Genomic DNA, 115,343 nt, shown 5'->3' with positions numbered 1-115,343 from the left:
CTCAGCTCCCGCGATAGGTGGAATAGGCGAACGGGGACAACAACAATGGAACGTGGTAGTGCGCATCCGGGTCGGTCACAGCGAACGAGATGGACACTTCCGGATAGAACGTCGCCGTGCCGTGGACGTCGAAGTAGCTGCCGGTGTCGAAGGACAGGCGGTACGTACCGGTAGCGACCGGACCGGGTACCAGTTCCGGCACCCGTCCGTCGGCGTCGGTGGCCGCCGTCGCGATCTGTCCGTCCACCGGATGGAACAGCGCGACCCGTATCCCCACCGCGGGAGCCCCGGCGACCGCGTCGAGAACGTGCGTGCTGATCCCGCTCACTGCTGCGGCCCCAACACCCGGTTCAGTCGAATTCTGTTGATCTTGGCCAGTTCCACGCGCAGCACCCGTCGCTCGGTCTCGGGGTCGTTCCCCAATCTCTCTTCGAGGATAGCGAGCAACTCCGTCGCCGACCGTCCGGTGGCGCACACCAGGTATACGTGCCCGAACTGTGCTTCGTACTTGCGATTGGCCTCGGCGAGCTCGGCCAGCACATCCGATCCTGCACTCTGGACAGCCGCCTGCTCGCGCTGGGATGCGCTGTTGTCCGCCCGCCCGCCGATCCGGGGGTGGCCGTCGAGCGCCTGGTCGATCTCCGCTTCCGGGAGTTCGGCGAGCACTCGATCTGCCCGGTCCAGCAGTTGATCTCGGGACGAGAACGGCCGAGACCCGGCGACCCGTCGAGCCCAGATCGACGACGAGCAACACTCGAACAGAGCATGCATCGCCTGCCGGTCCGACAGTTCGTTGAACCCGTCCAGGCCTATCCATTCGTGTAACAACGCATCTCGCTATCTGTGCTCGGTCAGCCGACCGAAGCGGGCGGCGGCGATGGGGTTGGCGTCGGCGACGAGGTCGTCGAAGCGATAGTTCGCGATCTTGGCGATCTCGATCATCGCAAACGATCGCTCGGCCGCGGCTGCATTCTCCATGCGCGACCACCCATTGGCGAGAACTCTGTCGTAGCGTTCGGTCTCCCTGGCACAGATCACGAGCGGAAATCCGAAGTGCTGCCGGTACTCCGCCGCGAGTTGGACGATGCTGTCGTGCTCGTCTTCCTCCAGATTGGACAGGCCGACGTGATCTGCAGCGTGCAGTGTTCCCGTCGCATCCTCACTGCCGAGGTCGGGGTAACTGTTGATCAGCTCCACCTGCTCCTCCGTCGTCCCGGCCAGCAGAGATTCCTGGAACGCCTCCCGCAGGCTGTGCGCGTCGGCGAACGGTGCCTGCTGGTACGCACGCTCGACCACCCATGGTGTGCCCTGAACCAGACCGCCGAACGTCGAGGCGAATTCGTCGGGAGTCATTGCGTTGACCTTGTCCAGGGTGATTCCCTTACCCGGTCCACCTGCCACGGCCTGGCCGCGACCACCGAGATGGAAGAACAACACGTTCAACACGATCGCCGTGACGGCTCCGAGGACGATACCGCTGCCGAAGAGCATCTCGAGCCATGCAGGCACGCCCTGGGACACCGTCGGTTGGATCGTCACCAGCATCGCGAGGCCCAGGCTGGTTGCCACGATGATCAAATTGCGGTGGTCGGTGAAATCGACCTTGGACAGCGTCTGGATTCCCACCACGGCAACCGTCGCGAACAGAGCCAGCGCCGCACCGCCGAGCACGGGCGGCGGAATCGACGCAACGACCGCGGCGGTTTTCGGCAGTAGCCCCAGCAGGATCATGATTGCGCCCGCCGCTGCCACGACCCACCGGCTCCGAACTCCGGTGAGACGCACCAGCCCGACGTTCTCCGAGAATGCGGTGTAGGGGAACGAGTTGAACGTCCCGCCGATCACCGTCGCCACGCCGTCCGCGCGCAGGGTTGCCGCTATGTCGTCCTTCTTGATCCGCTTCCCGACGATTTCGCCGGTGGCATAGACACTTCCGGTGGTTTCGACGGCAATGATCAGCATGACGACGATCATCGAGATGATCGCGATGACGCTGAACTTCGGCGCGCCGAACAGGAACGGCTGCGTGAAGCCCACCCACGATGCTTCACCGGTGCCGTCGAAGCTCATGTCTCCCAGAACGAATGCGACGGCGCTCCCGATCACCAAACCGAGCAACACCGCGATGGTCGCCATGAATCCTTTGAAGAAGCGCTGGATCAGCACGATGATCAGCAGGGTGCCGATGGCGTACGCCATCCACCGTCCGTTCGTCGGATCCTGCTCGTGCGTAGCGGGATTGGTCACCGCATCGTTGACGGCGACGGGGAGCAGTGCGACGCCGATGATCGTGATCACCGTCCCGGTCACGACGGGCGGAAAGAACCTCAGAAGCTTGCTGAAATACGGTGCCATGAAGAACGTGACGAGGCCCGCGACGATGACGGCTCCGTAGACGTACAGCAACCCCTCGGTGCCGCCGCCGTTCGCCATCGCGATCGCGATCACCGGTGACACTCCGGCGAACGTCACGCCCTGCAAAAGCGGGAGGCGAACGCCGATCTTCCAGAACCCCACGGACTGAATGATCGACGCGATCCCGCACGTGAACAGGTCGGCATTGATCAGGTGGATCAACTGTTCGTTGGTCAGTCCGATCGCGCTGCCGATGATGATCGGCACCAGTACGGCGCCCGCGTAGAACGCGACGACATGTTGAAAGCCGTACGCAGCGAGTTTGGGGACGGGCAACACTTCGTCGACAGGATGAACACGGCGACGCTTGATCGGGAGAACGGACATGTGGACACCTCGCGGTAGCGAACAGGAATCGAAGTCCTGCCACGCTGCAGGAGAAGTGGTAACAGAATCCGCCATCGCGGGAGATGCCGCGAGTCGAGCGGGCACAATAATGATCGGCTGTCCGGCCGTCATCGTTGTGCGAATGTCCAAACGGAGGGTGTGCAGTGGTTCCAGATGCAGTGGGAGTGCTGCTGGCCGCAGGTGCCGGACGCCGATACGGCTCACCCAAGGTCCTCGCCCACGACGGTGACTGGCTGGCAGCGGCCGTCCAGGCATTGGTGGACGGAGGCTGCGCCGACGTCGTGGTCGTCCTCGGTGCCGCCGACACCGACGTTCCCGCCCCCGCTCGCGCCGTGTATGCAGCCGACTGGCAGGAAGGGATGAGCGCATCGCTGAAGGCCGGGCTCGCCGCGGCAGGTGACGCAGCCTTCGCCGTCGTCCACGTGGTGGACACTCCCGACGTCGGCGAGGAGGTGGTGCGCGCAGTCCTGGCAGCGGCAGACGCCACCGGGCTCGCACGAGCAGTGTTCGACGGTTCCCCCGGTCACCCGGTGGTGTTCGGACGCGAGCACTGGGCCGCAGTCGCCGCCGGCGCAACGGGAGACAAGGGCGCCCGAGAATTTCTCCGCAACCGCGACGACGTCATCGCCGTCGAATGTTCGCGCTGGGCAACCGGTGTGGATCACGATCATCGATGAGGTCCTACCGGGTTGTCGACGAGAACTCGAGGTCCGCGTGTCGACGTCGGGACCACCGAAGGAAACCGCTTCTCAGGGGTTTCGCTTCTGATACACGTCCGGAATCCCGTCATGATCGTCGTCCCGCGTCTCGTCCTCGTGAATCTTTCGGTACACCGTGTTGCGCGCTCGAAGGAGGGCCGAGGCCAGCAGGGCCGCCATGATCGATCCCGTGAGCACACCGATCTTGACGTGGTCGTCGCGATCGGTGCCTGGTCCGAAGGCGAGGTCGCCGATCAGCAGCGACACGGTGAATCCAATGCCGGCAAGCATGGAGATTCCCACTACGTCCACCCATCTGACGGTGCTGTCCAGCGATGCTCGAGTGAATTTCGAGAGCAGGAAGGTGACACCGAAAATCCCGACGGTCTTGCCGATCACCAGGCCCGCAATGATTCCGAGTGCCACGGGGTCGGTGATCGCGCTGGTCAGTCCGCTGAAGCCACCGACAGTCACGCCTGCCGCGCAGAATGCGAACACAGGAACAGCGACGCCGGCGGAGATGGGGCGAATGCGATGTTCGAAGTGTTCGGCGAGTCCGGGGCCGGCATCGGGTCCGCCCGCCGCTCGGCTTCGAATCACGGGGACTGCAAACCCCAGTAGTACTCCTGCGACGGTGGCGTGGATACCCGATTCGTGTACCAACACCCACGTGGCGATCGCGAGCGGGATGAGGATCCACCACGACCGTAACCGTTTCTGGACGGCGATCGTGAACAGACCGAGAGGGATCACAGCGAGGGCGAGTGCCACGAAGTTCACCTCGTCTGTGTAGAAGATCGCGATGACGGTGATCGCGAGTAAGTCGTCCACAACGGCGAGAGTGAGAAGGAACGTTCTCAGTGCAGTGGGTAGATGGGTGCCGATCACGGCGAGAATTGCCACAGCGAATGCGATGTCGGTCGCTGTGGGAATGGCCCATCCCTGCAGCGCGCCGTCACCGGTATTGCGGTTGACGAGCACGAAAATGAGTGCGGGAACTATCATTCCGCCGACCGCGGCCGCGATGGGAAGCGCTGCGCGCTTCGGATCTCGGAGGTCGCCTGCGACGAACTCGCGTTTGAGTTCGAGGCCGACAACGAAAAAAAAGATTGCAAGCAGGCCGTCGGCTGCCCACGTCGAGACGGTGAGATTCAGGTGGATCGAGGACGGGCCGATCGTGAAGTTCATCAAGGTTCGGTAGCTGTCGGACAGCGGCGAGTTCGCCCAGGCGAGTGCCGCGACGGCAGCGATGAGTAGTAGAACTCCGCCCACCGTTTCTTTGCGGAGTACTGCGGCGATACGGCTGGCCTCGGACCACGAACCGCGGGAGAACAGTGTTCGCTGCGTCGGTGATGTCGGCATGATGGCCTTTCTCGACGTCATCGCCCATGTCAGTGGGGCAACGACTTTCGGGCATGGTCAGTTCATGCCGACCAGACTTCCCGGCGCACCGAGGGACAACTCTAGCGGGGTTGGTGGCAAACGGATAATCGAGCAGCTGTCGATCTGTTCAGCATCCCAGCACCGAAGCCAGTTCTGCGATCGACGAAACGCTGTAGGTCCAGTCCGACTCGGCGATGAGGTCGGTGGTCTGGGACGGACCGTGTTCGGTGGGGCGGGCGATGAAGGCAGTCTGGAATCCGCATGCACGCGCCGCGTCGAGGTCACTGTTGTGTGCGGCAACCATCATGCAGTGCTCCGGTGGGACACCGAGGATGTCGGCGGTGCGTAGGTATGCCTCGGGGCTCGGCTTGTAGGCGCGCACCGGCTCGGCGCCGAGTATCGCGTCCCACGGCAATCCTGCGTTCTTCGCCATGTCCAACAGCAGCGAGATGTTGCCGTTGGACAGGGGAGCGATCACGAACTGCGATTTCAACCGCGAGAGCCCGGAGACCGAGTCCGGCCACGGCGTCAGTCGATGCCAGACAGTGTTCAACCTAGCGACGGCCTCGGCGGGCAAGTGCACACCGAACTCGTCGAGTACGGTCCGCAGGCTTTCGAGGTGAAGCACGTCGAGACGGACGAACTCCCGCGCGCCGGATCGGACGTCCTCCATCGATGGTTGATAGAGACTGCGCCAACGGTCGGCGAACGCGTACGAATCGACGTCGCCAGGCAGTGCGTCGGCGCAGTGCGCGGCAACGCTGGTTCTCCAATCGACGACCGTGCCGAAGACGTCGAAGAGAAGTATCTTCGCCGTCACCGATCGCGCCGCCTGGAGCGATCGCCACCGAACAGCAGGGCACCGGCGAGAGGAATGAGAAGGAAGAACAACCAGCTGTTGGACACCGGTACGACGAAGAACAGGATCAGCGCAACGATCGGTGCCGCCGCCATGGTGGCTTTTCGCCAATCCCAGCCGTCCACCACGGCCGGGGCTGCCGGCTCGATCGCAGGCTCTGCGGACTTGGAGATGTCGAGCGGCCGGGACGCCGTAGGAGCCAACGAGGGCGTGGGAAGGTCGGTGAAGACCGAATCCAGCTCGCCGCGGGTTGTCGCTGCAGTCACCACCGCGCTGCGCTCGTCGAATTCCGGAAGCGTCAGGCGTCCGTCGCTCAGGTGCTGACTCAGGTTGGAGAGCGCCTGCTCGCGTTCGGCGGTACCAATGCGAACGTCCGGGTTGTCGGCCATGACAGACAGACTAACCCGGACGTCGCTTTCTTTCGTACTACTTCAGTTCTGCGAGGACGGTGCCCTGGGTGATGGCCGATCCTGGTTGGACGGCGAGGCCGGTCACTGTGCCTGCTTTGTGGGCGTTGACGGGGTTTTCCATTTTCATGGCTTCGAGGACGGCGATGAGGTCGCCTTCGGCGACTTCTTGTCCTTCTTCGACGGCGACCTTGACGACGGTGCCTTGCATGGGTGCGGTGACAGCGTCACCGGAGGCAGCTCCGGCGCCTGCGCCGCCGCGTGTGCGGGGCTTGGGCTTGCGGCGAATTGCACCGTCGGTCGCACCTGCGCCGCCGCCGAGGGAGAACTGGCCGGGCAGGGACACCTCGACGCGTCGGCCACCGACCTCGACGACGACGGCCTGACGCGGCAGCGCCTCGTCCTCGCCCTGCGGCTCGCCTGCGGTGAACGGGGGTACCTGGTTGTCCCACTCGGTTTCGATCCAGCGGGTGTGGACGTCGAAAGATTCTCCGTTGCCGATGAACGCGGGATCGGAGACGACGGCCGCGTGGAACGGGATGACCGTGGCGAGGCCTTCGACCTTGAATTCGGCCAACGCGCGACGCGAACGCGCGAGGGCTTCCTCGCGGGTGGCGCCGGTGACGATCAGCTTGGCGAGCATGGAGTCGAACTGGCCACCGATGACCGAGCCGGATTCGACACCGGAGTCCACGCGCACACCGGGACCGGACGGCGCGACGAACGTGGTGACCGGGCCGGGAGCGGGCAGGAAGCCGCGGCCTGCGTCCTCACCGTTGATGCGGAACTCGAACGAGTGTCCACGCGGGGCGGGGTCTTCGGTGATGGAGAGCTCTTCGCCGTTGGCGATGCGGAACTGCTGCAGCACCAGGTCGATGCCGGAGGTCTCTTCGGTGACCGGGTGTTCGACCTGCAGGCGGGTGTTGACCTCGAGGAAGGAGACCAGGCCGTCCTGGCCGACGAGGTATTCCACGGTCCCGGCGCCGTAGTAGCCGGCCTCTTTGCAGATGGCCTTGGCGGAGGAATGGATCTCCGCGCGCTGGGCGTCGGTGAGGAACGGTGCCGGTGCTTCCTCGACGAGCTTCTGGAAGCGGCGCTGCAGGGAGCAGTCGCGGGTGCCTGCGACGACGACGTTGCCGTGCTGGTCGGCGATGACCTGTGCTTCGACGTGGCGGGGCTTGTCGAGGTAGCGCTCGACGAAGCATTCACCGCGACCGAACGCTGCGACGGCTTCGCGGGTGGCGGAGTCGAACAGCTCGGGGATCTCTTCGCGGGTGCGGGCGACCTTCATGCCGCGTCCGCCGCCGCCGAAGGCGGCTTTGATGGCGATGGGGAGGCCGTGTTCGTCGGCGAAGGCAAGGATTTCCTCGGCGTCCTTGACCGGTTCTGCGGTGCCGGGAACCGAGGGTGCTTTGGCGCGGGCGGCGATGTGGCGGGCGGTGACTTTGTCGCCGAGGTCGCGGATGGATTGGGGGGAGGGTCCGATCCAGATCAGGCCTGCGTCGATGACGGCCTGGGCGAAGTCGGCGTTTTCGGAGAGGAAGCCGTAGCCGGGGTGGATGGCGTCGGCACCGGACTTGGCTGCGGCGCCCAAGAGTTTGTCGATGACCAAATACGATTCCGCCGAGGTCTGGCCGCCGAGGGCGAAGGCTTCGTCGGCGAGGCGGACGTGGGGTGCGTCGGCGTCGGGTTCTGCGTAGACCGCGACACTTCTCAGGCCTGCATCTGCTGCTGCTCTGATCACCCGAACTGCAATCTCGCCGCGATTAGCGACGAGGACCTTGGTGATATGCGCACTGGCATGGCTGGGCACTGAGCCTCCTGTGGTGTCGAGTGTTCCGTGCTGGCCGTTTCGTGCCGCACTGGTACGAGCGTCTCTTCGGAGTTTAAGCACAGCCCCGAAGACAACCGAAACTGGATGGTGATTATGGGGAACCTCCCCAAAAATCGAGTCACTACCTACTGATTGGTAGCAATCGGGCCGGTACTGGACGCGTCGAGGTTGCGCTCACGCCCTGCTCGACCGGAGAGGGCGTAACTCCCGGTATCGACCACCTCGTCGACGATCCGGCGAAGTGCGCCGACGTACTGGTGCACGTTCGACGTCGCTTCCTCGGTGTTGGGGTAGCGCGCGGAGATGTTGATCCCGCGAGGCGTCCGGTTGATCCAGATGTAGACGTCGTGGTCGTACTGCCTGCTGCGCAGCGCGCGGGCATTCCAGTCGTGCCAGTTCTCGGCCATGGGGGCGAAGCGCACGTCCATGAAAGAGACGACGAAACGCGGTTTCGCCGACGCGTCGAGCGCCCGGAAGACGCGATCCAGAGGTACCCGGGCCACAGGCTTCGTCGCCGTGACCTGCTCGGTCGCCTGAGCCACGATGGAGCCGAACGATTCCGCGTCGGCGATGTCGAAGGACAGCGGGCACAGCCCGACGAACCAGCCGAGCGAGGACACCCAATGTGGCTGGTCTCGGGTGTGGACCGGTGTGATGGTGCGAAACCGAGTGTCGCCGGAAAGTTCTGCGCCCGCGACAGCCAACGCCGCGAGCAGGCCGGAGAACAGCCTGTTGCCTGTCTTCCGGCACGCCACCGAGAAAGCGTCGGCTCGCTCCGCATCGAGAATCCACGCCGACAGGCCGCTCTGCGGTGCGTGCATGCCGCCCGGACGACCGATGTCCAGCGGGAACTCAGGCAACTCACCGTTGCCCTCGTCCAAGAAATGCTTCCACGCCAGGACGGCGTCGTGCGTGTTCTCCAGTTCCTCGTGCACCCGCCGCTCGGACACGCCGAAGTCGAGGTAGGAACCTGCCTCGAACAACCCCGCGGGCACCTGATCCTTGGCCTCCGCATACAGGGCGGAGATCTCGTGTGCGACGAGAACGGTGGACAGTCCGTCGATGATCGAGTGGTCCGCGGCGAAGAAGACAGTGACGCGATCCGAGGCTTCCTCGGCCAGCGGCTCGAGCGTCACGAAAGCGTAGGCGGGCCACGCCAGCGGTGACGTGAATTCGTCGAACAGGTACTGAAGGTGCTCGTAGACCTCACTGGACTGAACGCAGCGTTCCTGCTCCACCTGCCAGACGTCGATGGCGCCCTCGGCTGCGGTCACACGAGACAGTGCACCGGAATCCTCGTCGATCGACGCGTGCGAGCGCATCGATTCGTGACGGTCGATCCACGCGAGGACGGCCCGCCGGAACGCGGGCTTGTCCAGCGGGCCGTCGATCTCGAATGCTGCGCCCAGCCAGCTCTCCCGCCCTCGCCTGGGGCTGGCGAGGCTGGAGCGTAGATGCGCCTCGTGGACGTACGACGTGGGTCGGTTGTCGGGCTGCCACCCGGCCAGAACCGGAGTGGTGGCGTGCGGCCCGACGCTGGGAATCCACTCGGTGATGGTTCCAGCGGGAATGGCGTAGTCAGCCAGCTCGGTGAATTCCATGCGGCACTGACCATCTTTCCCGGTGACTTGAACAGACAAGCCGAGTGTACCGAGCCCGAAGTGTATCGATCAAGACGGCCGGTCACCTCAGATGTCGTTTGATGCGAGCCAACATCGCGGACATCCCGCGCAGCCGGAGCGGGCTCACCGCGTCGCCCAACCCGAGCGCCAGATAGAAGTCGTCCGGCACGTCCAGAATGTCCTGCGCACTGTGACCGTCGAGGCCCTGGTGAAGGATCGACGCGAAGCCGCGCGTCGTCGGTGCCTCCGGCGGCGCGCTGAAGTACAGCTGAACATGGTCTCGGTCGTCGGCGTCCACGGAGAGAAACAGTGGGGACTGGCACTCCGGAACGGGCTCCATCGCTGCTTGCTCGAGGTGAGCAGGCAGCTCGGGAAGCTCACGGCTGAACTCGAGCAGTAACTGAAGCTTGTCCTGGCCCCCGACCGCCGCGAAATCCTCGACGATCTCGGCCAGGGTGTCAGGCATGCCCTGAGAATCGGCCACGGCGCTACTTCTTCGCCGGTGCGTCGCCGGGCTCCTCGCCACGGGCGATCGGAACACGAACCGCGTTGCCCCACTCGGTCCACGAGCCGTCGTAGTTGCGGACCGATTCGTGCCCGAGCAGATGCGTCAGAACGAACCAGGTGTGGCTCGACCGCTCACCGATACGGCAGTACGCGATGACCTCGTCGTTCGCGACGACATCTCCGTAGATCTCGTCCAGTTCCGCGCGTGAGCGGAAACGGCCGTCCGCTGCCGCCGCCTTGGCCCACGGAATGCTCGTGGCGGTCGGGATGTGCCCGCCGCGCAATGCGCCCTCCTCCGGGTAGTCCGGCATGTGAGTGCGTTCGCCGGTGTACTCGGCAGGTGAACGAACGTCCACCAGCGGAACGGAACCGAGGGCCGACAGAACATCCGACGCATACGCCCGGATGGGGGCGTCGTTGCGTTCGACGACCGGGTAATCCGTGGCCGGGTACTCGGGAACGTCGAGCGTCGTCTCACGGATCTCCGCCAGCCACGCGTCGCGTCCACCGTCGAGCAGACGCACATCTTCGTGTCCGAAGAGCGTGAACACCCAGAGCGCGTACGCAGCCCACCAGTTGCTCTTGTCTCCGTAGATCACGATGGTGTCGTCGCGGGAGATGCCCTTCCGGCGCATCAACGCCGCGAACTGCTCGCCGTCGATGTAGTCGCGCGTCACGGGATCGTTCAGGTCCAGGTGCCAGTCGATCTTGACGGCGCCGGGAATGTGCCCCACGTCGTACAGCAACACATCCTCGTCGGACTCGACGACCTTGAGGCCGGGAGTTCCGAGATGTGCGGACAGCCATTGCGTGGACACCAGGCGATCCGGGTGCGCATAGTCGGCGAAGGCGGGGGTGGGATCTGCTGCTATGGGCACTTCTTCTTCGCTCCTACTGAGAATTCGAGAGGGAGATGAGCAGTTCGCCGGGTGACGAGCTGACTGCATCGATCCTATGCGCTCGGGCCGAGAAGCAAGAGGTCACTGGTGTTCACCGGGTCCGATGCCGCGGCACGGACGACCGACTGCAGTGCTCGGACGAAACGCTCGATCACCATGTGCGCCTGCGTCGTGTCCGGAAAACGTGAACGCAGCGCAAGCCCGTCCTGGGTCCGCGACACCCAGAACTGAGCGTCGTCGGCAGTGGTGACGTTGCTGATGTGGTGCGCGTTGCGGCCGGTGGCGTCGGCTCCGGGCAGGCGCCGGTAGTCGACGTAGGAGATCATGAAGACGTCGCCGCGCCCGCGCGTGAGGGTGTCGCCCACGGCTTCGAGGACGCGGGGTATCGGCACGGTCCCGAGCGCGAGTGCGTCCCGAAAGGACGACTGTGCCGAGGCGAGTGTGCCCGCGAACGTCTCGAACACCTCGACGCTCATCGGAGCGTTGGTGGTGAACCATCCGATCGCCTGCTCGTACCGGGCTTCGCGACGGGTGTGCAGTGGAAAGAGCAGCGGGAGAGTGCTCGGGCCACCGATGTCCGCCGACGCCTGCGCCATCGCTGCGGCGACCGCGGCGAAACTACCGCCGCCCAGATCTCGGTAGGCCTGTTCGAACGCGGCGGCCTCGGCGGCGTCGGCAAGGCGGTGCACGGTCGTGGCCTGAGGTGCGCGAGTACCGGACGGCACGCCGAGGTCGAAAGGAAATTCGGGTGTCCGGTTCCCGCAGCTCGCGAAGAAATTCGCCCACGCCTGCAGGCGAGGGTCCGTGAGATCGACCACGGGAGCGGCGATCTCGGTAGCGCAGAAGTCGACGAAACTCCCGACCTCGGGAAGGGCCGCCGCGTCCTGCACGCGGTGTGCCGCGTAGAGATGCGAGATCTCCTCGGCCGCGACCGTCATCGAGACCGCATCGACGTGAGCATGATCGAAACCGCACACCACGGTCGAACGGCTCGTACGGCTCACCGCCGCGAGCGAATACGACGGAATGCGGGCGGGGTGGCAGAGGACGTCGAACCGCGCGCGAATGTGCGCGGTGAGCGCTGCGGATCCGTCGACGATCACCGACGTCGGTGTCATGACGTCGACCTCGTCCGGCTCGTACACGCGCCGAGCGACGACGCCGTCTCGCGCGGCGAACGAGGTCCGCAGAGCCGGGTGGCGGCGCACGAACGTACCGAAAGCAGAAGTGAGAGCATCGATGTCGATCGGTCCGTCGACGTCGAAGGCGACCGCGATCCATACCGATGCCGTGTCAGTGCCACTGCCGACCGCAGGCTCGAGTGCGGACGACAGATGGAAGCTCTGATTGAACGACGGCGGAACGGACGACGCAGTACCTGCGCGCATCACGACCGGCCACTCCAGGTACTGCCCCGGTGCGGTGTGGAAGTCGGCTATCGAGGTCACTCGCACCGGTCAACCACCGACGACTTCGGCCACCCGTATCGCGTAGTCGCCGTCACGGGCAACCGATTCCAGGATGCTCTGCAGGTGCGAGTGATAGCGCTCGACCGACTCGGCGGCAACCGGATTGTCGGGTACCTGCGCGCACAAGTAGAGGTGGTCTGCGTCGCGGTTGATCCACATCGACGCGTTGGACGTCCTGCCTTCGCCGGTGAAATGCTCACCCCGAGTATCAGCAGGACGGCCGACACCGGGGAACCATCGAAAATCGATGTAGGACAGCATGTTCGGACTCACGGCCAATTCGCTGCCCAATGTTCCGTCGGCAGCAAGCGCGCCGAGGACGGCATGAACGGGTACCGCTGCGATCTTCTTCGAAGCCTCGAATCCGGCGTGAGCCCTGACGGCGACCTCGGAGAAGGCGTCGGCGTCCCCGACGGTGAACGCGACCGGCGCGAAGTTCACGAACCAGCCCTGCGATTGCGCGTAGTCACCGACGTGTCGGGTGCTGAGCACCGTGATACCGAAGTAGTCGGTGCGGCCGGCCAGTTCGAAATCGGCAATGCCGACGGCTGCGAACACGCCGCTGCTGATGCGGGCACCCGCAGCCTTGCACGCCCGGTCGAGCGCAGCGGTGGCGTCGGCGTCGAGCAGATGGCGTTCGACGATCCGCACCGGTCCGCGTTCGCCTTCCTCGAGGCCGAGGGTAAGAGGGAACCGCGGCATTTTCCCGTCGTTGTTTCGAAAGATGCTTCTCCACGCCGCGATCTCGGGGGCGTCGGGGCCGTACGTCGCCGCGAGCGCACGCTCTGCAGTCGCGTACTCGAGGTGGCTGCCCGCTGCCGCAGGTACGGGAGCGTCCTCGCCGATCTCCAGGGCGTACAGATCGGCGAGTTCGCTGATGACGAGCGCCTGTGAACCACCGTCGGTGAACGCGTGATCCGCACCGTAGTAGAGCGTGAAACCGTCGGAGCGATCGACGGCACCGACGACGAATCCCGGCCACTCGAACGCCGTGGCTTCGGCGGAGAAACGGGCACGGACGTAACTCTGGAACTGCTCGTCGGTGTCGAAGCTGCCTGCATCGCTCGGTTCGAACTCGGCGACCGCGTTCGAGGCGAGGTGTCGCACGACGTGCGTACCGTTCACCTCGAACCAGCACCGCAATCCCTCGTGCCGGAGCACGTACGCAGCGATCGCCCGGGAGAGGGCATCCCGATCGAGTGCCCCGTCGATCTCGGTCGCGACACCGGTGTAGGCGTGGTGAACGTCACCGCGAGCGGACGCTGCTGCAGCCGCGACCAGATGGTCTTCCTGCAGAAACGACGGCGGGGCCGAGTGCACCGGGGCTGCCAGCGCAGCGTCCGACGCCGCCCGACTGGGGTGCCACTCCACGAGCGTGCCCGGTCGAGGTGTCCAGTTGCTCAGCGCGGTGATGATCATCGATGCTCCTCCCGGATCTATTCTCGCCCAGCTCCGACGGCAGCGACTGCAGAATCGAGGGTTTCCGTCGGTTCCTCGATCACAGCGGTCACCACGGAGACGAACTCGGTGATGAACCTGTGCACGTTGGTCGTCGACACGTCCGAGCTGGGGAATCGAGCCGAGATGTTCAGGCCTTGCAGGGTGCGGTTGATCCAGAAGTAGACCTCGTCCTCCGCGTGGCACTCGCTGCGCAGTGCGCGGCCCTTCCGTTCCTGCCATTCCTCACCGTCCGGAAGGAACCTCAGGTCGATGTACGAGACGACGAAGCGAGGAATCTCGGTGGAGGACATCAGGGATGCGATCTTCGAGTACGGCATTGCGGCGAGCCCCTTGTACTCGGTTGCCCCGATGTTGGCCCGATCGATTGCCTCGGCGAAGGTCGTTGCATCGTCCAGCCGGATTTCCATCGGCAGAATCCCGACGTACCAGCCGACGCTCGCAGCCCACTTCTCCGCGTAGCGAGTGTGCATGGGCATGATCGTCCGAAACGTGCCGTTGCCCGTCAATCGCGAGTTGACGAGAGCGAGTGCCGCCAGGATTCCCGCCTGCATGTTCTGGCCGGCGGCTCGGCACTTGGCGTTGAACGCCTCGACCTGCTCGGTGGTCAACAACCAGGAGGACACGCTGCTCTGACGAGTGGCGAGATCGGTCGGCGCCGACGAGTTCTCCGCGCGCAACGGGAGCGGAAACGCCGGGAACCGGCCGTCCTCGGCAGCCAGGAAGCGGTCCCAGGCCAGTACCGCGTCGTGGTCGGCGGTCAGCGATTCACCCAACGCACGTTCGGCTGCGGAGAAGTCCACGTAACTGCCCACCTCGGGGAGTCCGTGCTCGGCACCGTCCAGAACATGTGCGTACAGGCGGTCGAACTCGTTGATCGCGTAGATCTGGCTGTACGCGTCCATCACCGAGTGGTCGGCAGCGAACGCGACGAGGAACTTGTCCTGCTGCGGGACGGATGCGGCCACGTGCGGCTCGGGGACGACGGTCGCCAGAACGAAGTGCGGCCACGTCGTCGGTGAGACGACGTCGGCGAACCAGGATTCGAGATGTTCGAAGACCTGCGACTCGCTCCACGACGACGACTCGGCCCGGTCGTCGACCGTGACGGCGTCGGCGTCGACCGTGTAGCGCCTCCAGGCACCGGTTCGGTCGTCGCGCTCGACGCGTGTGCGGAACGCCTCGTGCCGTGCGATGTAGGCACCGATGGTCCGGCGCATGACCTCGACGTCGTAACGACGATGGATCTCGAAGACGGTACCGATCCACGAACCGTCGTTGCCTCGGCTGCAGTGGTCCTCGTGAGTGAAGGAGATCCCCCGCGGATCCTCGCGCCACGCCTCGGAGGCGACGGCGGGGACCCACTCGGTCAGCTTGCCTGCGGGCAGCGGGTAGTCCGCCAATTCGGTGTATTCCATCGAAAGCATCCAATTCCGAGCTCGGCCAGCAGCTACTGGCAACATGGGTGACGATTCGTGAAGCCGGACTCGACAGTCACAGCGCACGCGCATGACGTGACACCGTGCTTGCCGTTTGTAACGCGCATTCCGTGGTTCTCGCGGATTGTGCATTCGGTATTGGTTTCGCTGACGACACTAAGGCGAATCGTCCGGTAATTCGCTACGCAAAAAAGTGTTGTTCATCACCTGGTCTCGAGTTGACGACGGTGTCTGTTTCTGTCGTCCGAGAGCGTCTCGCCTGGGTGCATTCTGATGGTCGTTCGTAACCCGTTGTTCGGCAATGCAGTTCGACCGACCGCGTCGGCGTGGGCGTCGACTGCCGTCGCGTGATGCGGAGACGTCGGCCTCGCGATTTCAAGACTTTCGGGTCGGTATTGTTATGGCGTGCACCACATATTCGAAACGAACCAATCCGTACGAAGTTCTGTTTCGAATTCGTGAATTCCAATTCTCGACGCTGTTTTCGGTGCTATTCGATCGTCGTCGAACCTGCTCGGCCAATGGCTTTGTAGTAGATTTTCGCAGATGACCCGAATTGGATTTGCGGATCACCTATTCCTCCGAATGCACCATGGAATCGGTAATCCTGTGTTCAATCAGTTCGTGTGGCGGTTCGACGGCCCCGTAGCAGTCGCCGAGCTCGCAAAACTGCACGCGAACCTGTCCGCGGGGCTGCTCTCACGGCGGGTACTACCGCCGATCGTTCCGACGGCCAGGCACCGATGGGTCACCTCGAACGCGTCGCTACCGCTGGACTACTCCACCAACTCGGTCCCGACGGATGCGGTTCGCTGCTGGGCGGAACAGCGAATCTCCGCCGACATCGACCCGGAAGCGGGAACCGGATGGCTGCTGTCCGCAGCTCCGGTCGCAGACGGCGGCACGGTCGTGTCACTGGTCTGCTCGCACATGGTTGCCGACGGCGCGGCGATGGTCGCCGCCGTCGAGCGCGCATTTACCGGTGTGTCGGTGGGAGACTCCGCTCGTCTGGGCGAGAAGCCGTCGCTGGTCGATTCGGTCGCGTCCGACATCGCGGACACCGTGGGCCAGCTCCGGCCGATCGCGACGTGGCTCGCGGGGAAATCCGCGCAGGCTGTTACCTCCGTCGTCCGACCGGCGGCAGACGTGGCACCGTCATCGTCGGAAGCCTCGATCGCGCCCGACGGACCGAGTCGAACCGACGTTCCCGAGACGTCGGAGCCGTGGAGTCCGCCCTATGTCGTGGTCAGCTGCTCGGCATCCGAGTGGGCGTCGGCGGCCGCAGAGTGGGGTGGTACGTCCAACACTCTGTTCATCGCCGTCATGACGTCGGTGTCCGCTGCGCTGGGCCGCGCACGCCCGGGAGAAGAACTGCGGTGGTCGCTTCCCTACAACGATCGGGGCTCGACGGACATCGAGTCGAACTCCACGAAGATCATCGCTGTGCGAGTGCCCGTACCGGATCCTGCCGACCGTGATCTCACTCGTATACGAAAAGCGAGCAAAACCGCATTCCAGGAATTCTCGGCGCGACAGGCTTCGGGCGCGTCCACCCAGGCGGTCCCGTTGAACCTCGTCCAGATGTTGCCCGATGCGGTGGCGAGACGGCTGCCCGTCCCCGCGGACGGCGCCGAGGGGCTGTGTTCCAACCTCGGTCGGCTATCCGAGGACTTCGTCTCCATCGGCGGAGTTCGCGCCACGAGAGTGGCTGCCAGAGCCACGTTCTCGGGAGCGGACGCGGATTTCGCGCGACAGCTCGGCGGTGGCTCCACGGCATGGGCGACCGAGACCGACGCTGCGGTCACGATCAGTATGCACGGGATGGATCCGGACCGGATGGCAAGCGACGAGGACGTTCGAGCAGTCGTGTCGGAGGTTCTCGACCGGTGGGGGATCGGTCACGAATTCTGGTGAACCGCGCCTTCGATCAAGCGCACGGCGGCGCGACGGGTGTCGGCCGGAGATGTCATGGCAGCAGCCAACTGTCGTGCACGTGACGCGGTGTCGGGGCGCATCAACGTCTCGATGCCTGCGGCGAGAATGTCCCGGTCGAGTTCGACGAACTTCGCCGAGCATCCAGCGCCGGTTCTCTCGAGAGCGGCACCCCAGAACGGTTGATCCGCGCTGAACCAGCACACCATGGTGGGTAATCCCGCCCGGACGCTTGCCGCAGTCGTGCCCGCGCCGCCGTGGTGAACTGCCGCGCGACACAACGGGAACAAGGCGCCGTGGTCGACGGAGCCGACGACGGCAACGCTGCTGTCGGCATCGATACGTTCGTCGAGTGTGCTCCAACCCGAGCTCACGACCGCGCGATATCCGCCGCGCGCGCAGACGTCCTCGATCATGCTCACCAACCCCGTCGGATCCTTGACCGGCATGCTGCCGAATCCGAAGTACACCGGCGCAGTCCCGGATTCGATCCAGGATCGGAGCGGTGACCCCAGGATCGAACCGGAATCGAGAACTCCGGTGCTGCCCGAGGATTCGCCTCCGTCCGGCTCGAGGAACCCGACGAACGGTCTCCTGTCCGCCCATTCCTGCCGAAGACCGGGGAAGAACGCGGAGTCGTAGGCCTGGATCTCGATCCCGCCGTACGACGCGATACGTTCAGGGAGGGGGCGCGACGCGTTCTCCAGTCCGAGGGCGCGGCGCTGAGCATTCTCCCGCTTCTTCATCGAGCTCCACCGCATGGACTCGAGGATCCGCCACGTCGCCCGGTTGACGACACCCGGCATCGTACGCGACGGCACGACCGACATCGACCGATTCGAGCGGATGGGGCAGTAATGCAAGGCTGCGAACGGAATCGATTGTGATTCAGCGTAATTGAAGACCAGCTCCTGGCCGAGGGTGCCGGCGATCGCCATGTCCGCGTGCGCACCCATCGACAGCACGCTCTCGGCCATGTCGTCCCAGCCGAAGTTGGCCAGTTCCGCCAACGCGGCCCACCGCGTTCGAAGATTCTTCGACTTGATTCGGGTACGCACCAGATCCGATTCCAGAAGCGCTCGGGTATCCGGACCGAACGGCACCACGGACACGGACGTACGGCCTGCCGTTGCTGCCTCGGCGAACGCGACGAGGTTTGGAGGTGCGCCGAACGTGACTTCGTGCCCACGAGCGGACAACTCGGACGCCAGGACCAGGCCCGGTTGGACATCCCCACGGCTGCCTGTGAACGGCATCACGAACTTCATTTCCGCCCTCCTCGGCCGCGTCGTCGCACGCAGAACTGAAACCTACCGCACGGGTGGGGAACGTCGCGTAACACGCACGGGCGCAATGGTGTTTCGAACCACGCGGGTGTTTCGAACCACGCGTTCTCCGATACCCTTTCCCGGTGACCAGATTGACGTACGACGACGACCTGTTCCTCCGGATGGAGTGCGTCCTCGACGTTCCTGTCGTCAATCAGATCGTCTGGCGCTTCACGGGTCCGATCGACTCCGAGGTGCTGGACTCGACGTGGCGGAACCTCGCAGGCGGGCCGATCGATCGAGCCGTGCACCGAGTGTCGGTTCCGGGTGCACGGGACAGATGGGTGCGAGCCGCGTCGACCCTGCCCCTACTCCGTGGTGCGCGAGCCATTGCCGTGCACGCGCTGGCCGAGTGGATGGAAGAGCGCGCGGCGGTCCCTCTCGACCCCACGAACGGACCGGTGTGGCAACTCGCGTACACGGACCTCGAGACCGGAGGGTCCGCGCTGTCTCTCGTCGCCTCCCATGTAGTCGGTGACGGTGGAGCGCTGACGTCTGCAGCCATAGCAGCGCTGCGAGGACCCTCGGATCCCGACGACTTCGCCTCGGCATTCGACACCGCACCCACCTCCGACCTTCGCGATGCTGCCGGGCAACTCCGCGCCGCGGCGTCCGGCACCGCCAGAGCGCTCGGCCGAACGGTGCGCGGCGTGCTTCCGGGTGCAGGCACCCCGTCCGCTTCTAAGGCGGTCACGCACGCTGCGGCGCACAAGTCACCCGTGGCGGCACAGACAGCGGGGGAGTTCTCGCCCAGCACTGTCGTCGTGGATTGCCCGACGGACGAATGGGTGGCCGCAGCGTCGAGGGCCGGGGGTAGTGCCAACAGCCTCTTGGTGGCCGTCGCGCTGGGCATTCTGGCGGCCGGTGGCCGCGTGGACGAGTCGGATGCAGTCAAGGTGTCCCTTCCGGTGAGCACGCGCATTCCGGGCGACACCCGTGCCAACGCGACGTCGGGTGTATCGATCGTTGTGGACGGAGGCAGGGGCTACCTCGACGATCTCCGGCCCATTCGTCAGGACAGCAAGGCGGCGTTCCGAGCGCTCGCCGACACCACCCGGTCCACCACGTTCGAGCTGACGAAACCGCTGATGCAGATGTTGCCCGACGCCGTCGTCGCGCGCGCCGCCAAGTCGGCAACCGCACCGCTGTGCCTCTGCTCCAACCTGGGTGCACGCGGAAGCGCTCTGCGTTCGGTGGGTGGATCTGTGGCCGAGTCGGTCGCGATGCGCTCGATCACGCAGAACACCACGGCGGAGTTGCTGCGGCGTACCAAGGGCGGCGTGAGTGTCTGGTGGAACACGTGTGGCGAGACGGCGACGCTCTGTGTGACCGGCCTGGACCCGGACCTCTACCCCAGCCGGGAACATCTGAAAAACTTGATCGCCGACGAGTACACCAGGTGGCAGCTGACGCCCACTTTCTGGTGAGGCTATGCTTATCCACCGATTCCGCACCTTTTCGGTGCAGCGCTACGGACGAAGGGGAAGTGAACATGGCAGTAGTCGTGTTGTTCGGTTCGGAGACCGGTACCGCCGAGGAAGTGGCAGACAAGATTGCCGACATCCTGGTGGACCACGACGCCGAGGTACGCGACATGCTCGAGTACGAGGTCTCGGAGATCGACACCGACGCCTTCCACGTCATCATCTGCTCCACCTACGGTGACGGAGAGCTGCCCACGGGAGCCGAGCCCTTCTACGACGCACTCGTCGAGGACGCACCGGATCTGTCCGGGCTCAAGTTCGCGCTGTTCGGCCTCGGCGACCGCATCTACGAGGACACGTTCAACCGTGGCGGCGAGATCATCGCGGAGAAGCTCGTCGAACTCGGTGCGGTGCAGGTCCACGAGCATGCTCGCCACGACAGCTCGTCCAACATCAAGCCGAAAGCTCTGGCCGAGGAGTGGGCTCGCGAGCTCACCGGACTACTGCCGGGCTGACCACACATCGGACATCGTCACGCCGACCTCGTTCAGCAACCGCCGAACGAGGGGCAAGCCGATGCCGATGACGCTGGACGGGTCACCCTCGATGCGGTCGACGAACCACCCACCGAGACCGTCCAGCGTGAAGGATCCCGCGACCTCCAGCGGTTCCCCGGACGCGAGATACGCCTCCAGGTCGGCCTCCGAGGGCGTCGCGAAGTGAACAGTCGTCGAATGGCACGCACCGACCACTGCCGTCGCCTTACCGTGATGGACGCGAACGACCGAGTGGCCGGTGAGGAGCTCACCCGACGTCCCGGCCATGGCCTGCCACCGTCGACGTGCGACATCCACGGTGTGGGGTTTGCCCTGCAGCTCCCCGCCGATCGACAGCATCGAATCGCAGCCGACAACCACGGCGTCGATCGAGGGGGCATCGGTTCCCTCACCGCTCAGGCTGTTCACGACGGCCTCGGCCTTGGCTCGTGCCAGCGCCACGACGACATCCTCGGGCGACGCCGATTCACCGAGTGATGCCGTCAACGCATCCTCGTCGACGCCGGACACCCGAACGATGGGGTCGACGCCCGCCGCGCGGAGAACCCCCAGCCGAGCTGGGGACGCCGAAGCGAGAACGAAGGTCGTCATGGTGTGTCCACGTCCCGAGGCACGTGCCTCAGTAGCGGCGCGACGCAGCGAACGAGTACGGCGAGAACGGCGCGTGCGTGCGGTGCATGGTGACGGGAGATCCCCACAACTCTGCAGGACGCGTGTCCGCGGGTGCCGACCCCGAGCTCTGCGCGGCTGTCAGAACCGCAACCAGTGCGGCGATCTCCTCGTCGGAGGGATCACCCTTGACGATACGGATCGCCGACGCCGCTGCGGCGGTGTCGGCGCCCAGTTCTGCGGACTCGATCAGCTCGTCGGCGACGGTCAGATCTGTTTCACGTGCGGGTGCACTCATCTGTGCAAGCTCACTTCCGGTGGTCTTCGTAAGACGTGTCAGAGCGGGATGTTTCCGTGCTTCTTGGGAGGCAGGGTGACTTGTTTGCGTTCGAGCAGGCGCAGGGCGGAGACGATCTGTCCGCGGGTGTGGCTGGGGGGGATGACGGCGTCGAGGTATCCACGCTCGGCGGCGACGTAGGGGTTGACGAGGGTGTCTTCGTATTCCTGCTGCAGCTTCAAGCGCAGTGCGTCGACGTCTTCACCGTTCTTGGCGGCTTCGAGGAGTTGTTTGCGGTAGACGAATCCGACGGCGCCGGAGGCGCCCATGACGGCGATCTGCGCGGTCGGCCACGCGAGGTTGACGTCGGCGCCCATGTGCTTGGAGCCCATGACGTCGTAGGCGCCGCCGTAGGCTTTGCGGGTGATGACGGTGATCTTCCCGACCGTCGCTTCACCGTAGGCGTAGAGCAGTTTCGCGCCGCGGCGGATGATTCCGTTGAACTCCTGTCCGGTACCGGGCAGGAATCCGGGGACGTCGACGAGGGTGATGATGGGGACGTTGAACGCATCGCAGGTGCGGACGAATCGTGCGGCTTTTTCGGAGGCGTCGATGTCGAGGGTGCCGGCGAACTGGGTTGGTTGGTTGGCGACGATGCCCACCGAGCGGCCGTCGATGCGTCCGTAGCCGATGATGATGTTGCGGGCGCGGCCTTCCTGGACTTCGAGGAATTCGTCGTCGTCGAGGATGCGGCGGATGACCTCGTGCATGTCGTAGGGGGTGTTCGGTGAATCCGGGATCAACGTGTCGAGTTCGAGGTCCTCGTCGGTGAGGTTGTCTTCGATGGCGCCGTCGATCGGATCGCTGGGGATCGCGCGTGGTGCTTCGGCGCGGTTGTTGGACGGCAGGTAGCCGAGGAGGTCCCGGACGTAGTCGAGGGCGTCTTGTTCGCCGGAGGCGACGTAGTGGGCGACGCCGGATTTTTCCATGTGGGTGTGGGCGCCGCCGAGTTCTTCCATGGTGACGTTTTCGCCGGTGACGGTTTTGATGACGTCGGGTCCGGTGACGAACATCTGGGAGGTGCCGTCGACCATGACGACGAAGTCGGTCAGGGCGGGGGAGTAGACGTGTCCGCCTGCGGCGGGTCCCATGATCAGGGAGATCTGGGGGATGACGCCGGAGGCTTGGACGTTGCGGTGGAAGATTTCGCCGTAGAGGCCGAGGGAGACGACGCCTTCTTGGATGCGGGCGCCTGCGCCTTCGTTGATGCCGATGAGGGGGCGTCCGGTTTTGAGGGCGAGGTCCATGACTTTGACGATTTTCTCGCCGTAGATTTCACCGAGGGAGCCGCCGAAGACGGTGGCGTCCTGGGAGAAGATGCAGACTTCGCGTCCGTCGATGGTGCCGTAGCCGGTGACGACGCCGTCGCCGTAGGGGCGGTTGTCGGCGAGGCCGAAGTTCTGGGAGCGGTGGCGGGCGAGGGCGTCCATCTCCACGAAAGAGCCCTCGTCGAGCAGTGCGGTGATGCGTTCGCGGGCGGTGAGCTTGCCTTTGGCGTGCACCTTCTCGATTGCGGCGGCGCCTGACGGTGCCATCGCTGCCTCACGGCGGCTACGGAGGTCGGCGAGCTTGCCTGCCGTTGTATGAATATCGGGCTTGGCGTCCGTACCCTGCGCAGTCGAATCCTGAACACTGGTCATGAGGAAACACTTTAACCACGGGTGTGACCGGAGCCCTACCGAGGGCCACGTACCGGTTGGTAGCCCGAGCCGACGTCACCGGCCGTCGGACCGACGAGCCCATATGCTCTTGAGTCATGTGGACCAACCTCGATCGCCCCCCGCTCGACACCGCCGCTCTCCGACGGGCACTCGTCGACGGGCCACAAGCCTCCTGGTCCAGGCTCGATGTGGTCGAGCAGACCGGTTCGACAAACGCCGACCTCATTGCCAATGTGCACGGCCTCGCCGACCGGACTGCCCTCGTCGCCGAACAACAGGACAGCGGACGCGGACGACACTCGCGGCCGTTCGTGGGTCCACCGAGATCACAACTTCTGTTCTCGGTTCTCGTCAAGTTTCCAGGCATCGATCCGGCAGTTCTCGGATGGCTTCCGCTGCTCGCCGGTGTGGCCGTGGTCGATTCGCTCCGCACGGTCGCGGCCGTGGACGCGGCACTGAAGTGGCCGAACGACGTACTCATCGAGGGCCGCAAGGTCGCGGGCATCCTCGCCGAGGTGGCCGAGCACGGCCCCAACCCCTCCGTCGTCGTCGGAATCGGCCTCAATGTCACCATGACGGAAAGCGAACTGCCGGTCCCGACGGCAACGTCGCTTGCGCTCGAGAACGCCGCCGTCGTCGACCGCAGCACACTGCTGCGGTCGATACTCCGAGCGATAGGCGCGGAGATCGACTCCTGGCGTAACTCCAACTGGAACACCGAACACCTGGCCCACCGCTACCGCGAGCGGTGCGACACCATCGGCCGCCGGGTGCGCGTCGAGCTGCCGGGAGACCGCACGATGATCGGCGAGGCGACCGACGTCGACGATCAGGGCCGGATCGTCGTCCGCACCGACGACGCCGACACCGGAACCGTCGCGGTCGCTGCCGGCGACGTCACCCACCTACGAGCTGTCGACACCGACTGACCTCTCGAACGGCTTCCGATCGGCCACCGTTCGGCAGCGCGGTCGTGGCAGGATCACGGCGGAACCGGAGAAGGAGAGCGATCCGCATGGGCTATCCGCAGGATGCGTTGGCAGACGAAGAAGAGCTGCTACTGCATCACCACCCTCACTGGAAGATGCTCGTCCTTCCGGCGGCGACTTTCATCGTCGTCACCGCCCTGGCCGGATTCGGGATCGGAGTCGCCTCCGCTCGATTGGACGGCACTGCGTCGACGACCGCGGTCATCGTCGTCGCCGTGGTGTGGGCAGCCCTGGTCGCGTGGCGCTGCATCGCACCGTTGATCAGCTGGAAATGCACGCACTTCATCGTCACCGACCGCCGCGTGCTCATCCGACAGGGTGTCATCACGCACTCGGGGATCGACATCCCGATGAGCCGCATCAGCAACGTCCAGTTCCGGCACGGACTGGTCGACCGGATGCTCGGCACGGGCACGCTCATCATCGCGTCGGCGTCCGACGATCCGCTCGAGTTCGACGACATCCCACGGGTGCAGCGGGTGCACTCGCTGCTCTACCAACAGGTGTTCGACTCCCTGGAATTTCGGCGGTCCGGGGAATTTCGGCGGTCCGGGGAGTATCGGCCGGGGGAATACCGCAGTTCCGGCGACATCGACGGAGACGAGCTCGGCCACGAGGTGGACGGGCCGTCACCGGACGGTGCCAGGCCTGGTTGGCGGGCCGGTCGGCGTCGATGACGGTGCCCGCGCGACGGTAGCGGTTCCGTGGAGCGCGGGTGTGCGCGGGTAAATACATCATTCTCACAGTTTCCGGCCGTACGCTCACCGAGTGACCGATGTGCTCCTTGCCGAAGACGACGAAGCTATTGCCGCGCCACTGTCCCGCGCCCTCGGCCGCGAGGGGTACACGGTGACGGTCGAACAGACAGGCCCCGCTGCACTGCAGCGTGCTCTCGACGGCAACTACGACCTCCTGATTCTGGACCTCGGCCTTCCCGGGATGGACGGTCTCGAGGTCTGCCGGCAGGTACGGGCCAACAGCTCGGATCTGGCGGTGCTGATGCTCACCGCACGCACCGACGAGGTGGATTTCGTCGTCGGGCTCGACGCGGGCGCCGACGACTACGTCGGCAAGCCGTTCCGGTTGGCGGAGCTCATGGCGCGGGTACGTGCGCTGCTGCGCCGACGAGGAACCGGCGAGGACGGACCGATCGAGGTAGGCGACATCAGGCTCGAGCCTGCTGCTCGGCGCGTGCTCGTCGGTGGCAACGAGATCTCGCTCGCCAACAAGGAATACGAGCTGCTGAAGGTGCTCCTCGAGCATGCAGGCCAGGTCGTTCCCCGCGAAACCATTCTGCGCGAGGTGTGGGGTGACGCCGAACTGCGCGGTTCGAAGACACTCGACATGCACATGTCGTGGCTGCGCCGCAAGATCGGTGACGAGGGTTCGGTCGCCGAGCGTCGCATCGCGACGGTGCGCGGAGTCGGGTTCCGGATCAACAGCGACTAGTCGTAACGAAGCCGAGCAGCCGACACCATGCGTCGTCGCATACTCCAATCCATTCTGGCCGTGGTCATTCTCACGGCGCTCCTGCTCGGCCTTCCGCTGATGTACACCGCGTGGCTGTGGGTCGAGGACTTCACTCGCGACGACCTTCAGCGTCGACTCGATCGAATGGCGTCGGAGATCCTCTCCCAGGAGGGTGAAGCGGGAATGGTGATCGGCGACCTCGACATCGGGTCGCTGCGGCTGGCCATTCCGCAGTCCGGGCGCCTCGTCGTGGTGTTCCCGACCCCGCAGGATGCCGCGTCGCGGGTCGACATCGGCGAACCCTTCGTCTCACGTCCGCTGGTCGAGTCCTTGTCGATGGGGACGTCGGGCTCACTACGGCTCGAGGTGCCGTCCGACGACATGCGAACACTGCAGCGGCAGGCGGTAGGAGCCGTCGGGCTGGTGGTGCTGGCCTCGATCCTCGCGGGCACGGCCATCGCGGTCCTCACCGCGAAACGGCTCGCCGACCCACTGCAGGACGTGGCGCGGCGAGCCGCGCGACTCGCGGAGGGTGATTTCAGACCGGATCCCACCCGTCACGGAATCGCCGAACTCGACCGGGTGTCCGAGGTGCTCGACTCCGCGACGGTGGAGATCTCCGGACGCCTGCAGCGTGAACACTCCCTCGTGGCCGACGTGTCGCATCAGCTGCGAAGCAGGCTCACCGCCGTCCGCCTGCGCCTCGACGAATTGTCGGTCCACCCGGACCCGGACGTCGTGCAAGAGGCGGACGAGGCGATGGCTCAGGTGGACCGACTGACACTGGCGATCGACGAATTGGTCCGGTCGTCGCGTAGTGACGGTTCGGCCGGAGCCGAAGAAGTTCCCGTGATCGCCGAGCTGACGGGTCTCGTCGCCGAATGGCAGCGCAATTTCGACGACGCCGGACGCGAGCTGGTTCTGCGAGGCGACGCGGGGGTGACGGCGTCGGTGACCGGATCGCGGCTGCGAGAAGCGGTGTCCGTGCTGGTCGACAACGCCCTGTCGCACGGCGGCGGTACGTGCACGGTGGCTGTTCGCCTCGTGCCCGCGGTGGACACCGCCGAGCGGCGACGGGAAGCTCTCGCCTGTGTGGAGGTGTCCGACGAGGGGGACGGCGTCAGCAACGACATGGCGCCGCACATCTTCGACCGAGGATTCTCCGGTGCGGGATCCACCGGCGTCGGGCTCGCGCTCGCTCGGGCATTGGTGGAGGCCGACGGTGGTCGACTGGAACTGCAGCGTCGACGCCCCGCGATGTTCTCGGTGTTCCTGCCGGCCTCGCGGGATCAAAGCATGGGAGCGCCCCGCACTCGAGAGCCCCGGTAGCCGGCGGGACGTCAGCTGTGGCCGAGTTGTTCCTCGGCGGCTTCTTCCTCGGTGGGGTCGTAATCGGTGGATCCAGCGGCTGCTCCGCGCGCGTTCTCTTCCGGGAAGGCGAACTTGCGCAGCGCCCAGAATCGGAACGCCATCTGCATCAGGTTGCCGATGATGTAGTTCAGCACGAAGTCGACGATCACCAGCATGGTGAGGCTCGTGTGGCCTTCACGGATGTCGAACAGGTTGTTCGCGATGAACAGAGGCGCCGCGGCAAGAATCACGCCGATGCCACTGATCGTGAAGAACAGGAGCGCCTCATGGTGCCGTTCGCGCCCGCCTCGGTTCTTGAACGCCCACTCACGGTTGAGGATGTAGCTCAAGATCGTCGCCATCACACCGGAGATGACCTTGGCGACCACCGGCTTGGGTTCGAGCACCGTGAGGCTGAGCGAGTAGAAGATGGCGAGGTCGAACACCATCGTCGTGCCGCCGACGATTGCAAATTTGATCAGTTCGCTGTGACGAATCGCCAGCTCCCGAATTGGACCGGGGAGGCGGTGAATCACACTGTCGATCGAGGGCACAACGGAGAAGTCTACGAAACGACACCTCGATTTCACGAACCGGCGCGCAGATCATCAGACTTCTCTCAGGCCAACGACGGTCGAATCCTCCTCACATGACACGATAGGAAGCCGTGACCGGTCCACATTTCCCCTCCGACGCGGCGAACCCGCGTCCCAGTACTCCGCGTCCGTCCACCAACGGAATGCCTGTCGTGGCGATGATCGGTGGCGGCCAGCTCGCGAGGATGACCCACCAGGCAGCCGTTGCTCTCGGACAGACGCTTCGAGTGCTGTCCGCCGGTGCCGACGAGCCCGCTGCACAGGTCAGTGCGGACGTGGTGCTCGGACACCACGACGACCTCGACGCGCTGAGGGCCGCTGCAACGGGTTCGAACGCGGTGACGTTCGATCACGAGCACGTGCCCACCGAGCACTTGGAGACTCTCGTCGCCGAGGGGGTGAACGTGCAGCCACCGCCGTCGGCGTTGATCTACGCGCAGGACAAGCTGAAGATGCGCCGCAAGCTCGCTGATCTCGGTATCCCGAGCCCCGAGTTCGCGGAAGTGACCTGGGCCGGCGACGTTACCAAGTTCGGCGAAGAACACGGCTGGCCGGTCGTGGTCAAGGCAATTCGGGGTGGATACGACGGTCGAGGCGTGTGGATGCCCGCCGACGCCGAGGAAGCCGAGGAGATCGTCGGTCGACAGCTCGATCTCGGTGTGCCCCTGATGGTCGAGACCAAGGTCGATCTGCGCCGCGAGCTGTCCGCGATGGTCGGGCGCTCGCCGTTCGGCCAGGGTGCGTCGTGGCCCGTCGTCGAGACGGTTCAGCGACACGGACAGTGCGCCGTGGTGATCGCGCCCGCGCCAGGTCTCGACGAGGACACGGCCATCGACGCCGAGCGCATGGCTCTCGGCCTGGCCGCAGAGTTGGGCGTCGTCGGATCCATGGCGGTGGAACTCTTCGAGACGACGGACGGACGGATCCTCGTCAACGAGCTCGCGATGCGTCCGCACAACTCCGGGCACTGGACCATGGACGGCTGCCGGACCTCGCAGTTCGAGCAGCATCTGCGAGCCGTTCTCGACTATCCGCTCGGCGACACGTCCCCCGTGGCGCCGGTGACGGTGATGGCGAACATCCTCGGCGCACCCGAGGCGCCCACGATGAGCATGGACGAGCGGCTGCACCACCTCTTCGCTCGGATGCCCGACGCCAAGGTGCACCTGTACGGCAAAGGCGAACGCAAGGATCGCAAGATCGGCCACGTCAACGTGCTCGGCGCGGCGGGCGGACGCGCCGACGACGCAGCCTACGTGGCCGCGATCAGAGAAAAAGCAGAGCGTGCCGCACATTGGATGTCGCACGCGGAATGGACCGACGGATGGGATCCGCACGCATGAGCGACAACTCGACGGGCCCTCAGGTCGGCCTGATCATGGGAAGCGACTCGGACTGGCCGACGATGGAAGCCGCGGCGGAAGCCCTCGCAGAATTCGGTGTCCGCTTCGAGGTCGGCGTCATCTCCGCGCATCGCACTCCGCAACGCATGATCGACTACGCGAACACTGCCGCCGAACGCGGACTGAAGGTCATCATCGCGGGAGCCGGGGGAGCTGCTCACCTTCCCGGCATGGTGGCGTCGGCGACGCCGTTGCCGGTCGTGGGCGTTCCGGTGCCGCTGAAGTATCTCGACGGAATGGACTCGTTGCTGTCCATCGTGCAGATGCCTGCAGGTGTTCCGGTGGCGACGGTGTCCATCGGCGGCGCGCGTAACGCAGGCCTGCTCGCCGTACGCATCCTCGGCGCATCCGACGCTGCTCTCCGTGAGCGGATGGCCTCGTTCCAGGCCGGGCTCGAGCGGATGGTCGAGGACAAGGACGCGGCACTGCGCGCCAAGCTGCTGGGATAGTGCGGCTCTCGCTCCGGGCGCGCGTACGCCGAGCCTCACGCGGTCGGCGCCAGGTCGTCGTCGTGACCTGGCTGGCGCTTGCGTACGCGGGCCTGTGGCGAGCGAGAGTCGAGTTCGACGAACCGAGTGCACTGTTCGTCGCGTCCGGGATGCGGTACGGCTTCGGGCGCGGCGGGACGACGATCGGCGGTGTCTACCTGACGAACTCCAACGTGTCTCGTCGGGTATTGCGTCACGAGGCCGTCCACGCCGATCAGTGGGCGCGATACGGCATCGCCTTCGCGGCGCGTTATCTCGTCGAAGAGATCCGTCGACCGGGCGCGAAGAACAGATACGAGATCGAGGCAGGCCTGGCCGACGGCGGCTATCGCACCTGACGACCGGAGTCAAAAGGAAAGCCAGCTAGAGGGTCTTGGTGACCTTCTCCGTCGCGACGCGGCGTTCGGTCTTCGAGTCGTCGGGCGAGCTCACCTGAACCAGGGATGCGCCGGCGGCGAGCACCGAGAGCAGCCCGTCGATCAATTCGTCGGCCGTGGTCCACGGCAACGAGGACAGCACGCGGTCTCCCACCGCGATCGAATGCGCCTCGGCGCGGGCACGTGCGGCGCCGAGCACCTCGTCGACCGAACGACCGTCCAGAGCGCCCGATTGTCCCGACGGCCGAAACTGATCCCCGTGCACACGGACCGACGTCGCGTAATCGGTCACACCCACCGGTAGATCCGGGACCGGTCTACCGAAGGCGTCGAGCGACAGTGCCACGACCTCGGGCACGTCGCCTGCATCGTCGATGCGTCCGCCGTGTACCAGTGCGACCTCCACGTCGGGGTCCGCGCTCAGGGTGACGTCCGCGCCTGCCCACCACGCCCCGAGGAGCACTGCCGCCGTCTGCCAATGAGCGGGAAGCAGTACCGACACTCGTGTCCCCGGTTCCACACCCAGCTCGTCGCGGAGAAAGTTCGCAGTCTTCGCAGCCCAGTTGGCCAGCGTCACACCGGAGACCTCGACCCGCTCGCCGGTGGCGTCGTCGTAATACGTCACGCGCGGGCCGGCTGGGTCGGTTGTCAGGATGGGGTCCAGAAGTTCCTGCGTCAGAGTCGAAGCCACGCAGGGAACACTACCGCCTCAGTTGACGCACGCGGGGCCGGTGGAACCGGCGTCGATGGGGGGAGCGGGCGACTCGCCTGCCGAGCTGCCCGCAGTTTCGGAGGCAGCGGATGCGCTCGTCGCGGCCGGGGCGCCTGCCGTACCCGGTCCGGAGTAGTCGGACGCGAGGACCACGCGCACGGTGCCACTCGCCAACGAATCGTCGCCTGCCACGCTGACACCGCCGAGCGCGGCAGCGACGGCTCTCGCTTCGTCGCTCTCGGGATCGGCGGCCTGAACCGTGGTGGTGGACACCGTCGTTCCCTCGTAGTTGCCGACGGTGCCGCCGACGTACCCGAGCTCGCTCAACGTGGAGGCAACCCCGCCGGCCAGTCCGTCGATGCCGCTGTCGTTCGCGACATCGACCGTCACCGAGGACGGATCGACCTGCGGCGCATCGGTTGTCGGGGCATCGCTCTCGTCCTCCGACGAGCCGTCCAGAAGGCCCTCGACGTACCTCTTCACTGCGGCGGGATCCACCTCGACGATGGACTCGCCGTAATCGGTCACCCCGTTGATGTCGACCGCGGGAATCGTCTCGAACTTCACCTGGCCGCCTGCGAGATCCTGCAGGCGAGTTGCGAATTGCAGTATGTCCCAATCGGAGTCGAGCACCACCGACCGTTGTACCGCCGCGCTCAACTGGTTCAGTTTGCCGGGATTGCTCAGTGTCTGTGCACTCAGCACACTGCGCACGAGCGACGCCATGAACACTTGCTGCCGCACGATGCGATCCAGATCACCGCGCGGCAGATCGTGGCGCTGCCGCACGAAGCTGAGTGCGTCGGCACCGGACAAGGTCTGCTCGCCGGCAGGGAAATTCGCACCGGACAGGGGCTCGTCGACCGGAGCGTTGAGGCACACACCGACCCCGCCGACCGCGTCGGTGAGGAGAACGAAACCGAGCAGACCGACCTCGGCGTAGTGGTCGACGGTGATGCCTGTCAGATCGGCCACCGACGTGATGAGCGCCTCGCGGCCCGCCTCGGTGGACTGGGACTCGGCGTCGGCGTCGGACACGCCGCTCTCGACGAGTTCGAGGCGCTTGTTCTCCTTGGTGGCGCCGTACGCGGCGTTGATCTTCGACATCCCGATGCCGGGCACCTGAACATAGGAGTCGCGGGGAATCGAGATCGCCGTCGCCGACGACCCGTCGTTGGGAACGCGGATCAACACGATGGTGTCGGTGTTCGACGCCACCTCCTCGCCCGCGCGCAGTGAATCGAGTTCCGCCTGCGACAGTGCGTTTCCGTGCGCATCGGTGCGACTGTCGGTGCCCACCATCAGGATGTCCACGGCGCCGTCGGCTCCGCCGCCGAGGCCGAGCGCGCCTGCCGTCGCGATGTTGGAACGAAGGCCGTCGATGCTTCGCCACGCGAAACCGGTGACCACCAACACCATCACGGCCAGTGCCGCGACGAAGATCTGTGGTGCTCGCATCGTCTTCGCGGATCGCGCGGCAGGGGTCGACGGGTCCCGATGTGCCGGGCCGGGTCGACGGCGGTCCGTACGCTCCGTCGCGGGCCGGCCGGTCCGGCGCGGTTCGTCCTCACGGCGACGACGAGGAATCTCGCTCCTGCTCCGGTCGGCTCGTGACCTGCGGGACCCGGCCCGAGAATCACTCCGGGGCTCCCGGCGGGCACGGGACTCGTCGGAGCGACGGCGATACTCGTCGCGGCCGGGGCGTGGGAAGTCCCCTGGCTCGTCCGACTGACCTGGCACCTGAGCGGTTCCTTCCGTTGTACGACCTTGTTCGACGATCCTGGTTCGGATCCAGGCTACTTGTGAAATCTCACTGCCTCGCTCAAGCACGGACGGCGTGCCACACTTTCCGACTGTGACGAACATTCTTGTGACCGGCGCCGGGGGGCAACTCGGACGACAGATTCTGAAACGAGCCGAGCTGGCAGGGGTACAGGTGACGGGCGTCACCAGCGCCGAACTCGACATCACCGACAGGGACGCGGTCGGGGCTGCCGTGACCGCGGGGTCGATCGTGATCAATTGCGCCGCGTACACCGCCGTCGACGCAGCCGAGACGGACGAGGACCGCGCACTCTCGGTCAACGCCGTCGGACCTGCGAACCTGGCTCAGGCGTGTGCCGAGGCCGGGGCGCGGCTGGTGCACGTGTCGACCGACTACGTCTTCGACGGCACCTCCGACGTCCCGTACCGGCCTGGTGACCCCACTGCACCGCGCAGTGCGTACGGGCGCACGAAACTCGCGGGCGAGCACGCCGTTCTCGACGCGCTTCCGACGGCGACCGTCGTCAGGACCGCGTGGGTGTACACGGGCGTCGGTTCGAACTTCGTGTCCACGATGCGCAGGCTCGAACGCGAACGAGACACCGTGCGTGTCGTCGACGACCAGGTGGGGTCGCCCACCTACTCGTGGGATCTGGCGGGTGGACTGCTGGAACTCGCCGCCGCGGACTCGCCGATGCCCCCGATCCTCAACCTGACGAACGCAGGCACCGCCAGCTGGTTCGAGCTCGCCCGCGCGGTGTTCGCCGGAGTCGGAGCCGATCCGGAGCGGGTGGAGCCGTGCTCGAGTGCGGAGTTCGTCCGGCCCGCACCTCGGCCCTCGTACTCGGTCCTCTCACCCGATGCGTGGAGCGAGTCCGGTCTGACGCCGCTGCGGGACTGGCGTGACGCACTCGCCGATGCCTTGGACGTCGCGGTGCACGTGGACCGATAGGGTTGCCCGCGTGAGTTCCAAGCTGGCCGTCGTGACGGTGACCTATTCGCCCGGTGAACACCTTGACCAGTTCCTGACGTCCTTGGCGACGGCGACGTCCGAGGACCCGCAGGTCATCATGGCGGACAACGGCTCGACCGACGGTGCGCCGGAGGCCGCCGAGGCGAAGTACCCGAACGTGCGACTGTTCCGGACCGGCGCCAACCTCGGCTACGGAGGCGCGGTCAACCGAGCCGTCGCCGAGATCGACGACGGCGTCGAGTTCGTCGTCGTGGTCAACCCAGACGTCCGGTGGCATCCGGGATCGCTCGACGGACTTCTGGGCGCAGCCGAGCGATGGCCGCGCGCAGGCGCGCTCGGACCTCTGATTCGTGAGCCGGACGGTAGCCGCTATCCCTCGGCGCGGTCGGTTCCGGATCTCACGTCCGGCGCGGGTCACGCGCTTCTCGGGAAGGTGTGGCCGAACAACCCGTGGACTCTGCGATACCGGCAGGACAACGAAGCAGCCACCGAGCGGGCCGTCGGGTGGCTGTCGGGGTCGTGCCTGTTGCTGCGCCGTGCCGCTTTCGACTCCGTGAACGGGTTCGACTCGCGATACTTCATGTACATGGAGGACGTGGATCTGGGGGACCGGCTCGGAACCGGCGGATGGCTCAATGTGTACGTGCCGAGTGTGGAAGTGACCCATTCCAAAGGGCATGCGGCAGGTAGGCATCCGGAACTCATGCTTCCGGCCCACCACGCGAGCGCGTATCGCTTTCAAGCGGATCGCCACCCTCATCTGTGGCAAGCTCCCATACGATGGGCGTTACGCGCAGGTTTGGCGGCGCGCTCGAAGGTTGTTGTGGCTTCGGCACTTCGATCGCGACAGACAGACGACACTCGACCGGACCACGACAGAGAGGCCGACAATGCCAGCTGACACGGGCAAGACCACCGATGCCGTAATCCTGGTGGGAGGCAAAGGGACTCGGCTCAGGCCGCTGACGCTGTCGGCCCCGAAACCGATGCTCCCGACCGCGGGATTGCCGTTCCTCCATCACTTGCTCGCACGCATCAAGGCCGCCGGGATCACCCATGTGGTGCTCGGCACGTCGTTCAAAGCCGAAGTCTTCGAAGAGCATTTCGGCGACGGCTCCGAGCTGGGCATCGAACTCGAGTACGTCACCGAGACCGAGCCGCTGGGCACCGGTGGCGGAATCCGCAACGTACTGTCGAAACTGCGTGCCGACAACGTGGTGGTGTTCAACGGCGACGTGCTCGGTGGAACCGACCTGACCGCGGTGCTCGACACCCACGCCCGTACCGAGGCGGATGTGACGCTGCACCTGGTTCGCGTCGGTGATCCGCGTGCGTTCGGTTGCGTTCCCACCGACGAGGACGGACGGGTCACGGCATTCCTCGAGAAGGCTCAGGATCCACCGACCGACCAGATCAACGCCGGCTGCTACGTCTTCAAGCGCGACATCATCGAAACCATCCCCGCCGACAGGCCCGTGTCCGTCGAGCGCGAGGTGTTCCCCGCACTGCTCGCCGAGAACAAGCGCGTCTACGGCCACGTCGACAGCGCGTACTGGCGAGACATGGGAACACCCGAGGATTTCGTGAAGGGCTCGTCGGACCTGGTGCGCGGTATCGCCCCGTCACCTGCCCTGAGCGGCCCCCGCGGTGAGTTCCTCGTGCACCCGAGTGCCGGTGTGGCTCCGGGGGCGCTGCTGATCGGTGGCACGGTCGTCGGCCGCGGCGCCGAGGTGGGTGCAGGTGCCCGTCTCGACGGAGCGGTCGTGTTCGACGGAGCCGTCATCGAAGCAGGCGCGGTGGTGGAGCGGTCGATCATCGGCTTCGGCGCTCGCATCGGACCTCGCGCGTTGGTCCGCGACGGCGTGATCGGAGACGGGGCGGACATCGGCGCACGGTGCGAACTTCTGCGAGGGGCTCGCGTGTGGCCGGGCGTCAAACTCCCCGACGGCGGAGTGCGTTTCTCCACCGACGTCTGACCGGGTACGTCTGACCGGGGACGTCCCCGGTCAGCGCGCAGCCGCGAGGTCGACGAGGTGGGTGATGGTGTCCACCTCGGCGGACTCCGGCAACTCGTCGATCGGCCACCACCTCAGGTCCGTCGACTCCTCGCTGCGCACTGCTGTTGCACCCGCGGGAGCGCGCACGAGGAATCTGAGGTCCAGATGGCGCGTCGGCTTGCCGAGTGAACAGGTGATCGGATGCGTGTCCGCGGACAGCAGCACAGGATCGATCGTCAGATCGTCGATGCCGGACTCCTCGCGCGCTTCCCGGAGCGCGGCATCGACGACGGTGCTGTCGGACGGTTCGCAGTGACCACCGAGCTGGATCCATCGTCCGACGCGTGGATGAAGCGTCAGCAGTACCTGCTGTCCCGAGGAATCGAGTACCAGCGACGACGCCGTGATGTGGCCGGCTTCGTTGGAGCGAAGGCAGCCGTCGGGGCACGCCGCGAGAAACGCGAGCATGGTGTGCCGCAGCGCATCGTCGCGGGTGTCGCCGACAGGCCAGTCCTCCAGCACACGTCGAGCGGAGTCGTGCAGTGAGCGAGCGCTCACCTCACATCTCCAGCAGCTCGGAGCCCGGTGCAGTGCGCACGCGAGGTTCCGACGGTTCGGCCGGGTGCCCGATTGCGATGGCGCCCATGGCTTTCCAGTCGGCGCGCAAGCCCAGTTCGGTCCGGACGAGGTCGGAGACGAAGATGGTCGACCCTACCCAGCAGCTGCCGAGACCCCGCGCTGCCAACGAGACCAGCAGGCCTTGCACGGCGGCGCCGACCGCGACGGTGAACATCGTCTCCTCGGCTGCGGTCCGGCGGGCGTCGGCATAGGTGTGCGCCCCGTCGGGAACGCAGAACGGAATCACTATCTCCGGTGCGTCGACCAGGATGTTGCCGCGAGCGACTCGTGCATCGATCGCACTCGGGGTGAGGCCGTCCGACTCGAGATCCGTCCGCCATGCCTTCTGCATTTCGCTCAGCAGTCGGGTGCGCAACGCAGGAGTTCTGACCCACACGAATCTGACGGGGTGGGTGTGGTGCGGTGCCGGTGCGGTCAGAGCGTCGGCCACGGCTTCGCGAACCATGTCCGGGTCCACCGAGTCCGGAGCGAACGATCGAACCGAACGACGCGACGGGACGGCCTCGCGCCTGCCGCGTGCGATCGACTCCTCCGTCCCGAGCCAGAACAGATCGTCCTCGCCCGGGCGCACGAGATCGCGTGCACGCGAACCGTTGTCGACCGGAGTCAGTCCGCGGACGACCGCCACCGGAACCGAACCGAGCTTGCCCTTGACGAGATCGCCGGCCGCAGCGATTTCGTCCGCGACGGCGACCTCGGTGACCACGAGTTCGTTTCCCTGACTGTCCTCGGCACCGGCGTACGCGTGTACCACGGCGAGGCCTGCACTTCCGATGGCCGCGTCCGTCTGCCCGACCCGCCACGCACGCCCCATCGTGTCGGTCACCACGACACCGACCGTGACACCGAGAGACTCCGCCAGGGCAGCCCGAAGACCGGCCGCGCTCGCGTCGGGATCCTCGGGGAGAAGCGCGAGTTCCGTCCGGTCCACGTTGGACCCGTCGATCCCCGACGCGGCCTGGACGATGCCGAGACGGTTCTCGGTGATGAGTGTGCGGCCCTTGCGCGCGACGACCCGAACGGCTTCCTGATCGACGAGCACACGCCGCGCGGCATCGCGTTCCTCCGGATCCAGCGGAGCGGCGACCAGTCGACCCTCCACCTTCGAGAACGCCTTGCTCGTCACCACGAGAACGTCGTCGTCGCGGATCCACGGCGCGGCCGTCGCGATGGCCGCAGCCAGGTCGTCGCCGGGGCGGAACTCGGGAAGTCCGGTGACCGGCAGGATCTCGATGCCGCCGCCCGGAGCGTGATCGCCGGGCACACGGGAGGCCGCCTGTTCGGTCACAGCGTCAGCCCTGCCGAACGTAGAGCAACGGCAGCCATCTCGGCCGTGGTGGCCGGATCGGTCATCAGCAGAGGCACGCTGAGAACGTCGACGCCGGGAATCACTGCCGTGTCGGTGGAATGGATCATCCAAGAATCGAGGATGCCCGTGTCGGTACGAGCGCCGTAGTACTTGCCGACCGCCTCGGCAGTGGTCTCGACGCCGATGACCGACAGGCACTCGTCGGCCATCCCGCGCAGGGGTTTGCCGTCGACGACAGGGGACAGGCCGACGACCTTGGCCTTCGTGGTGCGCAAGGCGCTGCGGATCCCGGGAACGGCAAGGATCGCCCCGACGCTCACGACCGGATTCGACGGAGCCAGGATGACGGCGTCGGCGTCGGCAATGGCGTCGAGCACGCCGGGGGCAGGACTGGCCTGCTCCGCACCGATGTGGGCGAAACTGTGCGTCGGGATCCGAGCCCGGTAGCGAACCCACCACTCCTGGAAGTGAATTGCGCGCTGACTCTCACCCGACTCGTCGTCGGGGTCGGTGACGACGACGTGCGTCTCGCTCCGGTCGTCGGAGACGGGAAGGAGCCGCACTCCGGGTTGCCACCGGTTGCACAGCGCTTCGGTGACGGCGGAGAGCGGGTACCCGGTCCTCAGCATTCGGCTTCGGATCAGGTGTGTGGCGATGTCGCGGTCGCCGAGACCGAACCAGTCCGGGTCCGCTCCGTACGCGGCGAGCTCGTCGCGCGCGTGCCACGTTTCCGCGATCCGGCCCCATCCGCGGTCGGTGTCGATGCCCCCGCCGAGTGTGTACATGCAGGTGTCCAGATCGGGGCAGATCCTGAGCCCGTGCATCCACACGTCGTCTCCGACGTTGACGATCGCGGTGATGTCACCGCCACCGCCGAGCAGTTCTCTGAGGCCCTGGAGAAATCGCGCTCCACCGACCCCACCCACCAAGACAGTCACTTTCACAGATGAGGAGCCTATGCCTTGCCGGACGCCTGCGTGTGGGCGCCTCGTGTGCGGACGTGCTCGAGGCATGGTTAGCTGCCTGTTCACGGGGACGACACGCGCGAAACGGCCGTGTATTCGGGGTGTCGGCCGATTTCGGGTCGTAGATGGTATTGGAAATGTGCCCATCAGCTTGACCGCACCACTGTGCGGCGTGTCTAATCACATGTATGTCATTCCAGGGTTGCCGAGCGAGTTTGCTTGGTGCCGACCTTGATTCGAACACGCGTTCCCATGTGGCGCCATTTCGTGGATACGTGTAGTAAAGGTCGAGAGTTCAGAGTGATTACGAATACCGGCGTGGGGCAAGGTGTTCGGACCGACCGGATGTATCTGCGCTAGAAGAAATGGTGAGGAGGCGGAAGCGATGTATGACCAGCACGTGACACGTGAACAACAGGGCGAGGCTCTTGCTCACCTCAGCGCAGTCGACGGCGCGCCGCAGACCGATTCCCAAGCGGGCGCAGCACGAAGTGACTGCGACAACACAATTCAGAACAGTGCTCGAGGAGTCGAGGTCGTTCCGGTGGACGCGGGTGCCGCGTACGTCGATGCGACGCCGACCGACGACACCGCGTTCGTCGACGCCGATTCCAGCGAGACCGATTCCGGCGAGACCGATTCCGACGAGACCGATTCCGATCTCGATGTCGTTCGGGAGCCGGTGAAGCCAGTACTCAGCTTGATCGCGGGCTTCGACCAGATGTTCGAGGAAATCGAGGATCAGTGGCAGGAGCGCGCACTGTGCGCTCAGACCGATCCCGAGGCTTTCTTCCCGGAGAAGGGCGGCTCCACGCGTGAGGCGAAGCGTATCTGCCTCGGCTGCGAGGTGAAGGACGAGTGCCTCGAGTACGCGCTAGCCAACGACGAGCGCTTCGGAATCTGGGGCGGACTGTCCGAGCGTGAGCGCCGACGCCTCAAGCGCGGCATCGTCTGACCCTGCCGCGATCCACAGCGGCTGTCTGCACCGACGTCCGGGTCGCTCCGGGTCTGCGCCGGTGATCCGTCAGTCCTCGTCGGGCAGCGGGTCCACCACATCCGGGTCGACGCCCAGGTAGGTGGCGACCTGCTCCACCAAAATGTCGAACAGCAGATCTTCCAGGTCCTCGGGATGTTTCGCACGTCTCTCCAGCGGACGGCGGAACAGCACTATCCGAGCGCGTGTGGTTTCTCCGCGCTTGTCGATTCCCGCCGGTACCAGCCGAGAGAGCGGCACCGGCCCTTCTGCTACCACCTCGGGTGGCCAGTTCACCGATTCCGGGTCCTTCGCGCGAATCTTCGGGACCTCGTCCACTGCTATGTCGAGACGTTCGAGCTTGTCGTGCCACCGGTGGTCGATGCGCGCGAATGCTTCGAGGACTGCGCGGTCGAACTTGTCGGCTCGTGATCGATGACCGGGAAGCGACGCGGGGAGAATCGGACCGCGAATACCGCGGCCTCGTCGTGATGCGGATCGGGAGGTCGTTCTGCGTCCGGAGCCGGTTCGAGCCATGCCGAGAGGCTATCGGTGCCGTTGCGCGGTGTGTCGAGCGGCTCGGCGTCGGAGTGGGGGACTACTCTCTTGCGTGTGAGATCTATGCGTGGATGCTGCCGCCCTGGGTGCAACCGATCGGCCGTTGCGACGCTCACGTATGTCTACTCCGATTCCACCGCCGTCGTCGGACCACTGGCCACCGTCGACGAGCCTCATTCCTGGGATCTGTGCGAGGTGCATGCCTCGACCACCACGGCACCCAAGGGATGGGAGATGGTTCGGTACGAAGGCGGGTTCACCACGTCGACTCCCGACGAGGACGATCTGACGGCGCTGGCGGAGGCCGTCCGCGAAGCAGGCCGCGGAGATCGCGTCCGCGACGACGTCCCCGGACCCCGTTCCGGTGTCCGGTCCGCTACGGAGTCCACGCAGGACCGCCGCGCAGCCTCGCCCGTCAGAACCGGGCGACGCGGCCATTTGAGGGTGCTTCCCGATCCGACGGCTTGATCGGTAGCCCGAAACTGCAATTGCGGTCCGCTGCTTTGTCGTTCGGATGATCGACCCAGGCATCATTTCTGTCACATCTGGTGTGAGTCATCGCGACGTCCACCTCCATCTGTGACACATTCGTAGGTGAGTGCGGCCTCGATTCGCGCTCGCAGTTGAACCATTCGAAACCCCGAGGAGTCGTTCGTGGCACGCACTGCCGAAGCCGTCAATGCAGTCATCAAGGCCTACGACGTGCGGGGGGTGGTCGGCGAGCAGATCGATGCCGAGTTCGTGCGCGACGTCGGTGCTTCCTTCGCTCGTCTGGTGCGCGAACCCGGCGTCACGCGCATCGTCATCGGCCACGACATGCGGGCATCGTCACCGGAATTGTCGCGTGCGTTCGCCGACGGCGTCACCTCGCAGGGCCTCGACGTGGTGTTGATCGGTCTCGCGTCGACGGATCAGCTGTACTTCGCTTCGGGATCGTTCGACTGCCCGGGCGCGATGTTCACGGCGAGTCACAATCCGGCGAAGTACAACGGCATCAAACTCTGCCGTGCCGGTGCCAAGCCGGTCGGTCAGGACACGGGTCTCGCGACCATCAAGTCCGAGCTCGTCGAAGGCGTCCCGGCATACGACGGGACGCCGGGCTCGGTCACCGAACAAGATGTTCTCGTCGACTACGCGAACTTCGTCCGAGGCCTTGTCGACCTTTCTCAGGTGTCCGGAGTCAAGATCGCTGTCGACGCGGGCAACGGAATGGGCGGCCACACGGTTCCAGCCGTGTTCGACGGATTGCCCGTCACCGTCGAACCTCTGTACTTCGAGCTGGACGGCACGTTCCCCAACCACGAGGCCAACCCTCTCGATCCGGCGAACCTGGTGGATCTGCAGAAGTTCGTGCGGGAGACCGGCGCGGACATCGGGCTCGCCTTCGACGGAGACGCCGACCGATGCTTCGTCGTCGACGAGAACGGCGACCCGGTGTCGCCGTCCGCCGTCACCGGCCTCGTCGCCGAGCGTGAACTGCGCGGCGAACCCGGAGCGACGATCATCCACAACCTGATCACGTCGAGAGCGGTGCCGGAGCTGGTGACCGCGCTCGGCGGTACCCCTGTGCGTACTCGCGTCGGTCACTCGTTCATCAAGCAGCAGATGGCGGAGACCGGAGCGATCTTCGGCGGAGAACATTCCGCGCACTACTACTTCAAGAACTTCTGGGGCGCCGACTCCGGCATGTTGGCTGCGTTGCACGTCCTCGCGGCACTCGGTTCACAGGACCGTCCGCTCAGCGAACTCATGCGCGGGTACGAGACGTACTCGGCGTCCGGGGAGATCAACTCCACCGTCGACGACGCCGCAGCACGGACGTCGGCCGTGCTCGACGCGTTCGCCGAGCGCACCGCGGGCGTCGATCGGCTCGACGGAGTGACGGTGGATCTGAACGGAGGTGCCTGGTTCAACCTGCGTGCGTCCAACACCGAGCCGCTTCTCCGGCTCAACGTCGAGGCTCGTACCTCCGACGAAGTGGATGCCTTGACGACCGAGATCCTCGGCATCGTCCGAGGCTGATCGGCGGAGTATCACCTCGAGCCCGAACTGTATTAATGGACGCGGCGGTGGGTATGCGGGCACCATCGGTGGGAGAAACGGCGAGTCGGATCAGGAAGGACGGTGGCACGCGATGACCACTCTTACGCCTGCACTGGATCTGGACGACTCGGACGCCCTCGCCAAGGCCGACGTCGAAGGCTGGTTGCGCAGCGCGGCGCTGGCCGGCGCACAGACCCGCGCGACGATGTCCTCCTACGAGGACGTCGTCGGTGACCGATTGTCGGATCTCCGTCCCCGCAGTGTGGTGTTCGTGGCCGGCGGCGGCCGAGCCCGCCGAGCCACCGCGATGGTCGTCGCTGCCGTGGGCGCCCGTATCGGCGTCCCGTTGGTCGTGTCGGACGGCACACCGCCGTGGGTCGGACCCCTCGACGTCGTGGTGATCTGTGGAGACGACGCTGGAGATCCCCGGTTGTCCGAGGCCACGTCTGCCGCCGTGCGCCGCGGCGCGGAAACCGTACTCGTCACTCCCGACGAGGGGCCGCTCCGTTCGGCGGCGGCCGGACGTGGGCTGTTCCTGGCGCCGCGCGTGTCGGTGCGTGAACCCAACGCACTGATGCGCTACGTCGCTGCTGCGGTGTGCGTTCTGGGCGCGTTGTCGTCCGGCGCCTACCGAGCGTTGCTTCCCGATCTCGCTCGCCTCGCCGATGCGTTGGACGAGGAAGCGTCGCGAAATCACCCTCGGCACGAGGTCTTTCACAATCCCGCCAAGTCCATCGCGTCGCGCATCTCAGGGCGCCGGGCGGTGTTCACCGGAACGAGCGCACTCGCGGTGGAGACGGCACGGCACGGCAGCGAAGTGCTGTTCCGCGTAGCGGGGGTGGCGGCGGCCTCCGGCGATCTACCGGACGTGGTGGCAGCCGGAGTGCAGGCCACCGGTGCCTCGTCCGAGATGCCGGCCGATTACGACCCGTTCTTCCACGACGACCAACTCGACGGTCCGAAGCCGCAACCCGGCGTCCGGGTGTTCGCGGTGGCCGCGCCGACGGGTGCCCTGGACACGGACCGTCGCACCGCGGCGCTGGACGACGTGGACATTCTCGTCGCGGGGGGCGACGACGCCGTCACGGCGTCCGTTCCTGCAGCGGGCCCTGTCTCCGATCGGGTCGGTCCGCAGACTCCACTGCCGTCCGGGACGGTCGGGGAACTCGAATCGATGACATTGGTGGCCACGCGGCTGGAGATGGCTGCCGCGTATCTACATCTGATGGGCGGTAACTAGTGCAACCACTGCACGGTGCAGTTCGGTCGTACGCGTGGGGATCGAGAACCTCGCTTGCGCAGTTGCAGGGACGGCGAGTGCCGTCCGAGCATCCCGAGGCGGAGATCTGGCTGGGTGCACACCCCGCCGACCCTGCTCGAATCGGGCCGGGTGATTCCGCTCGGTCGCTGCTGGCCGTCATCGACGACGATCCGGACCGTGAGCTCGGAGCTGCCACCTCGCAGGAGTACGGAGGCCGGTTGCCGTTCCTGCTGAAGTTGCTCGCCGCCGACGAACCCCTGTCCCTGCAGGCGCACCCGAGTTCCGTTCAGGCGAAAGAAGGTTTCGCGCGCGAGGAGGCACGTCGAGTACCGATCGATTCTCCCGTCCGTAACTACCGAGACGCGTCGCACAAGCCGGAACTGATCGTCGCACTCACCGAATTCCATGCGCTGGCAGGCTTTCGGTGCCCCAGGCATACCGTCGAATTCATCGACGCGCTCGGCGTCGACGCTCTCTCCGGCTACCGGTCTCTACTCGCCGACCAGCCGGATCAAGCGGGTCTGCGCACCGTGTTCACGTCGTGGATCACGTTGCCGGGTCCTGCCCTCGACGCGCTCCTCCCTCTCGTGGCCGAGGGATGCATCCGGTACCTGTCGACCTCCGCGCACGACGACGACGGCAAATTCGTCGACGAAGCACGAACCTTGTTGGAACTGGGGGAGTCCTACCCCGGCGATGCAGGCGTTCTCGCCGCGCTTCTGCTGAACCGTGTGACGCTGTCACCCGGGCAAGGTCTCTACCTGGATGCCGGCAATCTGCACGCGTACCTGTCCGGCACCGGCGTGGAGATCATGGCCAACTCCGACAACGTTCTCCGTGGCGGACTGACGCCGAAGCACGTCGACGTCCCGGAGCTGCTGAGAGTCCTCGATTTCGAACCCGCTGAGGTGAACATTCTCGATCCCGAGGTGTCCGGTGAGTCGTCGACGATCGTCTACGACACGCCTGCACCGGAGTTCGCGTTGTCCCGCACGGCGTTGGCCGACGGAGCGTCCGAGATCCTCGACAGCGTGGGCCCGCAGATCGTGTTGTGCACGGAGGGTCGGGTGGCCGTGCAGGACGGTGAGGTCGAGCAGATCGTCGAACGCGGGTCGGCAGTGTGGGTCTCGGCAGCGGAAGCCGCCCCGACCGTGACCGCTCGGTGGGGTGACGCCGAGGTGTTCCGCGCGACGGTGGGCAACTTCCGCGTCTGAGGCACGCGTTCGCTCGAGTTGCATCGGGCCGACGTGTCTACGCCTTAGGGTGTTACCGAAGGTGTTCGAGTGACACACACCCGACGGTATCGACAGGTGGAAGCAGAGAAGATGGAACAAGAGCGTTCGACCGGACCCGCTCGCAGAACTGGAATCTTCCGAACGAAATCGGTCGAGGATTCCATCCGCGACACGGACGAACCGGACACCAAGCTGCGCAAGGATCTGAACTCGTGGGACCTGACCGTCTTCGGCGTCGCCGTCGTCATCGGTGCCGGAATCTTCACGTTGACTGCGCGTACCGCGGGCAATGTCGCGGGCCCGTCCGTGTCGCTGGCCTTCGTGCTCGCTGCGGTCGCCTGTGGTCTCGCGGCGCTGTGCTACGCCGAGTTCGCCTCGACCGTTCCGGTGGCAGGTAGCGCATACACGTTCTCCTACGCCACGTTCGGTGAGTTCATCGCCTGGATCATCGGCTGGGACCTGATTCTGGAGTTCGCGCTCGCCTCGTCCGTCGTCGCCAAAGGCTGGTCGTTGTATCTGGGGGAGGTGCTCGGATCCTCGTCGCCGATCGTGACCATCGGCTCGTTGGACGTGGACTGGGGCGCGTTCCTGATCGTCGTCGTCATCACCGTCCTGCTGGCGAGCGGTACCAAACTCTCCTCCCGGGTGTCGTTGGTGATCACCGCGATCAAGGTCGCTGTGGTGTTGCTCGTCGTGGTCGTCGGAGCCTTCTACATCAAGGCCGAGAACTACTCGCCCTACATCCCACCCGCCGAGGAAGGATCGACCGGCGAGGGAATCCATCAGTCCCTGTTCTCCTTCGTCACCGGAGCAGGTGGCAGCACCTTCGGCTGGTACGGACTTCTGGCCGCCGCAAGTCTCGTGTTCTTCGCGTTCATCGGATTCGACGTCGTCGCGACGACCGCCGAGGAAACCAAGGAACCGCAGAAGGCGTTGCCGCGCGGCATCCTCGGATCTCTGGCCATCGTGACCGTCCTGTACGTCGCCGTGACACTCGTTCTGACCGGAATGGTCAAGTACACCGAGTTGGCAGGCGACAGTTCCACATTGGCGACGGCCTTCGATCTGAACGGTCTGACATGGGCCAAGAACATCATCTCGTTCGGTGCTCTCGCCGGTCTGACAACCGTCGTGATGGTGCTGATGCTCGGTCAGACCCGCGTACTGTTCGCGATGTCGCGCGACGGGTTGGTGCCGACCTCGCTGGCGCACACCGGCAAGCGCGGCACTCCGGTTCGCATCACGATCCTCGTCGGTGTGGTGGTCGCGGTACTCGCCGCGTTCTTCCCGATCGGCGTACTCGAAGAGATGGTCAACATCGGCACCCTCTTCGCGTTCGTGCTGGTGTCCATCGGCGTCGTGGTGTTGCGGCGCACCAGACCGGATCTGCCGCGTGGGTTCAAGGTCCCGCTCATGCCGGTCGTTCCCACCCTCGCGGTGGTGGCCTGCCTGTGGTTGATGGTCAACCTGTCGGTCGAGACCTGGCTCCGATTCATCGGTTGGATGGTCATCGGTGTGGTGATCTACTTCGTCTACAGCAAGCGCAACGTGGAGAAGACTCTGCGCGCCCGTGAACAGGCTCGTTCGTCCAAGTAAGAATTCGATCGACGAACCCCTGTTTCGGAACTTCCGCCTGCTATAGGCTTGCCGAACAAACCCGAGGTTTTCTTTTCAGGGGGGATCGAATGAAACGCGCCGGTCACTCGTCCACGGCCGTGGACGAGTCAGCCGGGGGTGGCGTGTCGGGGGACGCGACCGTCGAGCCAGCACGAAGCACCAATGTCGTTCACAAGCGGCGGGCCGGGAAGCGAGCGTTGTGGCTTCTCGGCCTGCTGGCACCCGCGTCGGCCCTACTGCCGTCGCAACTGGTTCTCTGGACCGGAATGCCCATCTTCTGGTGGAGCGGTGTGATGGTGTTCTTCGTCGTGATCCCCGTCATCGACATGCTGGCGGGCGAGGACGGAGACAACCCGTCCGACAGCGACGCCGAGCACATGCAGGAGGACCGGTTCTACCGGTGGTGCACCTATCTTTTCCTCCCCGTCCAATTCGTGACGTTGCTGGTCGCGTGCTGGATGTGGGCGTTCGGTTCACTCGCCGTCATCGACAAGATCGGGCTCGCTGTGACGGTCGGGCTGGTCGCGGGCACGGGAATCAACGCGGCTCACGAGCTCGGTCACCGGATCGAGGAGCACGAGCGGTGGCTTGCGAAGGTCGCGCTGATGCAGACCCTCTACGGTCACTTCTTCGTCGAGCACAACCGCGGTCACCACGTCCGCGTCGCCACCCCCGAGGACCCGGCAAGTGCTCGGTTCGGCGAGAACCTGTACACGTTCCTGCCTCGAAGCGTCGTCGGGGGACTCCTATCCGCGTGGCGGCTCGAGAATCAGCGCCTGCATCGGCGCGGGATCCACCGATGGAGCCCGCAGAACGCCCTGCTGCACACGTGGGCGATGAGCGTCGCACTGTTCGGCACGCTGGTGCTCGTGTTCGGGCTGTCGATCCTGCCGTACCTTCTGCTCCAGGCCGTCGTCGGTGTCCTGCTGCTCGAGACGGTGAACTACGTGGAGCACTACGGTCTGCTTCGAGAGAAGAACGAGCGGGGGCGCTACGAGCGGTGCTCGCCGCGGCACAGCTGGAACAGCGACCGCCTGTGCACCAACATCTTTCTGTACCACCTCCAGCGGCACAGCGACCACCACGCCAATCCGGGCAAGCGCTACCAGACCTTGCGCAGCTGCGACGAGGCCCCGCAGCTACCGGCCGGCTACGCGTCCATGGTGCTCGTCGCCGCCGTCCCTCCGCTGTGGCGTCGAGTGATGGATCGCCGGGTGCTCGCTCACTACGACGGTGACATCACCCGCGCCAACATCCTGCCCCGACGTCGAGACAAGGTTCTCGCCCGACATGGGCTACTCGCGGCGCCCGAGTCGCAGAACCGGACAACTCGTACGGCCGCCTGATTCCGAACGAGGGCGGCGCCACCTGGCCCGAACCCACCGCGAGTCGACCCGATAGCCTGGTGCGGAAACGCAACGCACAACAGGAGAGGCAAGATGACGACCTCAGCACATGCCGGCGGCAGTTCGGCCGCCGGATCGGCACTCACCGCGGACCACCGGGGTGGAATCGACTTCAAGGTCGCAGATCTTTCGCTCGCAGAGTTCGGCCGCAAGGAAATCCGGCTCGCCGAGCACGAGATGCCGGGTCTGATCGCACTCCGACGTGAATACGCGGAGGTGCTCCCGCTCAAGGGCGCCCGCGTCTCCGGGTCACTGCACATGACCGTACAGACGGCCGTTCTCATCGAGACGCTCGTTGAGCTCGGCGCCGAGGTGCGGTGGGCGTCGTGCAACATCTTCTCCACCCAGGACCACGCAGCAGCAGCTGTCGTCGTCGGCCCCCACGGAACCGAGGAGGAGCCCAAGGGCGTCCCGGTGTTCGCGTGGAAGGGCGAGACCCTCGAAGAGTACTGGTGGGCTGCCGAGCAGATGCTCACGTGGCCGGGCGAACCCGCGAACATGATTCTCGACGACGGTGGCGACGCGACTATGCTCGTGCTGCGTGGCGCCCAGTTCGAGAAGGCAGGCGTCGTACCGCCGACCGACGACGATCACGACTCCGACGAGTACAAGGTGTTCCTAGGATTGCTGCGTCGCTCGCTCGAAGAGTCGAAGACCAAGTGGACGGCCATCGCGGAGTCGGTCAAGGGTGTCACCGAGGAGACCACCACCGGCGTCCTGCGTCTCTACCAGTTCGCAGCGGCAGGCGAGCTCACGTTCCCGGCGATCAACGTCAACGACTCGGTCACCAAGAGCAAGTTCGACAACAAGTACGGCACCCGCCACTCGTTGATCGACGGCATCAATCGCGGCACCGACGTTCTCATCGGCGGGAAGGCCGTCCTCGTCTGCGGTTACGGCGACGTCGGCAAGGGCTGCGCCGAGGCACTCAAGGGTCAGGGCGCACGCGTCACGGTCACCGAGGCCGACCCGATCAACGCGCTCCAGGCCCTGATGGACGGATTCGACGTCCGCACCGTCGAGGAGTACATCGACAAGGCCGACATCGTCATCACCTCCACCGGCAACCTCGGCATCATCACCTTCGAGCACATGAAGCGGATGAAGCACCAGGCGATCCTCGGCAACATCGGCCACTTCGACAACGAGATCGACATGGCCGGGCTCGAGAAGGCCGCGGACGTGACGCGTATCAACATCAAGCCGCAGGTCGACGAGTTCCAGTTCAAGGACGGCCACTCGATCATCGTGCTGTCCGAGGGCCGGTTGCTCAACCTCGGCAACGCAACGGGTCACCCGTCGTTCGTGATGAGCAACAGCTTCTCCAACCAGGTCATCGCCCAGATCGAACTGTGGACGAAGCCGAGCGAATACGACAACGAGGTGTACCGCCTGCCGAAGCACCTCGACGAGAAGGTCGCTCGCATTCACGTCGAGGCACTCGGTGGCACCATCACCAAACTGACCAAGGAGCAGGCCGAGTACATCGGCGTCGACGTCGAGGGCCCGTACAAGCCCGAGCACTACCGCTACTAGGTCCCGTCGTGGGCCGTTTGATCGTCATCGAGGGAGTCGACGGCGCGGGCAAGAACACGCTCGCCCGTCGGCTCGTCTCGGCGTGGGAACGCGAACATCTCGAGGTGGTTCGCATCGGCTTTCCGAGGTACGACGCCTCGGTGCACGCCGATCTCGCCGCGGAAGCGTTACGAGGTGAACACGGCGACACCGCGCAGAGCGTCCACGCAATGGCGTTGCTGTTCGCGCTCGACCGCAGGTCGGCCGCGGAGGAGCTACGAAACGCGCTCTCTCACAACGACATAGTGCTGTTGGATCGTTATGTCGCGTCCAACGCGGCGTACACCGCCGCGAGGCTCGACCAGTCCGCGGACGGCGAGGCGGTCGAATGGATCCGCGCCCTCGAATTCGATCGATTCGAGGTACCGATCCCGGACACTCAGATCTTCCTCGACGTGTCGGTGGAACTGGCCGCCTCGCGCGCGGAGTCACGCGAGACCGCGGACGCCTCGCGGACGCGGGATGCCTACGAGCGCGACGGATCGCTGCAATCGCGAACCGCTGCGGTGTACGACGAACTGGCGGCGTCGAACTGGATGTCGCCGTGGCAGGTCGTCGGCGCCGACGTCGACCCCGATCGACTCGCCGCCGACGTGTTCAATCAGCCAACTGACGCCGGGAAAGTGACAACATAGGTCCATGAAGCCTCGGATTCTTGTAGTCGACGACGATTCGGCACTCGCCGAAATGCTGACCATCGTCCTTCGCGGCGAGGGTTTCGAACCGTTCGTGGTCGGCGACGGCACACAGGCGTTGTCCGCGGTACGAGAGAATCGTCCGGATCTCGTGCTGCTCGACCTGATGCTGCCCGGGATGAACGGCATCGACGTGTGCCGTGTTCTACGGGCCGACTCCGGGGTTCCCATCGTGATGCTCACCGCGAAGACGGACACCGTCGACGTCGTGCTGGGTCTCGAGTCCGGCGCCGACGACTACATCATGAAGCCGTTCAAGCCCAAGGAACTGGTCGCTCGTGTGCGAGCACGTCTGCGGCGCACCGAGGACGAGCCGGCGGAGTTGCTCTCCATCGCGGACATCGTCATCGACGTTCCCGCGCACAAGGTCAGCCGAGGGGACGAACTGGTGTCGTTGACGCCGCTCGAATTCGACCTGCTGGTGGCCCTCGCGCGCAAACCGCGTCAGGTGTTCACCCGAGAGGTGCTGCTCGAGCAGGTGTGGGGTTACCGCCACGCCGCGGACACCCGCCTCGTGAACGTCCACGTGCAGCGGTTGCGCGCCAAGGTCGAGAAGGATCCGGAGAATCCTGAGGTGGTGTTGACGGTGAGGGGAGTCGGCTACAAAGCCGGACCGCCGTGATCTGGTCCAACCGTTCGCGGCGTCGAATCAACGGAACGTTCACGCCGCTTCTGCGCTGGTTCAGAGCGCTCACCACATCGATCGGCCATGCGTGGCGCCGGTCGCTGCAACTGCGTGTGGTCGTCTCCACACTCACGTTGTCTCTCGTCGTCATCACCATTCTCGGCGCGGTGCTGACGAGCCAGATCACCGATCGACTCCTCGAAGCGAAGATCACTGCTGCCACGGAGGAACTCGAACGTTCCCGGATGACCGTGGAGGGCGCGCTGGCGGGCGCCGAGGAAACGACGGGTCTCTCCTCGCGTCTGGAACGCGCTCGTGCGCAGCTGACGAGCGGCGGAGTCGACTCCGGGCAGAGCACCGGATCCGCCGGTACGTTCGATCCCGTGCTCATCGTCGATGGAGACGGCATCAGGACGGACTCGTCCATCGGCCCGTCGTCTCAGATCCCGGAGAGCCTTCGGAATTTCGTCCAGGAAGGCCTGATCAGTTGGCAGTACGCCACGGTCAGCGACGCCGAGCAGGGTGACTACACCGGTCCGGCCATCATCTTCGGTACGCCGACCGCGTCGGACATCGCCGACCTGGAGCTGTACCTCGTGTTCCCGCTCGGGAGCGAGGAGCGCACCCTCTCGCTCGTGCGGGGGACGCTGCTGATCGGCGCCGTGGTCCTGCTGGTGTTGCTCGCTGCCATCTCCATGCTGGTGGCCAGGCAGGTCGTGCTGCCGATTCGCTCGGCATCGCGTATTGCCGTTCGATTCGCCGACGGCAGGCTCAAGGAACGGATGCCGGTACGCGGAGAGGACGACATGGCGAGGTTGGCCATGTCGTTCAACGAGATGGCGGAGAGTCTGTCCAAACAGATCACCCAGCTGGAGGAGTTCGGAAGCCTGCAACGAAGGTTCACCTCCGACGTCAGCCACGAGCTACGAACCCCGCTGACGACCGTCCGCATGGCCGCCGATCTGATCCACGACGGCTCGGCCGACCTGGATCCAGCGCTGAAACGATCGTCGGAACTACTGGTCAACGAGCTCGATCGGTTCGAGACCCTCCTCGGCGACCTCCTCGAGATCAGTCGCCACGACGCAGGCGTCGCCGAGCTGGCGTCCGAACAACTCGACCTCCGCATGTGCGCACGGGCCGCGGTGTCCACCGTTCGGCATCTCGCGCGGGAGAGCGCGACCGAAGTGATCGTCGACATGCCCGATCACGCGGTCGTCGCCGAGGTCGATCCCCGTCGCGTCGAGCGCATCCTTCGCAACCTGCTGGCCAACGCTCTCGATCACGGCGAAGGCCGCCCGGTTCTGATCCGGCTCAGGGCCAACACCGACGCCGCGGCGTTCGTCGTCAGGGACCAGGGCATCGGCCTGCGTCCGGGCGAAGAGAAGCTGGTGTTCAACCGCTTCTGGCGCTCGGATCCGTCGAGAGTCCGCAGATCCGGTGGCACCGGCCTCGGCCTGGCGATCAGTGTCGAGGACGCCCGGCTGCACGACGGCAAACTGGAAGCCTGGGGAGCCGTCGGCGAGGGGGCATGCTTCCGCCTGACTCTGCCGCTGGTGCGAGGACACAAGGTGATCGGCAGTCCACTTCCGCTCAAGCCGAGCACGCGCAGATACACCCAGGGACAACCGCTTCCGTCCGCGACGGATCGCGCGGACGAACCGAGAGGACCCGGTGCGTCGATCGATTCCGCCGGTTCGATCGGCGCGGACACGGGCGGAGGTCGGTCCACATGACGACGCAGCGCCGACGCACTCGGTTCTCACGCGTCAGCCTCGTGGTCGCTGCGCTGACGAGTCTCGTTCTGATACTGGGCGGATGCGCGAGCCTCCCTGAATCCTCCAGTCCACAGGCAATCGGGTCGCTCACCGCAGGTGCGGCGTCGACAACTCCGCCCCCGCCTGCTTCGGGCCGCGAGCCGGACCTGCTGCTGCGAGATTTCGTGACCGCAAGTGCGGCATCGGCGAACCGACATCAGGCCGCTCGGCAGTTCCTGACCGCCTCGGCGTCGAGTAGCTGGGACGACAGCGCGAAGACCGTCGTCGCCGACAAGATCGATCTCCTCACCGGCATGCGCACCGACACCGAGGCGCAGTTCACGCTCCGATCCAACACCGTCGGTCTCGTGGCACCCGGCGGTGACTACCAAGCAGGAGCAGGCACGGTCGACTCGAACATCAGGATGATCAAGGTCGACGGGGAGTGGCGCATCGACGAACTACCCCCCGGCGTCGTCATCGATCGTTCGCAATTCTTCGGCGCATATCAGCGCAAGTCGCTGTTCTTCGTCGACCCGCTCGGCGCGGCCCTCGTACCCGACGTGCGGTGGGTGAGCGGCGCAGCCGATCAGATGGCCGATCAACTGGTCCAGTTGCTGATCGACGGACCGAAGCCGAGCCTGGCTCCCGCCGTGTCCAACGAACTGGGCAACGGCGTCGGAATTCGCGGGCCCATCACCAAGGCCGACGGGCGAACCTCGCAGGAGGCCATCGGGTCCGGCGGCGGCGTACGGATCGACTTCGGGGGCCTGCAGGCCGTCGACGCCAAGAACCGCGAACTGCTCGCGGCCCAGGTGGTGTGGACGTTGGCGTCGGCAGACATCGCGGGACCGTACGTGCTTCTCGCGGACGGTCAACCCCTCGACAACTCCAAACCCGACGGATGGACGACGGCGGACGTCGGCACCCTCGACCCACTGGCCTCGCCGGAGAACGACGTCGGGTTGCACGCGCTGGTGTCCGGCCGCTTGGTGTCCGTCGACGACAGCGGCACGACGCCGGTGCCGGGCTACTTCGGCACCGTGGAGAATCTGCGGAGCGCAGCGCTGTCGACGGACGGAACTCTCGTCGCAGGTGTCGCCGACACCGGCCGTCCCGCACCCGAACCGTCGTCGGCGTTGATGATCGGCGGCTACGACAGCGGAGCGTTCCCGGTGGCCGAGGGACAGTCGATCACCCGGCCCACGTGGGGAGTGGACAACAACGCGGCGTGGGCGGTCATCGACGGCACCAATGTCATTCGCGCAGCGCGAGATCCGGCCAACGGTCAGGTGTCGGTGCTTCCGGTCGACGCGGGTGCCGTGACGGCTCTCGGATCGCGAATCACCGATCTTCGGCTCTCCCGAGACGGCGTCCGGGCGGCCATGATCGTCGACGGCTTGGTGTACGTCGCGACAGTCGTGCGCCAACCCAACGGAACGTACTCGCTCGTGTCGCCGAAAGCGGTTGCCAACGGACTCGGTAGCGATGCGCTCGCGTTGGATTGGAGTACCGGCGACGCGGTGGTCGTCGTGCGTATCGCGACGGACGTTCCGGTGGTTCAGGTGACCACGGACGGCTCGCGGCTCGATGCGCTGCCGAGTCGAAACCTGACCGCACCTGTGTTGTCGGTCGATGCGTCGACGACGGCCGAGTACGTCGCGGATTCGCGCGCGGTGTTCCAGCTGAACAACAACGATCCGGCGGGGGATCGGTACTGGCGTGAAGTCGCCGGCCTGGCCGGGGTGAAGGCGACTCCGGTACTGCCCGGCTGAGCGCATCGTGTCTGTCGGACCGATCGGTCATACTCCCACGCATGAGCGGTGTGTTGGCGGCGATGTTGGACCTGGCCCTTCCACGTGAATGCGGTGGCTGCGGCCGACCTGGCGCTCAATGGTGCGCGCGGTGCGAGGACGAGTTGGCGAGCCCGCCGATCGCGCTGACTCCACGCGTGGACCCGTTCGTGCCGTGCTGGGCGCTCGGCACGTACGTCGGCGCCCGCCGGGCGGCGGTGCTCGCCCTCAAGGAGCGCAATCGACACGACCTGGCGGCGCCGATAGGCCGAGCCGTCGCGGCAGCGCTACACCACCTGAGGGTGTACGGGCATCTGGATCCACCGGAACTGGCTCGCCTCGTGCTGATACCCGCCCCGACGCGGGCGCGTGCCGCGCGCAGTCGTGGCGGTGATCCGGTGCGCCGGTTCGCCGCCGATGCCGCAGCTGCGCTGTGGCCGGAACCGGTGTCGATGGTGCCTGCACTCGCGATGGCGCACGGCGTACGGGATTCCGTCGGTCTCGGTGCCGCACAGCGCGCGGCCAACATCTCCGGCAGGATTCGAGTGCGTCGCGGTGCGCCTGCTCTCGAACTCGGCTGCGGCGCAGGCTCGGCCACCTCGGTGCTGCTGATCGACGACGTGATGACCACGGGTGCAACCGCCGCCGAATCGGTAAGAGTGCTAAAGGAATTCGGAGTCCCGGTCGACGGAGTCCTGGTGGTGACGGCAGTCTGAGACTCCCATGGACTGCTCCATCCGTGATGGGACCGCGACGTGACTGAACAAGTACTGAGAATGTCGGCGAATTCCGCGTGAACGGTGGCACACCGGCGGATGACCGACTAACGTCGCAGTCACGTACTTGCAGAGCAAGAACCGGTGGTTCCGCTGTGTGAGGCGATGCGACTTCTCGTTACGTGGAGGTGATGCGGCTGAATCTGATGCCGGTTGGTTCCCCACTCGGCATGAGCACTTGCCGCGTCGCACCGGCGGCGTGGCCGATATCGGGAGGTACGCGTGACGACCCCTTCACAAGCTTCGGTTTTCTTCGACGAGAAGCCTTCGGACGAGTCCACCAAGACCCATGCCGACGTTGTGGTCAAAGGCCGCAACGTCGAGATCCCAGACCATTTCCGGATCTACGTATCCGAAAAACTCGCCAGGCTCGAACGTTTCGACCCCTCCATCTACCTGTTCGACGTCGAACTCCAACACGAGCGAAATCGCCGACAGGCCAAGGCATGTCAGCGCGTGGAAATCACCGCGAAGGGCAAGGGCCCCGTGGTTCGTGCCGAGGCATGTGCCGACAGTTTCTATGCAGCCCTGGAATCGGTGACCTCGAAACTGGAAAGCAGGCTGCGTCGCACGAAGGACCGTCGCAAGGTCCACTACGGAGAGAAGCGTCCCGTCTCGGTGGCCGAGGCCACCGCCGAACTCGCCGAGGACGACGATCTGGCGATCGACCCGGACATCAAACTCGACACGTTCGAGGACGAGCCGTCGGGCCCCGGTCAGATCGTGCGCACCAAGGTTCACTCCGCAGCCCCGATGAGTGTGGACGACGCACTCTACGAAATGGAACTCGTCGGCCACGACTTCTTCCTGTTCCACGATTCCGCGACCGACAGACCGTCGGTGGTGTATCGCCGTCACGCGTTCGACTACGGGTTGATCAGGCTCACGTGAGCTGAGAATTACGTAGGAACACCCTGAGACGAAGCAGGCCTCACCCGGAAAACACCAGGTGGGGCCTGCTTTGGTACGTGGGTCTGTGGGCCCTGACGGTCCAGCGCCTACCATGGTTGCGTCAGGTCGCATCGGCAGGTCGCATCACCAGAGCTCGTCGCGACGTCGGAGGGGCCTGCACCGCCAACCTGTCGACCGAATACAAGTAACCGAGGATCGAGGACGAGAAAGCCCGTGCCTTCGCTGTCGTTTTCCAAGCTGCTCCGTGTCGGTGAGGGTCGCATGGTCAAGCGACTCAAGAACATCGCCGACCACGTGTCCACCCTGTCACCGGACGTCGAGGGCTTGTCCGACGACGAGCTCAGGGCCAAGACCGTCGAATTCAAGGAGCGCTACGCCAAGGGCGAAACGCTCGACGAACTCCTGCCCGAGGCCTTCGCCGTTGCGCGCGAAGCATCGTGGCGCGTCTTGAGCCAGCGGCACTTCGACGTCCAGGTGATGGGCGGAGCGGCCCTGCACTTCGGCAACGTCGCGGAGATGAAGACCGGTGAAGGCAAGACCCTGACCTGCGTCCTCCCGGCATACCTCAACGCGCTGTCCGGTGACGGAGTGCACGTCGTCACCGTCAACGACTACCTCGCCAAGCGCGACTCGGAGTGGATGGGACGAGTTCACCGTTTCCTCGGCCTCGAGACCGACGTGATCCTGTCCGGCATGACCCCGGCCGAGCGTCGTACCGCGTATGCCGCCGACATCACGTACGGAACCAACAACGAGTTCGGCTTCGACTACCTGCGCGACAACATGACGCACTCGCTCGACGATCTGGTCCAGCGGGGGCACAACTTCGCCGTGGTCGACGAGGTCGACTCGATCCTGATCGACGAGGCCCGCACGCCACTGATCATCTCGGGCCCGGCCGACGCGTCGTCCAAGTGGTACGGCGAGTTCGCCCGCATCGCACCGTTGCTGAAGAACGACGTCCACTACGAGGTGGACATCAAGAAGCGCACGGTCGGTGTGCACGAGGCAGGCGTGGAGCTGGTCGAGGATCAGCTCGGCATCGACAACCTCTACGAGGCCGCCAACTCGCCGTTGGTGAACTACCTCAACAACTCGATCAAGGCCAAGGAGCTCTACACCAAGGACAAGGACTACATCGTCCGCGACGGTGAGGTCATCATCGTCGACGAGTTCACCGGTCGTATCCTCGTCGGCCGCCGGTACAACGAGGGCATGCACCAGGCCATCGAGGCCAAGGAGAAGGTGGAGATCAAGGCCGAGAACCAGACTCTCGCCACGATCACGCTGCAGAACTACTTCCGGCTCTACGACAAGTTGTCCGGCATGACCGGTACCGCGCAGACCGAGGCCGCGGAGCTGCACCAGACCTACGGCCTCGGTGTGATCCCGATCCCGACCAACCGCCCCATGGTGCGGGTGGACAACGGCGACCTCATCTACAAGACAGAGGAAGCCAAGTTCGACGCCGTCGTCGACGACGTCGTCGAGCGACACGGCAAAGGTCAGCCCGTGCTGATCGGTACGACGAGCGTCGAGCGTTCGGAGTACCTGTCCAAGCAGTTCACCAAGCGCGGCGTCGTCCACAGCGTGCTGAACGCCAAGTTCCACGAGCAGGAAGCGACGATCGTCGCCGAGGCCGGTCGCCACGGCGCCGTCACGGTCGCCACCAACATGGCAGGGCGTGGTACCGACGTCGTGCTCGGCGGTAACCCGGACATCATCACCGACGTGCAGCTCCGCAAGCAGGGCCTCGATCCCGTCGAGACGCCCGATGAGTACCAGGCAGCGTGGGACTCCGCTCTCGAAACGGTGAAGGCTCAGGTCAAGGCCGACGCCGAGACCGTGCGCGCCGCCGGCGGCCTGTACGTCCTCGGCACCGAGCGTCACGACTCACGCCGTATCGACAACCAGCTCCGTGGTCGATCCGGTCGTCAGGGTGACCCGGGCGAATCGCGCTTCTACCTGTCGCTCGGTGACGAATTGATGCGCCGGTTCAACGGTGGTGCGCTCGAGTCGATCATGACCCGGCTCAACCTCCCGGACGACGTTCCCATCGAAGCCAAGATGGTGTCGAAGGCGATCAAGAGTGCGCAGACCCAGGTCGAGCAGCAGAACTTCGAGATCCGCAAGAACGTCTTGAAGTACGACGAGGTGATGAACCAGCAGCGCACCGTCATCTACGAGGAGCGGCGTCGCATCCTCGAGGGCGCTGACATGGAGGGCCAGGTCGAAAGCATGATCACCGACGTGATCACTGCCTACGTCAACGGCGCGACCGCCGAGGGCTACGTCGAGGACTGGGATCTCGAGCAGCTGTGGACAGCGCTGAAGACGCTCTATCCGGTGGGTCTCGACCACAAGGAGCTCTCGCACGAGAACGAATTCGGTGAGAAGAGCGACCTGACCCGCGAAGAACTCCTCGAAGCACTGCTGGCCGACGCGCGCGCCGCGTACGCCACCAGAGAGAAGAGCATCGAAGAGGTGGCGGGCGATAATGGTATGCGTGAGCTCGAACGCCGTGTGCTGCTGTCCGTCCTCGACCGCAAGTGGCGTGAACACCTTTACGAGATGGACTATCTGAAGGAAGGCATCGGCCTGCGAGCGATGGCACAGCGTGACCCGCTGGTCGAGTACCAGCGCGAAGGCTATGACATGTTCCGAGGCATGCTCGAAGGACTCAAGGAGGAGTCCGTCGGATTCCTGTTCAACCTTCAGGTCGAGGCCACACCTGCCCCAGCCGGTCCGGCCGTCGGTGCCGGCCTCGCGGTCGCACCGGGACTCGCCTCGCCCGTCGGAACTCGGGCAGCGAACACCGGCACGGCCCCGGCAGCGTCGGCTGTCGCGGGCGCGGCTCCGGCGTCGGCGGGTCAGCCCGCGCCGGCCCGTCCGGAACCGAAGAAGGAGGCGCCTGCCGCCCCCGTTCCGTCGGCCTTGCGCGCGAAGGGCCTGGACGACCGCACCGAGGAGCGTCTGACGTTCTCCGGTCCGGACGAAGACGGAGGGACCGCAGTTCGCCGGTCCGGTGTCGCGACGGCACCCAACTCGTCGGGCGGCGACGCCGCGGCGCAGGGAACGCGTCGGGAACGCCGCGAAGCCGCTCGGGCACAGTCGAAGACGTCCAAGCCGGCGCGGTCCAAGAAGAAGCGCTAGGGGTCTCGGTCACGTCGCTGCACGGCATCAGACGACGCGCAGCGACGTGACTGTCCACCCGGTGTACTTGAGGCTGCGCCGGTACTCGAGGCGGGCCGCGACCGCGAACACCCGCGTCCCGCGCGTGTAGGTTCCGAACACTTCCGTCGCGTTGCGTGCGGCGTGCGTGACGTGAATGCGACGCAGGCTGGCCGCCCCCAGCCGTCGACCCGGTGGTTCGGTGCGTGCGATCGTCCGCACCGATTCCACGACGTTCGGGGCGAACAGCTGTCCCATCTTCTCGGGCGGCCGTCGTCGATCCAGGACCTCCAGCAGCAACCGAACTGCCTGCTCGGCGCCGCGGCGAGCATCGTCGGACACCGGATTCTCGCTGTCCACCACCAACGGGCCGATGCGCGATCCGCGTGCGGCGGCAGGTCCGGAACCTTCGGGGTGCTCGTGGTGTCCGACGCTGCGCGGGAACGGGCGTCGGCGACGGGTCGGCCTGCTGCAGGCAGCAGGGACGGCCTGACTGTCCGTCACCGGCCCGTCGTTCGCACGTGCGCTGTCCGTCGGCGGTTCGAATGCTGTGGCGCGGGCGATGTACGCGAACCGGCGTGCATCCGACATGGCGTTCATTCTCGGTCCCTCCGGCGGATTCGGCCTCTTGGTAATTCAGACGGAACCGAGGCGCAGTCGGTTCCATCGAACGTCGGCCGAATGGCTGTAGCCTGTGGGTTCGTCTAGGTTCGAGTACGACGAACCACCTCGCTCGACGAGTGGTGATCGGCACGGTGTGGCTAAGGATTGGGGAACCGGTACCCGCGATGGCGAACAGACTGACAACTCAGGATGCGTCGTTCTACTTCCTCGAGGCCAGCAGTACACCGATGCATCTCGGTTCTCTCGCGGTGTTTCGCACGCCTCGCAACGGTTTTCGCTACGAGGACCTGCTGTCGCTGGTGGAGCAGCGCCTCGCTCTGGTGCCGCGGTACCGACAGAAGGTTCGGGAAGTTGCGTTCGGCCTGGCCCGGCCGGTGTGGGTGGACGACGGCGAGTTCGACATCACGTATCACATTCGCCGCTCGGCCCTACCGAAGCCGGGATCGGACGAGCAACTTCACGATCTGGTGGCGCGGCTGACGTCGCGGCCCCTGGACCGCACTCGGCCCCTGTGGGAGATGTACCTGGTCGAGGGTTTGAGCAAGAACCGGTTCGCGATCTTCACGAAGTCGCACTCGGCGCTCGTCGACGGTGAGAAGGCGCTCGAGATCGGCCAGGTCATTCTGGATGCAACCAAGAGCCCGCCCGCGATGGCGGAGGAATTGTGGATGCCTGCGCGCGAACCCAAGGAATCCGCGCTGGTGATCGACGCCATCACGGAACTGATCGCCTCCCCGAGCGAGGGAGTCGAGATCTTGCGTGGTGCCGCGGCCGGGGTGGCCGGAATCGCCGGGGGAGCGCTCGGCGCAGCGGGAAAGGTGCTGTCCGTCGTTCGGACCGCCGCCCAGACCGCGCCGACGAGCCCCCTGAACGCCCCCATCTCGAGGAACCGACGTTTCGCGGTCGCGAAGACCGAACTGACCGACTACCGCAAGATTCACACACGTTTCGACTGCTCGATCAACGACGTCGTGTTGGCCGTCGTGACCGGAGCTCTCCGCAACTGGCTGCTGTCGCGGGGCGAGCCCGTCACGGCGTCGTCGACCGTGCGCGCGATGGTTCCGATGTCGGTCTACGTCGCCGAGGATCCGTCGGGTTACGAGCGCGCGGACCGGCTGACGGGAGACCACGACCCGGAGATGCCGCCCCGCAGCGAGGTGTCGTCGTTCCTGATCGACCTGCCGGTGGGTGAGCTGAACGCGGTGGTGCGGTTGTCGCACATCGCGCACGCCACCGAGGCGCACGCCAAACAGTCTCCGGGGGTCACCGCGGACACGTTGATGCGGATCTCGGGGTTCGCGCCCGCCAGTCTGCACGCGATGGGTGCCCGGGCGGGCAGCAGGCTGTCGAGGCGCCTGTTCAATCTGATCGTCACCAATGCCCCGGGTCCACAGTTCCCTCTGTACGTGGGAGGTGCCCGTATGTTGGAGATGTTCCCCGTGTCGCCGCTGTTCGAGAACCAGGCTCTCAGTATCGGTTTGACGTCGTACGACGGATTCGTGTGCTTCGGCCTGAACGCCGATCGTGGCGCGATGCCCGACGTCGACGTCATCACCGTCCTGTTGCGCGAGGCGCTCGAAGAGCTCGTCGACGCCAGCAACGAATCGAGAGTGTGAGGTACGCGTGAGGGTCTATGTTCCGGCGACGGTCGCCATGTTGCGGACGCTGGTGGCCGACGGTGAGTTCCATCCGGTCAGTCGTACCGCGTTCGCGGTGACCCCCACCCTCCGTGAGGCCTATTCGTCGGGAGACGACGAGGAGCTGGCCGAGGTCGCGATGAACGAAGCGGCGAGGGCGTCACTGCGTCTGGTCGGTGCAGCACTGGAAGACGAGGGCGACGGTGTCGTCGACGGCTCGGTCGTGTTCCGGCGTGCGGTGATCGCCGCGGACGTGGAGGATCCGACGCTTCGGCCGGACCTGGACGACGCCGTCGTTCGGTTGAAGGAGCCGCTTCGGATGAGCGAGGTCGCGTCGGTCCACGTCGACCTCGAAGGCGCCGAGTCCGCTGTCGAGAAGGCGGTCGGGGTCGTGGATGCGGCGGACATGGGCGATCCGGACGCCGAGTTCGTCCTCGGTGATGCCGAGGATCACGCCCTCGCGTGGTACGCGACGCAGGAGCTGCCGTTCCTGTTGGAGTTTCTGTAGAAGTCGAACGCCCCAGTAACCTACGGTAGCGTAACCTTGATATGGGCCTGTTCGCGCCAGCTGGTCCAGCACGTCAGCGTTGTCTCTGTCTCGAACGAGGGGTAAGTACTTTCCGATGGATCTCAAGAAGTGGCTGGAAGCTCCCGCCGCGGGTGTATCTGCTCCCAAGCGTCCGAAGCTCAACATGTTGCGTGGCGCGATCACGCGCATCACCACACCATTGCTACCCGACGACTACCTGCACCTCGCCAACCCGTTGTGGTCGGCGCGTGAGCTGCGCGGTCGGATCGTTCGGGTGGAGCAGGAGACCGCAACGGCGGTCACTCTGGTCATCCAGCCTGGATGGGGATTCAACTTCGACTACCAGCCCGGGCAGTACATCGGGATCGGATTGCACCTCGGCGGGCGCTGGCACTGGCGCTCGTATTCGCTCACGTCCGCACCCAACTGGGACGAGAAACTGATCTCGATCACGGTGAAGGCGATGCCGGAGGGCTTCCTCTCCAGCCACCTCGTCGGCGGCGTGCCCCAGGGCACCATCGTTCGGCTGGCCGCTCCGAAGGGCAATTTCGCGCTCCCGACGCCGCCGCCGGAGAAGATTCTGTTCATCACGGCAGGCAGCGGCATCACACCCATCATCTCCATGCTCCGTACCCTGGACAGGCACGGAGACATGCCGGACACGGTGCACATTCATTCGGCACCCACCGAGGACGAAGTGATGTTCTCCGACGAGCTCGCATCGCTGGCGACCGGTCATCCGCAGTTCACCTCGCACGTGCAGTTGACCAGATCGGACGGCAAGTTCGCGTTGGCGTCGCTCGATGAGCTCTACCCGGACTGGCGCGAGCGTCAGACGTGGGCGTGTGGGCCGTCCGGCTTGCTCGAGGAGATCGAGCGAGTGTGGAAGTCGGAGGGAATCGAGGACAGACTGCACCTCGAACGCTTCGAGATCGCCCGGGCCGACACGTCCGGCAAGGGCGGCAAGGTGACCTTCTCCAAGTCGGACCGGTCCGTCGAGGTCGACGGTGCCACGAGCTTGTTGGAGGCAGGGGAGGGTCTGGGTGTGCAGATGCCCTTCGGGTGCCGGATGGGTATCTGTCAGACGTGTGTCGTGCCGTTGACGGCCGGGCACGTCATCGACTTGCGCTCGGGCAAGGAGCACGGTGAAGGCGACCGTATCCAGACCTGCATTTCGGCGGCTGCAGGCGACTGCACACTCGAGCTCTGACCGGCCGAGACGCGGTGTGAGCGTGCTCCAACCCACACGGACTTCTCAGTAAGTTCGGCTACCCTTGCACTGGCGCACAGAGGCGAAAACGCATTTCGGGCCCGCGCCCACGACTTTCGGAGGACCACGGTGGCCATCACGGACATCAAAGAGTTCGCACACCTGACCGAAGAGGACATGGAAGCCTTCGGCAGAGAATTGGACGCGGTCCGCCGCGACATCGAGGATTCGCGCGGCGAGAAGGATGCCGCGTACATCCGTCGGACCATCAAGCTGCAGCGCTGTCTCGAGTTCGGCAGCCGAATCGTGCTGTTGGGCAGCAAATACCGTCCAGCGTGGCTTGTGGGTACCGCGATGTTGAGCGTTGCGAAGATCATCGAGAACATGGAGCTCGGGCACAATGTGATGCACGGGCAGTGGGACTGGATGAACGACCCGGAGATCCATTCGGTGTCGTGGGAATGGGACCAGACGGGCCCGTCGGAGCAGTGGAAGCGCGCGCACAACTACTCCCATCACACCTACACCAACATCGTCGGCATGGACGACGACATCGGCTTCGGCATTCTCCGTATGACTCGCGACGAAGCGTGGAAGCCGATCAACCTCTTGCAGCCGATTGCCAACGTCCTCCTGGCGGCGACGTTCGAGTGGGGCATCGCTCTGCACGACTTGGACGCGCAGAAGGAACTGGACGGCGAGCACGAGAAAGAGTTCTGGAAGTCTCCGTCCAATCGTGCGTTCGCTCGCAAGATCGCCCGTCAGGTCGGCAAGGATTTCGTTCTGTTCCCCGCGTTGACCGGTCCTGCGTGGAAGAGCACTCTGACCGCCAACGCGACGGCAAATCTCGTCCGAAACCTGTGGGCCTACGCGGTCATCTTCTGCGGCCATTTCCCCGACGGTGCAGAGAAGTTCACCATCGGTCAGTTCGAGACGGAGACGCGCGCGGAGTGGTACCTGCGTCAGATGCTCGGCAGCGCCAACTTCGACGCCGGCAAGGTCATGGCGTTCATGAGCGGCAACCTGTGCTACCAGATCGAGCACCACATGTTCCCGGACCTGCCCAGCAACCGGTACGAGGAGATTTCCGAGAAGGTGCATGCGCTGTGCGAGAAGTACGACCTTCCGTACACCACCGGGTCGCTCGGGAAGCAGTACCTGCTGGCGCTGCGTACCATTCACAAGCTGTCGCTTCCTGATCAGTGGTTGCGTGCCACGTCGGACAATGCGCCCGAGACCAGTTCAGAGCGTCGGTTCAGGGCGGGTGACGAGCCGACGGTGCATGCGCTCCGAATCGATCCACTGACCGGTAAGCGTCGCGGTCTCCGTTCGGCCATTGCAGAAGCGCGGGTCACACTGCGGAACGCGAAGAAAGAAGCCAAGCGACAGGCCAAGGCTCTCCGTCAGGCGCAGAAGTCGCGCGTGAAGTCTCTCACACCTACGGGGTCGTAACCTACGCTCCCGTAAGTTACGGTACGTTAGTGGTGAACGTGCACGACGTGCATCACCGACGACTGCCAGGAGGGCCGTAACCCGTGGCGATTTCGGACATCAAGGAATACGCGCATCTGACCGATGCGGACGTGGAGGCGCTCGGCGTCGAGCTGGATGCAATCCGCCGTGACATCGAGGCGTCTCGCGGAGAACGCGACGCACGGTACATCCGCAACACCATTCGGCTGCAGCGCACCCTGGAGATCGGTGGCCGTGCCGTCCTCTTCGCAAGCCGCAAGCGCCCGGCCTGGTTGCTCGGGACAGGCATGCTCGGCGCCGCCAAGATCATCGAGAACATGGAGCTCGGGCACAACGTGATGCACGGGCAGTGGGACTGGATGAACGATCCGGAAATCCACTCCACGTCGTGGGAGTGGGACAACACCGGGCCGTCGGCGCACTGGAAGCAGACGCACAACTACATCCATCACAAGTACACCAACGTGCTCGGAATGGACGACGACGTCGGCTACGGACTTCTCCGTGTCACGCGCGACCAGCGGTGGAAGCCCTTCAACCTCGGCAACCCGGTCTACAACCTGCTTCTGCAGCTCTTCTTCGAATACGGCGTCGCCGCACAGCATCTCGAACTCGGCAAGGTCGCCAAGGGCCGCGTCGAGCGCGAGGAGTTCGAGCGCAAGCGTCGAGAGGTCCTCGAGAAGATCGGCAAGCAGATCGCCAAGGACTACGTGGTCTACCCGGCCCTCACCGGTCCGGCGTGGAAGAGCACGCTGACGGCCAACATCGTCGCCAACATGATCCGCAACGTCTGGACCAACACGGTCATCTTCTGCGGGCACTTCCCGGACGGTGCGGAGAAGTTCACGAAGTCGGACATGGAGGGCGAGACGCAGGGGCAGTGGTACCTGCGGCAGATGCTCGGCAGCGCGAACTTCGAGGCAGGCCCCGTCATGGAGTTCATGAGCGGCAACCTCTGCTACCAGATCGAGCATCACCTGTTCCCGGATCTGCCCAGTAATCGCCTGCGCGAGATCAAGTTCCGAGTTCTGGAACTCGCCGAGAAGTACGACCTGCCCTACACCACCGGCTCGATCGGCAAGCAGTACCTGCTGTCCTGGCGAACCATCGCCAAGCTCTCGCTGCCCAACAAGTACCTCAAGGCAACCGCGGACGATGCGCCGGAGACGGCGTCGGAGCGCAAGTTCGCCGACGAGTCTCGCGGGCTGCTGACCGTCGATCCGGTCACCGGAAAACGCCGCGGATTGCGCACGGCCATCGCGGAATCGAAGAAGAAGAAAGGCATTCGCGGCCTCGTCGCGAAGTTGTCCGCCTAGGACCGTACAAGCACGGACTGGTGACCTCGTGGGTAACTGCACTCGCGGGGTCACCAGTTCTCGTTGGTGCGCACGGCTTCCAGCAGTAGACGGACCGCAGCGACGCGTCTCGCTGCATCGCCGGTCAACGTATCGAGCGCGCACTCCGGGTCCGCCGGAGGACCGAGGTGAGTACACCCACGCGGGCAGTCATCGATGGCGTCCGCCAGGTCGGAGAACGCGGCCACCACGTTCTCCGGTGAAATGTGCGCGAGCCCGAAGGATCGAATGCCAGGGGTGTCCACCACCCACCCGCCTCCCGGCAACGGAAGTGCAATCGACTGCGTCGACGTGTGACGGCCCTTGCCGACACCGGACACCGTGCCGGTTGCGCGCTTCGCGTCGGGCACCAACCTGTTCACCAACGTCGATTTCCCGACGCCGGAGTGGCCGATGAGTGCCGTGACGCTGTCGGTCAGCCGTGCGGTGAGGTCGGTCAGATCTTCGCTCTGCCCGGCCAGCACCACCGGGACGTCGAGGTCGGCGAACGCCGAGGCGAACTCGTGTGGGTCGGCCAGGTCGCTCTTGGTCAGGCAGAGAACAGGTTTCAGACCGCCGACGTATGCGGCGACGAGCGCACGCTCGACGAATCCGGTGCGCGGCGGAGGGTCGGCCAGTGCGGCGACGATCAACAGTTGTTCGGCATTGGCGACCACGACACGTTCGTACGGATCGGTGTCGTCGGCAGTACGGCGAAGCACGGTCCGGCGCTCGGACACCCGAACGATGCGAGCCAACGTGTCCACCTTGCCGGACAGGTCTCCCACTATGTCGACATCGTCTCCGACGACGATGGGTGTGCGACCCAGTTCGCGTGCGCGCATGGTGACGACCGGCCGGGACGGGTCCCCTCCGAGAACGCATCCCCACCGGCCGCGGTCCACGGACACGACCATTCCCGACTGGGCATCGGCATGGTCGGGACGCGTCTTCGTCCGGGGGCGTGAGCTCTTGCCTGGGCGGATGCGGACGTCCGACTCGTCGTAGCGGCGACTCAGGACGAAACACCTTCGGTGGTCGGCCGTGTCCCTCGCCCCGCGAGCGGCGAGTCTCCCAGCATCGAGGCCCACAGATTTTCGAAACCTGGGAGGGTTTTCGCGGTAGTTCCGATGTCGTCGACTTCCACTCCGGGGACCACCAGTCCGAGAATTGCTCCTGCCGTTGCCATCCGGTGGTCCGCGTACGCTCGCCACACCCCGCCGTGCAGGGCCGCGGGTGCGATGTCCAGACCGTCGTCGGTCTCGGTCGCGTTCCCGCCCAGTCGGCGGATCTCCGCGACAAGTGCTGCGAGACGGTCGGTTTCGTGTCCGCGCAGGTGAGCGATTCCGCGTAGGTGCGATGGGCCGTCCGCAAGCGCGGCGAGAGCCGCCACCGTGGGTGTGAGCTCGCCGACGTCGTGCAGGTCGATGTCGACTCCGGTCGATGTCGCCCCGCCTCGCACCTCGAGGGTTCCGTTCTCGAGGGTTACCGTGGCGCCCATGGATTCGAGAATTCCTCGGATGGCATCACCCGGTTGCGTCGTCGACGACGGCCAGTTCGGAACCCGTACGACACCTCCGGTCACCGCCGCCGCGGCCAGGAACGGTGTCGCGTTCGACAGGTCGGGTTCGACCACCCACGACACGGCGTCGACCGGGCCGGGATGCACGCGCCAGGTGTCCGCGTCGCCGCTGTCGGCCGGAGTGCTCACCTGCACACCTGCGCGCCGGAGCATCTCGACCGTCATGTCGATGTGCGGCATCGACGGTACGGGCTTTCCAGTGTGGTGAATGGTGATGCCGTCGTCGAACGCGGCTGCGCTGAGCATCAGCCCGGACACGAACTGCGAAGAACCCGAGGCGTCGATGTCGACGGCCCCGCCCCGCAGAGTGCCGGACCCGGTGACGGTGAACGGCAGCGAATCCCCGGCCACGTCGGCTCCCAGGTGGCGTAGCGCGCCCAGAATGGTGTCCAGCGGCCGGGTCCGTGCCTGCTCGTCACCGTCGAAACGCACCACACCGTCCGCCAGGGCGGCAAGAGGCGGAACGAACCGCATCACCGTTCCGGCGAGCCCGCAATCGATCGATCCGCCGCGCAGGGCGCCGGGAGTGACCGTCAGAGACGTCGGATCGGCCGGGTCGATCGTGATACCGACTCCGAGTTGCTGCAACGCGGCGATCATCAGGTCGGTGTCACGGCTGCGCAGGGCCGCTGTGACCGTCGACTGTCCGCCTGCCAGTGCGGAGATGATCAACGCGCGATTGGTGATGGACTTGGAACCGGGCAGCGTGACGGTCGCGTCGACGGGGGCTGCGGAGAGCGGTGCGGTCCAGTTGGTCACCACACCATCTTTGCGCATCGGCGCTCAGCTGGTGGCGACGGGCGCCGTCACGGCCCGCGCGAGCCGGACGAGGTCCTTCGGGTCGAGCTCGATCTCGAACCCTCGTCTGCCTCCGCTGCAGAGAATTCGGTCCCAGGCCAGGGCAGATTCGTCGACGACGGTCGCGAGCGCTCGTTTCTGGCCGAGTGGGGAGACGCCGCCGAAGACGTACCCGGTCGATTTCTCCGCCTCCGCTCGGTCTGCCAGCACGATCTTTCTGGTACCGAGGGCCGAGGCTGCGGCTTTGAGGGAGAGTGTCGCCGTGACGGGCAGAACCGCCACCGCGAGTGTGTTGTCGGAACGCCTGAGCACCAACGTCTTGAAGATCTGGTCGGCGACGACACCGAGACGTTCGGTGAGGACGTCCGCCGCTTCCGTGCCGAACGATTCCGACCTCGGGTCGTGGTCGTAGGTGTGCACCGAGTGCTCGACCTTCTCCGCGATCAACAGAGCGACGGCAGGTGTGGAGGCGGCGGGCCGGTGCGCTGAGGGCATCGGATCACTGTAGCCAGACCGGCGCCTGGAATGACCGGGGTGAAGCCGGTGTTGAAGAGCCAAGAGGTACGCAAGGCAAGAGGAAGGGATCTGCTGTGGCAGTGACGACGACCGAGCGCCCGCTCCGGTCCGCTCCGAGTTCGAGTGCGATCTACGTGAAGGCGCTGCCTTCTCCCGCTGTAACCTGGTCGGATATGGCTACCGAAGGGATCAGCGTGGAGGAAGTCGAGCGCCCAGCTCAGGCGGAGGCCGAGGCACCGGTGGAGTCGGCGGCGGACCTGACCGAGCGGTTCGAGCGCGACGCACTGCCGATGCTGGATCAGCTCTACGGCGCGGCACTGCGGATGACGCGGAACCCGGCCGACGCCGAGGACCTGGTCCAGGAGACGTACATCAAGGCGTACTCCGCATTCCGCTCGTTTCGTGAGGGAACGAACCTCAAGGCGTGGCTGTACCGGATCCTGACCAACACGTACATCAACTCGTACCGAAAGAAGCAGCGCCAACCCGCGCAGTACCCGACGGACGAGATCACGGATTGGCAGCTGGCCGCAACGGCCGAGCACACGTCGACGGGACTGCGTTCCGCCGAGGTCGAAGCTCTCGATGCGCTGCCCGACGACGACATCAAGGCCGCGCTTCAGTCGCTGCCCGAGGAATTTCGTATGGCGGTGTACTACGCCGATGTCGAAGGTTTTCCGTACAAGGAGATCGCCGACATCATGGGCACGCCCATCGGCACCGTCATGTCCCGGCTGCACCGAGGACGTAAACAGCTCCGAGGCCTGCTGTCGGACGTGGCACGTGAACGTGGTTTCAATCGCAACGGTGCGGTCGACGCGCACGAGCAGGAGGTCTCGAAGTGACATCGGATGCGAACGACGAAGCCGAACAGAATCGGCAGTTCGAGGCGTTGGACTGCTCCGCGGTCATCGCCGACGTGTGGCTGATGCTCGACAACGAGTGCGACGAAGGCAGCCGGGCTCGGCTTCAACGTCACATCGACGAGTGTGGATCATGCTTTGCCGCGTACGGCATCGAAGAGAAGGTCAAGAGTCTGATCAGTCGCAAGTGCGGTGGTGACCAGGCGCCCGCCGGTCTGCGGGAGCGCCTGAGCATCGAGATAAGGCGAACCGTGCTGATCAAGCACACCGAGCAGGAGTGACGACGCCGGGGTAGATCCGGCCGAGGTACGACGAAGGCCGGGAAGCATCGCGCTTCCCGGCCTTCGTCGTGTGATGAGGCAAATCGTCAGCTGTTCGGACGTTTGCCGTGGTTTGCCTTGTTGTTCTTGCGACTGCGCTTCTTGCGCCCACGCTTACCCATGATGAGCTCCTCTCTACTGGTTCACTACAGTCTTTCACGAGTGGTCGGCCGCCCTGTCACGGGTGCCGGAACCACAGGCGAAACCGCCCGTGAACGAGAGGATGCCAAATGGCCGAGGACGTGCGCGCGGAAATGGTGTCGACCGTGTTCCAGATCGTGGTCACCGAGGGGGACGAGGTGGCGGTCGGGGACACTCTCGTCGTTCTCGAATCGATGAAGATGGAAATTCCGGTGCTCGCCGAGTCAGCCGGCGTGGTCAGCACCATTGCCGTCACCGTGGGCGACGTCATCAAGCAGGGCGACCTGATCGCTGTGGTCTCCTAGACTCTCACCGCCTCGCACCCGCCCACAATCGCGACGGAGCCGTCACCGTGTCGACACTGAGCGACCTGCTCGCCGAACACACCGATCTGACCGGAGAAGCTGTCGATCACCTGCAACGGGTGGTCGGGGAGTGGCAGCTCCTCGCGGATCTGTCGTTCGCGGACCTTCTTCTCTGGGTCGGAACCGACGACGTGGATGCGAGCCCGGACGCCAAGATCCTGTGCGTCGCGCAGTGCCGACCGACGACCGCACCGACGGTGTTCACCGAGGACATGGTCGGCGCCGTCGTCTCGGAGTCCCAGCACCCGACGGTCATGGACTCGCTGGTCACCCGCGACATCGTCAGCAGTGGTTCCAACACCGACAGCGTGCCGGTGCGGTGCGGCGACCACGTCATCGCGATTCTCACTCGCGACGCCAACCCGACGCGGCAGCGGACGGCAGGCGCGCTCGAGGTCGCATACCGGGGCTGCGCCGACGATCTGTGCCGGATGATCAGCGAGGGGACATTTCCCAGCCCCGTGGAACGCACCGACGTCAACTCCTCACCGCGTGCAGGCGACGGCTTCATCAGGGTCGACACCGACGGCCGCGTCGTCTATGCCAGTCCGAACGCACTGTCCGCCTATCACCGGATGGGCTTGGCGACCGACCTGTCCGGGACGGATCTGGCGTCGGTGACGCGGTCGTTGATCACCGATCCGTTCGATTCCCAGGAGATCGCCGACCACATTCGTGCGTCGCTGTCGGGAAGCGAGGGATACCGGATGGAAGCCGACGCGCGCGGTGCGACGGTGTTGATCAGAACTCTGTCGCTTCGGCCGCGTGGTGAGTCGGTGGGGGCCATCGTGCTGGTGCGGGACGTGACCGAGGTCAAGCGCCGAGACCGTGCGCTGCTCAGCAAGGACGCGACCATCCGCGAGATCCATCACCGGGTGAAGAACAATCTGCAGACCGTCGCCGCTTTGCTTCGCCTGCAGTCACGGCGATTGGAGAACGAGGAAGCGCGCGTGGCGTTGTCGGAGTCGGTTCGACGGGTGACGTCCATCGCGCTGGTGCACGAAATGCTGTCCATGTCGGTGGACGAGGAAATCGACCTCGACGAGATCGTCGACCGGCTGGTCCCGATCATGCTCGACGTCGCCACGGTCAACCCGCGCGTCCGCGTCGCGCGGGAAGGTAAGTTGGGCGTCTTCTCCGCCGAGCGGGCCACACCACTGGTGATGGTGTTGACCGAACTGGTGCAGAACGCCATGGAACACGGATTCGACGCCGGCACCGCGGGTGTCGTCCGCATCTCGGCCGACCGATCCGCGCGGTGGCTCGACGTCGTCATCCACGACGACGGGCGTGGTTTGCCCTCAGGGTTCTCGTTGGAGAAGTCCGAGGGTCTGGGCCTGCAGATCGTCCGTACGTTGGTGTCCGTCGAACTGGGTGGCTCCCTCGGGCTCCATCCATCGCCTCGCGGGGGCACGGACGCCTCCCTCCGCGTCCCGCTCGGGCGTCGCTCGCCCCGAACCTGAACAGCTGAGCGCCGGACGTCTGGGCATCGGACAGCAAAAAACCCGGGCTCCGTCGTGGAGTCACCGGGTTCTGCTGTGCCCGGGCGAACCGGGGTGAGGGACTGGCCCTCACCGGTTCACCGGGAGTTATACGGAGCTACGAGCCCGCGTACGTGCATTGCGACGCTTCAGCGCGCGACGCTCGTCTTCGCTCATACCGCCCCACACGCCGGCATCCTGGCCGGACTCGAGTGCCCAGGACAGGCACTCAGCGGTGACAGGGCACCGCGTGCAGACGACCTTGGCATCGGCGATCTGCGCGAGTGCCGGGCCACTGTTTCCCACGGGGAAAAATAGTTCCGGATCTTCGTCGCGACAGATTGCCTTGTGGCGCCAGTCCATCCTCTGCTCCTTACCGGGCGCCGCAGCGCCGTGTTGATTGTTGTTACCGCGATCTGTGTCGTTGCGTTTTCGACTGATGTTCACTCGTGCGTATCCAATGTTTCCGCACTGTTGCTTGTGAATGCTTTCACGAACTTAGGGGAAGTCAAGAGATAGCCGCGCGTCCGTGGTCAAGCTCACTCTGTTAGGCTGCCTTAAGCCTCCTGCGCTCCTTTGTACCCGCTCGAGGGGCAATGTGCAGAGGTTTTCCCAGCAAAAACGCTATGACGCTGCCCACGGCGCCCGGTCTGGGTGCGTCGAAAACCGGTTGAAAACTACCCATTCGGGCAGTATCAGGACCTGTTCTCCGCGATGACCTCGAGCGCCGACGGTGTCGAGTGAAATTCGGCCTCGGTGCGCAATCCGAGGAAGTCTCCGTCCATTTGCAACCCGATGGGTTCGCTGGACGTGATCTTGATGCGTGGAACGTCGTCGACTCGAAAGAGCTTGCGTGACTTGGGTTCCGCGCCTGCAGACAGGAGTTGGCGAGATACGTTCAGGCTCGGCAGGACGCGCGTCGTCCGCATCGCGAAGAGTCCGAGTCCGGTGTCGAACGAGGTGCCCGGATTGGTGTGCACCGGACGCTCGTTCAGATAGGTCCACGGACTCGAGTTGGAAACGAAAGCGTAATGCACGCCCGTTACCGGATCGTGATCTGGAATTTCGACGGTGAGTTTCGGATCACGTCGTTTGTTGCGAAAGAAGGCGCTGACGGCGGCGCGAACGTACCGAGTCGCGGAGACGGGTCCGCCGTCCTTTCGGCCCGCGTCGATCGCCTGGCACACGTCGGCGTCGAGACCCAGACCGGCGTTGAACGTGAACCACCTGTTGTCGCAGTGGCCGAGACCGATGGTGCGGCGCGATCGCGCGGCAAGAAGGTCGATCAGCTGATTGGTGGCGGCAACCGGGTCGGCGTGGATTCCGAGTGAGCGTGCGAAGACGTTGGCGCTTCCGCCGGGGACCACGGCCAGAGCCGGGATGGGACCGATCGTGACGGCGCGCATCGATGTGGGCAGTGGGACCCCGAGCAGCCCGTTGATCACCTCGTTTACGGTGCCGTCTCCACCGTGGACGATGACCAGACCGACACCGTCCTCGCGGGCCTGGCGTGCCAGTTCCGCAGCATGATCGCGGTGGGTCGTGTGTGCCGTGGTGACGCGCACCCGACTCGACAGCGCGTGGGCCAGAAGGTCGCGGGCCGCCGGCGTGGTCGACGTTGCATTCGGGTTCACGATCAGCAGCGCGCGCACGGGGCGTCAGCCTATCCGGTTCTCGGCGTCGGTCCGGTATCGGTGTCGCGCCGGTATCGGTCACGGGGTGCCGTCGGGACAGAACCCTGTCGGGCAGGATCGGTGTTCTAGGCTTTACCGGTGTCCACGCCATCCCTGCCCTCGGTGCCTCCACCTGCGTTCAGGGCCGCAGGAGTTCTCGTCGCGGTGGAAGGAGCGGTTGCCCTCGTCGCAGCGGTGGTCCTTCTCGTTCGCGCGATGAACGGCGTGGAGGACCAGGTTGCGAACGGGTACGGAACGGCTGGTTGGTTCGCGGTGATCGGCGTTGCCGTCGGTACGGCGGGAGTCGCTCTCATTCTGGGTCAGCGGTGGGGACGGGCAATCGCCCTCGTCGTTCAACTGTTGCTGTTGCCGGTCGTGTGGTCCTTGCTGACCGATTCTCACCAGCCCCTGTACGGTGTGCTGCTCGGTGCGGGCGCTCTGGCGATACTCGCGCTGCTGTTCAGCCCGCCGTCGTCGAGGTGGATGGCAGCGCAGTACGTCGATGCCGACGACGAGACGCTCTAGCTGCGGGCGGATGCGCGCGCTGCGAGTGCCCTGAGTGGTTCGCCTCCGAGGCGGAACGCTGTCCATTCGCTCTGTGCCACCGCTCCGAGAGATTCGTAGAAGCCGATCGACGGCGTGTTCCAATCCAGCACAGACCAGCCGAGTCTGGTGTACCCGTGCGTCACGCACTCGGCAGCGAGTGCAGCGAGCAGGTCGGATCCGATTCCCGACCCCCTGAGCTCCGGCTGCACGTACAGGTCTTCGAGGTAGATGCCGTTCACGCCGTCCCACGTCGAGAAACTGAGGAACCACATCGCGAACCCGACGACCTGACCGTCGACGTCCGCGACGTGTGCGAACACCGACGGATCGGCACCGAACAGGGCCGAGCGGATCTGATCCGGACGCACGGTGCACTGCTCCCGCAGCTTCTCGTACTCCGCCAGTTCGTGGATCAGGCCGGTGATGGCGTCGACGTCTCGGTCGGTGGCCCGCCGAATCACGATGCAACTCCGGTCCGAACCGACGGATGGATGTTGTGCACCACGACCTGCCGGAACGAGTGCTCGAACCCGAGGACCGAATACGCGGCAGGGGAGAGGGCGAACCTCTTGCCCTCGGAGACCGGCAGTTCCAGCCAGCGAGTCAGCAGAGCCCTCGAGAAATGTCCGTGTCCGACGAGGACCACGTCGCGTTCGCCCAGGGCCGGAAGAATCACCGACAGCACCAGGTCCGCGCGTGCGCCGACCTGCTCGACGGACTCGCCACCCGGACACGGATGGGTCCACACGGTCCAGTGCGGCACCGTCCGTTGGATCTCGGCGGAGGTCTTTCCTTCGTAGTCTCCGTAGTCCCACTCGGACAGTGCGTCCCACTCCCGTTCGACGGTCAGCCCCGCGAGCTGCGCGGTCCGCAGCGCCCGTGTTCGTGGACTGCTGACGATCAACGGGTCACGCAGGCCGAGCTCGCCGACGAGTTCGCCTGCCGCGGCCGCTTGGCGTTCTCCGACGTCGGTCAGTGGAACGTCCGTCGTGCCGGTGTGCCGTCCCGAGGTGGCCCATTCGGTCTGGCCGTGGCGCAACAGAACTACACGTCCGGAAGCAGTAGTCCCGGAATCAGGGGTCGAGGTGGGGGTGGCGCTCATGGAAGCAATGATGCCGTGTCGGGTGTCACAGGCCTGCAGGTGGTTACCCGTACAAAACGGATTGAGTCGGACGGGCCGTCGGTGGATACTGTTCCGGTCGCGCGACGCACTCGGTTGCTCGCGCATGGGGGCTGCCCGGGGATGCATCGAACTTCTCGGGGACGGATGGTCCACCGACGGAACGGACACACCGCGCACGTTGTCGTGCGTGTTCAGGCAGATGGTGGGCAGTGTTCCTGCTCACCGAGACACGAAGGACGATCGACCATGACGCAGCCAGGGGTAAGTCCGAATCCGGTGAAGCCGGACAAGCTCGACTCCGCCGTCCTCAAGATCGCGGGTGTCGTCGTTCTCGGCGCCATCATGTCCATTCTCGACGTCACCGTGGTGAGCGTCGCGCTTCCCACGTTCATGGACGTGTTCGACGCGACGTACGCGACTGTCGCCTGGACGATGACGGGATACACGCTGGCGCTGGCGACGGTGATTCCGCTGACCGGCTGGGCGGCGGACAGGTTCGGTACCAAGCGCCTGTACATCACCGCTCTCGTGCTGTTCGTGCTCGGCTCGGTGCTCTGCAGCTTCGCGTGGGACATCACCACGCTCATCGCTTTCCGTGTGCTTCAGGGACTGGGCGGCGGCATGCTGATGCCGCTCGGCATGACGATCATGACCAGGGCCGCAGGTCCCGAGCGGATCGGTCGTGTCATGGCCGTGCTGGGCGTGCCGATGCTTCTCGGACCCATCAGCGGCCCGATCCTCGGCGGATGGCTGCTGGAGGCTGCGAGCTGGCACTGGATCTTCCTGATCAACGTTCCGATCGGCGCGGTCGCGCTGATCGCAGCAATCGTCATCTTCCCGAAGGACGATCCGACGCCGTCGGAATCGTTCGACTTCGTCGGCATGCTGATGCTCTCTCCCGGCCTCGCACTGTTCCTGTTCGGAGTGTCCTCGATTCCCGAGACCGAGACGGTGTGGGCTGTTCGCGTGCTGGTGCCGGCGATCGTCGGTTTCGTGTTGATCGTCCTGTTCGTCTTCCATGCCCTTCGCACCGAGCATCCGTTGATCGACCTCAGGTTGTTCGCCAACCGGGCGCTCACCGTGGCGGTCCTGACGACCGTCCTGTTCATGGTTGCGTTCATGGGCGCGGGTCTGCTGTTCCCGAGCTACTTCCTGCAGATCCGCGGGGAGACGACTCTGGCTGCAGGTCTGTTGCTGGCGCCCCAGGGAATCGGCGCGATGTTGACGATGCCCATCGCGGGCACCCTCGCGGACCGCATGGGCCCCGGCAAGATCGTGCTCGCGGGCATGGTGTTCATCACCGCGGGCATGGCTGTCTTCACACAGGTCGGTGCCGACACCTCGTACGTGATTCTGCTCGGTGCGCTGTTCGTCATGGGCATGGGTCTCGGTGCGACGATGATGCCGATCATGACCGCTGCTCTGCAGACGCTCACCGATCACAACGTCGCGCGAGGATCGACGTTGATGAACATCGTGCAGCAGACGGCGGGCTCGATCGGTACGGCGGTCATGTCCGTGGTGCTGACCAATCAGTTGAAGGACGTCGCGAAGGCGACGTCTCCGGTCGAGGCTCTCGACATCTCGGCGGGAGCGTTCGGCTCCACGTTCATGGTCGCGCTCGTGCTCATCGTGCTGACCTTCGTGCCGGCGTTCTTCCTGCCCCGGAAGAAGATCACTCCGGCAGAGGGTGCGGACAGCGCCAAACCGGTTATGCTGCACTGATTTCGGTGACGGGCGCGTCGGACCGGGACTGTTCCTGGCCCCTTCCCGACGCGCCCACGACCCGCTCGCTCTGGCCGATCGCCCCGATGTAGGCAAGGATCGGGGGCGTGACGACAGTACTGGCGGTAGCGAATCAAAAGGGCGGCGTCGCGAAAACCACCACGGTGGCTTCACTTGCGGCGGCGCTTCATGCACTGGACCGGCGGGTTCTGGTGGTCGATCTCGACCCGCAGGGGTGCCTGACGTTCTCCCTCGGGCACAACCCGGACAAACTCGAGACGTCCGTGCACGAGGTCCTGACGGGGGATACCCCGGTGGCCGAGGCGCTGCTCGAGACCGACGAGGGTATCGACCTGCTTCCGGCAACGATCGATCTCGCGGGCGCCGAGGCACTGTTGCTCATGCGTGCGGGCCGTGAATACGCGCTGAAGCGAGCGCTGGCGCCGATTCTCGACGACTACGACGTCGTGATCATCGACTGTCCGCCGTCGTTGGGTGTGTTGACACTCAACGGGTTGACGGCCGCCCGGTCGGTACTGGTGCCGCTGCAATGCGAAACACTTGCTCACCGCGGCGTCGGGCAGCTGCTGCGGACGGTCTCGGAAGTTCAACAGATCACCAATTCCGAACTGTCGCTCCTCGGCGCGCTCCCCACGTTGTTCGACGCACGCACCACGCACAGCCGCGACGTTCTCGGTGATGTCTCCGACCGCTACTCCCTTCCGGTTCTCGATCCGCCCATTCCTCGGACGGTGCGTTTCGCGGAGGCGTCGGCGTCGGGGGCGACGGTGTTGTCGGGTCGAAAGAGCAAGGGTGCGCAGGCGTATCGAGACCTGGCGGGGAACCTGTTGGAGCACTGGGAGAACGGATCCCCGCTCCGCACCTATTCGCCCGAGGACTGACCCTCCGTGCCGGAGAGTGCAACCAGGTCGGTACCGCGTTGTTCGATGAGTACGTCGCCGACGACGGCGAGTCCGACCGGGCCGGAGTAGTCACCGCGGTCGACCGGGATCGTTCGTTCGGCGGTACCCGTCGACGGATCGATGACCGCTGTGCCGTCCTGGACCGGCAACAGCAGGCGTCCGGCCATCAGTGTGCCGGGGCCGAGCGCGCCGGGCACGGTCCACTGCGGTGACAGATCGCTCAGATCCAGTGCGACAGTGCTGGATCCGGTCCACCAGCTGAAGACGTTCGCGGCCTTGACGACCGTCGGATACAGATCGGCCGGTACCTCGGGCACCGTCCCGTCCGGAAGATCGAATTCGGTGAGAGGCTGAGCATTGCCGTCGAACAAGGCGACCTTCGCTGGTTCACCGGAATGCGGTGGGATCGACAACGCCACCCGATCCCCCGAGGCGATGAGGACGCGCGCTCCCTCCACTGGGCCGTCGGCGCTGGTCAACGACGCGACGACGCTGGAGCCGTACTCCTGAGGTTCGGTGGCGTCCTTCGGTGCCGGGTTCATGGTGGTCAGCCGTGCACCAGATTCCTCGGGGCACTGCTCGAGTACCGCTACGCGGGAACTGTTCGACGCGGTGGACAGCAGGGTGCAGCCGGTGCGAGGTTGGGTGCCGGGGTTCTGCGGGGCGTCGACCCGTCCGTACTCGAGGGTCCGTACGAGGTCCGACCGCCAGAGTTCCATGCGCGTGTCACCCAGGGATGTGACGTAGGTTCCGTCGTCGCTGAGACGGACTTCGGAATCTGCGTCGCTGGATCGCTGAGCTTTGCGTGATCCCGTCGCCCCGTCCAGTTCGGTGACCTGTGCGCATCCGCGGTCGTCGGCGAACACGGCGACGGCGGTGTTCCATGCACTTGTCACTGCGCAGAGCGGAACGTCCCTGCGGTAGCTCCACGCTGTCTCACCGGTGGACGGATCCAGACCGTCCACTCCGCCGTCGTCACCGCTCACCACGGCGCTGCCGGTGACCACCGGTGTCGACGTGAGCGGGCTCTGCGCTCGCCACACTTCGGTCAACGACGCGGGCACGGTGAGTGCGGTGGTGGCCTGCGGCAGTGGAGTGGGCGCGGTCTCGGACGTCGTGCCGTGTGCGTCGCTTCGGAACCAGATGACCCCGGCAGCGAGCACCGCGACAACCAGAATGGTTGCCGCGGCGACGAGATCCGAGCGTCGACGACGTTCGGGTGCAAGCACAGAAGAAGGCTACTCGGCTGCCGGTGCTGACGCGGGCGACGACTCGGGGGTGGAGCTCGGCTGTCCGGACGAGGCGGGCGAGCGGCGGCGGCGACGCCGACGCTTGGGTGCTGCGCCGTCACCGGACGGGGCGTCACCGCTGGTGCCCGACTCGGTCGGGGCGCTGTCCGAGGACGTATCCCCGCCTGCGGCTGTGCCGTTGGTTGCAGCTGCGGCTGTGCCGTTGGTTGTAGCTGCATCGGCCTTGCCGCCGCGGGTGCGACGGCGGGCGCGGGTTCGGCGTGGCCGAGAAGGTTCGGCTGCTGCATCCGAATCGACGGCACTGTCGACGCTGTCGGTGACTTCGCCGTTGTCGCCCGTGTGCGCGCGTTCGGTCCGCTCCGGCGCCTTCTTGATCGAGCCGGTCACGCCGTCGGGGATGCCCAGTTCCTCGAAGAGGTGCGGTGAGCTCGAGTAGGTCTCGACCGGGTCCGGGATTCCGAGGTTCAGCGCTTTGTCGATCAGCTGCCAGCGAGGGATGTCGTCCCAGTCGACGAGGGTCACGGCGATGCCGGTGCGGCCTGCGCGGCCGGTGCGGCCGATGCGGTGGACGTAGGTCTTCTCGTCCTCCGGGCACTGGTAGTTGATGACGTGAGTGACGTCGTCGATGTCGATGCCTCGCGCTGCCACATCGGTCGCGACCAGGACGTCGATGCCGCCTGTCCGGAACTTCTTCAGTGCCTTCTCGCGCTGGATCTGTCCGAGGTCACCGTGCACGGCACCCACGGCGAACCCGCGTTCGAGGAGTTCCTCGGAGACCTTCTGCGCGGTGCGCTTGGTGCGGGTGAAGATCATGGTCGCTCCGCGGCCTTCTGCCTGGAGGACCTTGGACACCATCTCGACCTTGTCGAGAGCGTGCGCGCGGTAGATGTGCTGCGCGGTGCGATCGTGCACGGCGGAGGACTCTGCTTCCTCGGCACGGATGTGCGTGGGCTGCGTCAGGAACGTGCGTGCGAGCGTGATGATCGGTCCGGGCATGGTGGCCGAGAACAGCATCGTCTGGCGACCACGCGCGGAGCCTCCGGCCGAGGGACCGCGAGTGGAGCCTGCGGAATGAGCCGAGGGACCGCTGGGCACCATGCCGAGGATGCGCTCGATGTCGGGGAGGAATCCGAGGTCGAGCATCTCGTCGGCCTCGTCGAGAACGAGTACGCCGATCTTGCCGAGGATGAGGTGGCCCTGTTTGGCGAGATCGAGGAGACGACCGGGGGTGCCGACGACGACGTCGACGCCCTTCTGCAGCTGTGCGATCTGGGCCTCGTAGGGACGCCCGCCGTAGATGGACAGGATCTCGACGGACTTGCCGCCGGACTTCAGGAACTTGGACGCATTGGTCAGATCCGAGGTCACCTGAACACACAGTTCGCGGGTGGGGACGATGACGAGCGCGCGGGGTGTGCCGTCGAGTGCCGCGGTGCCGGAGTCGGTCGTGGCTATGCGGTGCAGGAGCGGTACGCCGAAGCCGTACGTCTTGCCCATTCCGGTCCTGGCCTGACCGATGAGGTCGTCGCCGGCGAGGGCGAGGGGGAGGGTCAACTCCTGGATGGCGAAGGTCCGCTCGATGCCGATGGCCGTCAGGGACTTGACGATGTCCTCGCGAACACCGAGTTCCGCGAAGGTCGGGGGTACGTGTGTGTCGTCGAGCTGGGCGGACAAGGTGGTGTCGCCGGTGTCGGATTCTTGGTCGATAACGATCTTGCTCAGGGGTCTGGCCTTCCTCGTGTTCACACGTACGCACAAGGAAGGGCACAGGCCTATTGCCGGCCGAAGTCGATGCCCTCGATCCTGGTCTGTGATTTCGCCTCGAGCCTCAGCCGTGTCGGTGGAACGTAGTGGTACTCGACAGGCGGCGAAGCAGTCGTAGCGACCCGGATCAGGTGCGCACACATTGTCGGTGTGGTTCGACGCGTGGAAAATCGGTCCGTGTCATCGGTCCGGGCGTCGATCCGTGCACCATGGTAGCTTGCCGACCGCCCAAAACCCGTATTCCGAGCTTTGCGGGACGTGAGAGGCATCGCGTTTCGGTGACAGCGCGCACGTGCGTCGGGCGCGACTACGATCGATTCTCATGGGAGCCCACTCGCCTGAATCGTTCGCCGCCGACGCCCTACCGACCACCCCGGAAGCCCTTCCCGACGCCACGGAAGCCCTTCCCGATGCCACGGAAGCCCTTCCCGATGCCACGGAAGCCCTTCCCGATGCCACGGAAACCTCCGATGCGCAGCCGCGGATTCCGTTCGATCATCCGGGAGTGTCCGAGCTGTACGCGGTGCTCGCGTACGGGGAGATCTCGGCGTTCTACCGCCTGGCCGAGGACGCGCGGTCGGCCCCGTCGATGCAGGGGCGGGTGGCGTTGGCGAGTATGGCGGCGGCCGAGATGAACCACTTCGAGACCCTCGTGTCCGCGTTGTCGGATCGCGGTCTCGACGTGTACTCCGCGATGGATCCTTTCGTGCGTGCGTTGGACGATTACCATGCGTCGACCAACCCGTCGACGTGGCTCGAGGTGTTGGTCAAGGCTTACGTGGGCGACGGGTTGGCCGCTGATTTCTACCGCGAGATCGCGCACACTCTCGATCCGGCCGTCGCGGCGACGGTACGAGAGGTGCTTGCCGAGACGGGTCACTCGGAGTTCGTCGTGCACGAGGTGTCCACCCGGGTGTCCGCCAGCTCGCAGGACAAGGCGCGGTTGATGTTGTGGGGGCGCAGACTGCTCGGTGAGGCGATCACGCAGGCGCAGTACGTGCTCGCGCAACGCGAGAGTCTGACCGATCTGGTGATCACGGCATCGGGTGACCTGAACGGTGTCGCCGCTCTGTTCGATCGGATGCAGGAGCAGCACGCGGAGCGCATGCGGGTGCTCGGCCTGGTCTGAGACCACGGTGTTCGCTGACAGCACACCGTCGGACGTCACCGCCGCCGCGTGGCTGCACTAGCCTGGTCGAAGCAGCTGAAGTTTCTCTACTGAGTTCGGAGGTTGGCCGTGGAGGTCAAGATCGGTGTGTCGGAAAGCTCTCGCGAGCTCGTCGTGAACAGCGCCCAGTCGCCCGAGGAGGTCGAGGCGCTCGTTGCCGAGGCACTCGCCGGCAAGAAGGACGTGCTGTCGCTGGTGGACGAGAAGGGGCGTAAGTACCTCGTCCAGTCGGCGCGAGTCGCGTACGTGGAGATCGGTCCGGCCGACGCCCGCAAGGTCGGTTTCGCCACGGTGTAAGTGCACGGAATGCACACGAGAAGAGGGGCCGCGCAGTCGATGCGCGGCCCCTCTTCCGGTGTCCGGGTAGGAAGTGTGCGAGTGCGGCAGTGCCGATGTTCTAAGGAGCTTGGAGCGGCACGTGGGACAGGCCACCCCATGCCAGCGACACGGTGGTGTCGACGGCGTCTTCCTTGGAGATCGGGCGGTCCGCTTCCAGCCAGTAGCGTGCCGTGAACTGACTTGCTCCGACGAGCCCGACAGCGAGCACGCGGGCGCGGTACGGGTCGAGGCCGGAATCGTGTGCAACGAGGTCGAACACCGCGTCGACGCACGCTTCGGTCGCCTGCTCCACCCGGGCGTTGACCTGAGGGTCGCCCATCAGATCTGACTCGAACACGAGCCGGAATCCCTGGGTGTCGGTGTCGACGAAGTCGTAGAACGCGAGTACGGCAGCTCGGACGCGCTTGCGGTTGTCGGTCGTCGAACGAAGGGCCTGACGCACGCCGGCGATCAGGGTGTCGACGTAGCTCTGCAGCACCGCCAGGTAGAGCTCGAGCTTGCCGGGGAAGTGCTGGTAGAGCACCGGCTTGCTGACGCCGGCGCACTCGGCGATCTCGTCCATTCCCGACGCGTGATATCCGCGACTGACGAACACTTCGCTCGCAGCCGCGAGGAGTTGCGCGCGGCGTGCGTCGCGAGGCAACCGTGCGCTGCGCCGGTTCGCCTGTGAGGTCGAACGGTCCGAGGACATTCGATCCGCCAGTTCTGTCATGTAAGAAGTTCCCATCCGCATCGTCACCGCGCCGAAGGGGTGTCCGTAGCGCAGGTCGTGGAGCAACGATACCCGCAGCGCGCCGCATCGTCGGGACGGCGGTGCGCCAGTCGCAGTGACGAATACCAGAGAAACGGCGCTCTCACCCCGTTTCGCGTGCACTACGGCGGTGTGGGGATTGTTCTGAAGTACAAACATCGGCGCGGCGAACGGCGTATGCCGGCGACTGTGAGATTCTGGCGAGGTGAGTGACCGAGGTGGGCCGCGACGCAGCGGGAGGGCGTGGGCCGACGACGAGTACGACGACCAGCGTCCGGCCTCTGCCGCACGGCGCGTCGAGCGGCGTCACCCGGTCGAGGGCCGGAGCCGGGACGGGGACTTTTCCCGTGGTGTCGGCGGCCGGGGTTCTCACCAACCTCTGCGGGCTCAGTGGGATCCGACGGCGCGTGACGAGTCGGCTCGCACTCGGGCGCCGCGACCGCCTCGGCAGGCGAAGAAGCAATCCAAGCTGGGCAAGTTCACGTCGGTGTACGGGTGGCGCGCCTATGCGGTTCCGGTTCTGCTGGTGGTGACGTCGTTGGTGGTTTTCGATGCGGTGCGTACCGGTGAGCCGACGACGACGGCGTCGTCGGGTATCGATCAACCGGCTGATCCGGGTTTCGGTGCCCTCAGCCCGAGTGGGGATTCGACGGGTGTGATCGGTGTTCCGCCTGCTGCGGACGGCAACTTCGCGGATTCCGTTCCCTCCGGTGAGCTGCCCGACGGAGGTTCGTTCACGGTCCAGGGTGCGGGGACGTGGCATGTCGTGCAGGGCTCGACCGGTCAGGTGGGCCAGGGGAGCGAACGGGTGTTCACCTACACGGTCGAGGTCGAGGACGGTGTCGACACGGCCGGTTTCGGCGGCGAGGAGTCGTTCGGCCGACTCGTCGATCAGACGTTGGGCAATCCGAAGAGCTGGACCAACGATCAACGCTTCGCTTTTCGACGGATCGATCAGGGTGAACCGGATTTCCGCATCTCGCTGACGTCTCAGATGAGCATTCGGCAGGCCTGCGGGTACGACATTCAACTCGAAGTGTCCTGCTACAACCCCGGTATCGGCCGCGTCGTGCTCAACGAGCCGCGCTGGGTTCGGGGGGCCATCGCGTTCCAGGGTGACATCGGTTCGTACCGGCAGTACCAGATCAACCACGAAGTCGGGCACGCCATCGGATACCAGCAACATCAGCCGTGCGAAACCGACGGTGGCTTGGCGCCGGTGATGATGCAGCAGACGTTCGGAACAGCCAACGACGACATCGCCCGGCTCGATCCGGAGGGCGTGGTTCCGATGGACGGAAAGACGTGCCGATTCAATCCCTGGCCGTATCCGCGAGGCTGATGTCGGCGAGTAGCGTGGCCTGAAGTCCGCCGCCGTGGCACGGGGCCACGGTCGGCGGTGCCCGCGAGGAGAAAGCAAGTCGATGAGCGTGTTGCCGCCCCTGGTGGAACCGTCGGGCCCGTTGTCCTACGACGAGGTCGCCCGCTACAGCCGCCACCTGATCATTCCCGATGTCGGCACTGTCGGTCAGCGACGTCTGCGCGCCGCGCGTGTGCTCGTCATCGGCGCCGGGGGCCTCGGCTCGCCTGCTCTGCTGTACCTGGCCGCAGCCGGGGTGGGCACGCTGGGAATCGTGGAATTCGACGACGTCGAGTTGTCCAACCTCCAGCGTCAGGTCATTCACGGGGCGTCCGATGTGGGGCGGCCCAAGGCCGTCAGTGCGCGTGAGTCCATTCTCGAGCTCAACGACGGCGTCGACGTGCGGCTGCACCAGATTCGGCTGGACAACAGCAACGCGGTGGACCTGTTCCGGCAGTACGACCTGATTCTGGACGGCACCGACAATTTCGCGACTCGGTATCTGGTCAACGACGCTGCGATCCTGGCGGGCAAGCCGTACGTGTGGGGGTCGATCTACCGGTTCCAGGGCCAGGTATCGGTGTTCTGGGAGGACGCCCCCGGTGGTCTCGGGCTGAACTACCGCGACCTCTACCCGGAGGCGCCGCCGCCGGGACTGGTGCCGTCGTGCGCCGAAGGCGGTGTGCTCGGTGTGCTGTGCGCGTCCGTCGGTTCCATCATGGTCACCGAGGCGATCAAACTGATCACCGGAATCGGTGAGACCTTGCTGGGGCGGCTCATGATCTACGACGCGTTGTCGATGAGTTACCGAACCCTGCGCGTCCAGCGGGACCCGGATCGGCGTCCGGTCACCGAGCTGATCGACTACGACGAATTCTGCGGTGTGGTCACCGACGAGGCAGCCGATGCCGCCGAATCGTCGTCGATCACCCCCGCGGAACTCGCGGCGTTGTTGAAGGGGCCCGACGAGATCGCGCTGATCGACGTGCGTGAGCCGGTGGAGTGGGACATCGTCAGGATCGACGGCGCGACGCTCGTTCCGAAGGGTCGATTCCTGTCCGGTGAAGCGATGGCGGAGCTTCCGCAGAATCGCCGAATCGTTCTGCACTGCAAAACCGGAATTCGGTCGGCGGAGGTGTTGGCAGTGCTGAAGAAGGCCGGTTTCGCCGACGCTGTTCACCTGCACGGTGGCATCGTCGCGTGGGCTCGGCAGATCGATCCGTCTCTTCCGGTGTACTAGCGCGCCTTCCTCCCTGTCGGAAGCGGCCCACGGTAGCGTGACGAACGTGAGCTCAGTGGAACCCCCTCAGCACGTGATCTCCACGTTCGGGCTGCGCGACGTGCCTCCCGTGCCTCTCGGTGCGGATTGGGACGGTGGATGGAGGCTCGGCGACGTCGTGCTGTCCCCGGTCGCCGACCACGCGCGAGCCGCGTGGTCCGCGAAGGTGCGCGAGACCTTGGCCGTGGACGGTCTGCGTTTGGCGCGCCCGGTGCGGTCGACGGACGGCCGCTACGTCGTGAGTAGTTGGCGCGCGGACACGTTCATCGTCGGCTCGCCGGAACCGCGGCACGACGAGGTCGTCTCCCTGTCGGTGAGGCTGCATGCCGCGACTGCCGGCTTGGAACGACCGCGCTTTCTGGTGCAGCCGCCCGTCGCGCCGTGGTCCGATGCGGACGTCTTCACCGCCGCGGACCGTGCAGCGTGGGAGGCGACGCCGCTGCGTGTGGCTCGTGCGGCCGGGGCGCCGGAGGTCACCTCGGTGGACGGCAAGCAGAGCCTGGAATTGATCAAGCAGCTTGCGAGCCTCCGCAAGCCGGTGGGTGTCGGTGATCAGTTGGTGCACGGTGACCTGTTCGGGACCGTGTTGTTCGACGGAAGCGAGGCGCCGGGTATCACCGACATCGCGCCGTACTGGAGGCCGGCCTCCTGGGCAGCCGCGGTGACGGTCGTCGACGCGATCTCGTGGGGCGGAGCCGACGACGCGTTGATCGGGCGTTGGGAAGATCTCCCGGAGTGGCCGCAGATGTTGTTGCGCGCGTTGATCTTTCGATTTTCCGTTCATGCGCTCCACCCGCGTTCGACCCCGGAGGCATTCCCCGGTCTCGCGCGCACCGCGGACCTGGTGAGGCTGCTGCTCTGAGCGACGAGGGCTCGGGAGTCAGTGTTCCGGCGCCTCGAGTTCGTCGAAGAACCTCAGTGATGCCGTGCGAGCGCCTTCGGCGTCGCCGCGGACGATGGCGTCGACCAGTGCCGAGTGCTCGTCGTCGTATCCGTTGTCGTGGTCCGCGACGTGGTGGTGCATCGTCTGGACGATGATCGGCATCAGCGAGTCGTAGAACTCGAGGTAGATGGCATTGTGACTGGCCGCGACGATGGCGCGGTGGAATTTGGCATCGACCGCGATCGCGGTATCGGTGCCGTCGTGCGCCCACGCCGAGTGCCTGTCGGCGAGCGCCGCGGTCAACGCGACGACGTCGGCAGCGTCGCGGCGTTCGGCCGCCAGCATCGCCGCGGTCACTTCGAGGGTGCGTCGCAGCTCGGTGACGTCGCGATCCTGCGCGTCGGCGAAGTACTTGCCGAGCGTTCCGCCCAGGTCCGAGGTCGCCAGCACGAATGTGCCCGACCCTTGACGGCGTTCGACCATTCCTGCGTGCACGAGGGCCTGCACTGCCTCGCGGACGGTGTTGCGGCCGGTGCCGGTCAGTTCACAGAGCTCGGCTTCGGTGGGGATTCGGGTGCCGACGGGCCAGCGTTCGGCCACGATCTCGGCCCGCAGTTGCGCTGTCACCTGCGAGATCAGGCTGGACCGTTGAACCTGCTGCACCCGTGCTCTCCCCGTCGTCGTTCGATGTTGTCGGCTTGTCGTTCGGCGGCCAGTTTAACTTCTTTGCGTCTGGTGATCCGGTCATCCTATGATTTCTGCCGTGAGTACTACCGCAACGACCGAGACCGGGGCAGGCGCCGAGGCGCAGAACCTTCTGCGCGGGCGCGTCCTTGTATTCGCCGCCATCATCGTCTCCGCGTTGACGCTCCGCGCCGCAGTGACGTCCATCAGCCCGTTGTTCGGCCGTATCGGAACCGACCTGCAGTTCGGGTCGTCCGTCGTGGGACTCATCGGCATGCTTCCTCCGGCGATGTTCGCCGTCTTCGGACTGTTGACGCCCGTCCTGGTCAAGCGAACCGGTATGGAACGCGCTGCTCTTCTCGCGATGGCGTTGACGACGGTCGGCATGGCCACGAGGGCCTTCGCTCCGGGCACCGCGTCGCTCATTCTCCTGTCCGCGGTGGCTCTCGCCGGAATGGGAATCGGCAACGTCGTCATCCCACCTCTGGTGAAGCGGTACTTCTCCGACCGACTCGCCATCGTGAGCACCATGTACATCTGCGCACTGCAGGTCAGCACCATGGTCCCGCCGTTGCTGGCGGTGCCGGTCGCCGACGCGCACGGGTGGCGACTGTCCATCGGAATCTGGGCGTTCGTGGGCCTGGCCGCGGCCCTGCCCTGGCTGGGCGTGGTGATGTCGCGTCGCGGCCACGACGTCGCGGACACGACCGGCGAGGGCGGCACGTCCGCTGTGCACGAGAAGCCGCAGGGTCGTATCTGGCGGTCGTCGCTGGCCTGGGGGATGGTCGGCATGTTCGCGATGACGTCGTTCATCACCTACGCGATGCTCACGTGGCTGCCGACCGTGCTCACCGACGCAGGCATCGGGGAGGCCGCAGCAGGGGCGTCGGTGGCCGCGTTCGGTGGAATGGGTCTGATCGCGTCACTGGCCGCACCGTCGCTGTGCGCTCGGCTGCGCAACCCGTACGGCCTCGTCGTCGCCGCCGCTGTCTTCTACCTGGTGGGATTCGCCGGCCTGCATTTCACCCCGACCAGTGGAACGGTGGTGTGGGTCTGCCTCGTCGGGCTCGGCACCATGACGTTCCCGATGTCGTTGACGCTCATCAACCTTCGGACACGGACTCCGGCGGGATCATCCGGCCTGTCCGGGTTCACGCAGGGATTGGGCTACGTGGTCTCGGCGACGGGTCCGCTGTCTTTCGGTTTCCTGCACACGCTCTCCGGGGGCTGGGGCGTCCCGATCCTGGTTCTCACCGGTTGCGTCGCAGTTCTGCTTGTCGCGGGATACCAGTGCTGCAGGCCCCGCATGCTCGAAGACACGTGGTGAGGCGCAGGCTCGACGACATTCATGCGCGGAGAAGATCGACCTTCGGCGACCATGTCAGTCACCCCGGCACCACAGACTTGCACAGCGTTGTAGCGGATTTGCTGTACGTATCGCTTACGACGACGGAGGCGGCAATCGTATTGTGGGAGACGCAAGCCTCTGTACACCCTCGCGTCGCAAGAAACTGTCTGCAGCATCTTCGGCAAGCAGCCCGCCAATTCCATCCGCGCTACGCCCCTCCCGACGATTTAGGGGACTCACAAGGTGACCAACTTGTACTCCGGGACAATTGCACAACCACACCGGACTGATTAAAGAATCGGATATCAAAAATCCGCAGTTGATGCATCAACGGTGGTCGTCACTTCAGCATGACGGTGCGGAAACTACCCGCAGCTATCCATTCGGTTGAATAACCGCCTCGATGGCAGGCTGGGCTGTCTCACTTTTCGGTCGGTCCGGCCGATACGCGCAGCACCGCGGCATGCGTCATGACTGCCGTACGCCGCGGTGCTGCCGGATACTGACTGTTCGTCACACCGTCAACGACTGTCCCGTCCTCGGCGAACGAGCAAGCCGAGAACCAGTGAACCGAGAACCATCCCGGTCACCGCGCTCGAACCGGACCATCGGACATCGTCGGACATGCTGAAGATCCCGGTGTACCCAACCACGAACAGGATCGCGATGGCCGCCGCTCCGCCGGCAGCCACCACGCTCGAACGTCCAGCTCCGCGGCGTATCGCCACAGCGAGCGTCGCCGCCACGATAGCGACCGCATACACAACAGCGGCAGCGCCGAACGTCGACCACCCCGCGGAAGAGACAACGACCGGAACGGCAACTGCGACAACGACAACGAGGGCGATCACTCCGAGACCGGGGCCGCCGAAGAAGTCTTTCGTGCGCCGGTCCGCTCTGAGCAGTGCGTCGTTCATCAGATGTACTCCCAAATGATCCCACCGGCGCAGCTGACTGCGCCGAGCACGCCGAGCCTACGTACCAAGAACTTCGCGGCCCGGTCCCAACTGGTCAACTCGGCTTCGATGCTGGCCCAGAAACCGGTAGCAGTCAGTGACACGCCCAAGCAGGCTGCGACGACCCGCTTGATTTCGTCGACGATCCCGGCGCGGAGCAGCGGGTTGTTCTCCAGCGCCGCTGCGGACCGTTCGTAGGTGGTGCCATCCGCGAGGTACCCCACCACGCTGCCGTCGGTGCGATACTCCAGAGCCACTGTTCCTGTGAGGATTTGCTCGTTGCCGGCGGCGGCAAGCTGGTCGTTGAAGAGCACCAACTTCTCCGCGTCGATCTGCTCGACACGATCCTGATCCACTGGCTGCTCCTGCTCCTGCGCCTCGCCAGTAGTGGGACCGGGACCGACGCTGGGCTGAGCAGACGCGGGCACGGCGAAGATCGTCAATGCGATCGCCGCGACCAAACCGGATGACACAGCAACATTTTTCACGTGCACAGCTCACTCCAATTTCTGTCTTCCCGGTTCATGGGAGGGAAGTCGATTCGGGTACGGACCGGCCAGCAAGGTCGCGCCAAGATGCTGGGCCGGGTGGAACGGCGACACGGCACGCTCACGCGAGCATGCCCATCAGCTCCCACACGGGGCTGGAAGAAGACCGTCCCGACGTGTCCCAGGATCGAACTTCACACACCGAAGCGTATTGCTGTGGAACTTACCAAACGGAGTCGGACACTGCATGGCAACGTTTGGTGTGCCGTTTACTCGACGGTCAGCACAACCAGCAAGGCGCACTGTCCCGATTCGAGGTCGAGTAGCGACGCCGACAGCTCGACGGGTTCGTATCCGCCGTCGATGGTGAGAAACCGGACTGTCAGCGCAACGCTGTGACCCGGACCGGATGTGCGCAGCTCGTCGACTGCGCGTTGCGCCGCAGGAAGGTCCGCTGGATCGATGATCGGGTTGTCCGTCGTGTTGTCGGACATCCACGCGATGCGCGGGGCCGCAGGGCCGTGCCAGTACAGCAGGTTGAGCGTATCGGGGTCGGAGATGGCTCGGTACTGCCGCGGCGGTGTCAACGCCTGCGCGATCCGATCCCCGAGTGCCGATCGTCGGGGTCTCGACTGGGGTGGAGCATGGCCGATATCGACCGAGAGCCCTCGAAGGAACCGGACTTGCGCGCCATTCTCAGTCGACGACCCGGACTTCTCAGTGACCGAGTGCACAACGAAATGCACTTGCCGATCACCGTCCGGGCGGTGTTCGACCACTGTGTACCGATCGATGCTGCGTCCGGACTTACGAGCGAGCCCGGCCAGAGCCGCGGTGTTGTGATCTCCCATGTCGAACACACGCAATGCATCCGCGATCGGACGCCGCACCGGCACACCGAGATCGGCCCAGCTCGACGACATTCCCACTGCCTCACTACGATAGGCGAATCCTTCGGCCAAATCCCATACGAAGCACCATGACGGCGAAGGAACTGCCACGAGTTCTTCCTCTGGGTGAGTGCTCACCCACACCCCGTGCACACGGCTGAGAACGCTGTCGATGACTGGCACTGCTGTGATGCGTCTCGATCGCGAAATGCTCACGCTGACTGGGTCCTTCGCGCGGACCGATGCCCGTACAACCTCCAGCATGCGGTCCTGATTTCGAGTCACCACCGACTGCAGCGGTACACCGGATCGCACTTTGTCTCCGACCATCACCACCGACATCGCCCGCAGATCGACCACATCGACAAGCAACCAACTGCTCTTCCCCGCTGTCACCGTTCAACCATCGCACACACGGCCACGATGGGGGTGCATGCGTCAGTGCACGCACTGGGCTCGGACCTCTCGGGCGACGAAGGCGACGTCGTCGACGACATGGGTGTTCAGCCACATCTTGGCCGTGAGCAGGCCGGCGTTGCCGGAAGCGCACACCGCGGAGACGTTCATGGTAGGGCCGTGACAGTGGTGTTCCTGCATGAGTTGGGAGATCGGTGTCGAGGGCATCGGTTTCAGGTAGTCCCGCACCCGCCGTCCAGCCGCGGGTGTAGGCGTCGGTGATGGCCTCATTCGCAGCGGTGCGCGGCTGAACCGGCTCGCCGATCCGTCGGCACCGGCGCCGCCGTCGGGGATTTTCGCCAATCACCGGGCCGTTCGCCACCGAACCGCGGGATGCGCGCCGAGCGGAAACAGTGCAGCGTCGGTGGTGACCGCGACGGCGTCCTCACGGCAGGCGTTCCGTGTTCGTGAGACCAAGTTAATCAAGGGGTCACCGCGCGCAGCGCCCGCGCAACATGGTTTTTCTATCTTTGGGTCTCCCACGCGATCAGGAGGCCCACGTGACCAGCATTCCCGAGGCACCACAAGCCGATGCGGCGCCCGAATCGACACCCACACCGTCGACACCCCCTCCGGGGACGGTGCCGGTGTCGATCAAGCACCGCATCAGCCACTGGAACTCCGAGGACGTCGCGGCCTGGGAGGCCGGTGGAAAGGCGATCGCGAAGCGGAATCTGATCTGGTCCGTAGTCGCCGAGCACGTCGGCTTCTCCATCTGGTCGATCTGGTCGGTCATGGTGCTGTTCATGCCTGTGTCGGTGTACGGAATCGACGCCGCAGGAAAATTCTTCCTCGTCGCCGTTCCCACGCTCGTCGGCGCTGTGCTTCGTATCCCGTACACCTTCGCGACAGCGAAGTTCGGCGGTCGGAACTGGACGATCTTCAGCGCTCTCGTACTTCTGGTCCCGACGGTGCTGACCATGTACTTCATGCTGAACCCGGCGTCGTACACGACCTACATCGTCGTCGCGGCGTTCGCGGGCCTCGGCGGCGGCAACTTCGCATCGTCGATGACCAACATCAATGCGTTCTACCCGCAGCGTGAGAAGGGCTGGGCGCTCGGCCTGAACGCCGGCGGCGGCAACATCGGCGTTCCCGTCATTCAGCTGATCGGTCTGCTCGTGATCGCGACGATCGGCAACACGGCACCGGAGATCGTCTGCGCCGTCTACCTCGTCTTCATCGCGATCGCCGCAGTCGGCGCCGCACTGTTCATGGACAACCTCGACAACCAGAAGACCAACGGGCGCTCCATGATCGACGTCCTCAGGTTCTCGGACTCGTGGTGGATCGCGTTCCTCTACATCGGCACCTTCGGTTCGTTCATCGGTTTCAGCTTCGCGTTCGGCCAGGTGTTGCAGATCAACTTCCTCGCGGGATTGACCGACGGTGCACCGGCGACGGCCGCCCAGCAGGCGCAGGCGTCACTCCACGCAGCTCAGATCGCTTTCCTCGGTCCACTTCTCGGATCCATCTCCCGCCCGTTCGGCGGCAAGCTCGCGGACAAGATCGGTGGCGGCAAGATCACGCTGTACACCTTCGTGTCGATGGTGTTCGCCACCGGCATTCTGGTGGCCGCAAGCACCTGGGACGACAACACTGCGGGGGCAGCCAGCGGCACGATGATGGCGCTGTTCGTCGTCGGATTCATCCTGCTGTTCCTGCTGTCCGGTCTCGGCAACGGCTCGGTCTACAAGATGATTCCGGCGATTTTCGCCGCCAAATCAACCGAGCTGCAGGGCATGTCGACCGAGGAACAGCAGCACTGGTCCCGCCGGATGTCCGGAGCGCTCATCGGAATCGCAGGCGCCATCGGCGCCTTGGGCGGCGTCGGCATCAACCTGGTTCTGCGCGCGTCGTACTCCGGTGAGGCGAAGTCCGCGACCACGGCCTTCTGGGTGTTCCTCGCCTTCTACGTACTGTGCTGCGCGGTGACATACGCCGTCTACCTGCGCAGACCGCGTGTAATCGCCGACGAGGCCACCCAGTCCTCGGTGGAAGTCTGACGCCCTCCCCGTCTTTCAATGCTCTGCAGTAATTCTCGGAAGGAACCCCTGATGAAGAACGCGACGAAGAACGCGGTGGTCATCGGTCACGGCATGGTCGGACATCGCTTCGTCGAGGCATTGCGGTCTCGCGACGAGGCAGCGGAATGGAAAGTCACCGTCCTCTGCGAGGAGGCGCTGCCTGCCTACGACCGCGTCGGTCTGTCGTCGTACGTCGGGGCCTGGGATCACAAGGAACTGGCGCTCGCCGGCAACGACTACCCGGGCGACGCCGCGGTGGACATGCGGCTCGGTGTCCGCGCGGACAGCGTCGACCGCGAAGGTAGGACGGTTGCGACGTCGACCGGTGAGGTGATCGGTTACGACGCACTGGTGTTCGCGACTGGCTCCTACCCGTTCGTGCCGCCCATAATCGGACACGACCTGGACAAGTGCTTCGTCTACCGCACCCTGGACGATCTGGATCGCATTCGCGCCCGCGCCGACGCGGCGGGACCGGGCGCGGTCGGCGTGGTCGTCGGCGGTGGCCTCCTGGGGCTGGAGGCAGCCAATGCGCTGAAGAAGCTCGGAATGACTCCGCACGTCATCGAGTTCGCGCCGCGGTTGATGCCGCTGCAGGTCGATGAAGGCGGCGGCGCGCTCCTGGCGCGGCTGGTGACCGACCTGGGGCTCAACGTGCACACCGGCGTCGGGACGTCGTCCATCACCGAGAACGACAGCGCCGGGCTGACGGTCGAACTGTCCGACGACAGCACCATCGACGCAGCCCTGCTGGTCTTCTCCGCGGGCGTGCGTCCACAGGATCGTCTGGCACGGGAGAGCGGCCTCGACGTCGGGGAACGTGGCGGCATCCTTGTCGACGCCGGCTGCCGCACATCCGATTCGGCAGTGTTCGCCATCGGTGAGTGCGCCGCCGTCGACGGTCGCTGCTACGGACTGGTCGCACCGGGGTACTCGACGGCGGAGGTCGTCGCGGACAGGTTGCTCGGCGGCGCTGCCGAGTTCCCGGGCGCGGACATGTCCACCAAACTCAAATTGATGGGCGTGGATGTCGCCAGTTTCGGTGACGCCATGGCCGCAACGCCGGGTGCACTCGAGGTCGTCTTCAGCGATGCACCGAAGGGGACGTACGCCAAACTTGTCGTCTCCGACGATGCGAAGACGTTGCTCGGTGGAATTCTCGTCGGCGATGCCACCGCCTACTCGCTGCTGCGTCCGCTCGTCGGTCGTGAATTGCCGGGCGATCCAGGCTCGTTGATCTCACCCGTAGCGGAAAAAGTGGGCATCGGCGCACTTCCCGACGAGGCCGAGATCTGTTCGTGCAACGGTGTCACCAAAGGTGCGATCTGCGGCGCGATCGCGGACGGGGCGTGCGATGTCGCCTCGGTCAAGAACTGCACCACCGCCGGTACCACCTGCGGAGGCTGCCTGCCGTCCATCAAGCAACTGTTGGCGGCGTCCGGTGTCGTGATGTCGAAGGCACTGTGCGAGCACTTCGGTCAATCCCGCGCGGAACTGTTCGAGATCGTCCGCGCGACGAACACGCGCACGTTCTCGTCGCTGATCGCCAAGTACGGAACGGGAAGTGGCTGCGATATCTGCAAACCTGTCGTCGCGTCGATTCTGGCGTCCACTTCCTCGGACCACATTCTCGACGGCGAACAGGCGTCTCTGCAGGACACCAACGATCACTTCCTGGCGAACATCCAGAAGAACGGAACCTACTCGGTCGTACCGCGAATGCCGGGCGGCGAGTGCACCCCGGAGCAACTCATCGTCATCGGTGAGGTCGCCCGCGACTTCGGCCTCTACACCAAGGTCACCGGTGGCCAGCGCATCGATCTGTTCGGTGCACGCGTCGAGCAGTTGCCCGCCATCTGGAAGCGACTGGTCGACGCAGGCATGGAATCCGGCCAGGCGTACGGAAAATCGCTGCGGACGGTGAAGAGCTGCGTCGGGTCGAGCTGGTGCCGATACGGTGTCCAGGATTCGGTGGGAATGGCCGTCGATCTCGAAAACCGTTACCGCGGACTGCGGTCTCCGCACAAGATCAAGTTCGGAGTGTCCGGCTGTGCACGCGAGTGCGCCGAGGCCCGCGGGAAGGATGTCGGCGTCATCGCGACCGAACACGGCTGGAACCTGTACGTCGGTGGCAACGGCGGACAGTCTCCGAAGCACGCTCAGCTGCTGGCGTCGAACCTCGACGATGCGACGCTGGTCAGTTACATCGACAGGTACCTCATGTTCTACGTGCGGACAGCGGACCGGCTCCAGCGCACCGCGCCGTGGCTCGATTCTCTCGACGGTGGTCTCGACCATCTGAAGGCCGTCGTGTGCGAGGACAGCTTGGGCATCGGCGCCGAGTTGGAGGCCGACATGGAGCGCCACGTCGCGGGCTACAAGGACGAATGGGCAGGCGTACTCGAAGACGAGGAGAAGCTCGGCCGCTTCGTGTCGTTCGTCAACGCTCCCGCGGAGTCGGACCCGACCATCTCGTTCGACGACACCGGCCGGCGCAAGGTGCCGGTGTTGATGGGCATGCCGAAGATCGGCGCCTGAGCACCTCACGCGGGTCGGTTCCCGGGTCTGCACGCATGTGCACACCCGGGTAATCGGCCCTTAACGACGAAGAAACATCGGCACAGTGCAATTGCATCAGGAGGTCCGACACCATGACTGTCATCGATTCGCTCAGTACCACCACACCGGCCGCGGGCGGCACTCATTCGGCTCGTGAGTGGACACCGGCGTGCACCGTCGATTCCCTGGTACCCGGCAGGGGAGTAGCCGTGCTGTTGCGCGGAGGTACACAGGTAGCCCTGTTCCTGCTCGAGACGGGCGAGACCTACGCCGTCGGCAACGTCGACCCGTTCGGTCGTGCGGCCGTCATGTCCAGAGGACTCGTCGGCGATCGGGCCGGGGAGGCGACCGTCGCGTCGCCGCTGCTCAAGCAGGTTTTCTCGCTGGTCGACGGACGGTGCCTCGACGACGAGAGCGTCGGCCTCGGTTCCTTCGAGACCAGGACGGACGGCGGCGTCATCCACGTGCGGGGCGAATCGACGTGACGAGTGCAGCCGAGGCGGGAACGGAGTCGTGCGCTGCGACACCGATCTCGGGGGAGCCTCTGGCCGGATTCGCCGTCGGGATCACCGCGTCACGCCGGGCCGACGAGCTCGAGACACTGCTGCAACGACGAGGTGCGACGGTCATGCACGCACCCGCGATCCGAATCATCCCGCTGGCCGACGACGCCGAGTTGGAACGCGTCACCGAGGAAATCATTGCCGACCCTCCCGAGATAACCGTCGCCACCACGGGTATCGGTTTTCGAGGATGGATCGAGGCCGCGGAGGGGTGGGGCCGAGCGGAAGCGTTGAACGAGGCCCTCGCGGCGTCGAGAGTTCTTGCTCGCGGGCCCAAGGCGAAGGGCGCCATTCGAGCCGCCGACTTGCGAGAAGAGTGGAGCCCGGCGTCCGAATCCTCGGCGGAGGTGCTCGAACACCTGCTCGCCGAGGGTGTCGAGGGCACACGGATCGCGGTTCAGCTGCACGGTGCCACGACCGAATGGGAGCCGGTGCCCGATTTCTGCGAGGCGTTGCGCAATGCCGGCGCCGAGGTCGTGCCGGTTCCGGTGTACCGGTGGACGGCTCCCGACGACAGCTCACCGATGGACCGGATGATCGAGGCCGTCGTCCTGGGGGATCTCGACGCGATCAGCTTCACGAGCGCCCCGGCGGTGGTGTCGCTGTTGATGCGGGCGGACGAGAACGGTGTTCTGGACGCGTTGCTGCATTCTTTGCGGACGCGCGTTCTCGCCGTGTGCGTCGGACCGGTCACCGCGGCGCCGTTGGAACAATCGAACGTGCCGACGACGCAACCGACGCGGGCCCGGCTGGGATCGCTCGCGCGGCACATCGCCGAGGAACTACCGAGGCGTGTCGCTCCGATGAGCGCAGGCGGTCACTCGCTGAGTGTGCGGAGTCGATGCGTCGTCGTCGACGGTGTCGTTCGGGCGGTGTCTCCGGCAGGCATGGCGATCCTGAAGACGTTGGCTGCCACACCGGGCCGCGTCGTGTCCAGGGACGATCTGCTCGGCGCTCTCCCGGGAGGCGGCGACGACACCCATGCCGTCGAGACGGCCATGACGAGACTGAGATCCTCCCTCGGTGCGCCGAAAGTGATTCAGACAGTGGTCAAGCGGGGCTATCGACTCGCGATCGATCCGGTCGACACACTCCCCGATGCACCATCCGACACCGGCGTCGCTGCCGAGAGCGTCGGTGTAGCTGCATACCAGGAAGGAAGCAAGTACTGACATGAACGGTATTCGCTCTGCCGCAACACCTTCGCTGGTGTTGGTGGCCCATGGAACTCGCAATCCACGCGGCGTCGAAATGATCGCGACACTGGCCGAGGCCGTCGGCGCCGAGGTCGGACCGACCCGGGTGGCGTTCGTCGACGTGCTGGGGCCGTCCCCTGCCGAGGTGCTGCGCGAGCTGGAGGGTCCCGCTGTGGTGGTCCCGGCGTTTCTGGCGTCCGGGTATCACGTGCACACCGATGTTCCACGTGAGGTCGCCGCGAGCGAGCATCCGTGCACGACGGTGACGCCGGCACTCGGACCGGACCGTGTGTTCGCCCGAGTGATGGTGGACCGACTGCTCGCGGCGGGCTGGCGACCGGGTGATGCCATCGTGTTCGCTGCGGCCGGGTCGTCGGATCGGCGCGCCCTCGCCGAACATCGCCGCGCTGCACTGATGGTGGCCGAACTGACCGACGTGCCGGTCCGGATCGGCTATGTCGCGACCGCCAGCCCCACCGTTCCCGACGCCGTGGCGACACTACGGTCGTACGGCCACCAGCGGGTGTTCGTGGCGTCGTATCTGTTGGCACGAGGGCTCTTTCACGACCGACTGTCCGACGCCGGGAGCGACGGCGTGGCCGATCCTCTCGGGCTGCATCAGGGCATCGTGGACCTCGTCGTCGACCGATTCCGTAGCGGCTCCGCCGAGCTTGCGGCGCGGTCGAACGACTACTCGCGCGGGTCCGTGCGGTAGTTCACCGAGGCAGGAGCACCAGTTCGACGGGTACGTCGGGGTCGTGCTCCGGCGGGATCAACGCCACGGCGTCGCTGTCGATCAGAGTGCGCAGATGGGCGGTCCCGATGCCGGGGGAGACGCGCCAGCCAGTGCCGTCCCGCACAACGGGCACGATGCGTGTCGTCGACGCCTTGTCGGTCCCGCTCACGTACCCCAGCAGCGGAGGTCGGGGAGTTCGCGCTGTGAGAGCGTCGACGACGGCGGGTCCAGTCACCATGACCGTCGCGACGGCCGCGAACGGATTACCGGGCAGTCCGAGCACCACCGTACCGTCCGGTAGCACCGCCGTGATCTGCGAACCGCCCGGACGGACGCGCGTGCGGTGCACCACGACGTCCGCGTCCGCGTCGACGAGCGCGCTGCGCAGAGAATCGGCGGCTCCGCCTCCGGTCGCACCTACGACGACGACGAGATCGGCGTCGGTGGGGTCGGCGAGGAGATCGTCGAACGCCGTGGGCGAATCGTCGAGGTGTTCCGAGTCGGTCGTGGAGATGCCGCACGCAGCGAGATAGTTCGGCAAGACCGGCCCGATGGTGTCGCGGGTCTGCCCTGGTTGTAGCTCGCCGGGTCCCCGAATCTCGTTCCCGCTGAGAATTATTCGTGCTCGGACCGGTCCGCGTACTGCGATGTCCTCGATCTCGGCGCCGAGGGCGACGGACACGAGGGCGGCCCCGATGTCGGTTCCCGCCGGGGCGAGTACCGTTCCGGCGATCCAATCCTCGCCCGCACGCCGAGTGTCGTCGCGCACGGGTGCACCCTCGGCTCGATTCAAGTCGTCACCGGACACTCGCACGTCTTCGTCCCGTACCACCGAGTCCGCTCCCGCGGGAACGAGGGCACCGGTGGCGATGCGCATGGCTTCCCCGCGCCCCAGCGGCCGGTGGCCCGATGTGCCTGCGAATGCGATCTCGCTGCGAATCGTCCACGGCCCCGTCCCGCACACCGCGTATCCGTCCATCGCCGAGATGTCGACCGGCGGCAGAGGGGCCGACGCGATCACGGGCTCGCTCGAGGTCGCACCGAGAGCGTCACGGGTGGCCGTACGTCGGGTCGGAATGGGGCGCAGCCTGTTTCGGATCGTCTCGCGTGCCTCGTCGACGGTCGGTACGGGTCGAGCCGGCAAGTACTCGGCGAGGTGTCGCCGCGCCAGACTCAGATGCTCGGGAGTGTCGCAGTCGTCGACGCCGTCGATGCGGATCACGCGGTGATCCTGCGGAATCAACGCACGCATCGGCAGATCCCGCGTGTCCGGGAGATCGTCGATGCTGCGCCTGAGGGCTGCGGTGTTCCAGACACCGAAGAGGTACTGCGTGCGTCCGTCGCCGTCCGCCGCGAAGGTGGCGGCAGCAGCGTCCGACTCCGCCACAAGGCGATCGATCGCCGCGGCGTCGACGAACGGGAGATCCGCGGCCAGTATCAGAAGTGCGTTCGCGACACCGGTACCGACGCTGCGATCGCGGAGGGCGTCCAACCCCGCTGCGATCGCCGCGACCGGCCCGGACCCGGCGGGATTCTCGCGGGTTTGCACGATGTGCGGCGCCAACTCCGGTCGATGCGGTCCGACGACGACGACGGTGTCTGCTACCGCGGCCGCGTCGATCATTCTCTGCAGCATGCTGATTCGGCCGACGGTCAGGCCTGGTTTGTCGACGCCGTGCATCCTGCGTGCGGCGCCTCCCGCAAGGATGACCGCGTCGACACCGCTGATGCTCATGTCGGGAGCGGCACGTTCTGCAGCCGAACCTGCCCCCGGGCAATGGCCTTTCCGCTGTCCGTGGCGGTGATCGTGACCAGCCACAGTTGCTGAATTCGGCCTTGCTGCAGCGGCTCTGCGACGACGTCCACTCTGCCGCCCTTACTGGCGCGAAGGAAATCGGTACCGTTGTGCACACCGACGGCGAACTCGCCTCGATCCTTCACCGCTTCGCTCGCGCCGATGCTCGCAGCGGATTCGACTGCCGCGGTGTAGACCCCACCGTGCACGACGCCCCACGGAGTGTGATGGTCCTCCGACAGCTCGATGTGGCCGACCACCCGAGTTCCGGAGACCTCGTCGACGACCAGTCCGGCTGCCGCGACGAACGGGCTCGCCTTACCGAGTGCGTACTTGGCAGTCGGGCGAGGATCGAACGGTCCGAGGTTCATGCTTTCCGAGGTTAGTCGGCGCCGAACGCGAATCGAATTTCCCCCAGGCGCACCCGCCCGTCGACGGCGAGGACGCCTTCGCTCCGCAGGTTCTCCAACTGACGAGTCGCGAGGTGAGCTGCCGGTCTGCCGCTCACCGGCAGCACCCGATGCCACGGCAGGTCCGCAGAGTCGGTGCGCATGATCCACGCCACGATGCGCGGACTCGACAGGCCCGCTGCGGCAGCGATGTCCCCGTAGGTACTGACGCGTCCAGCAGGAATCGACGCGACGAGTTCGCGGACCCGTTCGACCTGCTCGTCGGTGATCGCTGCCATCTACAGGAGTCGACGCACCAGCTCGGCGACCTCTGCGGGCTTGGCCTGAGCCACCATGTGGTCGCAGTCGAACTCGACGACGGTCAGGTTGTCCCCGAGTCGATCGGACAACGCGGCCTTGAACTTGTCTCCGACGTACGGAGGTTGCACGCGCATCGCCTGCACCAGAATCGTCGGCACATCGGCAGGAGGAACCACGAGCGGCCGGGCGAGTTCACCCCACGACGAGACGATCGCCGGGGTCGAGATCCGCCAGGCGACACGCCCCTCGTCGGCGTCGACGAGGTGGTCCTCCACCTCCTGATCGAGCAAAGCCGGATCGACGTCGGCCCACGCGCCGTTCAGTTTCTCCGACTTGGCTTCCTCGGCGTCGGTGTAATCGGGGAACTTGGCCGTGAGCCCAGCCACTTCGAGGAGGTCGGACGGGTCCAGCTCGATCGCCGGATCGAGCAACAGCAACCCGCGCACCTTCTCGGGACGGGACTTCGCGAGGTGTACGGCAAGCGCACCACCGTAGGAGTGACCGACGACCACCACCGGGCCCCGAGCATGCGCGTCGAGCAGCTCGCTCAAGCCGTCGACCTGAACGTCGATGTCCCACGGCGGCGTCCACGGAGACCGGCCGTGGCCGACGAGATCGGGAGCCAGCACGCGAACATCGGCGAGATGCTGGTGGGCCAGGTGCGCCCAGCGTGCGCCGTGTCCCGTCATTCCGTGAACAGCGAGAACTTCGGGTCCGTCGGCGGGACCGTACGTGTAAGAGTTCAACTTCGGCACGGCTCAACTATGCCGTACCCGGTATTCTGCTGCTCGCTTCGACGGCTTCACTCGAGCTGCGGACGGCGCGGTGCAGGCGAGCACGGTGAGCTTCGATGCCGTCGAGAACGCAGTCCAGTGCGTACCTGAAGTGCTCCTCGGCACCGTTGTCCGCCGCGAAACGTTCCATCATGTCGGCCACCGCGCCCAGTCCGCGACCTCGTTCGTCCGCGGGCGGCAGGTTGCCGAGCATCGCACGATGATCGGGACCGGACATCATCCGGGCGTCCGCCAGTGCCACGTGCGAGACGCACATCGTGAACGCGACCGTGTACGCGGGCGCCGCAGCGTCGCCGAATCCGGCATCGATCAGCTTCGACACCGCAGCCTCCAGTATCGGTGCGATCGCCGGGGTCACCGGCCCGTGCAACAGGCTCCACTGCGCCACTCCAGGATGTCGCGCGAAGGCGTGACGCACGTTAAGCAGGAGCTCGGTGAGCCACGGCCGCCACGAAAGTTCCTCCGGTGGAACGGATACGGACGACGAGACACGGTCGACGACAGCCGCGCACAGCGCGGCCCTGTCTCCCGCGTGGTGGGCGATCACCGACAGTGACGTGTCCAGCGCTGTCGCCAGCTGCCTGCTCGTCCAGCCGTCGAGGCCGTGGACTCGCGTCAGAGCCACCGCTTCGCCGACGATCAGCTCCGCTGTCATCCCGGTTCGATAGGTGCGTTTGTTCTGCGAACGAGAGCCTTTACGTTCCGTTCCCGGCACTGGTACCTTTCCCTTCAGAATTAGATCAGTGATCCAATAGTAGACGGGTGCGCATGAATCCCCCCTCTGTTTCGCTTCTCGATTTTCTGCGGCCGGTCCGCGGTCGATTGGTCGCGGGCGCCGTACTGGCCGCACTCTCCGGCGCAGCCGCAGTGGTGCCCTTCGTTGCAGTCGCCGAGGCCGGCAGGTCACTGCTCGGCGCAGACCCCGACGCCGTGTGGTGGTGGACCCTCGTCGGCATCGGTGGTGCGGTAGCTCGAATCCTCCTCTACGGCGTCGCCACGGTGCTGTGTCACTACGCCGACGCGGATTTTCGGGCCATCACCCGTCGATCCATCGTCGAGGTACTCGCCGCTGCACCGCTCGGCTGGTTCGGCGACGCCGGGTCGTCCGAGGTGGACAAGGCAGTCTCCGACGACGTCAAGCGTATGCACGTCATCGTCGCTCACTCGGTCGCCGAGCTCGCGGGAACCGTCGTCACCCCCGTCGTCGCGTCGATCTACCTGTTTCTCGTCGACTGGCGAATGGCTGCTCTCGTCGTCGGATTCGTCGTGATCGCGTTCATTCTGGTCAGCCCGCCCATGCGCACGACATTTCGGAAGTACATGGGCGCCTACAACACTGCACTTGCCGACGCCGCCCGATCCACCGTGGAACTGGTCGACGGTATCGAGGTCGTCAAAGCGTACGGACGCGGAACAGAGGTGTTCTCGCGTTTCACGTCATCGGTCGATCGGTTGACCGACATCTGCCGGACGTGGATGAAGGGCACCGGTGGCCCGGTGACCGTGCTCACGGTGCTGTATTCGCCCGCTGTCCTGATCGTGTGGATTCTCGCCACCGGATCGGTGCTCGTCGCCTCGGACTCGCTCGAGCCGGTGGATCTGTTGCCGTTCCTCGCGGTGGGAGTGGGTCTGCCGGGGCCGTTCATGAACCTGACTCAGATCGCAGGGTCGATCAGCAGCGCGAGTGTCGCCGCGGCTCACGTCGGGACAGTCCTGGCCACACCGCCGCTGCCGCCGTCCGAACACCCGGCGTCACCCGTCGGGTCCTCGGTGGAATTCAGCGACGTGGTGTTCGCGTACGGGGACGGCCCCGACGCGCACGTGGCACTCCGCGCAGTGAACCTGGTGATGGAACCAGGTACCGTTACCGCGCTCGTCGGTCCGTCGGGGTCGGGGAAAACCACCGTGGCGCGGCTGGTCCCGAGGTTCTGGGACGTGTCCGGCGGAGCCGTCCGGATCGGGGGTGTCGATGTCCGGGACATCGATCAGGCACAACTCCTGTCCGACGTCGCTGTCGTCTTCCAGGACGCGCAGGTGCTCCGCGACACGGTGCGCGAGAACATTCGGCTTGCCCGTCCGGAGGCCGGTGACGATGCCGTCGAGGCTGCCGCACGTGCGGCCTACATCCACGACCGCATCACCGAACTGCCCGACGGCTACGACACCGTTCTCGGCTCGAGCGGGTCCGGGCTGTCCGGCGGTGAGCTGCAACGCATCACGATCGCCCGAGCTGTGTTGCAGGACGCGAAGATCCTGGTTCTCGACGAGGCGACCGCACATGCCGATCCTCACAGCGAAGCCAGAATTCAACGCGCATTGTCGACCCTGGTCGCCGGACGGACCGTGCTGGTGATCGCTCATCGACTCGAGACGATTCGCGACGCGGATTCGATCGTCGTACTGGAAGGCGGACGTGTAGTGGAACAAGGCACGCACGACGAGCTCGACGCTCTCGGCGGGCGCTACCGCCAGATGCGTGTTGCAGCAGGCGCACGATGATCGGCCGCACGGATGCGTTGCTGGACAGGCCGAGCGGGCTGCGTGGCCTGGTCGTCGGATACTCGATCGTCGGTGTCACCCAGGGGCTGGTGTTCGGCGCCCTCGTACCGATTCTCCGATCCCTGTTCGACGGGAAGGTCCCGGTCGGGTGGATCGTGATCGCCGCTGTCGGTGCCGCGGCGTCGGGGGCGGCACTGATCGTGACATCCAACGTGGGGTTCTACGTCGGTATCGACGCGATGACCGATGCGCTGATGAGAAAGATCGGAGCGCACGTGACCACTCTGCCGCTCGGATGGTTCACCGGTCCGCGTGCCGGGCAGGTCTCGGCGATCATGTCCACGTCTCTGCAGAACTTGATGAGCGTGCCGTCGGTGTTCATGCAGCAACTGACCGTGGCGGTCACGACGCCTGCCACCGTGGTGATCGTCACCGCATTCGTCGACTGGCGGGTCGCGGCCGTGATGATCCTCCCGATACCGTTGCTGTACTTCTTCTTCCGTCGCATCAAGACCATCGTCGGCCCCGAACACGATCGCGAGGAGCGCATCCACACCGAGGTCTCCGAGCGTGTTCTCGAGTTCGCACGCCTGCAACCGGTGCTGCGAGCGTCGGGAAGGCTCACCGACGGCTGGGACGAGCTGAACCGGACCATCGACGCCTCGAGGGTGTCGACTCGGGCAAGTCTGGACCGGCAGAACGCTCCTCTCGCGAGGTTCGTCGCAACAGTGGGACTCACCTTGGTGCTCGTGCTCGTCGTGACGACCTACCTTGCGCTCGGCGGCGAGCTGCAGACCGCCGACGCGGTCGTCGTCATGCTTCTTGCCGTGAGGTTCGTCGAACCGCTGTCGCTGCTCGGCGCGTACGCATCGGGTCTGAGGCTCGCCGACACTGCCCTCGACAGTGTCACGGCCGTCCTCGACGCCGAGCCACTTCCCGAGCCTGCCTATCCGAAGGAGCCGAGTCCGGTCTCTGTCGGTGACTCCGCGGGTTCTGCGGTTGGCGTTTCGGTCGAATTCGACAGCGTCACATTCGGATACGACGAGCGCCCAGTGTTGCGTGAGGTCAGCTTTCGCTGCGAACCAGGCACGGTGACGGCGCTGGTCGGCCCGTCCGGTTCCGGAAAATCGACGCTCACCCGGCTGGTTGCGCGGTTCTGGGACACCGACGACGGCGCCGTCCGTATCGGCGGTGTCGACGTGCGAGACATGGCGTCGTCGTCGCTTGCGAGCATGATCGCAATGGTGTTCCAGAACGTGTATCTGTTCGACGCCACGATCCTCGAGAACGTGCGCCTGGGCAACCCGACCGCATCCGACGCGGAGATCCACGCTGCGGCCCGCGCGGCTCGGCTCGATTCGGTCGTCGCCGAATTGCCGGAAGGATGGAACACACGAGTAGGCGAAGGCGGCGCGTTGCTCTCCGGCGGTCAGCGGCAGCGCGTGTCCATAGCCCGTGCGCTGGTGAGAAACGCGCCCATCGTCCTCCTGGACGAAGCAACGGCCGCGCTCGACGCGGAGAACGAGGCAGCCGTGGGCGCAGCGATCCGAGAACTGTCGACGGGACGGACTGTCATCGTCATCGCGCACCGGCTCGAGACCGTCCGCGGTGCAGACCGAATCGTGGTACTCGGTGATGGAACGGTAGAGGACATCGGCACACACGACGAGCTCATCGGACGAGACGGCTTGTACTCCAGCTTCTTCCGCGATCGCACCGATGCGGCCGGATGGACCCTGAACAACAAGAAATCACAGAACGAGAAACCACGGAACGAGGAAGTGACAGTGACACAGCAGAAGCTCGGGATCGAGCAGGAGAACAACGGGTGAAGGTCTTTGCCGCACTCACCGCCGCGGTGATCGGAACTCTGTTCGTCGCAGGGTGTTCGTCGACCACCGACATCTCCGGCCAGGAGTCGACGCGAACTGTCGACCACTCCTACGGGACCACCGAAGTGCCCGTGCATCCGCAGCGCATCGTCGCGACCGACGAGTACGCGGCGATGAGTTTGCTGGCCGTGGGGGTGGTGCCTGCCGTCGTGTTCACCGGGTTCGGTTCCCCCATCGGCGATCGGCTGAGTGCGCAGGCGGGTTCGGAGGTCATCGAGGTACCCCCGACGGGCGCGCCTCCCACCGAGGACGTGCTTGCGCAGAATCCGGACCTCGTGGTCTCGAGTGACTACGGCGACGACACCCTGTACCGCGCGATCTCCGAGACCGTCCCGACAGTCCCGATGCCGTACGCGACGCCATGGCGGGAGTCGCTGGCGTTCACGGCCGGCGTGTTCGACCGTGACGACGACGCGGCGCGCCTCGAATCGGTTCTGGATTCCGACATCGACGCTCTGCGCAGTGATGTGGCTGCCCATCCGGTGTCGCTGTCGGTTCTGATGAACAGCTCCGACATCCTGGCCGTCGCGGCTCCCACGGCTCCGTCGTCGATTCTCGCTGCCGAGGTGGGTATCAGTGCACCACCGATGCAAGCAGACCCGTCGACCGGCGGAACGGGAGGCCCGTGGACGGCCCTGTCGCCCGAAGTGCTGCCGAGCCAGAACGCCGATATCGTGGCCGTGTTCGACGAGGGGGTCTACTCGGCGGAGAATGTCCGGCGGACACCGGGTTTCGCCGAGGCAACAGGGGACCGAGCCGTCGAGGTCAACGGTGACATGTGGTTCGCGGGTCACCCGTTCGCCGTGTACTGGTTGGTGCGCGATCTCCGCGCCCTGATCGACGGGAACGTCGGCGACGTCGGAAGCGAGGCGACGGCGCAGAGCCGCTACGACGACTTCGTCGCCGCCTCGAGGTGACCGCGGGTCCCGGCGAGCACTTCGGGGCGGGGACGACATGTCGGTGGCCCATGATCCAATCGAGCAATGAGTTCGGACAGTCGGAGCGGTACCCACCACGGGGGTAGGCACGCCGCTGCGGCCACCCTCGTGCGGGCACCGAAGGTCGCCGTACCGCCCCGGACGTGGACGGGTTCTGCGGCGCACATGCTCGCCGGGAGGACCGACGCCGTGTCCGCCGCGGTGGACGGCGCACCCGCCTGGCAGCCGTGGCAGGTGATCGGAGGTCCGGGTACTGGTAAGTCCTCCCTGGTCGCGGACTATGCGGTCTCGCGGATCGTCGCCGGTGACCCGGAAGCGGTCCTCGTACTGACTCAGTCGAAGCGCGCGGCCACCGCGATGCGTCAGCAGATCACCGGGGGATTGTTCGCCGGTGAGCATGCCGTGCGCGCAACACGGGAGCCCCTGGTACGAACGGTACATTCCTACGCCTTCGCTGTGCTGCGCCTGCAGGCGGCCATTCACGGCAACCCGCCCCCTCGGCTGCTCACCGGCGCCGAACAGGACGCCGTCGTCCGCGAGATGCTGCGCGGCGACCTCGAGGACGGAGCCCAGGACTGGCCGGACCGATTGCGTCCCGCGCTCGGCATGGCGGGGTTCGTCACCGCGGTACGCGACCTCATGCTGCGTTCGGCAGAACGCGGGATCGGTCCGGAGGATCTGGTGAAACTGGGTCGTAAGCACGCGCGTCCGGAGTGGATGGCCGTCGGAAAGTTCGCCGCGCGGTACGAGCAAGCGATGCTGCTGCGCGGAGCCGTCGGAGTCGAGGCGGCAGGCGCGTCGGCACCCGGGCTGGACGCTGCCGAACTCATCGGCAGTGCACTGATGGCGTTCGCCACCGACCCCGATCTTCTTCATTCCGAGCGCGCCCGCATCAGACACCTCGTCGTCGACGATGCGCAGCATCTGGATCCGCAAGCCGCACAGCTGGTTCGGTTGATCGGTAGCCGCACGGAATCGACGGTGATCGCCGGAGACCCGGATCAATCGGTGTTCACCTTCCGCGGCGCCGACCCGTCCTTTCTGGCCGACCTCGTCGACTCCGGGTCCGAGCGACACGTGATGCTCGACCGAAATTTCCGCAGCGCACCCGCTGTCGCTGCTGTCACCGCGAGGATCAGCGGGCGTCTACCCGGCCTCGGTCGGCACCGCGCCCCGGAGGCAGTGGCGTCCGCGCAGTACGGCGACGCCCGAGTGCTCGTGCAGGTGCTGTCGTCGGCCGCGAAGGAAGCGGCGCTGATCGCGGACACGATGCGGCGCGCGCACCTCGTCGACGGCATGCCGTGGTCCGCGATGGCCGTGGTCGTACGGTCCGTTCCCCGCGTCATCGCGCCGCTGCGCCGAGCCTTGCAGGCGGCGGGGGTCCCGATCCTGACGCCGGCGTCGGAACTTCCGCTGCATCGTCAGCACGGCGCCGTCGGTCTACTGCTCGTGGTGCGGGCCCTGGTGGACCCGACCTTCGACGGTGAGGACGCGCTCGCTCTGCTGTCGGGTCCGGTCGGCGGCGCGGATCCGGTGGCACTTCGACGCCTCCGCCGCGGTGTCCGGCGTGTGGAGCTGGCTTCGGGAGGGGAGCGGGATTCGGCAGAGCTGCTGCGGCAGGCCATCACCGGAGTTCGATCGCACTCCGGTAGCGACACCGCCCCCGAGACGGACCGTTCTCGGTGGATGGCCCAGTTGTCCGACGTGGAGGCGGCTCCGCTGCGCCGCGTGCTCGGTGTGGTGCGCAAGGCCAACGCCGTCGCACGCCGCGGACGTGGAGTCGAGGACGTGCTGTGGGCTGCGTGGCAGGCCTCCGGGCTCGAGCGGCGGTGGTCGGCGGCGTCGGCTCGTGGAGGATCGGCCGGTGCTCAGGCGGACCGTGATCTCGATGCCGTCGTCGCCCTGTTCGACAGCGCAGCCGCATACGTCGATCGTCTGCCGCAGGCGCGGCTCGCCGGGTTCGTCGAATACATTTCGCAACAACAGATTCCGACGTCGAATGGCATGGCCGGTGCTGTCCCCAAGGATGCCGTGACCGTACTGAGCGCACACTCGGCAGCGGGCCGGGAGTGGGATCTCGTGGCTGTAGCCGGTGTGCAGGAGGGCTTGTGGCCAGGTCTCCGGGCTCGCGGCAGCTTGTTGGGAACGGAATCCCTCGTCGATCTCGCGTCCGGAGTCGCCGACGACGTGACGTCGGACGGAACGTTGTCCAAGACGGCGCCTCTGCTCGCGGACGAGAGACGGTTGTTTCTGGTCGCATGCAGTCGAGCGCGGTCGACTCTGCTGGTCACTGCAGTGGACTCCTCGACGGGTGACACCGATCTGGTTCGGTCGCGCTTTCTCGACGAACTTCGAGGTAACGAGGATGCGTACGAGCTGGAGCAGGTTCCCGAGGTGCCGCAGCCTGCGGCACGACTACTCGCTCTGCCCATGTTGGTCGGCGAGCTCCGCAGAGTCGTGTGCGACGCCGATGTCGCCGAACACGACCCGCAGAAGCACGCCCGCGCCGCGCGGCAACTGGCCAGGCTGGCCGACGCTGGGGTGAAGGGCGCACACCCACGCGAGTGGTTCGGAGTTGCGGGTACCAGTACCGACGCTCCGCTGTGGACACTCGGTGACGGCCCGGTACCGCTGTCGCCGTCCACCGTGGAGCAGCTCACCACATGCCCGCTCCGGTGGATGCTGGACCGCCACGGCGGCAACGACGGCGCCAACACCCACGCGGTGACGGGAACTCTCGTGCACACTCTCGTTCAGGCGGTTGCCGGAAAAATGCCTCCGGAGCAGGTCCGGCGTGCTCTCGAAACTGCCTGGGACGCGGTGGATCTCGGCTCGCAGTGGTTCTCGCGTCACGAGTTGGATCGCACCGGAGCGATGCTGGACACCTTCGAGAGATGGCTCAGTGGAACCCGAGGTGAGCTCACCGAAGCAGGGGTGGAGGTAGCAGTCGACGGTGTGCTCCCGGCGCGGACCGACGACGAACCGTCCGTAGCGCTCCGTGGACGAATCGACAGGCTCGAGCACGACCCGGACGGTCGGCCGGTGATCATCGACGTCAAGACGGCCAAGACGGTCATGTCCAAGGAGGACGCTCGCTCCCACAATCAGTTGGCCACCTACCAGGTGGCGGCCGCGGCCGGCGCCATCGAAGGAGAGCCGGCGGGCGAGCCGGGCGGAGCACGGTTGGTCTTCGTCGCCAAGCCCCACAAACAGGACGGTGCGACGCAGCGTATCCAGGAAGCGCCGACGCCGGAGAAGTTGGCCGAGTGGCGCGACACGGTTCACGCCGCGGCGTCGGCGACGCAAGGCCCGTATTTCGAGGCATTCGTGAACGACGGGTGCAGGCATTGCCCGGTGAAGTCCAGTTGCCCGGCGCAGGAAACCGGAAGGCAGGTCACCGAAAGTTGAGTACGGTCACCAAAATCGGCACACGGCTCGAACGTTCCGTTCGCGACGCACGGATCGATCCGATCGAGTTGTCTGGGGCGCTGGGGCAGAAGCATCCGCCGACAGCAGAACAGGCGGCAGTGATCTCGGCCCCGCTCGGGCCGACGCTCGTCGTCGCAGGAGCGGGAGCGGGCAAGACCGAGACCATGGCTGCGCGCGTCGTCTGGATGGTCGCCAACGAATTCGTCGACCCCGACGCCGTGCTCGGCCTCACGTTCACACGAAAGGCCGCGCAGCAGCTCACTTCGCGAATCCGGGCCCGCCTCGCGCGGCTCGCCGGTTCCGACATCGTTCGAGAACTCGATCCCAGTCTCGCTCTGCGAGAACGAATTCTGAGCGGTGAGCCGGAAGTGAGTACGTACCACTCGTACGCGGGGCGGCTGTTGACCGAGCACGGACTGTTGCTCCCGATCGAGCCCTCGGCCACACTCCTGTCGGAGACCGAACTGTGGCAGTTGGCGCATCGGGTGGTGAGCACGTGGGACGGCGACCTGGACACCGAACGCAACCCCACGTCGATCACCGAGGCGGTTCTTGCGCTGTCGGGTCAGCTCGCCGAGCATCTGGTCGCGCCCGACGCCCTCCGCGGCGCGCACCTGGAGCTCGATCGACTGGTCCACACCCTCGGCCCCGGTCCCAAGCAACGAGGCGGTCCGGCGAAGGCCCTGCTGGACATCGTCGATGCGCAGCACGCACGTGTTGCGTTGTTGCCACTGGTCGAGCGGCTCGCCGAGACACTGCGTCGCGAGGGTGCGCTCGACTTCGGCAGTCAGATGTCGCTCGCGGCACGGGTCGCGGCCGAACACCAGGACGTGGGCAGGTCCGAACGGAGCAGGTTCCGGCTGGTACTACTCGACGAGTATCAGGACACAGGCCATGCACAGCGAGTCCTGTTGTCCTCGTTGTTCGGTCGAGGATCCGACGCCACTCTCGCATTGACTGCGGTCGGTGATCCGATGCAGTCGATCTACGGATGGCGAGGTGCCTCGGCGGCCAATCTCCCGCGGTTCGCAACCGATTTCCCGCAGTCGAGCGGCGCACCCGCACCCAGGCTCGAACTGCTGACCAGCTGGCGCAATCCTGCCGAAGCGCTCGAACTCGCGAATCGGATCACGACGCCGCTCCGTGAGGGGGCTGGGAGCGGAGCCGGCGGGAGCGACCCGGGGGCTGGGAGCGGAGCCGGCAGGAGCGACCGGGGGACTGGTGTGTCGGTGCCGACGCTTCGGCCGCGGCCGGGGGTGGAGCCCGGTGACGTGAGGATTGCGTTGTCGGCGACGGTGCTCGACGAGCGCGAGTGGGTCGCGGACAGCATCGCCGGGGAGTATCGATCGGCGCTCGCCGAGGATCGGTTACCCCCGACGGCGGCGGTGTTGGTGCGTAGGAACGCCGACGCCGAACCGATAGCCGATGCACTACGCGCCCGGGGTCTTCCGGTCGAGGTGGTCGGACTCGGCGGCTTGCTGCACGTCCCGGAGGTCGCCGACGTCATCGCGATGCTCCGACTGGTCGCGGACCCGATGGCGGGAAGTGCGGCCATGCGTGTCCTCACCGGTTCGCGTTGGCAGATCGGTGCCGCCGACCTTCGTGCTCTGTCGCGGCGAATGCGGGAACTGGGAATTCGCTCCGGCCACGGAACACCGGGCCGAGTCGACGATGTGGCGGCGCTCGATGCCGCGCTCGAAAGTTCGCTCCCGGGTGAGCATTCGGAGGACGCCGGACTGGCGGACGCGATCGCCGATCCCGGTCCGGAGGAGCGCTATTCGGAGAGCGGATTCGCGAGGATCTCCGCGCTCGCCGCCGAGGTGCATGCGCTACGGGATCGAATCGGTCAGCCTCTGACGGAGCTCGTGGCCGACATCGAGCGGTCGATGGGCATCGGAATCGAAGCCCAGGCTCGTACGCCGATGTCCGCCGTCGGAGTGGTCGGCCGCGAGCACCTCGACGAATTCGCGGTTGTCGTGGCCGATTACGCCGACAATCCCAGCTCGACGGTCACCGGTTTCCTTGCCTTCCTCGCCGCCGCGGAGACCGTCGAGGACGGACTTGCACCAGGGGAGATCGAGGTGGCGCCGCACCGAGTGCAGGTACTCACCGTGCATTCGGCGAAGGGCCTCGAATGGGAGGTCGTCGCTGTCCCTCACGTGTCCAGGGGTGTTTTTCCGTCGTCGACGGCTGCATCGACCTGGCTCGGCGCGATGGCGGAGCTTCCGCCGACACTGCGCGGAGACAGATCGGTCGCCGACGACAGCGGTCGGATGTCCGAGGGCGTCCCCGTTCTGGAACTCGACGACGTGCACAACCGTAAGGACCTCGCCGACGCCATCGACCGGCACAAGGACGCGCTGGCACGTCGCCGGTCGGCCGAGGACCGCCGCCTGTTCTACGTAGCGCTCACCAGGACGGAACGGGTCCTGTTCGTCTCGGGTCACCACTGGGACGAGACGAGCAGCAAACCGCGCGGACCGTCCGACTTCCTCAGTGAGGTGCGGGCCGTCCTCGACGACGGCTCCGATCGCGGCCGCCCTGTCGGCGTCGTCGATCATTGGGACGCCGCGCCCGAGGACGGATTGGAGAATCCGCTTGCGGCCCAGCCTCATTCTGCCCTGTGGCCGCGAGATCCGCTGGGACTGCGCCGCGACGCCGTGGAGCGTGGAGTGAGGGCGGTCCTGAGCGTGGACACGTCGCAGCCTTCCGGGCACGACGACGAATCCGATCCGGAGAACTGGGCTGCCGACGTCGATGCTTTGCTCGCCGAACGAGAGGAGCGTATGCACACCAGGGTGGATGTGGAGTTGCCGCACAACCTCTCGGTGAGTCAGCTCGTCGATCTCGCCGCGGATCCCGACGCGTTGGCGTCGCGACTTCGTCGACCGTTGCCGTTTCCTCCCAACCCTCTGGCGCGTCGAGGCACAGCGTTCCACGCCTGGATCGAGCGACGCTTCGGGGCGACGAGGTTGTTGGATCTCGACGAGCTACCGGGTTCGGCGGACACGGGTGCCTCCGCCGATGTCGATCTCGAGACGCTGCAGCAGGCCTTCCTCGACTCCGACTGGTCGCTTCGTAGTCCGATCGAGGTCGAGGTTCCGTTCGAGACGTCCGTTGCCGGGACGGTACTTCGGGGCCGGATCGATGCGGTGTTCGCCGATTCGGACGGTGGATGGACCGTCATCGACTGGAAGACGGGTCAGGAGCCGACTGTCGCCGAGGAGAAGTCGGTGGTCATGCAGCTCGCTGCGTATCGCATCGCGTGGGCCGAACTGATGTCCGCGTCGACTGCGGAGCCCGTTCCTCTGGATCGTGTGCGTGCAGCGTTCCATTACGTGCGCAGCGGCCGGACCATCGCTCCGAACGACCTGCCCGACGCCGGGCAACTCGCGACCCTCATCGACGGCACCCGGGACATCGAGTTCGGCGAGAGATCGTGAGCGTCAGGACAGTCGTCGTACCTTCAGGGCTTCGGTCACCAGTGGAATCTGGAGCGGAAGACGGGCCAGCACAGCGGCTTTGACGACGGGGGAGGTCTTGGGGTTGCTCACGAACCTGCGCGCCATGTCGATGTTCGCGGGAAACACCGCGACGAAGAGCGCTGCAGCGAGCCCGCCACCGAGGCGCCGTGTCGCCGGAACGGCCACTGCACCGGCCACGGCGAGCTCGGCGATTCCCGACACCTGCGTGTACGTGCGCGCCTTGCCCGGAAGAGCGCGGGGTACCTGCATGTCGAAGAACTGGGGGGTGACGAAGTGGAGGACCCCCGCGCCGCCCAGAAGAACGGCGAGTCGTGCGGCCGCGGCGTGACTCGTGCGCTGTGTCATGGCTACACCGTGCCACAAGCGGCGACGACAGTGGTCGACGCGTCGGCACGAGCGAAATCGCGGATTGGGGTTAGGCTGCCAGCCGGACCGTTGCGGTGAACGAACGGGCTGCGACGAGTGCAGATGCGACGAGAGCAGAGAAGGAAACGTGGCTGGTAGATTGCGTGCCCGCTTGAGTGCGGGCGACACGCTGACCGACAAGCCGGACTTCGCGTTGGTGGGTGTTCTGCGGGTCCCGGAGTTGCAGAGCAGCCCGTGGCGCGCGATCTATCGGCGCATCCTCATCGCGCTCGCGGCCTTGCTGCTGGCCGCGGTGATCGTGTACCTGGACCGCGACGGGTATCGGGACGCTCAGGACAACGAACTGTCCTTCCTCGATGCGCTCTACTACGCGACGGTCTCGTTGTCCACGACCGGATACGGCGACATCACCCCGATCGCGCCGTCGGCCCGCCTCGTCAACATTCTGGTGATCACACCACTTCGAATCTTCTTCCTCATCTTGTTGGTCGGCACGACGCTCGCGGTTCTCACGGAGCGTTCCCGGCAGGCATTCAAAATTCAGCGATGGAGGCGCAGCGTGCGCAATCACACCGTGGTCATCGGTTTCGGAACGAAGGGCCGCACCGCGGTCGACGCCATGCTCGGGGACGGTGTTCCCGCGTCGGAGATCGTCGTCGTGGACACGGACCAGACGGTCCTCGATTCCGCGTCCAACATGGGGTTGGTCACGGTGCACGGTTCCGCGACCAAGTCGGACGTGTTGCGATTGACCGGCGCACAGCACGCCGCAGCGATCATCGTCGCCACCAACCGCGACGACACCGCGGTGCTGGTGACGCTCACCGCGCGCGAGATCGCGCCGAAGGCCAAGATCGTCGCGTCGGTACGAGAGGCCGAGAACACTCACCTGGTTCGGCAGTCGGGTGCGGACTCGGTGGTGGTGTCCTCGGAGACCGCAGGACGTCTGCTCGGCATCGCTACCTCGACGCCGAGCGTGGTGGAGATGATCGAGGATCTCCTGACGCCGGAGGCAGGATTCGCTGTCGCCGAGCGCGAAGTCGAGCGCGACGAGGTGGGCGGGTCGCCGCGGCACCTCACCGACATCGTGTTGGGCGTCGTACGCGGAGGCAAGCTGTACCGCGTCGGATCGCCCGAGGTCGACGCCGTCGAGGCATCGGATCGTCTCCTCTACATCCGCCGCGTAGGGGAGTGAACGCGCGGACGATCCAGTCCACGCGGTCGGACGAGCGTCCGAGCGGGCGCAGTAGGGTTCAGTGG

General features: G+C 65.7%; 106 protein-coding genes and 1 pseudogene (1 of these 107 only partly in view). 59 read left to right on the top strand and 48 right to left on the bottom strand.

Annotation, left to right across the window (positions count from 1 at the left end):
- Position 1 precedes the first annotated feature (1 nt).
- The 3 genes from uraH to CH289_RS25875 are packed head-to-tail and all read right to left on the bottom strand — an operon-like array spanning position 2 to position 2,742.
- Positions 2-328, bottom strand: coding sequence for a hydroxyisourate hydrolase (gene uraH, locus CH289_RS25885; protein WP_019666166.1), 327 nt, complete (start codon positions 326-328; stop codon positions 2-4).
- Positions 325-828, bottom strand: coding sequence for a 2-oxo-4-hydroxy-4-carboxy-5-ureidoimidazoline decarboxylase (gene uraD, locus CH289_RS25880; protein WP_094728844.1), 504 nt, complete (start codon positions 826-828; stop codon positions 325-327). The genes uraH and uraD overlap by 4 nt, the downstream gene beginning before the upstream one ends.
- 9 nt (positions 829-837) lie before the next feature.
- The gene (locus CH289_RS25875) at positions 838-2,742 is read right to left on the bottom strand and encodes a solute carrier family 23 protein (protein ID WP_033190513.1); all 1,905 of its coding nucleotides are present in this window, start codon (positions 2,740-2,742) and stop codon (positions 838-840) included.
- A 164-nt stretch (positions 2,743-2,906) separates the two neighbouring features.
- Here CH289_RS25875 and CH289_RS25870 point away from each other — a divergent pair, with 164 nt between their 5' ends.
- The gene (locus tag CH289_RS25870) at positions 2,907-3,440 is read left to right on the top strand and encodes a nucleotidyltransferase family protein (RefSeq protein WP_019666163.1); all 534 of its coding nucleotides are present in this window, start codon (positions 2,907-2,909) and stop codon (positions 3,438-3,440) included.
- A gap of 72 nt (positions 3,441-3,512) precedes the next feature.
- Here the strand turns inward: CH289_RS25870 and nhaA are convergent, their stop codons facing one another.
- From nhaA to CH289_RS25820, 10 genes are all read right to left on the bottom strand, one after another.
- Complete coding sequence (gene nhaA / locus CH289_RS25865) at positions 3,513-4,844, bottom strand: Na+/H+ antiporter NhaA (RefSeq protein ID WP_033190515.1); 1,332 nt, start codon at positions 4,842-4,844, stop codon at positions 3,513-3,515.
- A gap of 127 nt (positions 4,845-4,971) precedes the next feature.
- Positions 4,972-5,664: a haloacid dehalogenase type II gene (locus tag CH289_RS25860; protein ID WP_019666161.1), complete on the bottom strand. Its 693-nt coding sequence runs from the start codon at positions 5,662-5,664 to the stop codon at positions 4,972-4,974.
- Complete coding sequence (locus CH289_RS25855) at positions 5,661-6,092, bottom strand: DUF1707 SHOCT-like domain-containing protein (RefSeq protein ID WP_019666160.1); 432 nt, start codon at positions 6,090-6,092, stop codon at positions 5,661-5,663. Before CH289_RS25855 ends, CH289_RS25860 begins: the two co-directional genes overlap by 4 nt.
- A gap of 37 nt (positions 6,093-6,129) precedes the next feature.
- Positions 6,130-7,923, bottom strand: coding sequence for an acetyl/propionyl/methylcrotonyl-CoA carboxylase subunit alpha (locus CH289_RS25850; RefSeq protein ID WP_094728842.1), 1,794 nt, complete (start codon positions 7,921-7,923; stop codon positions 6,130-6,132).
- A gap of 146 nt (positions 7,924-8,069) precedes the next feature.
- A complete protein-coding gene (locus CH289_RS25845) occupies positions 8,070-9,545 on the bottom strand; it encodes a condensation domain-containing protein (protein WP_094728840.1) in 1,476 nt (491 codons plus the stop codon).
- Positions 9,546-9,627: 82 nt separating this feature from the next.
- Positions 9,628-10,032, bottom strand: coding sequence for a SufE family protein (locus CH289_RS25840; RefSeq protein ID WP_094728838.1), 405 nt, complete (start codon positions 10,030-10,032; stop codon positions 9,628-9,630).
- 22 nt (positions 10,033-10,054) lie between these two features.
- The gene (locus tag CH289_RS25835; RefSeq protein ID WP_020112140.1) at positions 10,055-10,951 is read right to left on the bottom strand and encodes a sulfurtransferase; all 897 of its coding nucleotides are present in this window, start codon (positions 10,949-10,951) and stop codon (positions 10,055-10,057) included.
- A gap of 74 nt (positions 10,952-11,025) precedes the next feature.
- Complete coding sequence (locus tag CH289_RS25830; protein WP_094713782.1) at positions 11,026-12,420, bottom strand: condensation domain-containing protein; 1,395 nt, start codon at positions 12,418-12,420, stop codon at positions 11,026-11,028.
- 9 nt (positions 12,421-12,429) lie between these two features.
- A complete protein-coding gene (locus tag CH289_RS25825; RefSeq protein ID WP_020112138.1) occupies positions 12,430-13,860 on the bottom strand; it encodes a condensation domain-containing protein in 1,431 nt (476 codons plus the stop codon).
- Between the two features lie 17 nt (positions 13,861-13,877).
- Entirely contained in the window at positions 13,878-15,317 is a 1,440-nt protein-coding gene (locus CH289_RS25820) for a condensation domain-containing protein (RefSeq protein WP_020665459.1), read from the bottom strand.
- 630 nt (positions 15,318-15,947) lie between these two features.
- On the opposite strand from CH289_RS25820, the gene CH289_RS25815 reads away from it, so the two are divergent.
- The gene (locus CH289_RS25815) at positions 15,948-17,252 is read left to right on the top strand and encodes a hypothetical protein (RefSeq protein WP_020112136.1); all 1,305 of its coding nucleotides are present in this window, start codon (positions 15,948-15,950) and stop codon (positions 17,250-17,252) included.
- Here CH289_RS25815 and CH289_RS25810 read toward each other — a convergent pair.
- Positions 17,237-18,538 (bottom strand): glycosyltransferase, encoded by a 1,302-nt coding sequence (locus CH289_RS25810; RefSeq protein WP_020112135.1) that lies wholly within the window; start codon positions 18,536-18,538, stop codon positions 17,237-17,239. The genes CH289_RS25815 and CH289_RS25810 overlap by 16 nt on opposite strands.
- 143 nt (positions 18,539-18,681) lie before the next feature.
- Here CH289_RS25810 and CH289_RS25805 point away from each other — a divergent pair, with 143 nt between their 5' ends.
- Positions 18,682-20,025: a condensation domain-containing protein gene (locus tag CH289_RS25805; RefSeq protein WP_020112134.1), complete on the top strand. Its 1,344-nt coding sequence runs from the start codon at positions 18,682-18,684 to the stop codon at positions 20,023-20,025.
- Between the two features lie 65 nt (positions 20,026-20,090).
- On the top strand, positions 20,091-20,537 hold the full coding sequence (locus tag CH289_RS25800) for a flavodoxin domain-containing protein (RefSeq protein ID WP_020112133.1): 447 nt from the start codon (positions 20,091-20,093) through the stop codon (positions 20,535-20,537).
- On the opposite strand, the gene CH289_RS25795 is transcribed toward CH289_RS25800, so the two are convergent.
- Genes CH289_RS25795 through CH289_RS25785 form a run of 3 tightly spaced genes read right to left on the bottom strand, consistent with a single transcriptional unit; the run spans position 20,523 to position 23,165 of the window.
- Positions 20,523-21,170, bottom strand: coding sequence for a Maf family protein (locus CH289_RS25795; protein WP_019666147.1), 648 nt, complete (start codon positions 21,168-21,170; stop codon positions 20,523-20,525). The two genes, CH289_RS25800 and CH289_RS25795, sit on opposite strands and share 15 nt — an antisense overlap.
- A 28-nt stretch (positions 21,171-21,198) precedes the next feature.
- On the bottom strand, positions 21,199-21,486 hold the full coding sequence (locus CH289_RS25790; protein WP_020112132.1) for an acyl-CoA carboxylase subunit epsilon: 288 nt from the start codon (positions 21,484-21,486) through the stop codon (positions 21,199-21,201).
- Between the two features lie 38 nt (positions 21,487-21,524).
- Positions 21,525-23,165 carry an acyl-CoA carboxylase subunit beta gene (locus CH289_RS25785; protein WP_020112131.1) on the bottom strand — a complete coding sequence of 547 codons (1,641 nt, stop codon included), beginning with the start codon at positions 23,163-23,165 and terminating at the stop codon, positions 21,525-21,527.
- A gap of 116 nt (positions 23,166-23,281) precedes the next feature.
- Between CH289_RS25785 and CH289_RS25780 the strand changes: the two genes are divergently transcribed.
- The 4 genes from CH289_RS25780 to CH289_RS25765 all read left to right on the top strand — a co-directional run bounded on the left by CH289_RS25780 (position 23,282) and on the right by CH289_RS25765 (position 26,974).
- The gene (locus CH289_RS25780) at positions 23,282-24,115 is read left to right on the top strand and encodes a biotin--[acetyl-CoA-carboxylase] ligase (RefSeq protein ID WP_019666144.1); all 834 of its coding nucleotides are present in this window, start codon (positions 23,282-23,284) and stop codon (positions 24,113-24,115) included.
- Between the two features lie 86 nt (positions 24,116-24,201).
- On the top strand, positions 24,202-24,852 hold the full coding sequence (locus CH289_RS25775; RefSeq protein WP_020112130.1) for a PH domain-containing protein: 651 nt from the start codon (positions 24,202-24,204) through the stop codon (positions 24,850-24,852).
- A gap of 91 nt (positions 24,853-24,943) precedes the next feature.
- On the top strand, positions 24,944-25,624 hold the full coding sequence (locus tag CH289_RS25770; protein WP_019666142.1) for a response regulator transcription factor: 681 nt from the start codon (positions 24,944-24,946) through the stop codon (positions 25,622-25,624).
- A gap of 27 nt (positions 25,625-25,651) precedes the next feature.
- The gene (locus CH289_RS25765) at positions 25,652-26,974 is read left to right on the top strand and encodes a sensor histidine kinase (RefSeq protein WP_020112129.1); all 1,323 of its coding nucleotides are present in this window, start codon (positions 25,652-25,654) and stop codon (positions 26,972-26,974) included.
- Positions 26,975-26,985: 11 nt separating this feature from the next.
- Here the strand turns inward: CH289_RS25765 and CH289_RS25760 are convergent, their stop codons facing one another.
- Positions 26,986-27,549 carry a GtrA family protein gene (locus CH289_RS25760; protein ID WP_019666140.1) on the bottom strand — a complete coding sequence of 188 codons (564 nt, stop codon included), beginning with the start codon at positions 27,547-27,549 and terminating at the stop codon, positions 26,986-26,988.
- Between the two features lie 185 nt (positions 27,550-27,734).
- Between CH289_RS25760 and CH289_RS25755 the strand changes: the two genes are divergently transcribed.
- The 3 genes from CH289_RS25755 (at position 27,735) to CH289_RS25745 (ending at position 29,820) form a co-directional block, all read left to right on the top strand.
- Complete coding sequence (locus CH289_RS25755; RefSeq protein ID WP_230595742.1) at positions 27,735-28,934, top strand: 5-(carboxyamino)imidazole ribonucleotide synthase; 1,200 nt, start codon at positions 27,735-27,737, stop codon at positions 28,932-28,934.
- Positions 28,916-29,443, top strand: coding sequence for a 5-(carboxyamino)imidazole ribonucleotide mutase (gene purE, locus CH289_RS25750; protein WP_019666138.1), 528 nt, complete (start codon positions 28,916-28,918; stop codon positions 29,441-29,443). The genes CH289_RS25755 and purE overlap by 19 nt, the downstream gene beginning before the upstream one ends.
- A gap of 62 nt (positions 29,444-29,505) precedes the next feature.
- Positions 29,506-29,820, top strand: coding sequence for a hypothetical protein (locus CH289_RS25745; protein ID WP_019666137.1), 315 nt, complete (start codon positions 29,506-29,508; stop codon positions 29,818-29,820).
- Between the two features lie 25 nt (positions 29,821-29,845).
- Here CH289_RS25745 and CH289_RS25740 read toward each other — a convergent pair whose 3' ends face one another.
- A complete protein-coding gene (locus CH289_RS25740; protein ID WP_019666136.1) occupies positions 29,846-30,550 on the bottom strand; it encodes a TIGR03089 family protein in 705 nt (234 codons plus the stop codon).
- 18 nt (positions 30,551-30,568) lie between these two features.
- Entirely contained in the window at positions 30,569-32,029 is a 1,461-nt protein-coding gene (locus CH289_RS25735) for an LCP family protein (protein WP_019666135.1), read from the bottom strand.
- A 397-nt stretch (positions 32,030-32,426) separates the two neighbouring features.
- Between CH289_RS25735 and rfbD the strand changes: the two genes are divergently transcribed.
- The 3 genes from rfbD to manB are packed head-to-tail and all read left to right on the top strand — an operon-like array spanning position 32,427 to position 35,284.
- Entirely contained in the window at positions 32,427-33,287 is an 861-nt protein-coding gene (gene rfbD, locus CH289_RS25730; protein ID WP_020112128.1) for a dTDP-4-dehydrorhamnose reductase, read from the top strand.
- 10 nt (positions 33,288-33,297) lie between these two features.
- A complete protein-coding gene (locus tag CH289_RS25725; RefSeq protein ID WP_020112127.1) occupies positions 33,298-34,209 on the top strand; it encodes a glycosyltransferase family 2 protein in 912 nt (303 codons plus the stop codon).
- The gene (gene manB / locus CH289_RS25720; RefSeq protein ID WP_020112126.1) at positions 34,199-35,284 is read left to right on the top strand and encodes a mannose-1-phosphate guanylyltransferase; all 1,086 of its coding nucleotides are present in this window, start codon (positions 34,199-34,201) and stop codon (positions 35,282-35,284) included. Before CH289_RS25725 ends, manB begins: the two co-directional genes overlap by 11 nt.
- 30 nt (positions 35,285-35,314) lie before the next feature.
- Here manB and CH289_RS25715 read toward each other — a convergent pair whose 3' ends face one another.
- Genes CH289_RS25715 through cofD form a run of 3 tightly spaced genes read right to left on the bottom strand, consistent with a single transcriptional unit; the run spans position 35,315 to position 38,197 of the window.
- Positions 35,315-35,863 (bottom strand): NUDIX hydrolase, encoded by a 549-nt coding sequence (locus CH289_RS25715; protein WP_026347955.1) that lies wholly within the window; start codon positions 35,861-35,863, stop codon positions 35,315-35,317.
- 1 nt (position 35,864) lies between these two features.
- A complete protein-coding gene (locus CH289_RS25710; protein WP_020112125.1) occupies positions 35,865-37,232 on the bottom strand; it encodes a coenzyme F420-0:L-glutamate ligase in 1,368 nt (455 codons plus the stop codon).
- Positions 37,229-38,197 (bottom strand): 2-phospho-L-lactate transferase, encoded by a 969-nt coding sequence (cofD, locus tag CH289_RS25705; protein ID WP_019666129.1) that lies wholly within the window; start codon positions 38,195-38,197, stop codon positions 37,229-37,231. The genes CH289_RS25710 and cofD overlap by 4 nt, the downstream gene beginning before the upstream one ends.
- A 742-nt stretch (positions 38,198-38,939) precedes the next feature.
- Between cofD and CH289_RS25700 the strand changes: the two genes are divergently transcribed.
- Complete coding sequence (locus CH289_RS25700; RefSeq protein WP_027498876.1) at positions 38,940-39,173, top strand: WhiB family transcriptional regulator; 234 nt, start codon at positions 38,940-38,942, stop codon at positions 39,171-39,173.
- 69 nt (positions 39,174-39,242) lie between these two features.
- Here the strand turns inward: CH289_RS25700 and CH289_RS25695 are convergent, their stop codons facing one another.
- Positions 39,243-39,728: a metallopeptidase family protein gene (locus tag CH289_RS25695; RefSeq protein ID WP_019666127.1), complete on the bottom strand. Its 486-nt coding sequence runs from the start codon at positions 39,726-39,728 to the stop codon at positions 39,243-39,245.
- Between the two features lie 84 nt (positions 39,729-39,812).
- Here CH289_RS25695 and CH289_RS25690 point away from each other — a divergent pair, with 84 nt between their 5' ends.
- The 14 genes from CH289_RS25690 (at position 39,813) to secA (ending at position 58,597) form a co-directional block, all read left to right on the top strand.
- The gene (locus CH289_RS25690; protein WP_020112123.1) at positions 39,813-40,217 is read left to right on the top strand and encodes a DUF3499 domain-containing protein; all 405 of its coding nucleotides are present in this window, start codon (positions 39,813-39,815) and stop codon (positions 40,215-40,217) included.
- Between the two features lie 186 nt (positions 40,218-40,403).
- A complete protein-coding gene (locus CH289_RS25685; RefSeq protein ID WP_020112122.1) occupies positions 40,404-41,771 on the top strand; it encodes a phosphomannomutase/phosphoglucomutase in 1,368 nt (455 codons plus the stop codon).
- A 112-nt stretch (positions 41,772-41,883) separates the two neighbouring features.
- Positions 41,884-43,032, top strand: coding sequence for a hypothetical protein (locus tag CH289_RS25680; RefSeq protein ID WP_020112121.1), 1,149 nt, complete (start codon positions 41,884-41,886; stop codon positions 43,030-43,032).
- A complete protein-coding gene (gene manA, locus CH289_RS25675) occupies positions 43,032-44,267 on the top strand; it encodes a mannose-6-phosphate isomerase, class I (RefSeq protein WP_026347952.1) in 1,236 nt (411 codons plus the stop codon). Before CH289_RS25680 ends, manA begins: the two co-directional genes overlap by 1 nt.
- Positions 44,268-44,378: 111 nt before the next feature.
- Positions 44,379-45,884 carry an amino acid permease gene (locus CH289_RS25670; protein WP_027498874.1) on the top strand — a complete coding sequence of 502 codons (1,506 nt, stop codon included), beginning with the start codon at positions 44,379-44,381 and terminating at the stop codon, positions 45,882-45,884.
- Positions 45,885-45,973: 89 nt separating this feature from the next.
- Positions 45,974-47,251 carry an alkane 1-monooxygenase gene (locus CH289_RS25665; RefSeq protein ID WP_020112119.1) on the top strand — a complete coding sequence of 426 codons (1,278 nt, stop codon included), beginning with the start codon at positions 45,974-45,976 and terminating at the stop codon, positions 47,249-47,251.
- 93 nt (positions 47,252-47,344) lie between these two features.
- Positions 47,345-48,847 (top strand): adenosylhomocysteinase, encoded by a 1,503-nt coding sequence (gene ahcY / locus CH289_RS25660; RefSeq protein WP_094728836.1) that lies wholly within the window; start codon positions 47,345-47,347, stop codon positions 48,845-48,847.
- Positions 48,848-48,855: 8 nt separating this feature from the next.
- Positions 48,856-49,521, top strand: a complete 666-nt coding sequence (locus CH289_RS25655; RefSeq protein ID WP_019666119.1) for a dTMP kinase — start codon at positions 48,856-48,858, stop codon at positions 49,519-49,521.
- 4 nt (positions 49,522-49,525) lie between these two features.
- Complete coding sequence (mtrA, locus tag CH289_RS25650) at positions 49,526-50,203, top strand: MtrAB system response regulator MtrA (RefSeq protein ID WP_008717777.1); 678 nt, start codon at positions 49,526-49,528, stop codon at positions 50,201-50,203.
- Positions 50,200-51,942: an MtrAB system histidine kinase MtrB gene (gene mtrB / locus CH289_RS25645; RefSeq protein WP_019666118.1), complete on the top strand. Its 1,743-nt coding sequence runs from the start codon at positions 50,200-50,202 to the stop codon at positions 51,940-51,942. Before mtrA ends, mtrB begins: the two co-directional genes overlap by 4 nt.
- On the top strand, positions 51,939-53,738 hold the full coding sequence (gene lpqB, locus CH289_RS25640) for an MtrAB system accessory lipoprotein LpqB (RefSeq protein WP_020112117.1): 1,800 nt from the start codon (positions 51,939-51,941) through the stop codon (positions 53,736-53,738). Before mtrB ends, lpqB begins: the two co-directional genes overlap by 4 nt.
- 41 nt (positions 53,739-53,779) lie before the next feature.
- Positions 53,780-54,472 carry a ComF family protein gene (locus CH289_RS25635; protein WP_019666116.1) on the top strand — a complete coding sequence of 231 codons (693 nt, stop codon included), beginning with the start codon at positions 53,780-53,782 and terminating at the stop codon, positions 54,470-54,472.
- Between the two features lie 282 nt (positions 54,473-54,754).
- Complete coding sequence (hpf, locus tag CH289_RS25630; RefSeq protein ID WP_019666115.1) at positions 54,755-55,423, top strand: ribosome hibernation-promoting factor, HPF/YfiA family; 669 nt, start codon at positions 54,755-54,757, stop codon at positions 55,421-55,423.
- Between the two features lie 234 nt (positions 55,424-55,657).
- Positions 55,658-58,597: a preprotein translocase subunit SecA gene (gene secA / locus CH289_RS25625; protein ID WP_019666114.1), complete on the top strand. Its 2,940-nt coding sequence runs from the start codon at positions 55,658-55,660 to the stop codon at positions 58,595-58,597.
- Positions 58,598-58,624: 27 nt separating this feature from the next.
- Here the strand turns inward: secA and CH289_RS25620 are convergent, their stop codons facing one another.
- On the bottom strand, positions 58,625-59,206 hold the full coding sequence (locus tag CH289_RS25620; RefSeq protein ID WP_019666113.1) for an Rv3235 family protein: 582 nt from the start codon (positions 59,204-59,206) through the stop codon (positions 58,625-58,627).
- A gap of 197 nt (positions 59,207-59,403) precedes the next feature.
- Here CH289_RS25620 and CH289_RS25615 point away from each other — a divergent pair, with 197 nt between their 5' ends.
- The 5 genes from CH289_RS25615 to CH289_RS25595 all read left to right on the top strand — a co-directional run bounded on the left by CH289_RS25615 (position 59,404) and on the right by CH289_RS25595 (position 65,404).
- Positions 59,404-60,855: a WS/DGAT/MGAT family O-acyltransferase gene (locus CH289_RS25615; protein WP_026347949.1), complete on the top strand. Its 1,452-nt coding sequence runs from the start codon at positions 59,404-59,406 to the stop codon at positions 60,853-60,855.
- 7 nt (positions 60,856-60,862) lie between these two features.
- The gene (locus tag CH289_RS25610; RefSeq protein ID WP_019666110.1) at positions 60,863-61,384 is read left to right on the top strand and encodes a DUF6912 family protein; all 522 of its coding nucleotides are present in this window, start codon (positions 60,863-60,865) and stop codon (positions 61,382-61,384) included.
- 115 nt (positions 61,385-61,499) lie between these two features.
- Positions 61,500-62,615, top strand: a complete 1,116-nt coding sequence (locus CH289_RS25605; protein ID WP_019666109.1) for a ferredoxin reductase — start codon at positions 61,500-61,502, stop codon at positions 62,613-62,615.
- A 129-nt stretch (positions 62,616-62,744) separates the two neighbouring features.
- Positions 62,745-64,067 (top strand): fatty acid desaturase family protein, encoded by a 1,323-nt coding sequence (locus CH289_RS25600; RefSeq protein ID WP_020112114.1) that lies wholly within the window; start codon positions 62,745-62,747, stop codon positions 64,065-64,067.
- An 83-nt stretch (positions 64,068-64,150) separates the two neighbouring features.
- Positions 64,151-65,404, top strand: coding sequence for a fatty acid desaturase family protein (locus CH289_RS25595; protein ID WP_020112113.1), 1,254 nt, complete (start codon positions 64,151-64,153; stop codon positions 65,402-65,404).
- A 50-nt stretch (positions 65,405-65,454) separates the two neighbouring features.
- On the opposite strand, the gene rsgA is transcribed toward CH289_RS25595, so the two are convergent.
- From rsgA to ybaK, 3 genes are all read right to left on the bottom strand, one after another.
- On the bottom strand, positions 65,455-66,333 hold the full coding sequence (gene rsgA, locus CH289_RS25590) for a ribosome small subunit-dependent GTPase A (RefSeq protein ID WP_231383863.1): 879 nt from the start codon (positions 66,331-66,333) through the stop codon (positions 65,455-65,457).
- A gap of 104 nt (positions 66,334-66,437) precedes the next feature.
- Complete coding sequence (aroA, locus tag CH289_RS25585; protein ID WP_179276876.1) at positions 66,438-67,781, bottom strand: 3-phosphoshikimate 1-carboxyvinyltransferase; 1,344 nt, start codon at positions 67,779-67,781, stop codon at positions 66,438-66,440.
- 6 nt (positions 67,782-67,787) lie between these two features.
- Positions 67,788-68,297, bottom strand: a complete 510-nt coding sequence (gene ybaK, locus CH289_RS25580) for a Cys-tRNA(Pro) deacylase (RefSeq protein WP_020112111.1) — start codon at positions 68,295-68,297, stop codon at positions 67,788-67,790.
- Positions 68,298-68,491: 194 nt separating this feature from the next.
- On the opposite strand from ybaK, the gene CH289_RS25575 reads away from it, so the two are divergent.
- Together CH289_RS25575 and rsrA are read left to right on the top strand one after the other, a co-directional pair.
- On the top strand, positions 68,492-69,163 hold the full coding sequence (locus CH289_RS25575; protein WP_019666103.1) for a sigma-70 family RNA polymerase sigma factor: 672 nt from the start codon (positions 68,492-68,494) through the stop codon (positions 69,161-69,163).
- Positions 69,160-69,462, top strand: a complete 303-nt coding sequence (rsrA, locus tag CH289_RS25570; RefSeq protein WP_020112110.1) for a mycothiol system anti-sigma-R factor — start codon at positions 69,160-69,162, stop codon at positions 69,460-69,462. The genes CH289_RS25575 and rsrA overlap by 4 nt, the downstream gene beginning before the upstream one ends.
- 86 nt (positions 69,463-69,548) lie before the next feature.
- On the opposite strand, the gene CH289_RS29080 is transcribed toward rsrA, so the two are convergent.
- The gene (locus CH289_RS29080; RefSeq protein WP_099052202.1) at positions 69,549-69,623 is read right to left on the bottom strand and encodes a 50S ribosomal protein bL37; all 75 of its coding nucleotides are present in this window, start codon (positions 69,621-69,623) and stop codon (positions 69,549-69,551) included.
- A gap of 108 nt (positions 69,624-69,731) precedes the next feature.
- Between CH289_RS29080 and CH289_RS25565 the strand changes: the two genes are divergently transcribed.
- Together CH289_RS25565 and CH289_RS25560 are read left to right on the top strand one after the other, a co-directional pair.
- Positions 69,732-69,947: a biotin/lipoyl-binding carrier protein gene (locus tag CH289_RS25565; RefSeq protein WP_019666101.1), complete on the top strand. Its 216-nt coding sequence runs from the start codon at positions 69,732-69,734 to the stop codon at positions 69,945-69,947.
- Between the two features lie 47 nt (positions 69,948-69,994).
- Positions 69,995-71,470, top strand: a complete 1,476-nt coding sequence (locus CH289_RS25560) for a sensor histidine kinase (protein WP_020112109.1) — start codon at positions 69,995-69,997, stop codon at positions 71,468-71,470.
- A 126-nt stretch (positions 71,471-71,596) separates the two neighbouring features.
- Here CH289_RS25560 and CH289_RS25555 read toward each other — a convergent pair whose 3' ends face one another.
- Both CH289_RS25555 and CH289_RS25550 read right to left on the bottom strand, forming a co-directional pair.
- Positions 71,597-71,851 carry a WhiB family transcriptional regulator gene (locus CH289_RS25555; protein WP_026347946.1) on the bottom strand — a complete coding sequence of 85 codons (255 nt, stop codon included), beginning with the start codon at positions 71,849-71,851 and terminating at the stop codon, positions 71,597-71,599.
- Positions 71,852-72,183: 332 nt separating this feature from the next.
- Positions 72,184-73,140, bottom strand: coding sequence for a diacylglycerol/lipid kinase family protein (locus tag CH289_RS25550; RefSeq protein WP_019666098.1), 957 nt, complete (start codon positions 73,138-73,140; stop codon positions 72,184-72,186).
- Positions 73,141-73,260: 120 nt separating this feature from the next.
- Here CH289_RS25550 and CH289_RS25545 point away from each other — a divergent pair, with 120 nt between their 5' ends.
- Positions 73,261-73,686, top strand: a complete 426-nt coding sequence (locus CH289_RS25545; protein ID WP_020112108.1) for a hypothetical protein — start codon at positions 73,261-73,263, stop codon at positions 73,684-73,686.
- Here the strand turns inward: CH289_RS25545 and CH289_RS25540 are convergent.
- Together CH289_RS25540 and CH289_RS25535 are read right to left on the bottom strand one after the other, a co-directional pair.
- Entirely contained in the window at positions 73,683-74,168 is a 486-nt protein-coding gene (locus CH289_RS25540; protein ID WP_019666096.1) for a GNAT family N-acetyltransferase, read from the bottom strand. The two genes, CH289_RS25545 and CH289_RS25540, sit on opposite strands and share 4 nt — an antisense overlap.
- Complete coding sequence (locus CH289_RS25535; protein ID WP_179275226.1) at positions 74,165-74,809, bottom strand: acid phosphatase; 645 nt, start codon at positions 74,807-74,809, stop codon at positions 74,165-74,167. Before CH289_RS25535 ends, CH289_RS25540 begins: the two co-directional genes overlap by 4 nt.
- A gap of 267 nt (positions 74,810-75,076) precedes the next feature.
- Between CH289_RS25535 and CH289_RS25530 the strand changes: the two genes are divergently transcribed.
- The gene (locus CH289_RS25530; protein WP_026347944.1) at positions 75,077-76,555 is read left to right on the top strand and encodes a DHA2 family efflux MFS transporter permease subunit; all 1,479 of its coding nucleotides are present in this window, start codon (positions 75,077-75,079) and stop codon (positions 76,553-76,555) included.
- Positions 76,556-76,662: 107 nt separating this feature from the next.
- Positions 76,663-77,457, top strand: coding sequence for a ParA family protein (locus tag CH289_RS25525; RefSeq protein ID WP_020112107.1), 795 nt, complete (start codon positions 76,663-76,665; stop codon positions 77,455-77,457).
- On the opposite strand, the gene CH289_RS25520 is transcribed toward CH289_RS25525, so the two are convergent.
- Together CH289_RS25520 and CH289_RS25515 are read right to left on the bottom strand one after the other, a co-directional pair.
- Positions 77,439-78,707 carry an Rv3212 family protein gene (locus tag CH289_RS25520; protein ID WP_019666091.1) on the bottom strand — a complete coding sequence of 423 codons (1,269 nt, stop codon included), beginning with the start codon at positions 78,705-78,707 and terminating at the stop codon, positions 77,439-77,441. The genes CH289_RS25525 and CH289_RS25520 overlap by 19 nt on opposite strands.
- A gap of 9 nt (positions 78,708-78,716) precedes the next feature.
- A complete protein-coding gene (locus CH289_RS25515; RefSeq protein ID WP_196806178.1) occupies positions 78,717-80,474 on the bottom strand; it encodes a DEAD/DEAH box helicase in 1,758 nt (585 codons plus the stop codon).
- A 340-nt stretch (positions 80,475-80,814) separates the two neighbouring features.
- Between CH289_RS25515 and CH289_RS25510 the strand changes: the two genes are divergently transcribed.
- Together CH289_RS25510 and CH289_RS25505 are read left to right on the top strand one after the other, a co-directional pair.
- On the top strand, positions 80,815-81,621 hold the full coding sequence (locus CH289_RS25510) for a ferritin-like fold-containing protein (RefSeq protein WP_020112105.1): 807 nt from the start codon (positions 80,815-80,817) through the stop codon (positions 81,619-81,621).
- Positions 81,622-81,729: 108 nt separating this feature from the next.
- Positions 81,730-81,957: a DUF3107 domain-containing protein gene (locus CH289_RS25505; RefSeq protein ID WP_026347943.1), complete on the top strand. Its 228-nt coding sequence runs from the start codon at positions 81,730-81,732 to the stop codon at positions 81,955-81,957.
- Between the two features lie 100 nt (positions 81,958-82,057).
- Here the strand turns inward: CH289_RS25505 and CH289_RS25500 are convergent, their stop codons facing one another.
- The gene (locus CH289_RS25500) at positions 82,058-82,711 is read right to left on the bottom strand and encodes a TetR/AcrR family transcriptional regulator (protein WP_019666086.1); all 654 of its coding nucleotides are present in this window, start codon (positions 82,709-82,711) and stop codon (positions 82,058-82,060) included.
- Positions 82,712-82,955: 244 nt separating this feature from the next.
- Here CH289_RS25500 and CH289_RS25495 point away from each other — a divergent pair, with 244 nt between their 5' ends.
- The 3 genes from CH289_RS25495 to CH289_RS25485 all read left to right on the top strand — a co-directional run bounded on the left by CH289_RS25495 (position 82,956) and on the right by CH289_RS25485 (position 86,251).
- Positions 82,956-84,092, top strand: coding sequence for a DUF3152 domain-containing protein (locus CH289_RS25495; protein ID WP_019666085.1), 1,137 nt, complete (start codon positions 82,956-82,958; stop codon positions 84,090-84,092).
- 82 nt (positions 84,093-84,174) lie between these two features.
- Positions 84,175-85,350 carry an adenylyltransferase/sulfurtransferase MoeZ gene (moeZ, locus tag CH289_RS25490; protein WP_033190542.1) on the top strand — a complete coding sequence of 392 codons (1,176 nt, stop codon included), beginning with the start codon at positions 84,175-84,177 and terminating at the stop codon, positions 85,348-85,350.
- A gap of 46 nt (positions 85,351-85,396) precedes the next feature.
- Positions 85,397-86,251: a TIGR02569 family protein gene (locus tag CH289_RS25485; RefSeq protein WP_026347942.1), complete on the top strand. Its 855-nt coding sequence runs from the start codon at positions 85,397-85,399 to the stop codon at positions 86,249-86,251.
- 18 nt (positions 86,252-86,269) lie between these two features.
- Here CH289_RS25485 and CH289_RS25480 read toward each other — a convergent pair whose 3' ends face one another.
- Positions 86,270-86,935: a FadR/GntR family transcriptional regulator gene (locus CH289_RS25480; RefSeq protein ID WP_020112104.1), complete on the bottom strand. Its 666-nt coding sequence runs from the start codon at positions 86,933-86,935 to the stop codon at positions 86,270-86,272.
- Positions 86,936-87,035: 100 nt separating this feature from the next.
- Between CH289_RS25480 and CH289_RS25475 the strand changes: the two genes are divergently transcribed.
- Positions 87,036-88,283 (top strand): MFS transporter, encoded by a 1,248-nt coding sequence (locus CH289_RS25475; protein ID WP_019666081.1) that lies wholly within the window; start codon positions 87,036-87,038, stop codon positions 88,281-88,283.
- A gap of 542 nt (positions 88,284-88,825) precedes the next feature.
- On the opposite strand, the gene CH289_RS25470 is transcribed toward CH289_RS25475, so the two are convergent.
- The 5 genes and pseudogenes from CH289_RS25470 to CH289_RS28830 all read right to left on the bottom strand — a co-directional run bounded on the left by CH289_RS25470 (position 88,826) and on the right by CH289_RS28830 (position 91,205).
- Entirely contained in the window at positions 88,826-89,221 is a 396-nt protein-coding gene (locus CH289_RS25470) for a hypothetical protein (RefSeq protein WP_020112103.1), read from the bottom strand.
- The gene (locus CH289_RS25465) at positions 89,221-89,733 is read right to left on the bottom strand and encodes a hypothetical protein (RefSeq protein ID WP_019666079.1); all 513 of its coding nucleotides are present in this window, start codon (positions 89,731-89,733) and stop codon (positions 89,221-89,223) included. The genes CH289_RS25470 and CH289_RS25465 overlap by 1 nt, the downstream gene beginning before the upstream one ends.
- A 284-nt stretch (positions 89,734-90,017) precedes the next feature.
- Positions 90,018-90,671 (bottom strand): hypothetical protein, encoded by a 654-nt coding sequence (locus CH289_RS25460; protein ID WP_255182795.1) that lies wholly within the window; start codon positions 90,669-90,671, stop codon positions 90,018-90,020.
- Between the two features lie 108 nt (positions 90,672-90,779).
- A pseudogene (locus CH289_RS28835) lies at positions 90,780-91,034 on the bottom strand (GAF domain-containing protein); the annotation flags it as partial.
- A gap of 42 nt (positions 91,035-91,076) precedes the next feature.
- Positions 91,077-91,205 carry a hypothetical protein gene (locus CH289_RS28830; RefSeq protein ID WP_019666077.1) on the bottom strand — a complete coding sequence of 43 codons (129 nt, stop codon included), beginning with the start codon at positions 91,203-91,205 and terminating at the stop codon, positions 91,077-91,079.
- 470 nt (positions 91,206-91,675) lie between these two features.
- Between CH289_RS28830 and CH289_RS25450 the strand changes: the two genes are divergently transcribed.
- The 5 genes from CH289_RS25450 (at position 91,676) to CH289_RS25430 (ending at position 98,154) form a co-directional block, all read left to right on the top strand.
- A complete protein-coding gene (locus tag CH289_RS25450) occupies positions 91,676-93,100 on the top strand; it encodes a nitrate/nitrite transporter (RefSeq protein WP_019666076.1) in 1,425 nt (474 codons plus the stop codon).
- Between the two features lie 51 nt (positions 93,101-93,151).
- Entirely contained in the window at positions 93,152-95,659 is a 2,508-nt protein-coding gene (nirB, locus tag CH289_RS25445; RefSeq protein WP_020112100.1) for a nitrite reductase large subunit NirB, read from the top strand.
- Between the two features lie 113 nt (positions 95,660-95,772).
- Complete coding sequence (gene nirD, locus CH289_RS25440; protein WP_019666074.1) at positions 95,773-96,165, top strand: nitrite reductase small subunit NirD; 393 nt, start codon at positions 95,773-95,775, stop codon at positions 96,163-96,165.
- On the top strand, positions 96,162-97,415 hold the full coding sequence (locus tag CH289_RS25435) for a uroporphyrinogen-III synthase (protein ID WP_020112099.1): 1,254 nt from the start codon (positions 96,162-96,164) through the stop codon (positions 97,413-97,415). Before nirD ends, CH289_RS25435 begins: the two co-directional genes overlap by 4 nt.
- Position 97,416: 1 nt before the next feature.
- Positions 97,417-98,154 (top strand): sirohydrochlorin chelatase, encoded by a 738-nt coding sequence (locus CH289_RS25430; protein ID WP_080733952.1) that lies wholly within the window; start codon positions 97,417-97,419, stop codon positions 98,152-98,154.
- A 1-nt stretch (position 98,155) separates the two neighbouring features.
- Here CH289_RS25430 and CH289_RS25425 read toward each other — a convergent pair whose 3' ends face one another.
- Genes CH289_RS25425 through CH289_RS25405 form a run of 5 tightly spaced genes read right to left on the bottom strand, consistent with a single transcriptional unit; the run spans position 98,156 to position 102,129 of the window.
- Complete coding sequence (locus CH289_RS25425; RefSeq protein WP_094728832.1) at positions 98,156-99,910, bottom strand: NTP transferase domain-containing protein; 1,755 nt, start codon at positions 99,908-99,910, stop codon at positions 98,156-98,158.
- Positions 99,907-100,341, bottom strand: a complete 435-nt coding sequence (locus tag CH289_RS25420) for a PaaI family thioesterase (protein WP_019666070.1) — start codon at positions 100,339-100,341, stop codon at positions 99,907-99,909. The genes CH289_RS25425 and CH289_RS25420 overlap by 4 nt, the downstream gene beginning before the upstream one ends.
- An 11-nt stretch (positions 100,342-100,352) precedes the next feature.
- Positions 100,353-100,658, bottom strand: a complete 306-nt coding sequence (locus CH289_RS25415) for an MGMT family protein (RefSeq protein WP_019666069.1) — start codon at positions 100,656-100,658, stop codon at positions 100,353-100,355.
- A complete protein-coding gene (locus CH289_RS25410) occupies positions 100,659-101,435 on the bottom strand; it encodes an alpha/beta fold hydrolase (RefSeq protein WP_020112096.1) in 777 nt (258 codons plus the stop codon). It lies immediately after the preceding gene.
- 7 nt (positions 101,436-101,442) lie between these two features.
- The gene (locus CH289_RS25405) at positions 101,443-102,129 is read right to left on the bottom strand and encodes a TetR/AcrR family transcriptional regulator C-terminal domain-containing protein (RefSeq protein WP_019666067.1); all 687 of its coding nucleotides are present in this window, start codon (positions 102,127-102,129) and stop codon (positions 101,443-101,445) included.
- 113 nt (positions 102,130-102,242) lie between these two features.
- On the opposite strand from CH289_RS25405, the gene CH289_RS25400 reads away from it, so the two are divergent.
- The 5 genes from CH289_RS25400 to CH289_RS25380 all read left to right on the top strand — a co-directional run bounded on the left by CH289_RS25400 (position 102,243) and on the right by CH289_RS25380 (position 113,675).
- Positions 102,243-103,973 (top strand): ABC transporter ATP-binding protein, encoded by a 1,731-nt coding sequence (locus CH289_RS25400; RefSeq protein WP_230594152.1) that lies wholly within the window; start codon positions 102,243-102,245, stop codon positions 103,971-103,973.
- A complete protein-coding gene (locus CH289_RS25395; protein WP_094728830.1) occupies positions 103,970-105,805 on the top strand; it encodes an ABC transporter ATP-binding protein in 1,836 nt (611 codons plus the stop codon). The genes CH289_RS25400 and CH289_RS25395 overlap by 4 nt, the downstream gene beginning before the upstream one ends.
- Positions 105,802-106,782 carry an ABC transporter substrate-binding protein gene (locus CH289_RS25390; protein ID WP_020112093.1) on the top strand — a complete coding sequence of 327 codons (981 nt, stop codon included), beginning with the start codon at positions 105,802-105,804 and terminating at the stop codon, positions 106,780-106,782. The genes CH289_RS25395 and CH289_RS25390 overlap by 4 nt, the downstream gene beginning before the upstream one ends.
- Positions 106,783-106,848: 66 nt before the next feature.
- Positions 106,849-110,211, top strand: coding sequence for an ATP-dependent helicase (locus tag CH289_RS25385; protein WP_094728828.1), 3,363 nt, complete (start codon positions 106,849-106,851; stop codon positions 110,209-110,211).
- Positions 110,208-113,675 (top strand): ATP-dependent DNA helicase, encoded by a 3,468-nt coding sequence (locus tag CH289_RS25380; RefSeq protein WP_256977528.1) that lies wholly within the window; start codon positions 110,208-110,210, stop codon positions 113,673-113,675. The genes CH289_RS25385 and CH289_RS25380 overlap by 4 nt, the downstream gene beginning before the upstream one ends.
- A gap of 3 nt (positions 113,676-113,678) precedes the next feature.
- Here the strand turns inward: CH289_RS25380 and CH289_RS25375 are convergent, their stop codons facing one another.
- Positions 113,679-114,062 (bottom strand): DoxX family protein, encoded by a 384-nt coding sequence (locus tag CH289_RS25375; RefSeq protein WP_020112090.1) that lies wholly within the window; start codon positions 114,060-114,062, stop codon positions 113,679-113,681.
- Positions 114,063-114,210: 148 nt separating this feature from the next.
- On the opposite strand from CH289_RS25375, the gene CH289_RS25370 reads away from it, so the two are divergent.
- Both CH289_RS25370 and nudC read left to right on the top strand, forming a co-directional pair.
- On the top strand, positions 114,211-115,278 hold the full coding sequence (locus CH289_RS25370) for a potassium channel family protein (protein ID WP_026347941.1): 1,068 nt from the start codon (positions 114,211-114,213) through the stop codon (positions 115,276-115,278).
- Between the two features lie 64 nt (positions 115,279-115,342).
- On the top strand, position 115,343 holds a 1-nt sliver of the coding sequence (gene nudC, locus CH289_RS25365) for an NAD(+) diphosphatase (protein ID WP_037142684.1). Its footprint extends 905 nt past the window's final position; just 1 of its 906 coding nucleotides falls inside the window; its start codon straddles the right edge of the window (only 1 of its three bases is visible, at position 115,343); its stop codon lies off the right edge, out of view.

Source organism: Rhodococcus sp. RS1C4 (genome assembly GCF_002258225.1).
Lineage (GTDB): Bacteria > Actinomycetota > Actinomycetes > Mycobacteriales > Mycobacteriaceae > Rhodococcoides > Rhodococcoides fascians_E.
Note: the sequence above shows the minus strand (reverse complement) of the source record. Positions and strands in the feature narration are given on the sequence as shown.

Coding starts and splice junctions, on each gene's coding strand:
- CH289_RS25875 (WP_033190513.1), bottom strand. CDS start 2,742: ATGTCCGTTCTCCCGATCAAGCGTCGCCGTGTTCATCCTGTCGACGAA.
- nhaA (WP_033190515.1), bottom strand. CDS start 4,844: ATGACGTCGAGAAAGGCCATCATGCCGACATCACCGACGCAGCGAACA.
- CH289_RS25855 (WP_019666160.1), bottom strand. CDS start 6,092: ATGGCCGACAACCCGGACGTTCGCATTGGTACCGCCGAACGCGAGCAG.
- CH289_RS25845 (WP_094728840.1), bottom strand. CDS start 9,545: ATGGAATTCACCGAGCTGGCTGACTACGCCATTCCCGCTGGAACCATC.
- CH289_RS25840 (WP_094728838.1), bottom strand. CDS start 10,032: ATGCCTGACACCCTGGCCGAGATCGTCGAGGATTTCGCGGCGGTCGGG.
- CH289_RS25825 (WP_020112138.1), bottom strand. CDS start 13,860: ATGATCATCACCGCGCTGAGCAACTGGACACCTCGACCGGGCACGCTC.
- CH289_RS25820 (WP_020665459.1), bottom strand. CDS start 15,317: ATGGAATACACCGAATTGGCGGACTACCCGCTGCCCGCAGGCAAGCTG.
- CH289_RS25810 (WP_020112135.1), bottom strand. CDS start 18,538: ATGAAGTTCGTGATGCCGTTCACAGGCAGCCGTGGGGATGTCCAACCG.
- CH289_RS25800 (WP_020112133.1), top strand. CDS start 20,091: ATGGCAGTAGTCGTGTTGTTCGGTTCGGAGACCGGTACCGCCGAGGAA.
- CH289_RS25795 (WP_019666147.1), bottom strand. CDS start 21,170: ATGACGACCTTCGTTCTCGCTTCGGCGTCCCCAGCTCGGCTGGGGGTT.
- CH289_RS25790 (WP_020112132.1), bottom strand. CDS start 21,486: ATGAGTGCACCCGCACGTGAAACAGATCTGACCGTCGCCGACGAGCTG.
- CH289_RS25785 (WP_020112131.1), bottom strand. CDS start 23,165: ATGACCAGTGTTCAGGATTCGACTGCGCAGGGTACGGACGCCAAGCCC.
- CH289_RS25780 (WP_019666144.1), top strand. CDS start 23,282: ATGTGGACCAACCTCGATCGCCCCCCGCTCGACACCGCCGCTCTCCGA.
- CH289_RS25775 (WP_020112130.1), top strand. CDS start 24,202: ATGGGCTATCCGCAGGATGCGTTGGCAGACGAAGAAGAGCTGCTACTG.
- CH289_RS25765 (WP_020112129.1), top strand. CDS start 25,652: ATGCGTCGTCGCATACTCCAATCCATTCTGGCCGTGGTCATTCTCACG.
- CH289_RS25755 (WP_230595742.1), top strand. CDS start 27,735: ATGCCTGTCGTGGCGATGATCGGTGGCGGCCAGCTCGCGAGGATGACC.
- purE (WP_019666138.1), top strand. CDS start 28,916: ATGGGATCCGCACGCATGAGCGACAACTCGACGGGCCCTCAGGTCGGC.
- CH289_RS25735 (WP_019666135.1), bottom strand. CDS start 32,029: ATGCGAGCACCACAGATCTTCGTCGCGGCACTGGCCGTGATGGTGTTG.
- manB (WP_020112126.1), top strand. CDS start 34,199: ATGCCAGCTGACACGGGCAAGACCACCGATGCCGTAATCCTGGTGGGA.
- CH289_RS25700 (WP_027498876.1), top strand. CDS start 38,940: ATGTTCGAGGAAATCGAGGATCAGTGGCAGGAGCGCGCACTGTGCGCT.
- CH289_RS25695 (WP_019666127.1), bottom strand. CDS start 39,728: ATGGCTCGAACCGGCTCCGGACGCAGAACGACCTCCCGATCCGCATCA.
- CH289_RS25690 (WP_020112123.1), top strand. CDS start 39,813: ATGCGTGGATGCTGCCGCCCTGGGTGCAACCGATCGGCCGTTGCGACG.
- CH289_RS25680 (WP_020112121.1), top strand. CDS start 41,884: ATGACCACTCTTACGCCTGCACTGGATCTGGACGACTCGGACGCCCTC.
- CH289_RS25670 (WP_027498874.1), top strand. CDS start 44,379: ATGGAACAAGAGCGTTCGACCGGACCCGCTCGCAGAACTGGAATCTTC.
- CH289_RS25665 (WP_020112119.1), top strand. CDS start 45,974: ATGAAACGCGCCGGTCACTCGTCCACGGCCGTGGACGAGTCAGCCGGG.
- ahcY (WP_094728836.1), top strand. CDS start 47,345: ATGACGACCTCAGCACATGCCGGCGGCAGTTCGGCCGCCGGATCGGCA.
- mtrA (WP_008717777.1), top strand. CDS start 49,526: ATGAAGCCTCGGATTCTTGTAGTCGACGACGATTCGGCACTCGCCGAA.
- lpqB (WP_020112117.1), top strand. CDS start 51,939: ATGACGACGCAGCGCCGACGCACTCGGTTCTCACGCGTCAGCCTCGTG.
- CH289_RS25635 (WP_019666116.1), top strand. CDS start 53,780: ATGAGCGGTGTGTTGGCGGCGATGTTGGACCTGGCCCTTCCACGTGAA.
- CH289_RS25620 (WP_019666113.1), bottom strand. CDS start 59,206: ATGTCGGATGCACGCCGGTTCGCGTACATCGCCCGCGCCACAGCATTC.
- CH289_RS25615 (WP_026347949.1), top strand. CDS start 59,404: ATGGCGAACAGACTGACAACTCAGGATGCGTCGTTCTACTTCCTCGAG.
- CH289_RS25605 (WP_019666109.1), top strand. CDS start 61,500: ATGGATCTCAAGAAGTGGCTGGAAGCTCCCGCCGCGGGTGTATCTGCT.
- aroA (WP_179276876.1), bottom strand. CDS start 67,781: ATGCGCAAAGATGGTGTGGTGACCAACTGGACCGCACCGCTCTCCGCA.
- ybaK (WP_020112111.1), bottom strand. CDS start 68,297: ATGCCCTCAGCGCACCGGCCCGCCGCCTCCACACCTGCCGTCGCTCTG.
- CH289_RS25575 (WP_019666103.1), top strand. CDS start 68,492: ATGGCTACCGAAGGGATCAGCGTGGAGGAAGTCGAGCGCCCAGCTCAG.
- CH289_RS25565 (WP_019666101.1), top strand. CDS start 69,732: ATGGCCGAGGACGTGCGCGCGGAAATGGTGTCGACCGTGTTCCAGATC.
- CH289_RS25555 (WP_026347946.1), bottom strand. CDS start 71,851: ATGGACTGGCGCCACAAGGCAATCTGTCGCGACGAAGATCCGGAACTA.
- CH289_RS25535 (WP_179275226.1), bottom strand. CDS start 74,809: ATGAGCGCCACCCCCACCTCGACCCCTGATTCCGGGACTACTGCTTCC.
- CH289_RS25530 (WP_026347944.1), top strand. CDS start 75,077: ATGACGCAGCCAGGGGTAAGTCCGAATCCGGTGAAGCCGGACAAGCTC.
- CH289_RS25510 (WP_020112105.1), top strand. CDS start 80,815: ATGGGAGCCCACTCGCCTGAATCGTTCGCCGCCGACGCCCTACCGACC.
- CH289_RS25500 (WP_019666086.1), bottom strand. CDS start 82,711: ATGACAGAACTGGCGGATCGAATGTCCTCGGACCGTTCGACCTCACAG.
- moeZ (WP_033190542.1), top strand. CDS start 84,175: ATGAGCGTGTTGCCGCCCCTGGTGGAACCGTCGGGCCCGTTGTCCTAC.
- CH289_RS25470 (WP_020112103.1), bottom strand. CDS start 89,221: ATGAACGACGCACTGCTCAGAGCGGACCGGCGCACGAAAGACTTCTTC.
- CH289_RS25460 (WP_255182795.1), bottom strand. CDS start 90,671: ATGTCGTCGAGCTGGGCCGATCTCGGTGTGCCGGTGCGGCGTCCGATC.
- CH289_RS28830 (WP_019666077.1), bottom strand. CDS start 91,205: ATGAACGTCTCCGCGGTGTGCGCTTCCGGCAACGCCGGCCTGCTCACG.
- nirB (WP_020112100.1), top strand. CDS start 93,152: ATGAAGAACGCGACGAAGAACGCGGTGGTCATCGGTCACGGCATGGTC.
- nirD (WP_019666074.1), top strand. CDS start 95,773: ATGACTGTCATCGATTCGCTCAGTACCACCACACCGGCCGCGGGCGGC.
- CH289_RS25430 (WP_080733952.1), top strand. CDS start 97,417: ATGAACGGTATTCGCTCTGCCGCAACACCTTCGCTGGTGTTGGTGGCC.
- CH289_RS25425 (WP_094728832.1), bottom strand. CDS start 99,910: ATGAGCATCAGCGGTGTCGACGCGGTCATCCTTGCGGGAGGCGCCGCA.
- CH289_RS25420 (WP_019666070.1), bottom strand. CDS start 100,341: ATGAACCTCGGACCGTTCGATCCTCGCCCGACTGCCAAGTACGCACTC.
- CH289_RS25415 (WP_019666069.1), bottom strand. CDS start 100,658: ATGGCAGCGATCACCGACGAGCAGGTCGAACGGGTCCGCGAACTCGTC.
- CH289_RS25405 (WP_019666067.1), bottom strand. CDS start 102,129: ATGACAGCGGAGCTGATCGTCGGCGAAGCGGTGGCTCTGACGCGAGTC.
- CH289_RS25400 (WP_230594152.1), top strand. CDS start 102,243: ATGAATCCCCCCTCTGTTTCGCTTCTCGATTTTCTGCGGCCGGTCCGC.
- CH289_RS25395 (WP_094728830.1), top strand. CDS start 103,970: ATGATCGGCCGCACGGATGCGTTGCTGGACAGGCCGAGCGGGCTGCGT.
- CH289_RS25385 (WP_094728828.1), top strand. CDS start 106,849: ATGAGTTCGGACAGTCGGAGCGGTACCCACCACGGGGGTAGGCACGCC.
- CH289_RS25375 (WP_020112090.1), bottom strand. CDS start 114,062: ATGACACAGCGCACGAGTCACGCCGCGGCCGCACGACTCGCCGTTCTT.